We start from the raw sequence: 111,191 nt of genomic DNA on the forward strand, positions 1-111,191 counted from the left end.
CGACTGCCAGCCACCTGTGCTGGTGGTGGGGTTGCCCGCCCCATATCCTGTCATTTGACAGGGTATGGGCAAACCTAACTACAACAGTATAGGTTGCTGCCTCGAAAAAACATTCCCCCGAGTCGTGCTTTCCGCCTCCCCAAACCAGCTTTTTCGCCCTATGAGCAGCCAATTTGACCACCGAGGTAGGTAGCGTGCTATCTTAATCAAGTCGCACACACAATGTGTAGCCACCTGCCCAGGTGGCGGAATTGGCAGACGCGCTGGCTTCAGGTGCCAGTGTCCGCAAGGACGTGGGGGTTCAAGTCCCCCCCTGGGCACAAAATTATGAAGAATCTCGCAACACCGCGAAAGTGGTGCTGCGAGATTTTTTGCGTTGGTCTGTTTTGAAGGTTGGTGCGAGCCGGTGTGATCGTCACCATCGCGGTGCAGCTGGTCGCCATCAAGTCGGGCGCTCAGTAGGAGGCCGCTCGCGGTACGCGTCGGCAAGCAGATGCAAAGCGGGCTTGTCGACGCCTACGGCACCGAGCGGACGATCTCGCCGCGCGGCATGCGGAAGAACGCGCCCTCGGTCCGCGACCACACCTCCCACGCTGCGGCGATGGCCTCGAACTGCGCTGGTGAGTGCCTCCGCGCCACGGGAATCACGTGGAAACATACTTAACCCTTGCGTTAGAGCGCGCTCAAAGCGGTAGCGTCGCGGTCATGGAATCACAAGAACTCATTGATGCGCTGCGCCTGGCCGTCGACCCGCCCGGCGGCGTCAACGTCGAGGACCTGCGGGAGCTCGTGCGCGACGACCACGCCGTGGAGTGGGACATCGCCACCACCGCGGAGCACCTCGGCGTCAGCGCCCACACGCTGCGCTATTACGAGCCCGCGGGGCTGGTCACGGTGGGGCGTGACGAGCTGGGGCACAGAAAATACGACCCGGCGGCCGTGCGCAGGCTGGTGTTCATCACGCGCATGCGGGTCTCCGGCATGTCGATCGCCGACCTGCGCCACTACATGGAGCTCGCCGATTCTGGGTCCGACACCATGCCTGAGCGCCTTGACCTGCTGCTCGAGCACCGCGACACGCTAAAGCGGCAGATCGCCGAGCTGCAGCTCTCGCTCGCGGCCACCGAATACAAGATCGCCTACTACTCAAAGGATCTCGAAAAATGACCACCAGCCAGTACGACATCTCTACGCCCGAAAACCTCGCCCGACGCGACAAGGGCCTGGAGGTGCTCTCCCCGGATCGACGGCTCGACCGGAGAGGCCGTCATCGACTCGCTCGCCGACATCAACCCCGCCATGGGCCACCACATCGCCGCCTTCGCCTTCGGCGACATCTACGATCGCCCCGGACTCGACCCTCGCAGCCGCCAGCTGGTCACCCTCGGCGCGCTCACCGCGCTCGGCGGCTGCGAGGCCCAGCTCAAGGTGCACATCGGCGCCGCCCTCAACGTGGGGATCACAAAGGAGGAGATCACCGAGGCGCTGCTGCACGCGGCCGTCTACTGCGGGTTCCCGCGCGCGCTCAACGCGACTTTCGTTGCGCGCGAGGTGTTTGCGGGGCACTAGGCCGTAGGCGTCGGAAAGCAACAGCAAAACACCTGTTTGTCGTCGCCTACGGCTAGAGCTCTTTTCGCTCGAGTACGGCTGCAGTGACGAGAAGGAGCACGAGCGCCGCCACGACCGCCGTGAGGATCGGCCACGCCGAGACGGGTTGCCCGGTCAGCGCGTTGTGGGCCTGCTGGCTCAACCCCGCGGGGGACCATCTCGCCACCTTGTCCCACATTCCTAAGGCCCCGAGCAGGATCGTCGTCCCGATGGCCGCACCGGCCGCACCCACCTGCGAGAAGGTCAACACCCCGACGAGGAAGGCGACGGATACGGTCAGCGTCGCCGATGCGAACCACACGAGGCTCCCCTTACATAGGCCCGCCCACGCGACGTCGTGGAACACGAGGTAGGTGACGCCCGCGTTGACGGCGACGGCGAGGAAAAGGAGCGCAAGGCTCACGCCGAGGAAGCTCGCCAGCTTAGAAGCCAGGAACTTCCACCGGGGAACCCCGCGGGTGAGGGTGAAGAGGTAGGACCCGTCGGCGAGCTCGCTGGCGGCCGTGGATCCCGCGACGAGCCCAAGCGCGAGGAGGACCACCTGGTTGAGGTCTTTCAGCCATTGCGCGTTGGCTTCCATGAAGGTGGGCTGGGGAAGCGTGGATACGAGGTCGCCGAGCTCCGCGCCGCCGAGGGCTTGGAGGACATCGGTCGTGTACCTCGTGATGATTGGCCCCGAGGCTGCGCTCAGCAACGTGACGAGGGAAAGCAGCCACACGCGCCACGTGCGCAGGATTTCTTGGACGTCCTTGTGAAGCAGTGCGGTCATCGTGGTGTGCCCTCCGTGGTCTCCGTGTATGCAACGAACGCTGACTCCAACGAGCGCCGGTGCGGGGTGCTGCGCTCGAGTTTCCACCCGGCTTCGGCGATCGCGTGCTCCAACCGGGGTCGCTCGGCATCGCCGATGGGGGAGACGACAAGATCGATGGAAGAGGAATCGCCCGTGGTGAGTTCCCCGATGGGGGCCTCGACGATAAGCCTTCCGCCCTGGAGGATCCCCACTCGGTCGCAGACCCGCTCGGCGTCATCGAGCAGGTGAGTGGAGAACATGACCGTTGCCCTCCCCTTGAGTTCTTGGATCATATCGAGCACGTCGCGGCGGCCGAGCGGATCGAGCGCCGAGGTGGGCTCGTCGAGAATGAGCAGGTCGGGGGCGTTGATGAGCGCCTGTGCCATCCCGAGCCGCTGGCGCATGCCGCGGGAGAAATCCATGATCTTCTGAGTTTGACCCGACAGCTTTGACAGCGAGAGCAGCATGTCTACGCGCGATTCGAGCGCACGCCCGCGGAGGCCGCTCAGCTTTCCGCAGTAGCGGAGAAACTCGTCGGCACGCATCCACGGATGGTAGGCGGGGACGTCTGGGAGGAAGCCGATTGAGCCAGCATTGATCGAGACGGTCCCCGCGTCGGGCCTGCTCAATCCAAGAATGATCTTGATGGTGGTGGTCTTTCCCGAGCCGTTGCGCCCGAGGAAGCCGTAGACCTCGCCCTTTCTCACCGAAAGATCGAGACCAGTGAGCACCGAGTTGTCGCGGAAGGACTTGTTGAGTCCCCTGACGCTGAGCACGTCCATGGTCTTAGCCTTCCGGGTTGTACAGCTCGGCGATGACGTCCTCGGTCGAACCCGCGCGCGAGGTCCTGTGGTCGACGGCCTCGCCGCGGCCGATGCCAATGGTGAAGAAAAGAATCGGGCCGACCAGATTGGCGAGGATGATCACCACCGTCCATACCGGCCGTGATAGCTGGCGCACCCGCCCTTCCGGCAAGCGGTAGAGGATTGTCAGCGCGGATACTAGGAGCACGAGCTGGACAGCGGCGAGAATCCCAAGCGCGGCTAGCGCGCCGGGGCTCAGAGTGCTGAGCCCAGAGAAATTGGTGTTGACCATGGTTTACACGACTCCTTCTTTCTTCCAGATGGCTGTAAGCCCGCTGCGTAGCGGCAGGACCACGACCCCGAGCGATCCGGCGATACCCGCAACAGCGGCGATAGCGCTGAGCGCGCCGGGGTTGGGCATTCGCCCAAGCTCGGCGAGATTGCCGATGAGCATGCTCGGTGCGACCGCGCAAACGACGGTTGCCAGTGATGCGGCGCGTAGCGAGTCCTCGCGATCGCCTCGGGCGGCGGGGATGAGCGCGGCGCCCGCAGTGGCCGCCCCGGCGAGCGCGGGGAGCGCGAGATAGACGCGAGGCCTCGTTGCCTTTTTCGGCTTTCCGACGGCATCCCAGCCGGAGTGGACCCTCTCGGGAAGCTTCCCGTAAGTCGCGGACAAGGCTAGCAGATGCCCGGCGGCGAGCGCGATGGGTAGCCCCTGAGCGGTTTTCAGTACCGGGGAGGGGATTGCGCCGAGTACGTCGGCATCGACGTCGTCGGGGCGGATCCATCCCAGTCGCACCGCCACCGCGCCCCAGTTGACCGACCAGCCGAAGCCGAAAAGGTGAGGCTGCAGGATGGAGGGATCCTGGGGGTCCCACAGGTGGGAGCGGCCTTCCCTCGTCAGCGCGCCGAACGGGCGGGTGGAAAAGCGGGAAAAGGCGCTTTTCCGCTGCGGTTGCTCGTCGAGCTGTTCTGAGAGCGACGCGGCGTAATCGGCGGGCGTGCCAAGCTCTTCTTCGAGGTTGCTGCCGTCCTCGGCGAGATCGCGCAGCAGGTCCGACTGTTCGGCGAGGATGCGCTCGGCGGTTAGGCGATTGAGGCCGGAGGCAGTGAGCATCCGATCGATGGCTGCGAGGTAGTCGTCAGGGGTGAACATTGAGTCCTCCTTCGAGCAGGTGGTTCATGTCTTCGGTGAGCTGGGTGAAGTCGTCGTGAAGCTGGCGTTGCATCTGGCGTCCCTCGTCGGTGAGGGAGTAGTACTTGCGCGGCGGGCCCTTGGGGGACTCCTCCCAGCGACTGGTGATGAGGTTGTTGGCGGTCAGCCGGGACAAGAGTGGGTAGATCGTCCCGGAGGGGGCCGCGAGGTTCGGGTACTCCTCGAGCCGAGCGAGCAAGGCTGCGCCGTAAAGCTCCTCCCGTGCGATAAGCGTGAGGATGGCCAGCTCGAGGACGCCCTTGCGAAGCTGTGTCTGCGGGCTCTTCTTTGCCATAGCTAGATCCTTACATTGCCTACTACTTTGTAATGCATAGTACTAGGCTACCGTGGCGTCTTGGGAGGGCGCAAGGGTCTAGGGAAAACATACAGGTAAGGCGGTCTTTTTACTCTTTCTAGGGGCGCCCAAGCGGGCGGATTCCGAGTGCTTCATCGGGATGTACGGTGCCGCCTTCGCCGCGGGCGAGGTATTCTCGACCCCACCCGGGCGGGCTAGAACGAGCCGTAACCGATGGACAAGAGGCGAGTGATGGCCAACTATTGGAACCACAACGTGGCGTTTCATCCGTGGCTTCTGCGGCATGCACACGGCAAGGTCCTCGACGTGGGGTGCGGCGATGGCCTGCTCATGCGCAAGCTGGCCTCCACGGGTGTGGAGGCGATGGGCGTCGACCCTGACCCGAGCCAAGCCGCCGCAGGCGTTATTGCCACCGACTTCCTCAGCCTCCCCGTCGAGGAGGATGTCGACACCGTCATCTTCGTGGCATCGTTGCATTACATGGACGCCCGGCGGGCCCTAGCCAAAGCGAAGTCCATCCTGCGCCCCGGCGGAACGTTGCTGGTCGTGGGGTTGTCGAGGAACTCCTCAATCATCGATTGGCTGTGGTCCCTCGCCAACCTCGTCGCCTGTGCCGTGTTGGAGAGGCGGCACGCCAACAAGGGCGATCCCGACGTAGCGATGACCGAGCCGCAGCTGAGCTACGCCGAGATCCGCGCCATCGCGCGCGAGCTCCTTCCCGGTTTCGCGATGCGCCGGGCGCTCTACTACCGCTATCTCCTTCGCTGGGAGAAGTAGCGGTTGCTTTCCGACGCCTTCGGCTCGCGTTCTCCGGCCGGAAGGAACGACTGAAACGCTGAAACATTGAAACACTGAAATGCAAACTTGAAGTTTAAATATTTAAAGTTTGAATGTTCCCGTGAGAGTTGCGGTGAACAGAAATGCCAACTCACTATTTTGCGAGTTCAAGTAGCATTTTTGGCAGGGTTCGCCTGCGGGCGAAAGTTGAAATCTGAGGTATTAAACTTTCAAAGTCTCAACTTTAAATATTCAAATATTTAAAACAATCCCTACGCCAGGCTGCGCGCCGCGCCGATGATCGCCTCGCGCGCGGGCCGCGGGTGCCAGCCGAGCGTATCCACCGCCGCTTGGTTGCAGGTGCGGCGGGCGTAGCCGAGGTCCTCGGCCACCATGCGCATCTCGCCGTTGAAGCGCCCGAGGAAGCGGACGAGGCCGTCGGGAAGCACGCGGGTGGGCACCTTCTTTGCCTTGTCGCCGAGCTCCTCGCGGATGATGTCGGCGATCTGTTTGAGCGTGAGCGCTGGGCCGTCGGCAAGCAGGAAGCGGTGGCCCGCGGCCTGGTCGGATTCCATCGCGAGGATGTGCGCGTAGGCCACGTCGCGGACGTCGACGATGGGCATGTACATGTTCGCCAGCACCGGCAGCTTTCCGGTGACCATGCGCTCGATGACCTCGTTGGAGCCGGAGGCCTTGCTGCCGAGCGCAGGCCCCATGACGGCGACCGGCAACAAGGTGGTCAGCTCGAGGCCATCGCCCTCACCGCGGACGAAGTCCCAGGCCTCGCGCTCGGCGAGGGTCTTGCTCTTGCCGTAGGCGTCGACGCCGGGACCGTCGACGTTGGTCCAGTCTCGCTCGGTGAAGACGTGCTCATCGTGCGGATGGCCCCAGCCGACTGCATGGAAGGCCGAGGTCATGACCACGCGCCGCACGCCAGCGTCGTGGGTAGCGCGCAGCACCCGCAGGGTGCCAACGCGGGCGGGGGTGATGATCTCGTTTTCATCCTTCACGTGTCCGGGAGCCACCGGCGAGGCGACGTGGAAGACGGTGTCGATGTCGCCCATCGCGGCCGCCCAGCCGCTATCAGAGGTGAGATCGGCCGCGACGAACTCGAGCGCCTCGTGGTTCGAGAGCCCGGCAGCCGTGAGCGAGGCGCGCACGGATTCTTCCCGCGCGAGCGAGCGAATGGTCGTGCGGACAAGATAACCCGCATCCGCAAGCTGCATGATGAGGTGCCCGGCGATGAAGCCGGAGCCGCCGGTAACGAGGACGCGTCGTGGGTTCACCCCCGCGAGTGTAGTCGCGGACTGCGGTTCCCGTCAGGGATAAACGAGCCGAGAAGAAGGCGTCGACACGCAATGCTAACTGAGCTTCCTTACCTGTTCTTCGGTTAGTCCCGCCAGCTCAGCGGGGTCAACGTCGCCGGTGCCCACGAGCGTGAACTGCTTTCCGCCGGCCTCGCCGGTGACGATCTTGACGGAGGTGCCCACCTTGCCGGTGTCCGTGGGCGCGTCGTCGAGCGTCTGGCCCTCGACGAACTGCTTGATGTACTGCACGTTCGTCGCGCCCGCGACGTTGACGGGGTTGGGGAAGGTCGAATAGGTGGTCACCGTGGTGCCCAGCGCGGAGGTGCTCGTGCGGGTGATCACGTTGCAGTCGTCCGGGTTGAGCCCGCTGGGCGTGGCGTCGAGGCGCACCAGCGCCATCTCCTCGCCGCGGGTATACATCGCCACGGCGGTCTCGTACTTCGGCAGCTCGCCCCACGCCAGCAGCGAGGCGGAATCGAAGGCCAGAATACCGCACTGAGCTGGCTCTATGACGTCATTGTCGGTCATGCCGGTCCCGCCGACGGTGGCGTAGAAGTCCTCGTACGTCATGCCCTCCGGTGCCTGGTCCGCACCCACGAGCAGCACTTGCAGCCCCGCATTGTCGCTTGTCGACGCTACGCTGGTGGCCGCAGCGCTCGCGTCGGAGTCCGATTGCTGGTCGTTGCCGCAGGCGGCGAGGGTGAGCGCGGGGATCAAGGCGAGGAGGGCGGTTCGTCTCATGTGGGTTCCTTTGCGGGGAAGAAGGGGTTAGAAGATGGCGTCGCAGCTGTCGGCGAGCGGCTCGGAGTCCCCGCCGATGAGGGCGATGGCGAGCCCGTGCTCGGGCTCCCAGGCGCACTCGCACTCCCAGGCGACCTGCCAGCGCTCGTCCGGGTAGCGCAGCGTGACCAGCGGCTCGTCGCCGAAGCTGACGTGCTGCCAGACATCCTTAGGCTCGTTGATGATGGGCAGGTGCTCCTCGGTGTAGTCGGAGTCCTCCTCCGCCATCTCGCGGTAGACCTGCTGGTAGTAGGCGAAGACGGCGGGGGCGGTGAGCGCGGAAAACTCCTCCCAGCCCAAGCCAGAGAAGGTGCGGATGCAGTCCGCGATCGCCTGGGTGGTGGGGGCGTCGGGAGCGTCACCCGTGTGGTCGAGGTTGACCGCGAAGGAAAGCTCGCGGCCTAGGAAGTCCACCGCGCGGGGTGCGGTTTTGGAGAAGTAGTCGTCGGGTTCGAGATGGCCAATTCCGGGAAGAGTAATGGTCATGGTTTTCAACCTACCGTGAAACGGTTCGGTGCGCGACGGAGAGCGAAGGGGGAAAGTCGCCCAAAAACTAATAGATGCCCCTACGGTTGTGTACAATTACTCATTCTGAATAAAACCCCTCAACCCCCTCACGAGGACACATCCATGCGAAAAGCATCCCGAATCTTGGCCGGCGTTGTGTGCGCGGCCGCCAGCGTAGCGTCGATAAGCAACGGCGCAGCAAGCGCGCAAACCAGCGTCGAGACCAGCTCCCAGGTGGCCTTCGACGGCTCGGCGGAGGCGCTCGTGGCCTGGTCGAAGCAGCCGACCGCGGGCGACGACCTCAACGACCTGTACGCCTTCCTGCACGCGGCGAGCCCGTGGCACCAGTTTCCGCTGTGGAACCTGTGGGGCGAGCAGACGCCGTACACGCCGGACAAGGAGCGGGACTTCGCTGCGCCGCGCCTGGTCAAGCGCGAAAAGGACGAGCGTTTCGACGTGGACCGCCTGTGGATCGAATCGCCCGCGATGCGGCGCGTGGTGCAGGTTCAGGTGCAATACCCCAGGGACCGCATCACACCCGCGCCGATGCTCTACCTGCTCGACGGGGTCTCCGCGCCGGTGCAGTCCGGCTGGCTGCGCAAGGGCGACGTGCAGGGCGCGCTGGCCCACGAGCACGTCACCGCCATCATGCCGGTCGAGGCGGGCGGAACCAACTACACCGACTGGAACGAAACTGACCCCTACCTGGGGCGATCGATGTGGGAAACCGTCCTCATCGACGAGCTGCCCGGCGTGCTCGAGTCGTCGGAAGCGGGCATCCCCTTCAACGGCCAGCGCTACATCGGCGGGCTCTCGATGGGCGGATCGGCGGCCGTGCGCCTGGCCAACCTGCACCCCGATCGCTTCGCGGGAGCCTTCTCCGTCTCCGGTTGCTACTCCTCGGTGAACACCACCGGGCGCGAGCTGTTCAACCTCGCCGCGCGCTCCATGGGCGGAAACCCCGACCTCATGTGGGGCCGCGACATCACCCCGCAGCGCATCCGCAACGACGTGGTGGCCAACCCCGCGGGCATCGCCTCCATGCCCACCTACATCTACTCCGCGGACGGCCAGGCGGGGCCCAGCGACGTGGAGAGCGCGCGCACCGAGGGCATTGACGAGCTGTTCGGCAACATCGTTCTGGAGAAGATGGTCAACCGCTGTACCCACGAGCTGGAAGACTCCCTCAACGCCAAGGGGCTGGGCAACGGGAACGTCACCTTCGACTACCACACCGGCGGCGTGCACGCCTGGTCCTACTACAAGCAGCAGCTGCCGGTGGCCTGGGCAAACGTGACCAAGGGGGCGTACACCTACTAAAGATCTACTTGGGGCCTCACGCGCGGAGCGTGTAAGAAAGGGTGTTGATCGTGGCTGGCCTGTGCCAAGATGGCGGCATGACTACCGTGACCCTGACCAAGCACCACCACGCCTGCGTGACCCTCGCCTCCGGCGACACCCGGATCCTGGTTGATCCCGGCTCGCTCGGGGAGGCGCCGAGCATCGAGGGCATCGACGCCATCCTCATCACCCACGATCACTTCGACCATGTCCGCCCCGAGCTGATCGCCCAGGCCCTCGCCGAGGGGATCCCCGTCTGGCTGCCGGCCGACGCCGCCGGGCGCCTCGGGCTCGAGGGGGAGGGCGTGCACCTGGCCGAGCACGGCGACGCCTTCGCCGTGGGCTCAATCAAGGTGAGCGTTCTTGGCGACGAGCACGCGCCGCTGCACCCGACGAAGGCGGGCCCGCAGAACCGGGCCTACCTGGTCGACGGCCGCATCCTCATCACCGGCGACGAGCACGCCGACGCGCCGGGCCCGGTGGACGTGCTTATCACCCCGGCGGACGCGCCGTGGCTGCGCAGCGTCGACCTCATCTCCTACATCCAGCGGCTCACCCCGCGGCTGGTCATCGGCGTGCACGACGGGCTGGTCAACGAGGCTGGCCGGAAGATCGCCACGAAGAACATCGCCGCGCTGACCGGCGAGGGGGCCAAGGAGGCCACGATCGTGGCGGAGGGGGACAGCATCGAGCTGTAGCTGACTGTTTTTGGCTGCCGGCGTAGCGTCGACAAGCGAAAAAGAAACTATGACGGGGGTCACTTTCTTACCCCCACGGGCGATCGCGAGCGCGGTCGCCTTTTTGTTGCGGTGCGTGGCGATTTGGGGGTTGGGGGAGAGGTGGGGCTGGGGTAAACGCTATTCACCTTTGCGAAGTCCCTTGTGAAGGTCGCGAGGCCTCGGCATCATGTGACACAGAACACCGAGACGTTCATTCATGATCCGGCTCACCACACAACCAAGGAGGCACACATGCGACAGATCAACCACTTCGTCGGCGGCCAGACCACCGCCGAGAGCGCCCGCCAGGGCGACGTCCTCAACCCGGCGACCGGCAAGGTCCAGGCACAGGTCTCCCTGGCCAGCAAGGCCGAGGTCGACGCCTGCATCGACAACGCCCGCGAGGCCCAGCGCGCGTGGGGCGCGATGAACCCGCAGCGCCGCATCCGCGTGATCAACAAGTGGCTGCAGCTCATCCACGAGAACCAGGACGAGCTCGCCCGCCTCATCACCCTCGAGCACGGCAAGACCTACGACGACGCGCTCGGCGACATCGCCCGCGGCACCGACGTCCTCGAGTTCTCGCTCGGCGCACCGCACCAGCTCAAGGGCGAGTACTCCACCAACGTCGGCAGCGGCATCGACACTTACTCCCTGCGCCAGCCGCTCGGCGTGGTCGCCGGCATCACCCCGTTCAACTTCCCGGCGATGATCCCGCTGTGGAAGGCGGGCCCGGCGCTGGCCGCGGGCAACGCGTTCGTGCTCAAGCCCTCCGAGCGCGACCCCTCCGTCCCGGTCCGACTCGCCGAGCTCTTCCTCGAGGCTGGCGGCCCGGCGGGCGTGTTCAACGTCATCAACGGCGACAAGGAAGCCGTGGACGCGATCCTCGATTCCCCGGTGATCAAGGCCGTGGGCTTCGTCGGCTCCACCGCCATCGCGCAGTACATCTTCGAGCGCTGCGCGGCCACCGGCAAGCGCGCGCAGTGCTTCGGCGGCGCGAAGAACCACGTGCTGGTCATGCCCGACGCTAACATCGACGCAGCGGCCGACGCCATCGTCGGTGCCGCCTACGGCTCCGCGGGCGAGCGCTGCATGGCCCTGTCCGTCGCAGTCCCGGTGGGCGAGGAGACCGCCGAGCGCCTCAAGGCGGCCATCGTCGAGCGCATCGGCAACCTCACCGTCGGCCACGGCCTGGAGAAGGGCGTCGACTACGGCCCGCTCGTGGCGCAGTCCGCGCTCGACCGCGTCAACCGCCTCATCGAGGAGGGCGTGCAGGCCGGTGCCGACATCGTCGTCGACGGCCGCGGCATCGACCTCTCCGACAAGGAGTTCGAGGGCGAGTCCCTGGGCGGTGGCTTCTTCATCGGCCCCACCCTCTTCGACAAGGTCACCCCGGAGATGTCCATCTACCTGGAGGAGATCTTCGGCCCGGTTCTCGTCATGGTCCGCGCCAACTCCTTCGAGGAGGCCATCCGCCTGCCCAACGAGCACCAGTACGGCAACGGCGTGGCCATCTTCACCGAGAACGGCGGCGCCGCCCGCGAGTTCGCCGCGCACGTCGAGGTGGGCATGGTCGGCATCAACGTGCCGATCCCGGTCCCGGTCGCGTACCACACCTTCGGCGGCTGGAAGGCCTCCGCGTTCGGCGACCTCAACCAGCACGGCCCGGACAGCTTCCGCTTCTACACCAAGACCAAGACCGTCACCAGCCGCTGGCCCGATGGCGACGAGTCCACCGCCGACTTCACCATGCCGGTGATGAAGTAACTGGTTCAGGGGAATCGGGTTCGCAGAAACTCATTGGAAGGAGAAAACGCATGAAGATCGCATTCATCGGCCTGGGAAACATGGGCGGCCCGATGGCAGCCAACCTGGTCAAGAACGGCTTCGAGGTCGCAGGCTTCGACGTGGCTGAGCCCGCCAAGGAGGCAGCCCGCGCGGCAGGCATTAACGTCTGCGACACCGTGGCCGAGGCCGCACGCGGCGCAGACGTGGTCATGACGATGCTGCCTAACGACGCCTTGGTGCGCGGCGTCATCGCCGAGGCGCGACCCGAGGTCGCGGAGGGGACAACGTTCATCGACTCCTCCACCATCGCGGTCGACGCCGCCCGCGAGATCGGCGCGGAGCTGACCGACGCTGGCTTCCGCTTCATCGACGCTCCGGTCTCCGGCGGCATCTTCGGCGCCCAGGAGGGCACGCTCGCCTTCATGGTCGCTGGCGACGAGGCCACCTTCAGCGAGCACCGCTCGCTCTTCGAGGCCATGGGCCGCTCCATCACCTACTGCGGCGAGCTCGGCAACGGCCAGGCGGTCAAGGCCTGCAACAACATGATCCTGGCCATCCAGCAGGTCGCCCTGTCCGAGGCGATGGTCATGTCTGAGCGCCTGGGCGTGGACCCGCAGGTGTTCTTCGACGTGGTCTCCAACGCCACCGGGTCGAGCTGGTCGCTGACTAAGAACTGCCCGGTAACTGGTCCGGTCCCGACCTCGCCGGCGAACAACGACTTCAAGCCGGGGTTTGCCACCGCGCTCATGCTCAAGGACCTGCGCCTAGCGATGCAGGCGGCTGAGTCCACCAAGACCGCGACCGTGCTGGGCCGCATCGTGGCCGACCAGTACGAGAAGCTGGCCGCCGACGGGCACGGCGGGGAGGACTTCTCCGTCATCATCAACGAGGTGCGCGGGGCCTAGGCTCTTTGCCTCGTGTGGCGTAGCACCTTGTTGCGTGTGGTGTATCTCCTCACTCCGTGTGGCGTAGCACCTTGTTGCGTGTGGCGTAGCGTTCACCGCTACGCCACACCGTCGACGATCTGCTGAAACAGCCCCGCGTAGTAGTCGAGCAGCTGCTTGCGCGGGTAGTCGCGGAAGTTGGGATCCCCCACGCGACGCATCATCGACAAACCAATAATCAGCGACAGCGCCGCCTGGGCCCTGATCTGCGGATGCGGGTTCGGCTGCGGCGCCTCGCTCTCAATGCGGTCGACGAGGACCTCCTTGAGGTCCTCCTGGATCTTCTTGCCGACGGACTTGAGAGAGTTCTCGTCGCCGCTTCCAATCACGAGGGTGCGCACGGTCGAGTACGGCGCATCCGCGGGCGCGGTGAGCGTTTCGTACACCGCTGTGTACCCCAGCTCGGAAAACTCCCCCGAGAACAGCCGTCGCGCCGATTCCTCGAAGTCGATCGTCTGGCCGAATAAGCACTCCTTGTTGATGAAGTACTTGATCACCAGGGCGCTGGAGACGCCGGCTTCCTCCGCGATGTCCTTGATCGTCACCTGCGAGAACGAGCGCTGGCTAAACAACCGGCGCGAGCACTCGAGGATCAGCTCACGGGTCGATCGTGACGACGAACCTGGATCAGAAGTCATGCTGAAATACTAGCCAAGTTGATAAAGGAGTACCCATGGCACTCGCACTGGCGGGGATCTTCATCTCCCTCGCCTTCCTCATCGTCATGGCCTACCGCGGGCACTCCGTGGTGGTCGTCGCCCCCGTGGCCGCCGCGATCGCGGTGCTGTTCTCCGGCGCCCCGCAGCTTGCCACCTACACCCAGATCTTCATGCCAGCGCTGGGCAAGTTCCTCACGAACTACTTCCCGCTGTTCCTCACCGGCGCCATCTTCGGCCACCTCATGACGGTCAGCGGTCTCGCGCAGAAGCTGGCCCGGGGTATCTCCGCGCTGTTTGGCCCGAAGCAGGCGATGATGTCCACCGTGATCGCGACGGCGCTTTTGACCTACGGCGGCGTGAGCGCCTGGGTGGTGGTGTTCACCATCATGCCGATCGCAATGGAGCTGTTCCGCCAGGCAGATATCCCGCGGCGCCTCATGCCGGGCACCGTCGCCTTCGGAACCATCACATTCGCCTTGGCGGCGCTGCCGGGCAGCCCGCAGATTCACAACGCGATCCCGACGAAGTACTTCGGCACCAACACCTACGCGGCGCCGGTGTTCGGCCTCATTTCGGCGGCGCTCATGTTCCTGATTGGCATGCTGTGGCTCAACTACCGCGTGCGCTCGCTCAACAAGGCGGGCGTGGGCTTTGCCACCGACTCCGCCGACGTCGACTCCCACCGCGAGGAGATCGCCGAGCACGTGCTGGCCACCGAGGCGGGCCTGGCTGGCGGCAGCGCCGCGGGCGCCACGCCTGAGGACATCTTCCAGGGCGACCACTCGAAGGGAACGCACTCCGTCGCCGTCGAAGGGCTCCTGGGCCTCATCCCGATCCTCGTCGTCGTGGCCGTCAACTTCTCTTTCGTCTACGGCTTCTCCAAGTGGCTCGACTTCAGCTACCTCGCCGATGAGAAGTACGGCGCCACGAGCATCAAGGCTCTGCTGGGAACGTGGTCGGTGACGCTCGCGCTCATCGTCGCGATCATCGTCATCATCCTCATGCACCCGAAGGACATCAAAAAGCATCTAGGCGAGCTGTCCGAAGGCGCCAAGACCGGCATCCTGCCGGCCTTCACCACGGCCTCCGAGGTCGGCTACGGCGCGGTCATCGCCTCGCTCGCGGTGTTCTCCGTGCTGCGCGACGGCGTGTTCGGGGTCTCCGACAATCCGCTCATCGTGGGTGTGGTCTCCACCGGCGTCATCTCCGGCATCACCGGCTCCTCGTCGGGTGGCCTGTCGATTACGATGCAGGCCTTTGGCGACCAGCTCGCCCAGATGGCGCAGGACAGCGGCATGAACGTCGAGCTGCTCCACCGCGTGATCGCCATGGCGTCGGTAAGCTTCGACTCGCTGCCGCACAACGGCGCGGTGCTGACGATGCTGCTGGTCTGCGGCATGACCCACCGCCAGTCCTACAAGGACGTCGCGGTGCTGACCATCGTGGTGCCGCTGGTGGCGCTGGCAATCATGCTGGCCGTGCACGGCGTGATCCCGGGGCTGGTCTAGGACCGCACAAGGGGAAGGGGCAGCACCCAGGTGCTGCCCCTTCGCCTGTTTTATAGCTCCGCGATCGCCTCCAGCGGCCTCGTCTTCGCCGCGCTTCGCGCTGGCCACAGCGCCGCGATGAGGCCCACCACGCCAGCCGCGAGCACCGTGAGCCCCACCTGCAGCCAGGGCACGGTCACGTGGCCCAAGCCGGTGTCCGCGAGCGTCTTGATAAACGCCCAACCCATGCCGAGCCCGATGAGCGAGCCCAGCACCGCGCCGTAGAGCGCGATGACGATCGCTTCCAGGTGGATCATGCGGGTGATCTGCCCGCGCTGGAAGCCCACCGCGCGCAGCATGCCGATCTCGGCGCGGCGCTCGGACACCGACAGCGCGAGCGTGTTGATGATGCCCAGGATCGCGATGATCACGGCCAGCGCCAGGAGGGCGTAGAGCACGTTGAGGATCGTGGAGATCTGCTTACCGATCTGGCCCTTTAAATCCTCACGATCGAGAACCTGAACGACGAGGTCGTCCGCGACGGCATCCTCCAGCGCGCTGCGCATCGCCGGGCTCCTGTCACCGTTGGTGTACACCATGAGGTTCAAGAGCTGAAGGTCGTTCTCGCTGACCAGCTCGAGCGCGGACTGCTTGGACAACACGTACGGGCCGATCGTCTGGTTGTCCTCGTAGACGCCCACCACCGGGACATCGACGGAGCGCCCGGCGAAGTTCCACACGGGCACCGTGCTTCCCACCGGGTGATCGACGGCCTTGCTCTTGGAAAGCAGCACTCCCTCGCGCCCGGTGAGGTCGTCGCTGCCGTCGGGCAGGGACACGTTGACGGCCTCGCTCACCCTGCCGTCGATCACGCCGCCCATATCGGTCATGGGCGAGCTCGGATCAGGCGGGGTGAGCACCGACACCGGGGCCAGGAGCAGCGAGACCGTGTGGTCGACGCCCTCGACCTCGCCGATCCGCTCCGGCACGTCCTGCGGCAGCGACATCCCCATGTCCTGCGGGGCGGTGACCATGTAGTCCGCGGTAAACGTCTTGTCCACCAACTCGTTGACCTGGTCGCGCATGCTGGCGCCCATCATGCCGATCGAGGCGACCAGCATGAGCCCCAGCATGAGCGCGAACGAGGTCGCTGCGGTCCGTCGCGGGTTGCGGCGCGAGTTGGTCGCTGCGAGCTTGCCGACGGCGCCAAACGGCCAGCCGACCACCCGGCCGATGGAGCCGACGAACGGGATCGACATCGCAGGTCCCGCGAACCACACGCCGAGTACCACAGCGAGCGCGCCCACGCCCACGGTGATCGCCCGCTCCTTCGAGGTACCGATGTCCGCGTTGAGCGCGGCGACGGCCGCCGCCACCACGCCCGCCCCGATGAGCACGAGGCCGACGATCGTGCGGACGACCAGCGAGTTGCTGCTCGAGGAATCGCCCGAGCGCATCGCCTGGACCGGATGGATCCGGGCGGCGCGGCGCGCCGGGGCCCAGGCGGCGAAGAGGGTGACCACCACGCCGACCACGAGCGGGAGGACGATGGCGGTGGTGTTGACCGCGAGCCCGGCGTCGGGAAGCCCCACGCCCTGGGCGTTCATTACCGCGATGATGCCGCGCGAGAGCCCGATGCCCGCGAAGATGCCGAGCACCGACCCGATGGCGCCTACCACCGCCGCCTCGGCGAGAACCGAGCCGGTGATCTGCCCGCGGGAGGCGCCGATGCCGCGCAGCAGCGCGAACTCGCGCAGGCGCTGCGCGATGATCATGGAGAAGGTGTTGGAGATGATGAACGAGCCCACTAGCAGCGAGATCGCGCCGAAGGCCCACAGGAAGTAGTTGAGGAAGGCGAGCTGGTCCTTGATGGCCTTGGTCTCGTCGTTGGCCTTCTCGGTGCCGGTCTGCAGCGTCCAGCCGGGGTGCTCCTTGGCTAGGGCGTCGCGCACCTCGCCCGCCGTTGCGTGGTCCTTGAGCCCGATGGAGGCGCTGGCCACGGTGCCGTCGGGGGCGAACTTCTCAAGGTACTGCTCCTCCGGGATGACGAGCCCGGCGAAGCCGCCGACGGCCATGTCGGTGTCGTAGATGCCGGAGAGGGCGAAGGTCTCCCGGCCGCGGGCGGTGATCATGGTGACCTGGTCGCCGACCTTGATAGTGCCCTGCTCGGCGGCGGTGCGGTTGAGCGCCGCCTGGCCGCGGGTCAGCGGCCATTGGCCGTCGACAAGCTGGGCGATGTCGCCGATCGACTTGCCGTCGGGTGCCTGCGCCATGGCCTGCGAGGGGGCGCCGCCGGTCTGGATCGGCTTGCCGTCGGGGCCCGCGATGACGGCGGAGCTGTTGCCCGCGCTGAGCTCGACGGCGTCGACGCGCGGGTCGGCGCGCAGGGCGTCGATGTCGCTCATGGGGATGCGCTCGTCCGAGGTGGCGACGACGTCGATCTGGGAGTAGCTGGAGCTGACGATGTCGGTGAAGCTCTTCTCGATGCTCGCCGTCAGCATGGACGAGCCCGCGATGAACGCGGTGCCCAGAACGACCGAGAGCACCGTGAGGAAGAGCCGGAGCTTGTGCGCCGCGAGGTTGCGCCAAATAAGCTTTCTCATGGCGGCCTACGCCCCTTCCATCTGCGACATCATGTGCAGGATGTCGTCGGCGGTCGGATCGATGAGCTCGCCAGCCAGGCGCCCGTCGGCGAGGAAGATGACGCGGTCGGCGTAGCTGGCCGCCGTCGCGTCGTGGGTGACGATGACCACCGTTTGCCCCAGGTCATCGACCGCTGAGCGCAGGATGTTGAGCACCTCGCGCGAGGAATTCGAGTCGAGATTGCCGGTGGGCTCGTCGCCGAAGATCAGCTCCGGCCTGCTAATGAGCGCCCGCGCGATCGCCACGCGCTGCTGCTGGCCGCCCGACAGCTCCGCCGGGCGGTGGTCGAGCCGGTCGGTGAGGCCCAGACGGGTGGTCACTTCCTTTAGCCATTGCTTATCGACGGCCTTGCCCGCGATGTCAAGGGGAAGGGTGATGTTCTCGGCCGCGGTGAGCGTGGGCACGAGGTTGAAGTACTGGAACACGAAGCCCAGCCTGTCCCGGCGCAGCCTCGTCAGCTCCTTGTCCCTCAAGGAGGCGAGGTCCGTCTCGCCGATGAGCGCCTTGCCCGAGGTCATGCCGTCGAGGCCCGCCATGCAGTGCATGAGCGTGGACTTGCCGGAGCCCGACGGGCCCATGATGGCGGTGAACTTTCCCTTCTCGAACTCCACCGAGACGTGATCGAGGGCCTGGACGAGGGTGTCGCCGCTGCCGTAGCTTTTGACGAGGTCGACGGCGCATGCTGCGGAGGTCATGCTGGTGCTCCTTTTCGAGCTCTTAGAGGTGGGAGGGGATTCCACTTCCATTGTTGGCCTGATCGCGGGGAGGCAAAAGCTTTGCTGGGAAAATTAGGTGAAATTTCAGGGTGGACACTGACCACGAGTGGGTGCCTCGGGGTCCGCCCTGAGGCGGGAACCGTAGGCGTCGAAAAGCAGGAGCTAGGAAACTGCTTGTTGCATCGTTAGACTCTGAATCAATACTTTTCGTTCCCCACAAAGGAGACCTTCGCCGTGAGCACCACCGACGCCCCCAACCTCAACACCCCCGAGTGGTACAACCCGGAGCGCGAGAACCTGACCTGGGAGACGTTCGGCGAGGCGAGCCGCAACCTGTCGCAGCAAATCATCGACTCCGGCTGGATGCCCGACCTCATCATCGGCGTGGCGCGCGGCGGCCTTATCCCGGCCGGCGCGATCGGTTACGCGATCGGCGTGAAGGCGATGGGCTCGATCAACGTGGAGTTCTACACCGCCGTCGGCGAGACCCTCCCGGAGCCGGAGCTGCTGCCGCCGTACCTCGACGCCTCGGATCTGGACGGCAAGCGGGTGCTGGTCGTGGACGACGTCGCCGACTCCGGCAAGACCCTTGACCTCGTGTGCCGGATCCTGGAGCACGAGGAGCTCGATCCCACCAAGCCGAAGCTCAACGTCGATGTGCGCTCGGCGGTCATCTACACCAAGCCGGTGACTATCTTTAAGCCGGACTTCGTGTGGCGCGAGACCGACAAGTGGATCAACTTCTGCTGGTCGGTGCTGCCGGTGATCACGACCGATGGCAGCCACGTCGACGGGCATTAGGCCGCTGTTTTTTTTGGGGGGTTGGTCGAACTCGCTTGGTTGGATTCGCATGGTCGAACTCAGTCGGTCGAATTCACGGCAAACAATACCCCAGGGGGGTATCAAAAATCCGTGAGCTCGACCCATTGAGTTCGACCGAACGCCAAAAGGTCGACTTCACTCGTAAGACTTCAGTCCCAAAAATACCCCCACAGGGTATCAATTTCGCGTGAAGTCTTCTGACTGAAGTCGACCCAACCTCACAAGGGGCTCAGCCCACCTGACCCATGAGCTCCTCGAACTGCTTCGGGGCCGTCAAGCGAAGCGTCGGCACGCCCTGCTTAAGGGACTCCATCTCGAGCGCGTGCTCGTGGCGGTCGCGGAAGGTGCGAAACCACCAGCGAAACAGCGAGTCGGACCCAAACGCGCCGCGCAGTGACTCCTTGTTGCCGTTGCAGCAGGTGTCCTTGGTGATCATGCGCGAGATGGTGCGGCGGGTGAGCCGGCGAAGGGTTACGCGCGGGGAGTAGTCGAGGTAGATGGCCACGTCGGCCTGCGCGAGCACGTCATCGGCGACGCAGCGGTCGACGGCGGCCATGACCCAGCGCGGGTCGCGCACCGCCTCGCGCGCGAGCTGCCGGACGCGTTCCTCGCTGCGCTGCGTCCACGGTGACTTCTCGGCGGGCGCCCAGCGCAGGTCGTCGAAGTCGATGGCCACCGTGCCGTCGCCGAGCGCCTGCGCGAGCCTGCGCGCCGCGGTGGTCTTGCCCGCGCCCGAGGTGCCCAAAACGACGACGCGCGTGGCGCCTGCGACGTCGGCGAAAGTCGCTGCTGGCATGACTTGCTCCTAAAGGTGGTTGAGGGACCAACTGGATACTTTAGGCCTAGGGGCAATTGCTTGTCGACGCCAAGGTGGGCTAAGCCTTCAGGCTGCGAATGAAGTTCTTGCGGACCCACGCGAGCTCGTCGGAAAAGTCCACCGGGACGTTGTCGGGCAGGGGCCGGATGGACATGAGCAGGCCGATAAGGAGCCGGGTCGCGGTGACGTCCTCGCGTATGACCCCAGCGTCGCGCGCGATGGCGACCGCCCGTTCGATTTCTCTCACGGTGCGCTGCCGGTCGTCCCAGATTTCCTGGGGGATGCCCTCCCGCCGCACCAGGGTGAGGATGGGGACGAGTGCGCCGAGTTGCAGCTCGGCCAGCTTCTCGACAAACTCGTCGAACTGCTCCGCCGAGGAAACGCTCGCCGCGAGGGTCCTGACCTTGGCGAAGGTGTTAGTTCCGATCGCGAAGATGAGCGCGTCGCGGTCGGGGAAGTGCCTGTAGAGGGTCCCCATGCCCACGCCCGCCTCTTTGGCGATGGATCGCATCGATACCGCATCGCCGTGCTGAACGAAGAGCCGGGCGGCCGTGTCGATGAGGAGTGCTCGGTTGGCCTGTGCGTCGGATCTCATGGCTTTGATCGTTGCACAACTTGCGCGAATTGTAAAAGGAGCGCTATAGTCCGTTTAAACGGAACGAACCGTTCCCCTTGTTGAAAGGACCAGACATGGCCAGCGAAACCACGGTCGTCGAGCAGCAGCTCGCCGACACCGCCAACGACCACCACACCCTCAAGTTCATCGGCGCGCTCGTGGGCGTGCCCATCGTTTTGCTCCTCATGCTCATGGCGTTCCTCGTGCCCTCCCTGCACTCCGGCGCAAAGGACCTGCCGCTTGCGGTCAGCGGCCCCGACGCCGCGGTGCAGCAGGTCGTCGGCGGGCTCGAGCAGAAGCAGCCGGGCGCCTTCGACGTGACCACCTACGCCACGGCCCAGGAGGCCAGCGACTCCGTGCACAACCGCGACACCATCGGTGCGATCGCCATCGAGGCCGACGGCGTGCACATCGTCACCGCCTCCGGGGCTGGCACCCCCTACGCCACCCTGCTCAAGCAGATCGGCGCCGGGCTGCAGTCCACCGGCCAGAACGTGGTGTACGAGGAGGTTGCCCCGCTGACCGAGAAGGACCCGACCGGATCCTCGATCGCCACGCTCGGCCTCCCGCTCATCTTCGGCGGTAACGTCTCCGCCATCCTGCTCATCACGATGTTCAAGAAGCACCCGCTGCTGCGCATCTTCGGCGGCCTCGCCATCGCGCTCATCGGCGGCTACGCCGTCACCGCCGCGATGCAGTACGGCTTCGACGTGCTGAGCGGCAACTTCTGGCTCACCGGGCTCATGCTGTCGCTGGGTATTGCCGCCATCTCCATGACCCTGCAGGGCCTCTATAACCTCGCGGGAATGGCGGGTGTCGGCGTCGCCGCGGTCATCCTGCTGTTCTTCTCCAACCCACTGTCAGGCCTGGCCACGGGTGCCGCGTGGCTGCCGAAGCCGTGGGGGCTCATCGGCCAGCTCATGCCGATCGGCGCGGCTGGCACCGCGATCCGCTCCTCGGCCTTCTTCGACGGTGAGGGCATGACCTTCTCAATCTGGGTGCTCGTCATCTGGACGGTCATCGGGCTGTGCCTGGCCGCCTTCTTCGGGAAGCGCCAGAAGCGGGCTGCGTCTGCCTAGAAAACAGCCCGTGGCACAATAGTCCGCATGGGCAAGATCTTCTTCGGCAACGATTACAACCGCACCGGCCACCCGGCCGTCATCGAGGCGATCGCCCGCACCCAGGGCGACGCCTTTGGCGGTTACGGAATCGATACGATCTCGGAGAAGGCGTCCGCGAAGATCCTAGAAGCGTGTGGCGCGCCCGAGGGTGCGGTCTACTTCATGGTGGGCGGCACACCCGCGAACGTCACCGTCATCGACGCGCTCCTGCGACCGTGGGAGGGCGTCATCAGCCCTGCGAGCGGGCATATCAACGTCCACGAGACCGGCGCCCCCGAGCACACTGGCCACAAGGTCCTCCCCGCCGCCAGCGGGGACGGGAAGATCACCGCCGCGCAGATCGAGGCGATTGTCGACGAGTACGAGAACTCCGGCACCCTCGAGCACATGGTCACCCCGCGGATGGTGTACATCTCCCAGCCCACCGAGTACGGCACCCGCTACGACCTCGCGGAGCTCGAGGCCATCGCCGCCATCTGCCGCACCCGGGGCCTGTACCTCTTCATCGACGGCGCGCGCCTAGGCTACGCGCTCGGCTCCGAGGGCAACGACGTCTTCCTGCCCGACCTCGCGCGCCTCGCGGACGCGTTCTCGATCGGCGGCACCAAGTGCGGTGCCCTGTTCGGCGAGGCCGTCGTCTTCCCCGACAAGACGCTTGCGCCGCACTTCCGCAGCAGCATCAAGCAGAACCTCGGCATGCTCGCCAAGGGTTGGCTGATCAGCGCGCAGTTCGACGCGCTGTTCACCGACGACCTCTACCTGCGGATCACCGCGAAGGCCAGCCAGCAGGCGCTCCGCATCGCCCGCGCCGCGGAGGCAGCAGGCATCGCGCGCTACATCGACAGCCCCACCAACCAGCAGTTCCTGGTGCTCACCAGGAAGCAGCACGAAAGGCTCGCCGAGCGCTTCGTCGTCCAGTTCATCGAGGCTGGCCCCGGCGGCACCGACGTGGTCCGGGTCTGCACGTCATGGTCGACCGAAGACGCCGACGTTGCAGCGCTTATCGACGCCCTGCGGGTGCTCTAAGTGCACGCGGTGCGCGGCGTAGCCGTCGACAAGCAAGGGCGATGTAGCCACTACAACTCGCAGCGGGACGTGGTGGCCAACAGGTGCGCGACCTGCGGGACGTGGTGGGCCTGCTACCGCTGCCACGACGAGCTAGCCGACCACCCGTTCGGGCGCATGCCGCTGGGGGAGCTGGCCGCGATGTGTGGTGTGTGCGGGCACGAGATGACCTACGCGCAGTACTCGGCGCGGCCGCAGTGCCCTGGGTGCGGGCACCCGTTCAACCCCGGCTGCTCGCTGCACGCGCACCTGTATTTCGAGGTGGACTAGGCGGAACTTGCCTGCTTCGAGCGTGCGTGTTTGCCCGTGCCGTTTGGCGAAAAGCAGGCGTAGGCTCGAGACATGAAGGTATTAGAGGACCTCGCGACCCGCCCGCGATTCCAGCTTGATCAGCTACCGACGCTCGATCTCACCACCGCCAACGCACACCCTGGCGGCCACCCCAACTCCATCGTTTGGCTGCTGTGGCACACCGGTCGCGAGCTAGACATTCAGCTCTCCCACTTGAGCGGCGCGCCCGAGGTGTGGCGCGATTACGCTGCGCGAGTCGGGCTCGGCGACGAGATGGGATACGGTCACACCGACGCCCAGGCGCACGCCGTCGCGGTCGACTCGCTGGAGCGCCTCGACGCCCTACGCGAATACGTCGCAGCCACGCTCGCGGCCACCGAGTCGTACGTTGCTTCGCTTTCCGACGCTTCGCTGGACGACGTCGTCGACACCAACTGGACCCCCGCCGTGACCCGCGGCGTCCGGCTGGTGTCCATCATCGACGACGCGATCCAGCACCTCGCGCAGTGCCACTACATCGTGGGGATGGCGAGTAAGTAGGCGCGCTGTACCTTTCGCCGCGCATCTGTGGGTTGCGCGCCCACAAACGCCCAGGTGGTTAGATGTGCTACCTCGCAGATGCGCGGAATCGGGGTGTGATCAGGAAAACTCGGCCGCGCAGATCTTCAGGATGCCTTGGCACGCGGATTCGGCGATTAGTTTTCCCTTCTGCGCCGAGGAATGCGCGGCATTGGCCAGAGACCCCTCGGCGGGAATATCTGATTTCCTATTCGGAACCCGTATGTATGCAGGGGGCGTGAAGGGGGCGATTTCAGGGATGCGATCTTCGCGGACAGCGTCTGGTGCAAGATACATCATGAGCGAGGTTTCGGTCACTGCGCCGTGTTCCAGTGCCCAGCCGGGAAAGACGTCTTCGGAAAACACCTCGTCGATGAGAGCTGGTTCGAGTGGATCCCACCAATTGGTCTGGATGATCGTCGCGGAATGATTGAACTTTTCATCGACAAGGATCATTGCTTCTTGAATGGGGAATTGATTCTCGAAGTGGGAATTCACGATGAGAACCTTGGTGAAGCCATCAGCAATGATCTCACCCAAAATGTCCTTGATTAGGTCCATCACTGTCACCGCGGTGAGGTCGACTGTCCCAGGGAACAGCGGACCACCACCGCTAAATGGATTGGAACGATAGCCGTAAGCGACGGGCGGAAACACTACCGCATCGATTTCTTCCGCAACAGCCTGAGCGATGCCCACGCCGATGATGGTGTCAGTCCCCAGCGGCAAGTGCGGACCATGCTGCTCTAAGGATCCGACGGGGAGGATAGCGACCTTCTCAATCGAATCCCGGAGTTCCTCCCAGGTCATTTCGTGTGCGTTGTGAGCGGCCAAGGCTTAGTCCCTTTCATCTGCGAGTTCGTTGGTCTTGGCTGCAAAGGCCACGGCAATTCCGGTCACCACTGCGGCGGCGGCGAGGTAGTAGGCAGGTGCGAGTACCGAGCCCGTAGCACCGATAAGCCACGTAGCGATCATTGGTGCGGTGCCGCCGAAAATCGCGTTCGCGCAGTTGAAGGTCAGCGCAAATCCAGTGAGTCGCGTGCTGGTGGGGAACTGTTCGGACAGGAAAGAAGGAAGCACTCCATCATTGAGCGCGAGGATGCCGCCTAGGCACACCTGCACCGTGACGATCACGAGGAATCCGGAGGTGTCCAAGAGAATAAAGGCCGGAACAATCCCAATGAGCATGGCGGCGGCGGCCGCGAGCATCGTGGTTCGACGTCCGAGCCGGTCCGACAAGTGGCCAGTCATGAGGGAATACATGACGTAAAACGCCGAGGCGATCGAGGAGGAGATGAAGGCCGAGGTGGAGTTCATGCCCAGTTCTTCTGAGAGATAGGTGGGCAGGTACGTCAAAATAACGTAGAAGCCGATTGCATTGAGGACTGCACCTGCAAATGCAACGACGAGTGCCCGTGGGTAACGAAATACCTCAACGATTGGTGCCTTCTTGGGCGTCTCCGACGCGGAAAACTGTGCTGATTCACTTGCGCTACGTCGAATCATGAGACCGTAAATTCCCAGGGGCGCGGCGAGAAGGAATGGTACCCTCCAACCCCAGCTGTGCAGCGCGCTGTCATCAAGCAACCCGGTGAGCATGGCGGCAATGAGCGAACCTAGCAACAGTCCCGACGCGGTCGCGGAAGGCACAACCGCTCCGAACAAACCCCGCTTCCCCGTTGGTGCTACCTCGGCCAAGTGCGTTGAGGCCCCAGCGTATTCGCCCGCAGCCGAGAAACCTTGCACCATACGGCAGGCTAGGAGAAGGAGTGGAGCCGCCGCCCCAATGGTCGCGTGACCGGGGAGCAAACCGATGCAAAATGTTGCGCCACTCATGAGAACGATGGAGGTGGAAAGCGTACGAATCCGTCCGAATCGGTCACCGATGTGACCCCAGACTACGGCCCCGATCGGGCGCACGAGAAAGGAGAGTGCGAACAGGCCAAACGTGAAAATGAGTGCAGTTCGACCCGCTAGATTCGGGAAGAAAACTGAGGCGACGACAGCAGACATGTAAACGTAGGCTGCGTAGTCGAACCACTCAATGAACGTACCGATGAAACTCGCCTTCACGGCCGAGCGCAATTCGTGCTTAGTTTGCTGCGGAGAATCGGGAGCGAAAGTTGGCAGCACTGGTGCTTGTGCAGCGGGGGCTTTGTGGATGATCGCCATGATGAACCACCTCTTGGATCGAAAGAACGTTAAGAAATCAGGAGCAGCGCATGCTTCATGATTGGAGATTAACTACCGAGTTTTCCCTCGGTCAATTTCTATAGTTTGATAGAGACTGCAGGTAGATGAATAAAAATAGCCTCTTCCGATAGCTCGATAGGTATTTTCCCGAGCGTGTGCTACGTTTTTTCTGTCGCGCTATAGATAAAAAGCGCGCAACGCTTTAATAGGCTGAAATACCCCCTAAAAGGGGTGATGATTAGGAGTGTCATGCTGATTCGAAATGCCACCATTCGCGGTGAAGAGAAGCTTGTGGACATCTTGGTGGATGAGGGGCGCATCGCGTGGGTTCATTCCTCTGACCCTGAGTTCATCGAATCATCTGAGTTTGGCGAGGTCTACGACGCGGAGGGTAGGTACGTAGCGCCGCAGCTTGTGGAGTCTCATATCCATCTTGATTACGCGAACACCGCCGGGGTTCCTCGTGACAATGCGTCAGGAACGCTGTTCGAGGCCATTGAAATCTGGCGTGAGCGGAAAGAACAGGGTCTCAATAGTCCAGAGGAAATCAAGTCCAAGGCAGTCGCGGCTGCGCGAAGCGCTGTCAGCCATGGAGTCGGCTTTATTCGTACCCATGTCGATGTAACTGATCCCGAACTTGTGGCACTGGGGGCCTTGCTTGAGGTTAAGAAGGAAATCGCTCCGTGGTGTGAGATCCAGATAGTCGCCTTTCCTCAGAATGGCATGTACGCCTATCCTGATGGATCGACGTTGGTCGAAAAGGCGCTCCAAGAGGGGGCTGATGTCGTGGGTGCCATTCCGCACCTCGAGCCGACTCGCGAGGACGGGGTTCGCTCGGTCAAGCATGCGTTCGATCTCGCGGAGAAGTACGGCGTTCGAGTAGACATCCACTGCGACGAGATCGACGATGAACAATCCCGATTCGTTGAAGTAATGGCTGCTGAAACGAGCGCTCGCACTATGTTCGGACTTGCGAACGTCAGCCACGCCGTGGCAATGAGTTATTACACGTCTGGGTTCATGGCGCGCTTGTTGCCCAAGATGAATGCGGCCGAACTGAATTTCTCCATCTGCCCCAACGAAAACCTGCATCTTCAAGGGCGGGGACTCTCGTATCCCGTTCCGCGTGGGGTGGCCCCAGTGAAACAGCTTGTTGATTTCGGACTTAATGTGGCCTTTTGCCAAGACTCGATTTCCGATCCTTGGTACCCCATGGGCAACGGCGACCTTGTGCGCATTGTTGACACTGGTCTGCATGTCGGGCACATGCTCACCCCAGCCTATTTCGACCGATGCCTAGACTTCGTCACCACAAACCCGGCCAAGACACTCGGGATCGACGACTACGGCCTTGGCGTCGGTAAGCGAGCAAACCTCGTGGTCTTTGATGCTGGAAGCGAAAGGGAAATACTACAGCAGTCCGCGCCGGTGCTTTTGTCGGTGCACGATGGCAAGAAGGTGTTCGAGCGTCCGAGCGCCCAAGCCAGCTGGAGCATCTAATTGTGGGTTCGATGAGGGGCAGCCGTCGTGCCTTTCGCTGCGCATCAGGGGGTGTGAGCCCGCAAACGCCCAGGTGGTCAGATGTGCTACCCCGCAGGCGCGCGGATTTTGGGGCAAGCCTGGCACGCGCGCCTAGCGCGCCATCGCGTTGAGGCGCGCCACGGCCTGGGGAAGCGCGGCGGCGATCTTCGACGCCGTGGCCACCCCGTAGCCCTCGGGCGTCTCCGCCGCGATGGCGGCGGCGTGGATGTGCAGCGAGTTGGCGTGCAGGATCTCCATGATCGCCAGCTCGGCGTCCCCAGGCGTGAGCGTGTCCGCGCCGTCGAGGAAGAACTGCTGGGCCAGCACCGCGCCGAGGACCCCCGCCAGCACGTCGCCGGAGCCGGGGGTCGCTGAGAAGGAGTGGCCCGCGTCGACGCCGTAGACCGGGAAGCCGGGGCCGGTGACGTGGGTGATGCGGCCCTTGAGCATGACAAAGCAGTCGAGGGCGTCGGCGAGCTCGCGCAGGAGGGTGCCGCGGCCGCGGGTGGGATCGAGGCTGCCCACCATGGCGTCGTAAAGCGAGGAAAACTCGCCGAAGTGGGGCGTGAGCACGGCAAACGGGTGCTCGCGCACGAGCTTTTGCACGCCGGTGTCGCCCGCGATGATGCGCAGCGCGTCGGCGTCGATGACGACGGGCTCGCGGCGGCTGAGCACGTTGATCAGCTCGAGCTTGGCGTGCTCGTCGGTGCCGCGGCCGGGCCCGATGACCCACGTCTGCGTGCGGCGGGCTTGATCGACGCTGTCGAAGCGCACGGCCTCGGGGAAGTGGTGGACGATCTCCGGCTGGCCGACGACCTGCACCATCGCCGGCGACGCCCCCACCGCGCCCGCCGTGGCGAGGATGCCCGCGCCGACGTACCGCGCGCTACCTGCGCAGATAGTCGCGACGCCGCCGGTGTATTTGTTCGAGTGGATCCCCGGCGTGGGGTCGACGATCGGGCCAGTGCAGCCCACCGGCTTCGGCGCGGTGACAAGCCCCTCGTCGCCGTCGAGCACCGGCGCGGTCGGCCACTGGTACGGCGAGCGCACGCTCGGCTCGTAGGCGATGTGCGCGACCGGCGCGCCTGCCTCCTCCAGCGCGATCGAAAACGGCACCGGCCCGTCGGGTAGCTGGAGGTCGCAGACGACCACCTGCCCGCACTCTGGCGCGAAGGCGTGCCCCGCGCGCGCCCAGCCGAAAGTCACCGTCACCTGCGCACTTACGCTTTCCGACGCAGGCGTACCGCTTTCCGCGTCAATCCCGGTGGGCATGTCCACGGACAGGATGGGGCGGCGGCGCAGCGCGGCGGCGGCGAGAACGTCCTGGGTGAACTTATCGATGGGACGGGCCGAGGCCAGCCCCGCGATGGCGTCGACGATGACGTTGTAGTGCTGCGCGCTATCGACGTCGAAGTCGGCTGCCTGCCAGATCGTCGCCCCGGACTCCTCGGCGGCCGCGCGGGCGGGCTCGTGGCAGGCGGTGGTCACCAGCACGGCGTCGGCCTCGTAGCCCCAGTCGCGCAGGAAGGCGGCGGCGTAGAGCCCGTCGCCGCCGTTGCCGCCGGGGCCCGCGAGCACGAGCAGCCGCTTGCGGCCGTGGGCGTCGAGCATCACCTTGGCGGTGGTGGCGACCCCGCGGGCGGCGAGCCGCATGAGCTCGTCCTCGTGGCATTGGTGCTGCATAAGGGCCGCTTCGGCGGCGCGGACGGTGGCGACGGAGTAGGCAGGGCGCATGCTCTTAGCCTAGTCCGGGGATCGCCTAGGCGACGGAGTGCTCGATGTCCTTGCGGCTCGGCGCGAGCACCGGCGCGCTCGTGGTCGTGACGGTCACGACGGAAGCAGCGGCGTCGGTGGAGGTCTCGACGGCCTCCGCCTGCGGGACGGTGACGGCGAGAGTGGCGGCGAAGATCATGGTCGCAACGCCTGCGTTGCGGGTGCGTGCGGAGAAACGGTGCGTGCTGAACATGCTTCTAACTATGCGGCCGCCTGCTGGCACCGCCGTGGGAGAAGCCTGTGACGGCGGCGCAAGTTCCGTATTAATAGAGGAAGCGTTCGATGACGGCCTCGTAACCCGCGACGGTGAGCTTCAGGTCCTCCAGGTAGAGGTACTCGTCGTGGGAGTGGAGCTGGCCGTGGGCGTGGCCCAGGGTGCGCTCGCGGGCGTGAACCGCGAAGCCGTAGCCCACCCCGCCGAGGCGGCGGGCGAAGCGCAGGTCGGAGCCGCCAGGGGCGATCATCGGCACGACGTCGGCGTCGGGGAAGAAGTCGCGCAGGGTGTCGGAAAGCGCCTGGTAGAGCGGGTGGTTGGTGGGAGAGAGCGTGGCCTCCTCGCAGATGAGCGGCTCGATCTCCACCTCGGGGGCGAGGTCGCCGAGCGCCTGGGTGAGCAGGCGATCGACGTAGGCGTCGTCCTGGCCGGGCAGGGTGCGGATGTCCATCTCCAGCCACGCGTGGCTGGGCAGCACGTTGATCGCCTGGCCAGCCCTTAAGACCGTCTGGGAGATCGTGAGATGGCTGACCGCGTCGGCAAACGCGGCGAGCTCGCCCAGGGGGGCGGGGTCGCCGCCGTCGATAAGCGATGCCTGCGTTACCGGGTCGAAGCGGAACGCCTTGACAAACCCGCCCCAGATGTCGCTGTGGCTGACCTCCGGGGTGATGCCTGCGATGCGGCGCGCGACCTCGGCGATCTTCACGATCGCGGAGTCCTTGGCGTAGGGAGCGGAGCCGTGGCCGGCGTCCCCGTGGACGTGCAGGCGGCGCTGCGCGGCACCCTTCTCGCCGACGTAGACGATGACGGAGTCGGAGCCGTCCGCGCCGGGGATGTGCGAGCCGCCGGTCTCGGACAGGCAGTTCTTCCAGCTGAACGCGTCGCTGTGGTTCTCGGATAGCCACTTGGCGCCGAGCGTGCCGCGGGACTCCTCGTCGGCCACGCCCACGAAGTACAGGGTGCCCTTGTTGCCGCCGCGGCGGGCGACCTCGCGGGTGACGGCGGCCATCGTCGCGGTGATGAACAGCATGTCGACGGCGCCGCGGCCGTAGAGCTTGCCGTCCGCGACTACGGCGTCGAAGGCGGGCTTGGTCCACTTGGACTCGTCTACTGGGACGACGTCGGTGTGACCGAGCAGGGTGAGTGGCTCCGCGCCCTCGTCGGTGCCGGGGACGGTGACGATGATGCTCGTGCGCCCGGGTTCGGGCTCGAGCCGCTGGATCGAGACGCGCCCGGCGGGCAGCCCGCCGAAGAAGCGCTCGAGCGTGTCCGCGTTGCGGACCTCCTGGCCGGAGCCCGGGGTGAAGTCGTTCACGCAGGCGTTGGAGATGAGCTCCTTGAGAAGGGTGAGGGTGTCGTCGTACAGCGTCATGAGACCCACTCTAGGTGCGTTGGGGGTAAAAGAGGGGGGCATAAATTCGTGTAATTACTAAACGTCGTTCAATTTTGGGGATAGGATTTTTGAACGGTGATCAATTAGACGGGTCGCCGTAGCGCACAACCCCGTAGCGCACAGCCTAAGGTTTTCGAGGAGACAGTACATGAGCGACATTCTGGATCGCGCCCGCGTCAAGGTTCTGGAGCAGGGCATCGGCCTGGACAAGGACGAGGTTCTGGAGGTCCTGACCCTGGATGACGACCAGATCCCGGCCCTGCTCGAGCTGGCCCACGAGGTCCGCCTCAAGTGGTGCGGCGAGGAGGTCGAGGTCGAGGGCATCATCTCTCTCAAGACCGGCGGCTGCCCCGAGGACTGCCACTTCTGCTCCCAGTCCGGCCTGTTCGAGTCCCCGGTTCGCTCCGCGTGGCTTGACATCGCGGGCCTCGTCGAGGCCGCGAAGCAGACCCAGAAGTCCGGCGCGACCGAGTTCTGCATCGTCGCTGCGGTCAAGGGTCCGGACGAGCGCCTCATGAGCCAGCTGGAGGAGGCCGTCGCCGCCATCAAGAGCGAGGTCGACATCGAGGTCGCGGCCTCCATCGGCATCCTCACCCAGGAGCAGGTCGACCGCCTCAAGGCCGCGGGCGTGCACCGCTACAACCACAACCTGGAGACCGCCCGCTCCTACTTCCCGAACGTCGTGACCACCCACTCCTGGGAGTCGCGCCGCGACACCCTGCGCATGGTCGGCGAGGCCGGCATGGAGGTCTGCTCCGGCGGCATCCTCGGCATGGGCGAGACCCTCGAGCAGCGCGCCGAGTTCGCCACCGACCTCGCGGCGCTCAACCCGACCGAGGTCCCGATGAACTTCCTCGACCCGCGCCCGGGCACCCCGTTCGCCGACCGCGAGGTCATGGAGACCTCCGACGCCCTGCGCGCCATCGGCGCCTTCCGCCTCGCCCTGCCGAAGACCATCCTGCGCTTCGCCGGCGGCCGCGAGCTCACCCTCGGTGACCTCGGCACTGAGCAGGGCCTGCTCGGCGGCATCAACGCCGTCATCGTGGGCAACTACCTGACCACCCTGGGCCGCCCGATGGAGCAGGACCTCGACATGCTTGGCAAGCTCCGCCTACCCATCAAGGCCCTGAACGCGAGCGTCTAATGAAGACCGACTCCCAAGAGCTGCTCACAGTCATCTTGGCTGGTGAGCCCCCGATCTACCACCCCAACACGGGGCAGGAGATCGCCTCGGGGGAAGAGATTAGGCTTTCCCCCTCCGCGCGCGCTGGCTTCGAGGCCCCCCGCTTCTGCCAGCTGTGTGGCCGCCGCATGGTGGTTCAGGTGCGCCCCGATGGCTGGGAGGCCACGTGCTCCCGGCACGGCACCGTGGACAGCGTGTACCTCGGCCGCAGGTAGTTTCTACCCATTGTTTCTGGTTCATTGGCATTGACCCGGCACCTCGTGTGCCGGGTTTTTGCTGCTTGTCGACGCCTACGGCCTCAAGACCGCAAACACTGACCGGCATAGCCAAGGGGGGTGTCACTTACCTTGCTCGGCCCCGAGCTGGTTGGCGAGTTTTTCCAACTCAAATTCTTTCAGCGCCGTCGGTCTCCTGCAGCCTCTTTTCTGCCGCTGGGGTGGCTTTCGCCTTCTCCTCATTCCGGAAAAGCTCCCTGGCTAGGGGTTTTGAGTGCAGCTGCCGAGCATCGAACCAAGTCACCTGCCAACTAGGCGGCGCTATTCTTCTCCATTAACACTTGACGGTACGACCGATCACGGGCCAAGCCCAGCGTGTCCAGAGTCGTCGCAAACGGAGAATTACGTTGCGTCTCAACCACGACAATCACGCCACCGATCAGCATCGGCGATGTCAACGATGACACGATGCATAAGCGCGTGGTACGCCCCTCCATTAGTGTCAGAGCCCATCAATAGCTAAATAATTATCCCGAAATCAAGCTCGAGATCTACAACAAGGGCCCCTATCGGCTCGTTATCTTTCAGCCACTCTTCCACAGTGGCACGCTGCACCGACCGAGAACTATCTTCAATCCCAAGGTCTTCCAACAACTCAGACAGATTCGTCGGAGGATCACTAGGCTTACGGATCGCCAATTCATCCCAAAAACGCTTGGCGTATTCCTTATTTTGTGCGTCCATAAAACATCTCCACGTGGATGATTGGAGTCTTTCGGCCTTGATCATCCACCCTTGTCGCAGCACCCAGAGGAATTAGGTGATCCTGTTGAGGAACCAGTCCAGGGGCGCCGTTTGCCGTCATCCACATCCCTAGGTTCTCCTTCTTCGCCTTAATTCTTGGTTGGGGACCAGCCCTACCCAGAGGTCGTAAACTCTTTCGCAGCCGTTTTCCGAGGTTCCCCAACTGGAACAGACTCACGTCGCATCGAGTGCGAGGTGAAAAATCACCTCAATCAAGGTTATCGCGGTTCTGTGGAAGACGAGCAGGGGGAACATGCACTTTTCTCCGACGCATCTGCCTTTTCACGGCTTCGCGTTGCGCCACGTGGTCGGATACTTCCGAATCCGCTCACGTGTGCCTCGCCAATAGCCCTCGCTTCGGCGCTTTCCGACGCCAAGGTGCTCACCGAAGATGCCCGGGGCGGTACTCACATAGGAGTTGCTGAGGGCCGTTTGCGAGCCGCGCTCTGGCGGCCTGTGCGACGGGGTGTGTACGCGGTCTGCCCCGTCGTCTGAAGGTCGCTGGCCGTAGGCGTCGATAAGCGTTAATCTGCTAGCGATATGGAAGATCCAGCCGTTTCCCTTGCCCACGCCTCCGCGCTGCGCTCGATCGCGCGCGTGGTAGAGGAGAAGGTCGCGCCCACCCCGCCGGAGGAGGCCCTGGAGCGCGTTACGGCGCAGCTGCGCGCGGGAGACGTGCTGGTCGTCACCGGTGCGGGCGTGTCCACCGACTCCGGGATCCCCGACTACCGCGGTCCGCGCGGGTCGCTGTCGAGGCACCGGCCGATGACGTACCAGGAGTTTCGCTACGACCCGGCGGCGCTGCACCGCTACTGGGCGCGCAGCTTCGTGGGCTGGCGGCACATGGACTCCGCGCGCCCTAACCGGGTGCACGAGCTGTTTGCCTTATGGGAGGGAAAGGGGCTGGTCAGCGGCGTGGTGACCCAAAACGTCGACGGCCTGCACCAGGCCGCGGGCTCGCGCAACGTGGTCGCCCTCCACGGCGACCTGTCCACCGTGGTGTGCCTGAGTTGTGGATTCCACGAGCCGCGCCGCTCCTTCGACGCCCGGCTCGAGGCCGCGAACCCCGGCTACCTCGAGTCGATCCGGGTGGAGGCGTCGATGGTCAACCCTGACGGCGACGTCACGCTGGGCGAGGAGGACGTCGCGCGGTTCCGCCTGCTCGGCTGCCTGCGCTGCGGATCGCGGCTGCTCAAGCCCGACGTGGTCTACTTCGGTGAGCCGGTTCCGGTTGCGCGCAAGGAGAAGGCCGCGGCGCTGCTGGCGGGTTCGCGGTCGGTGCTCGTGGCGGGCTCCTCGCTGGCGGTGATGAGCGGGCTGCGCATCGTCATCGACGCGCAGAAGCAGGGCAAGGAGGTCGCGGTGATCAACGGCGGGCCCGGGCGTGCCGACGAGCGCGTGGATGTCGTGTGGCGCACGCAGCTGCGGCCCGCACTGGAGGCGCTGTCGCTGCGGTTGTAGGGCGCGGGGTCTTGTCTCGCCGGCAGTTCCCTAGGCACGCTGCGTGGAAGATCTAAAACATCTAAAATGGGGACTACGATCTAAAGGATCTAAAAGATCTAAAAAGTCTAAAACCTCTAGAATGTGTGAAACCGCGGAACCGAGCGCGAGAGTAGGAAACCCATGATCACCAACCCCTTCCGGCCGGGCTTCGGCGTCTCGCCCTTCGAGCTCGGCGGCCGCCAGGTGGAGCTCAGCACCTTCATGTACGGGCTTCTCGGCGGCGTCGGCAGCATGCAGCGCGCGCTTCTTGTCAGCGGCTCGCGCGGCGTGGGCAAGACCGTCCTGCTCAACGAGTTCGAGCGCCAGGCCCGCGAGCAGGGCTGGGTGGTCGTGCGCGCCTACCCGGACGCCGAGATGATCTCCAGGCTGCGCGACTCCACGCTCCCGCAGGCCTACTACGACCTCGACCAGTCCGAGCCGCCGAGGAAGCGGACCGTCACGGGGATCGGCATCTCCAGCCTGGGATCGGTGACCACCCAGGTCGAGGACCATGACCCCGCGCCGACGCTGCTGGGCGAGCTGCGTAGGCTCGCGGAGATCGCGCAGGTGCACGGGGTCGGCGTCTTGATCACCCTCGACGAGCTGCAGGCCGCCCGGATCGAGGACCTCGCCCAGCTCGCCACGGCGATCCAGGACCTCGTGCGCGACAACTTCGATATCGCCTTCGCCACCGCCGGGCTAACCTTTGGGGTCGAGGCGCTCCTCGAGCACCCGGGTACGACGTTCATGCGGCGCGCCCAGCGCCTCGAGCTGGGTGGGCTCAGCGACACCGACGTCGCCGAGGCCCTGACGAAGACCGCGGCGGCCTCCGGCAGGGAGTTCGAGGAAGGCGCGCTGCTCCTCGCCGTGGACCTAGTCCAGGGCTACCCCTTCCTCCTCCAGCTGGTGGGTTCCCTGGCGTGGGCGAGGTCCGTGATGGCGGGCGACACCTCCATCAAGGAGGCGCACGTGCTGGCGATCGCCGAGGACGTGAAGCAGCTCATGGGCATTCAGGTGCACAAAATCGCGCTCAAGGCGGTCCCGGACGGCGAGATGGAGTTCCTGCGCACGATGGCACGCCTAGAGGCCGAGCACGGTCCCGAGATTCCGGTCGCGCGCATCGCCGCGGAGATGGGTCGCAAGCCCAATGGCATCTCCGTGTGGCGGCGCAACCTCATCGAGCGTGACCTCGTGACCCCCTCGAGCTACGGGCACGTGCGGTTTGCGATGCCGTACATGGGGGAGTACCTGCGCTCCGTCGAGATGTAGCCCGCTCCCTGCTCGCCCTGCCGGAACCCCGCTTTGCTACTAGGCTCAAGGAGAAATAAAGAGCTTAGGCGGCCGAGGGACGGCCGCACCCACAGAAGAGCCGCAAAGGAAGAGCAATGCAGGGACTGTCTGTCGCCGAAGCGGTCGGCGCGCTGATCGACATCTACGAATCCTCCACGAAGCGAGCCCACGAGGTGTTCGAGTCGGGCGACTACGCCCTCTACTCGCAGGTCGTCTACCCCAAGCTCACCGTCGAGGTGAAAAGCTGGCACCCGATCGACCGCACCCAGTCCTACGGCTACGTCGACGAGGAAGGCGTCTATTCCGCGGTTCTCTCCCGCCCGCAGCTGATGGCGGCGTACCTTACTAGCCAGCTCGAGCGCCTGACCAGCAACTACGACTGCGAGATCTCGGTCGCGCCCTCCGAGGTGCGCATCCCTCCGGAGTATATCGACGGCATCGAGGGGCTCTCCGAGGCGCGCCGGGCGGGAGATACCGGCGACTTCGTGCCCCGCCCCACCCTCGACGACGTCGACGACGCCATTATCGACGGCGACTGGGACGCCTTCCACGGCCCCGAGAAGCCCCTGTTCCACTTCACCCCGCAGCGCTTCGACATCGCCTGCGCCCGCATCGCCCACTACACGGGCATCAACGCCGACCACGTCCAGCGCTACATCCTGTTCACCAACTACGCCATGCACACCCGCGAGTTTCTGCGCTTCGCGCTGGCTGAGCTCACGCGCGAGGGGTCTCGCTATCACTGCCTCATGCTTTCCGACGGCCAGCGCATCAAACGCGCGGACGCCGAGAAGGTCGACCCCGACTCGCTTAGCCTGCAGACCGGCCACCAGATGCCTAGGCTCGACCTCATCGCCGACGATCACATGGGTATCACCATGATCAACATCGGCGTCGGCCCCTCCAACGCGAAGACGATCACCGACTGCCTCGCCGTCCTGCGCCCTGAGGCCTGGGTGATGATCGGCCACTGCGCGGGCCTCGATGGCCGCATGCGCATCGGCGACCTCATCCTGGGCAACGCCTACCAGCGTGACGACAACCTCCTCGACCACCACATCCCCCTCGACCTGCCCATACCCGCGGTGCCCGAGGTCCAAAAGGCCCTAGAGAAGTCCGTGCGCAAGATCTACGGCGAGGACATGCAGCTCATGCGCACCGGCACGGTCCTATCCACCGACGACCGCAACTGGGAGTGGCACACGCCGAAGAAGCTGTGGGAGCTGCTGCGCGGCTCCACGGCTGCGGCCTGCGACATGGAGTCCGCGACGCTCGCGGCCAACGGCTACCGCTACCGCATCCCGTACGGCACGCTGCTGAGCGTATCCGACCTGCCGCTGCACGCGGTGCCGAAGTTGCCCGCCGCGGCGCAGACCTTCTACGCCAACTCCAAGGAGGCGCACGTCATGTGCGCGGTCCGCGCGGTGGAGAAGCTCGCCTCGAACCCAGAGAAGCTGCGCACGAGGAAGCTGCGGCGCACGATCGGCGAGGTACCGTTCCGATAGGCGCTCTCAGCCCGGCTTTACTGCCCCGCCTCGCAAACAAGCGCTTTCTTGACAGCCTGCAAGCGTGGTCTCCTGCGATTTTGCAAACGCCGGCGTGTCAAAAATGCGTTTGTTTGACTCGCGGGCATTTTTGGACCCCAGAACCCGCGCATACGTGGGTTAGCAGATGCGACCACCTGCAGGTTTGCGTGGGGAAGAGGCACAGGTGCTCGGATGTTGGAGGGAGGCGAGGCGATCCGCGTCGGATCGCCCAAAGAAGACTACTGCGGAAGCCGGCCCACGAAGCGCTCGCGGTTGACCACGCCGCGCTGGTGGGTGCCGGTGCTGATCACGGCGTACTCGTCGCGGGCGGTGATGCTGAAGGTGAGCGCGCGGCGCTCGATCGCCTCGAGGGTTACGTCGATGGTGACGGTGGAGCCCGGAACTGTCGGGGCTACGTGCGACACATTGACGTGGGTGCCGAGGGAGATCTCGTCCTCGTCGAGGTGCGGGCGGATCGCCTCCATGCAGGCGGCCTCGATGACGCCGACCATGTAGCCGGTGGCGAATACCTCGGGCATGGCGGTGAAGTCGGGGTTTTCGGGCAGGAGGTTCGGTACCGTGCGCTCAGGCGTGACCTGGTAGGTCATGGTGTGGGTCAGTCCTGGGGTAAGCGTGTCTTTCATTGTCGTGCTCCTTTATCTAGGTGGTGGAGTGCGCGGCGATGATGCCTGCTGCGATGTCCCGGGCGCGGGCCATAGCCTTCTTGTCACCTAGGGTGATGACCTGGGCGTTGGCGCCGTCGATAAGCAGGGAGAATTGCTCTCCCAGCCGCTCTGCTTCGGCGTCGGTGGCGGCGATGCCGTCGGCACGCGCCAGCTCGGCGAGGAATCCGCGGATCCACGCCTTGTACTCAGCGATCGGCACGCGCGCCGGGTGCTCGGGGTCGGGCAGCTCCGCGGCGGCGATGGTAAACGGGCACCCGCGGAAGCCGGGCCGGGTGTGGTTACGCGCGAACCGGTCGAACAGTGCCAGCACGCGGCTGTCGGTGTCCGCGGGGAGCTCGTCAATGAACTCCCGCAGTTCCTTTTGCCTTGTCGCTTTCCGACGCTGAAGCACCGCAGCCGCAAGCTTGTCCTTGTTCCCGAACTGCGCGTAGAGCGTGGGCTTGGACACCCCGGACTCTGCGCTGACGCGGTCGACGCCGACCGCGCCGATGCCCTCGGCATAAAACAGCCGGGTGGCCTCGGCGAGGATGAGTTCTCCGCTTGCTGAGTACATGCCGCAAGGTTAACTTACAGGTCTGTAAATCCGCAAGAGGTTGGGCGAAATACTTTCGGCGCGGTGCCGAAAGGCGTCGATAAGCGACTACATGGCGACGACGGCGTCGATCTGCACGCGCGCGCCGAGGGGGAGGCCCGCGACCTGGAGCGTGGTGCGGGCGGGGAACGGCGCGTCGAAGAAGCGCGCGTAGACCTCGTTGATCGCCTCGAAGTCGGCGTAATCGGTGAGGTAGACGGTGGTGCGCACGACGTTGCCGAGACCGCGGCCGTGCTCGGCAAGCAGCGTCTTTAGGTTGCGGAGCATCTGTTCGCACTGCGCGCCGACCGCACCACCCATGACGTGGCCGGTCACGGGGTCCTGGCCGATGATGCCCGCGGTAAACCCGAAGCCGCCTTCCATGACGAGGTGGGAAAACGGCGAGCTGGAGGCAAAGAGCTTGCGGCTGAAGTGGTGGCGCATGGGGCCTAATTGTAGCGTCCGCAGATAGTTATGGCTGCAAAAGCACCTTGCCATTTGAACCGAACGCCGTGGCCAGTTCGATGGCGCGCGCGAACTCGCCCAGCGGGAAGCTGGCCTGCACGTTCGTGCGGATTGCGTCCTCCCTGATGAGCCCGAAGGCGGTGGCGAAGGCGTCGTGAAGCGATTGCTTATCGACGCCATGCACCCAGCCGCGCAACCGAAACAGGTCCACGGTGATGTCGGGACGCTCCTCCCACAGCGTCGGATCCAGCGGCGCGCCGGACAGCAGGCCGTAGTGGACGAGCGCGCCGCCGGGTGAAAGTAGGCGACCCAACCGGGTCCCGAGATCCCCGCCCACGCAGTCGAACGCCACGTCCACGCTTCCCAAGGCGCGCTCCCAGTCGGGGTGGCAGGTGGGCAGGACTTGGTCGAAGAGGGAAGTGTCGAGGCGCCGTGCCGTGCGCACGAGGCCGATCACCTCGATCCCGCGCGCCTTGAGCAGGTGCGCGATGATCGGCGCAATCGCCGAGCCCGCCGCGTCGACGACCGCGCGCTTCGTAGCGGGATTCGCGTGGGCCTCCACCATCCGGATCGCGGTGAGCGGGTTGATGTACGCCGTCGCCGCCTGCTCGTCGCTGAGGCCATCGGGCACGGGGATGAGCCACTCGAGCGGGGTGACCTTTTGTTGCTGCCAGCCGCCCGCGAACCCCACCGGGAGCACCCGCCTGCCCAGCAGCGCCTGGTCGGCGGCCTCGTGGACCTTTTCGACCACGCCGACGCCCTCGAAACCCGGCACGAAGGGAAGGTCCGTGCGCGAGGCGTACGCCCCGGTGACCGGGATGAGGTCCGAGGGATTGATCGGGGAGGCGATCATGCGCACCCGCGCCTCGCCCGGACCAAGCTCGGGCGTGGGGAGATCCTCTAGCCGCAGGACCTCGGGCGGGGCGCCGAAGCGGCGGGCGACGACTGCCTGGTGGTGAGGGTGCGGCATGGGGCTCCTAGTTCGCGGGTGGGGGTGTTAATGATGGTAGCGCCGCGGGAGACCACCCACCCCCCTGATCTGCACCTACTCGTGCGAATCCTCGGGGTGATCCCACACCTTGGCATATTTCTCTTCGACAAGGGGCCAGATAACCTGAACCCCGTCTTCCACCGAACGGACACCCTGCGCCATCTCGTCGGTGAGGAGGAAATCGTGGATGATGGTCCGACCCGACCGGTCCTGGCGGCCTAGGGGATCCTCGAACCGCAGTGCGGTAACCGAGGTGCCCACGTTGCAGAATTCCCGCTTCGTTTCTTGCCCGTCAAACGCCTGGAGGTATGCAGGGAGCGGGTCTGGAATTCCGCCATCTTCCAGAAACTTGAACCCCCAGTCGCGTCCGCGGGTTGCCCAAATGATGCTCAAAGTTGGCCCTCTGCAAAAACGTGTTCACTTTCGGCAACCTTGAGTTTGGTCATGAAATCTGCCATCAGCGCAACATAGAATTCATGTTCTTCGAGAGCTTCGCTCTTCAACTCTAAGAGGTCGTCTAGAGCCATTTCGGCGATTGTAGGAATGAGAGCAACGGCTCCATTTATTATTTTCTGATTCTTGTGAAGCGGTAGCTTCTTCACCAGCTTAGGCAGTTTCTGTTGCATGAACGGCATCACGAGCTGTGCAAATTTCTTACTGAGCAGCCGCATGGGGAGTAGTTTCAACTTGTTCCATTTTAAGAATCGCTCAACGGGCAATAGGGTCGCGAGAGGCAGAAGAATATCGATTCCCTTTTGATTTCGTGGATCGATCTTCCCAGATGCGAATTTGGCAGAGGACAAGAGCACATAGTCGTCGATGGAGAGGGCGTCATCGCTGACTATGAAGCTACTTAGGACTTCCCGCAGTTCGTTTAGTTCCGCTGCTGATTTTTGAATGACAAGATCTTGGAAGTCGCCAACCGTCATCTCTGGGAGCAGATCTGCTTTTGTGAGCGCGATTATCCACAAACGAGGGAACTGTTCTAGCTTTTTCCCGTCATCGAGGATCCGATCTTTCATATTCGAAAGTGAGTTTCGAAAGTGGTTGAAAACCGCATTCAAATATTCTTCTTCTCCGGGGAATTCTTTCAATCGTGCCGCGTCGATTAAGAACAAGGCGACGTCAGCGCCCAAAAGGCTCTTGAAGGTTTTGATTCTTTCTTTCTCTTCAGATTCTCCCAATGAATCTTTTCCAAACCATTCGCCAGGGTAATCGTGCCATGTAAGTTCTAGGGTTCTAGTAGGTCTTTTCCCTCCAAGAGATTTGTCGGTTGGTGTGATAGCGAATACGTGTTGAGTGGACTTAAAGGCGGTCGGAAGAGGAACTTTGTTCTCCCTGACCATCTGCAGATAGTTTTGTCGTAGCACAATGCCGAGGTCTTGATCGGCTGCTTGGAAGCTAAAAATCTCTTGTTTTTCTCGTGCTGCATCCACCAATGAGCCATAAAGGGAAGAAAGCAGAACCGTCTTGCCGCTTCCAGACTCACCAAATACTGCGATCTGCTGCTCAAATGATTTGTTGGCCATAGGCTCAAATTAATACGCAAGCGCGACACCCACCCTTTGAATTGATGAGATCTTCGACTATTGGCTGAGGACTGTTTTCGAGCGTGTGAGTTGAAACCGTAGGCGTCGACAAGCAAGTGCGGAACCACGCTGCTTCGCAACGGGTCTAGAGGGGCATGGGGTTTGTGGGGTTGGCTAGGCTGGGGGCATACCGTGTGCCGGTTCGCCGGCCTGTCAACCACGCGCAAAAGGGTGATTGGGTGCGTTTAGCCAGCTCATTGGCTGTTATTTTGTCCGTTCTGTCCGTCCTCATGGTGTCGGGGTGCTCGAGCCAGACGTCGTCGAACGTGGCGGCGGTGGCGTTTCGCGGGGCGGCGAACACGGTCATGGCGCAGCCGTGGCAGGACTACTTCCCCGACGGCGGGAAGGCGGTCGTGGCCTCGCAGGAGCGCGTGTGGGAGGGCGCGCAGAAGGCGGTCAAGGAGGGGCTTCCGCTGTTCGTGGGCGAGGCGCCGGGCGCCTTTGGTGACGTCGAAAAGCTTTCTGGCGAGGCCAAGGAGGATGCCCCGGACGACCTCGTTGCGGCGATCGCGGCGCTCGACCCGGCGGCGCCGGACAGCGACGGGCCGGTGGTGCTGGCGACGGCCGCGAGCGACCCGACGCAGGTGGCCACCGCGCGAGCCGCGGGCGCGCAGATCGAGGAGCTGCCCGTGGGGGACCCGCGCGCAAGCAGTGCCCTGACCAGCGGAAAGCAGGTCGTGGGGCTGGGAAGTGACTTCGGCACGAGCGAGCGTTTCGCCGACCTCGTGCAGCTGGGCAGCTACGGGCAGGTTCCCGGCGGCGGCGAGCTCCTGTTCCCCGGCAGGCGGATGGTCGCGCTCTACGGGCACCCGTCGGGGGCGGCGCTCGGCGCGCTGGGGGAGCAGCCGCCAGCCGAGTCGGTCGAGCGGGTAAAAGAGCTGGCGGCGCAGTACCAGCCGATGGAGTCGCAGCCGGTCGTGCCCGCCTTCGAGGTGATCGCGACGGTGGCGTCAAGCGATCCGGGACCCGACGGGAATTACTCGACCGAGTCGGACGTGGAGGAGCTGCGGCCCTACGTGGAGGCGATCACCCAGGCGGGCGGCTACGCGGTGCTCGACCTGCAGCCCGGGCGCGCGAGCTTCTTGGAGCAGGCGCAGCTGTACCAGGACCTCCTGAGGCTGCCGGGCGTGGGGCTGGCGCTCGACCCCGAGTGGCAGATCGGCCCCGACGAGGCGCCGATGCAACGGGTCGGCAATACCACGGCGGCGCAGGTCAACGAGGTTGCCGACTGGCTTTCCGGGTTCGTGCGCGAGAATCGCCTGCCGCAGAAGGTGCTCATGCTCCACCAGTTCCAGACGCAAATGATCCAAGACCGCGAGGCGATCAACACCGCGCACCCGGAGCTCGCGTTCGTCTTGCACGCCGACGGCCACGGCACGGCCGAGGACAAGTTCTACACGTGGGCCAAGATGCGCGAGGGGCTCTCGCCGGACTACGCGATGGGGTGGAAGAACTTCATCGACGAGGACACTCCGATGTTCACCCCGGAGCAGACCTACGACAGCGTTGATCCGCGGCCGTCCTTCGTGTCCTACCAGTAGCTATGTGGTTGCGGGCTAGTGACGCTTGTTAGTGCAACTCGTTAGTGCATCTCGCTTGTGCGGTCCGCTAGTGCAGTCCGCTAGTGCAGCCCTTGGCAGACCCACCCCTGGGGCAGCACGTGGGTGTCGAGGATGGACTCGATGATGGCGGCAGCGCCCGCGGGAACGGTGGCGTCGGCCTGGGAGTAGAGGATCTGCTCCTCTTTCTCGTTGTGGTCCTTGAGCAACCCCGCGACCTGCTGGCACAGTGTGGGCAGCTCGTCGTGGCTGGGTGCGGCGATGGCCTGATCGATGCGGTCGAGCAGCGGCCACATCTGGGCGTGCTCGCGGATCATGACCATGACCGGCATCATCATGCCCGCTTCCCGAAGCGGCGGGAAGAGATGCTCTTCCTCCATGTAGATATGGCTGCGCAGATCGTGGACGGCGCTCGAGAGGTTGTCGAGTGCTTCGGGGAACGTCTCGCCGCGGGCGACGGCGTGGAAGGGCGCGTCGATGGCGGCGTGGTCGTCGGTTAGCTGTGCGGCGAGCGAGTCCGCGGGGTACTGGGGGTTCATGACCTCGAGCATAGGCACACCCCGCGCGGGGGCGGGGTGTGCGTGGGGCGACAGGTGCGTGCGGTGTCTAGGCGAGTGCGGCGGCGGGCGTGCGCTCGAGGGTCTCGGCGTGCTCGCCCTCGTTCCAGACGTTCTCGTCCCAGATGCCAGCGCGCTTTGCGACGACCAGGGCCGACAGCGACTGTCCGGTGACGTTGACCGCGGTGCGGCCCATGTCGACGATCGGCTCGATCGCCAGCAGCAGGCCGACGCCGGCCAGGGGCAGGCCCAGGGTGGACAGGGTCAGGGTGAGCATGACCGTCGCGCCGGTGGTGCCCGCGGTGGCAGCGGAACCGATGACGGAGACGAAGATGATGAGCAGGTAGTGCGTGAGGCTTAGGTGCACGCCGTAGAACTGGGCCACGAAGATGGCGGCGACGGCGGGGTAGACGGCGGCGCAGCCGTCCATCTTGGTCGTCGAGCCCAGCGGGATCGCGAAGGAAGCGTATTCGCGCGGCACGCCCATCGACTCGGTGACGCGCTCGTTGACTGGCATGACGCCGATGGAAGAGCGGGTGACGAAGCCGAGGGAGGTCACCGGCCATACGCGCTTGTAGAACCCGGCGACCGGAATCTTGTGCGCGAGCAGCACGACGGGGTAGATGACGCCGAGGACGATGGCGAGCCCCACGTAGATGGCGAGTACGAACTTGCCCAGGCTGCCGAGCGCTTCCCAGCCGTAGGTGGACACGGCCTTGCCGATGAGTGCGGCGGTGCCGATCGGGGCGAGCCTAATGATCCACCACAGGATCACCTGGACGATCTTCAAAAGGGACTCGGCGAAGGTAATGAACGGCTCGGCCGCCTTGCCGCTCTTAACAGCCGCGATGCCGAAGGCGAAGGAGATGACCAGCAGCTGCAGGACATTGAAGCCGAGCGAGATGTCGCCGGAGCGCGAGGTGCTGGCAGACAGCCCGAGGAAGTTCGAAGGCACGATGGAGTCGATAAATCCCAGCCAAGAGCCGGTCGTCGTGGGCTCGGCGGCGCTGGAGGGGTCGATGCTGGTGTTCTCGCCGGGACGCAGGACGAGGCCCACGACGATGCCGGTGACCACGGAGAAGAACGCGGTGATCGCAAACCATGCGATCGTGCTCACGGCGAGGCGGGCGGCGTTGGCCACCTTGCGGAGGTTCGCCACGGAAGTAATAACGGCGGTGAGGATCAGCGGCGGGATCATCACCTTGAGCAGCTGGACGTAGGTCGAGCCCACCCAGGTGAGCACGTTGGTCAGCCAGCTGGTCTGGTCGCCAAGCCCCGCGTCGAGGCTTCGGGCGATGAGCCCTAGGATGAGCCCGACGATAAGGCCCGTAATGACCTGGGCGCCGAAGCCGGTCAGCCAGCCGGGCAGCCGGGACTTTGTGGGTGCGGACATGCAAGCTCCTTTAGTTGATGTTTCCAAAAATAGACAGATCGTTTCATTCCTGAATCCTTTCAGAAATGTGGTCTGTCCAAGCAACATTCACATTAAACACCCAGATAGTACGAGAATTCAAGTACTACGGTCTATTAAGTACAGACAGAATGGTCTATAGAATCCATCCGCTTTGCCTTGGCTTGCCGACGCCTACGGCACCGAACCCCTACTTTCCACCCGGAAGCCGCGTACCCTGCGTGGGGTGCGAAGTCCGAGGGGTGGGCGTCGACAAGCAAAAAGCACCTAGTCGCCGAGCCGACGCCGAAGGAGCGCACGGGCGTAGCGTGCGTTGCGGGGAAGCTTGATCTTGACCGGCAGGCGGGAGGCGGGCGCAGGCGTGGAAGGCTCGGGCGCGGCGACCGGTTCCGGCGAGCAGGCGATGATCTCGCGCACGACCATCTCGCACACGCGGAAATCGAAGGGCATGTTCTCGTGGCGGACGACGAGGAAGCGGTTGTCGTCCTGGACGTAGAAGTTGTGCGAGAGCGGGCCCTCGAGGAAACACGACTCGGCGGGGGTGATGATCGCGTCCGAGCGACTGGCGATGCAGGAGTAGTGCACGCCCGGCAGGCAGTCGCCGTGCAGGTTGAGATCCTCGATGAGCGGGCTGTCGGTGAGCATCTCGAAGCCGGAGGGGCCGAACCAGTTGGCGATGATGTCGTCGATCACGCCGGAGCCGTGCGGCGTGCGACCCAGGACACTGAGCCGACCGCCGCGCGCGGTGCCGTGGTTGGGGACGGCGAGGCAGACGAGCTGGTGAACCTTGTCGCGCCCGCCGAGGCGATGCATCCAATAACGTGCGACGATGCCACCCTGCGAATGCCCGACGAGGATCACCTTGCGCGCCCCCGTGACGTGAAGCACCACCTCGATGTAGGCGGCGACCTGGCTGGCGGACTCAGCTACGGGCGCCGTCGAGCGGTCGCCGAAGTCGGGGGCGAAGGTGGCGAAGCCCGCCGCGCGCAGCATCGGGCCGAGCCGGCGCCAGTCGGACTTGGTCACGCCCGTGCCGTGCAGCAGCACGACGGGGAAGGGGTGCTCGCGGTCGGGGCGGGCGCGCCAGTCGTCCTCGAAGATCCCGCTCGCGGGCACACGGGCGGACAGCGGCAGCGGGCGCGAACTAGGATTGCTCATACCTTTCATGTCTACCCATCTCCTTCAGGCATTGCTTGCCGACGGCCAAGGTCGGCGGCCGCCTGGCCCGTTTCCGGAAGGCGGACCCGCCCGTGAGCACTGCAAACGCCGGCACCCCTGTACCCTCCACGCCGATCTCCTCGATCCCGGGCGTGGGCAAGCCCTGCGAGCGCGCGCTCAATGCCGCGGGCTATCCGGACCTAGAGTCGCTTGCCGGCGCGCGCTACGCGGAGCTGCTTTCGCTGCACGGCGTGGGGGCCAAGGGGCTCGAGCGCATCGCGCTCGCGCTGGGGGCCCGCGGCCTTGCCCTCGCGGGCGAGGGGGCGCCTGTGCTGTCGTCTGCGCCGTTGGATGACGCGCGGGCCGCGACGGTGACCGCCGGGCACACCGGGGTTACGGCCAAGGACGTCAAGACCGCGTCCACCGACGTCGATCCCCGGCACTTCATCGAGGGGCTGCCGTGGCCGCGCCGGGTCGCGCACGGGAAAGTGCTGCTCGAGCTGTTTATCCGCGCGACGGGCGAGGAGCCGGTGATGTGGGGCGACTCGATGGTCGGTTTCGGCACGTGCCACTACACCTACGCCACCGGCCGCGAGGGCGACTGGTTCATTGTTGGGTTTTCGCCGCGGAAAGCGAAGCTCTCGCTCTACGGGATCGGCGGCGAAAAGGAGCTTGTGGCGCGGCTTGGAAAGCACACGTCGGGGGTCGGCTGCGTGTACGTGAACAAGCTGGAGGACATCGACCTAGGCGTGCTCGAGGAGGCGGTGGCGAGGGCGTACGCCGCGGTGCGGGAGAGCGGTTTGGGCGCGGAGTGAGGGCGTAGTGGCGTAGCCGTCGGAAAGCGGATGCTGTGAAGTGACCGACTATTGTTTTTCTCGGCGCGCTTCCGCGCCTATAATTGATGTCACGTCAACTATTCCGGCCGTGAGGCCACCATGGAGGAGAAACTAGTCATGTCCCTTTCCGTCAAGGAAGCCATCGAGTCCCGCCGCGCTACCCGCAAGTACACCGACCAGCCGGTGTCCGACGAGGTCCTCGACCGCGTCGTGGGGCTTGCGCTGCAGGCGCCGAGCGCGTTTAACGCCCAGCGTGCCGACCTCGTGGTGATCCGCGACCAGGCCGTCAAGGACGGCATCTTCGCCGCTTCCAACCAGAAGCAGCTGCGCGACGCGCCGGTCGTGCTTGTGGCCGTGGCCCGCGCGGATCAGCCCACCGACCTCGAGCAGATCATGGGCGCCGAGCGCGCAGGCTACATCAACAACTTCTTCTCCAAGGCCGACCCGGCCACCCTGCGCGAGACCGCGCTGAAGGACGCCATGCTGGTTGCCTCCTTCGCGCTGGTCGCCGCGCAGTCCGAGGGTCTGGCCACCTCGCCGACCACCGGCTGGGACGAGTCCAAGGTCCTCGAGGCCATCGGCCTCGGCGGCCGCAACGATCGCGCCGTCGGCCTGGTCATCGGTATGGGCTACCCGGACGAGTTCCCGGCCAACCCGGGCCGCGAGGCAAACCGCCGCGTCAACGACCGCTACTAAGTCCCTCGGGGTCACGGTAACCCATTTCCAGTCTCCTACTACCCGCTTTTCGGCGCCTACGGCGGCACGATCCATACGCGTTGTGCATACCAAAGGGCCGAAAGGCGGGTTGTATGCGTAATGCGTATGGATGCACCCGGATCGGGCGGCAGTCCCGGGTTCCTGGTTTGTTCGGGATTTCCTAGCCCGCGAAGGCGCGGACGGGTTATTCTGCGAAGAACGGCCCGCCGAGGCTATTAGAAGTCGAGCAAAGGAGACCCCATGACCTACCCGAACGGACCCCTCATCCTGCCGTTTGACGGCAAGGTGCCGCGCATCCACGAGTCCGCCTTCATTGCGCCGAACGCCACGATCATCGGCGACGTCGAGATCGGCCCGGACTCCTCGGTGTTTTATGGCTGCGTCCTGCGTGCGGACGTGGGTCCGATTCGCATCGGCGCGCGGACGAACATCCAAGACAATTCCGTCCTCCACGTCGACCGCGGCGTGCCCTGCATCCTGGGCGACGACGTGACTGTGGGGCACATGGCGCTCGTGCACGGATCGAACGTGGGCAACGGGACCTTGGTCGGTATGAAGTCGACGCTTCTGTCGCGCTCGGTAATCGGGGAAGGCAGCCTCATCGCCGCGGGTGCCGTCGTGCTGGAGGATCAGGTCATTCCCGCGAAGTCCTTGGCGGCGGGGATCCCGGCGAAGGTGCGCCGGGAGCTCTCCGACGAGCAGTCGGGCTCGTTTATCCCGCACGCTGGCCGCTACGTGGAGACCGCCGCCGGTCAGGCGGGACTTGGCGAGGCGCTGGAGCTCGACGAGGTGCGCTTCAGCTAGGGCTAGGCGTTCTCTAAGACGCTTTCCATTCGCTTGGACAGTCCCAGCGGGTCGTTGATGAGCCGGTCGAGGGCGACGGCCCGGGCGGCCGCCCGCGCGTTGTCTAGGTGAGTGGGGATGACGCGCAGCTCGACGTCGCGGTTACGCGAGGACTTGATGGCGAGGGCTACCGAGCGCGCGTCTTTGGGGTTGGCGAAGGCCGACCCGGCCAGCACGATGGTCGACGGCGTGGTCTCCTTGGCCAGCGCCACCGCGATGGACCCCAACGTGGTCTGGGAGTCGGTGTTGGCCACGTCGAGTCGAACCACACCCTCGGGCGTGAGGACCGCGGCACCGTTGGAGTCGTCGACGTAGAACAGCAGCACGGTGTTGGTCTTCTCCGGCGACTGGAGCTGCTGCTCGGCGCCTGCGATGGCGGTGATGACGCTCGTGATGGTCAAGGGGGCGCTGAAGCGGCTGCGCAGGTGGGAGCCGATGTCGATGCGTTCCCACCCGAGGTTAGAGGCGGTGACAAGGCCTTCGCGCGAGACGTGGCCGGAGGTGGCCATGCCGATGCTGGCCAGCGGCAGGTTGGTGGCCTGGGAGAGCGCCTGTACGTGCGGGGCGATCGCGCCGACGAAGTCCGAGGGGCTCATGTGGGCGGGGGAGACCTCGACGAACTGCTCGCGCAGCGCCTGCCCGCGGGTGTTGTACGCGCCGATGTAGGTGGACTTGGTGCCCACCGCGATGCCCACCTGGACCCACGGGGACTGATCGAGCTCGATGGGGATGGTGGGCCGGCCCGGGCCGGAAGGTGTCGAGAGGTCGGGGCGCTCGCGCACCAGTTTGGCGTCGATAAGCGCGGTAACGGCGCGGGTGACGGTGGGCTGCGACTTCCCGGAAAGCTCGACCAGGGTGGATCGGGTGACGGGCTGGCGGAGGCGCGTGATGTGCATGCACACGGCCGCTGGCGTGGTAGGTCGCGCGAAGGCGGGGGTGCTTGCGGCTGTGGCTGTCTTTTGCATACAAAACAGCATAGGGCATGTAGACTACATAGTCTAAACCGACACCTGAAAAAGTCGTCTATTCCATATTTCAATAGACCGTTCGGTTCAAACAAATAGTCTACGTGAATATAAGTTTTCAGGCAATTCTCATCGGGAAAGTGAATGGTGTGATTCTGGCTACAGTATGAACGAATGGGGCTGGACAAACGCACCGTAACGATCAAGTCGAACAGCGCCCCGGCACCCTTTATACTGTTCGCCATGAACGACACGCCTCCCGTGGAGGGGCTCAAGGCCCGCCCGATGACCGCCGCCGACCGCGAGATCCGAGCCTCGGCGCTCTTCCGTAACCTCAACCGGGTAGCCCCCACGGTCACGTGGGAGGAGATCGACGGGCCGCGATGGGCCTCCTACGTCGGCTTCGACGTCGCCCGCGGCGACACCGGGCTCGTCCTCGAGGCCGCAGGCCCAGGCGAGCAGCCCCTGCCGGTCGGGTCGATCTGGGCGGGTTTCCACAAGGGGCTGGGCTACGTCAGCGACGAGGTGCCGGAGGTTGTCCTCAACGTCGTGCCCGAGTGGCAGGGCCGTGGGCTCGGCGGCTGGCTCCTCGAGGAGGTTGCCAACCATGGCCGCGAAAACGGCTGGCACGGGCTGTCGCTCAGCGTGGAGAACGGGCACCCGGCACGCCGCCTCTACGGGCGCCACGACTTCGTCGCCCAGGATCAGAACGGCACGATGCTGCGCAAGCTCAGCCCTATCGTCCGCTCGGTGGCCGTGTACTGCGGATCGGCTGTGGGAGAGCGCCACGAATTCGCCGAAGCCGCCCGCGCGCTCGGCACCGCGCTGGCGCAGCAGGGAATTGCGCTGGTCTACGGTGGCGGTGACGTGGGGCTCATGGGGATCGTTGCCGACGCCTGCCTGGCCGCTGGCGGCGAGGTGGTCGGGGTCATGCCGCGCGACCTGGTCGACCTCGAGATCGCCCACAGCGGCCTGACTCAGCTGGAGGTCACCGGTTCGATGAGCGAGCGCAAGAAGCGCATGGAGGACCTCGCCGACGCCTACGTCGCCCTCCCCGGCGGCATGGGCACCCTCGAGGAGCTCTTCCAGGTGCTCGTGCGCCAGCAGCTCGGCCCCTACACTGGACCCGTTGCGCTCATGAACGTCGAGGGCTACTGGTCGCCGATGCTCAAGGCGCTGCGCTCGATGAGCGAGGAAGGATTCGTCCCCGAGCGCTACCTCGACGCGCTGGTCGTGGCGTCCACGCCGCAGGAGCTTTTCGACGGCTTCGCCTCGTGGTCCTATCCCGGCCTGAAATGGAAGCGCTAGCCGGAGTCTGCATCCTTCGTATGCACGATGTGCGCGGACAACGCGGTTGTATGCATTATGTGCATAGATGGTCACCGGCACCAACAGTGGCTACACTTGCCAGGCATGACTCAAGGAAGCACGTCCCCACGGACTCCCTCCCTCCTCGACGCCTCGTGCGAGTCCTACATCCTGGACCTCGCCGAGCTCTCGCCGACCCAGGCCACCGCCTGGGGAATCGCAGGTTATGACGGCGAGCTGCAGGACTACTCGCCCGAGTACTTCGACGCGGTCGCCGAGCGCACGCGCGAGATGATCGCCGACGTCGACGCGCTCAACGACGGCACCGACTGCTGCGACGACGATGATGACTTCGACGACGTCGACGTCGTCACAGCGAAGGTGCTTCGCGACCGGCTCTGCCTCGAACTGTCGATGCATCATCACGGCGAGGATATCCGCGAGCTCAACAATCTAGCCTCCCCGGTCCAAGACATCCGCGACACCTTCCTGCTCATGCCGCAGGACACCGATGAGGACCTCGATGCCATCGCCTCGCGGCTGTCGAAGGTGCCCGCGGCGCTCACCGGTTACCGGGAGTCGCTGCGGCTGGCGGCCTCGCTCGGCAAGGTTGCTGCCGAGCGCCAGGTGGATGCCGTGGTCAAGCAGTGCCGCGAGCTCGCCGAGCCAGGGAGCATGCTGGAGAAGCTTGGCCTCGACGCGGGCCATGCCGCGGTGACCCAGGCGAAGCAGGCCTTCGGCGAGATGAGCGAGTGGCTGGGGGACAACCTCGCCGCCCAGGCGCCGCGCACCGACGGGGTAGGCCGCGAGCGCTACCAGCGCTTTAGCCACCACTTCGTCGGAGTGTCGGTCGACCTCGACGAGGCCTACGCCTGGGGATTGGATCGCCTGCGCGAGATCGTCGGAAAGCAGGAAGCGATCGCCAGCGAGCTCTACGGGGCGGGCACGAGCGTGCGGGAGGCGATGACCCGGCTCAACGACGAGCCGCGATACACCATCCACGGCACTGCGGCGCTTCGCGAGTGGATGCAAGAAACCGCCGACCAGGTGATCGCGCAGCTCGACGGCACGCACTTCGACATCCCCGAGCCCGTACGCGACATCGAGGCCATGATCGACCCTGCGGGCACCGGCGGCATCTTCTACACCCCGCCGAGCGACGACTTCTCGCGCAAGGGGCGCATGTGGTGGTCGGTACCGAAGGGGCAGGAGACGTTCCACACGTGGCAGGAGCTTACGACCGTCTTCCACGAGGGCGTGCCCGGCCACCACCTCCAGTGCGGGCAGGCCATCACGGAGCGGGAGAACCTCAACCTGTGGCGTCGACAAGCGTGCTGGAACTCCGGGCACGGTGAAGGCTGGGCGCTCTACGCGGAGCAGCTCATGGCCGACATCGGGTTCAACGACGACCCCGGCACGCTCATGGGGCTGTACGACGCCCAACGGCTGCGCGCCGCGCGGGTCGTGCTCGACATCGGCGTGCACCTGGGCAAGAAGACCCCGGAGGGCTCGGGCTGCTGGGACGCAACCTACGCCAAATACTTCCTGCGGGAGAACACCGCGATGGACGAGGCCAACCTCGCCTTCGAGCTCGATCGCTACCTCGGCTGGCCTGGCCAGGCGCCGAGCTACGCGCTGGGGCAGAGGCTGTGGGAAGAACTCCGCGACGACGCGTTAGCCCAGGGCCTCGACCTCAAGCAGTTCCACGCCCGCGCCCTCAGCTACGGCTCGATCCCGCTGAGCATCCTGCGCGAACAGGTCCTCGCCTAGTTGTTTTCGCTTGTCGACGCCAAGGTGGGTGGCGCCCCGCCTTGGCGTCGGAAAGCGCGTGCCTAAAACGCCGCGACGGCGAGAAGCACGAGGGTAAGTAGCGGGAGCGCGCCCTGCTTGGCTGCCGCCTGACGCTTATCGGGTGAGGTGGCGAAGAGGACGGCCGCGGCTGCCAGCATGGAGCCGGTGCCGGCGGCGATGAGCGCGATGCCCGCCGCGTGCTGGGCGGCGAGAAGCGCGATGCCGGCGAAGGTGATGAGCGCTAGGAACAGGTTGTAGAATCCCTGATTGAACGCCATCTCCTTGGTGTTTTCGGCCTCCTGCTCGCTGGAGCCGAAGACCCCGCGCGCCTTGGTCGTCCACGCGAAGGACTCGAGGTAGAAGATGAACACGTGCAGTGCCGCTGCAAGCGCGGCGGTGATGGTGAAGGCTGCGGTCATGAGGGCTCCTTTGTAATCTAGATTGTGTGCAATATAATCTCTCACATGACCGATGAACTGCAACTCGAGAACCACGTGTGCTTCCAGCTCTATACTGGCTCGCGCCTCATGCAGCGGATGTACCGTCCCTACTTCGACGAGTGGGGAATCACCTACGCGCAGTACCTCGTGCTCGTGTGCCTGTGGAAGGAAGACGGGCAGACCATCGGGCAGCTTTCCGACCCGCTTGACCTCGACTCGGGTACGCTCTCGCCGCTGCTCAAGCGCATGGAGGTCCACGACCTGGTCACCCGCGAGCACGATCCGTCGGACTTCCGCAAGGTGCACTTCTCGCTGACGCGCAAGGGCAAGGCGCTGGAGGCGAAGGCCAAGGCGATGCGGGCGGAGATCCGCGACCAACTGGGGCTGGATGCCGATGACATCGCCGCGCTGCACCGGATCATGGCCAAGATCAACCCCTCGCTTACGCCCTCCGACGAGCCAGCAGCCTGAGCAAGGCAGGCACGTAGCCAGCCAACAGGAGGACGAAGATGAGCCGGATGAGCTGCACAGTGACCACGACGGGGCCCGAGGCCCCTTCCGAGGTCAGTGCGAGGACGGTGTCCAGCGCGCCGGGCGTGGTGGCGAGGTAGCCTTCGAAGTAAGAGATGCCCAGCCACTTCGTCAGCGGCCAAGCGCTCGCGGCGCAGCCGCCGATGAGGACGAGGATGAAGACGACGGTCGCGGGCAGCTGCTTCGCGAACAGCTTGAGTGCGGCGACGGAAAGGCCGCCACCACACATCCAGCCGATGGCCATGAATGCCATATACCTCACGGCGTTGGGCGGGGTGTAGTCGGCGTGGGGGAGCAGCAAGCCGATGATGACCATGAGGACCAGCGGGCCGAAGACGGATGGGGTGGGGATTTTGAAGAAGCGCCCGAACCTTTCGCCGAAGGCTGCGATGAGCAACACGAGCACCAGTGACCACCAGGTCTTCGAATAAGGCGAGGCGGTGAGCGCTGGGTCCACGTGAGGGGCGAAGAGGTGGGTGATGAGCGGCAGAGAAACGGAGACGGCTAGCAGCCGAAGGTACTGAGACAAAGCCACGTAGCGAAAATCCGCGCCGACCTCTTTGGCGAGGAAAGGCATGACGGAGGCGCCGCCTGCGAGCATCGAGAGGATGCCTGTCTCCTTGGAGATCTCCTTTTGGGAGTGCGCGAGCAGGAGGCCGCCGCCGAGGCCTATGCCTACCGTCACTAGAGAGGTGAAGATGCCAGGCAGAATGAAGCGGGCGATATCTGACAACGACGCACTGATCAGCGGCATGCCTGCGAGGACGCCGATGAAGCCGCGGCAGAAGTTGAAGAAGTGCCGGTTAAGGTGCAGCTCTTCTGACTTCACAACGGCAACGGTCGCGGAGACGAGGATGCCAGCGAGAATCCACCCGGCCGGGACGCCCAGGTAATCAAACAGGAGGCCGACAAGCGTCGAGGTCACGGCAACGCCGACCCAAACCTTGGCGGTGTGCTTTTCGACGTTTCTCAGCCAGTCCATCCCCGCTGCCCCTCCAGATCCTCGCGCACGGTGTTTCCTCTTCGAAGTCAACCTTAGACCTTGACCTCGATTGATCTGGAACGGAAGTTCCTAAACGCGGTGGGGAGCCGCTACAGTTCACATACAGGAACAATAGCCTTGATGGAGGATACTCAAATGGGAATGACTAGCATGGGGATCCTCTTCGTCGGCGCTGGTGTCGCAGGCTGGATCGATGCGGTAATCGGCGGGGGAGGTCTCATCCTTATCCCGCTCATCATGGCGGTGCTCCCGTCCTTGGCACCGGCTGTCGCGCTGGCCACGAACAAGGTAGCGGCATTTTCTGGAACAGCCTCGGCAACTGCCACCTTGCTGAAGAAGGTAGGGGCAAACAAGAAGCAGGCGGCGCTATACGTTCCGGTCGCACTCGTGTGCTCCGGACTCGGCGCATACTTCGCCTCACACATTAACAAAGAGGTCATGCGGCCGATCGTGATCGTGCTGCTGCTTTTCGCCGGCACGTTCGTCGCGCTGCGGCCGGAGTTCGGTCAAAACCAGGCCAAGGGCACGGTGGTGTCACCGGCACGGAAGCTCGGCGCCATCGCGCTGGTGGCGTGTATCGCCATGTACGACGGCATCTTCGGTCCCGGTACCGGCATGTTCCTCATCATGGGCTTTACCGCGATCCTTGCTCAGGATTTTCTCTCCTCCGCCGTGCTGTCCAAAGTGGTTAACTCCTCGACCAACTTCGGTGCGTTGGTCGTGTTCATCATCGGTGGACATGTCCTATGGAAGCTTGCCATCGCGTTGGCTGTGGCTAACATCATCGGCGCCCAGTTGGGCGCGCGCACCGTCATCGCCGGCGGAGCGAAGCTCCTGCGCATAGCGCTGCTGACTCTGGTCGTGGTGATGAGCGCCTACCTCACATGGCAGCAGTTCGCTGCGTAACTGCTTCTCGGCCTCACCCACGGCGAAGGCCTAAGGCTTAGGCAAGACCGCCTAACTTGCGGCTAGGACCGGTGGCCGGGTGATCGCCGCGGTCGAAAGCATCAGGTCAGCCCATGGCCCCTTGGGCAGGGTCACGAACTGAGAGCCGTCGCCCGTCGTCCACGTGTCGGTCCCGTTGGGGTGCATGATTACCTGGACCTCACCTGAAGTCTTGAGGTTGTGGTGGTGCCGGCACAGGAGGTGAAGATTATCGGCCGTCGTCGTTCCCCCTTTGCCAAAGGGGATGACATGGTCTACGTCGCACTCGCCGGCGTCCACCGTGCATCCGGGGTAACGGCAGTGCCCGTCGCGGCCAGTGACGAGGGCGCGCAGTCGCTCCGGGATGCCGTATCGTTCGGTGGACTCGGCTTCGGACAGTACCCTGCGGCTTAGTACCTTGGCCCGGGATAACTCCTCCGGAGGCAGCCATCCGCCACCGGCCGCATAGATAAGCCCGCTGGGGTCTTGGAAGAGATTGAGGTGGACCCTGGGTGGCTTCTCGCCGCCGAGGAGGCTGAGCATGGCTCGGGCAAAATCCACCTTCTTCTTTCTCATCACGGACAGTATCTGCTCGTAGAGCTGGGCGCCTTCGAGCTGGGGGAGACACAGCGTGAATCGATAGTTGTTCTCGGAATCGACGCGCGCGCTCGCCCGCGGAACGGCCGCCACGTGCTCCTTCGCGTCAAGACCAAGCGCGTCGACGATCTTGTCTAGCCGTTTACTCAGAGCGGGTGCCTGCACGAGCTCCTGGTCGCTTACACCCGGTGTGAGCACCGCCGAGAGGTGTTCGTCGACAAGCAAAAGCTCATCGGAGGTGAGCCTTTTCAGACGCGTTCCCAAGGTCGTGATGCGGAATTCATCGAGGTGAGCGTGGGTGCGTGCGGCCCGCAGACATCGTGGAAGGCGATGCAAGACGCTCAGGCCAGTTACCAAACCGCGAACCTGCTGCCGGGATTGGGACAGCTGCCTAGCCATCGCGATGACGATATCGTCGATTGACTTGCCTCCCGAAATTCCCTCGATGACCAGCGGCAATAAGAGATCAAGGATCTCGAGGTTGCGCTGCCTGCGGAAACGTGCGGCTGGGCTGGGGTCGTGGGTCATGCGGAAACTGGTGGTCATGGGGTTACCTTTCGCAAGCGGTGGATTTATCAGGCAGGAGCCTAGATCTCACCCCCCACAGCGTCGACCGCCTCGTCAAAAACAACCGGAAATCTGTGGATAACTTCCTTGTCGACGGATTTATCCACAGATTTCGCGCCTCGTTCGCGGTCCGACTTGCGCCGCTTCGAGATTCCGGTAATGTTTTTCGCTTTTCGACGACTATGGCTCGCAGCCCCCAATCGCGCCGCTGAAACAAGTGGAGCTATTTCGACAATCGACGGTTCGTTTTGGCAGTCGCCACCGCGGTTGTGGGGTCCTCCGGCCATGGGTGCTTCGGGTAGCGGCCGCGCATCTCGGCGCGAACCCCGTGGTACGGACCCGCCCAGAAGCTAGCGAGGTCGTCGGTGACAGCCAGCGGCCGTCCAGCCGGGGAGAGCAGGTGGAACTGCACGGGCTTCCCGCAGATAACCGGCGAGGACTCGAGGCCGAAGCACTCCTGCAGCTTGACTCGGACAACTGGGCGCTCGCCCGAATAATCGATGGCGACGCTTCGCCCCGACGGGACCTCGAGTCTCTCGGGGGTGAGCTCCCCAAGCCGTGCGGCCTCCGGCCACGGAAGGAGCCTCTGGAGGGCGGGGTACATGTCGATGCCTGAGGCAGCCTTCCCTTGGGCGAGGGCGTCGAGCTCCGGTCCGAGCCAAAGCAGGGGATCGACGCTCTCGACGTCCGGCCAGGGATCGCCCTCGGCCTCGTGCAAGAGCCGGAGTCGGTCGAGAAGGCCCTGAGCCTTCTCAGAGAAGACGAAAAGGCCGAGTCCCTCTTCGCTGATCGCCTTAGCGAGCGCTTGCTTTGCGACGTCGCCGCCTACGGCGCAGGGAATGGAAGACAGGACGATGGCCCCCGCCTTTTTCGTGAGCGTCCCGCGTACGCGACCGTCGACGAGCGAGGTCTTGACCTCCTCCTTGACACCAAGGATTGCCAGCGCCTGCTCCTCGTCGATAACTGCGGCTGCGCGCACGCGTGGGGTGCCGATGTTACCGAGCGAGACGTCGGCGACCGCGATCCACTCCGCGTGGAAGTCGGGTGCGAGCACTCTGGTGCCGCTGGCGAGCTGGTAGTCCTTGCCCATGTTGCGCGCAATGAGAGAGGGGAAGGCAAGGCCGACTACGGTGCCGGTCGCGACCTTTCCGCGGTCCGTCGACAGCTTCTTCAGCCGCGCGATCTCCCTGCGTACGCGCGGCAGCGCGGTAAGCCGAGGTAGTTCTCGGTCGACGTCGCCACGGACATCCTCGCCCAAGGATGCGATGACCGGTGCTGCCTGGGAACCAGCCTCCAGAAGCGCCCTGCCCAAGCGTGGATCCGTGGGGAGTGCAACGAGCTTCTTCCCGATGGTGGTGAGACCGTGCTCGTCCACCGCGCCCAATTGCTCGAGAGTCGCCTGAGCCTGCTCCACAGTCCGAGCTGGTGGGGCATCAAGCAGCGGGAATGAGTCAAAGCTTCCGCCCCAGGCACTCACGAAGAGGCTCGCTTGGGTGAGGTCGGCACTGGCGATCTCAGGCGAGATGGCGGCGCGGAAGTGCTGGAAGTCCGAGGCCGAGTAGCAACGGACCACCGTGCCGGGTCCCTCGCGGCCAGCTCGGCCCGCGCGCTGTTCCACCGAGGACTGACTCGTGCTGATAGTCACGAGTCCCGTCATGCCGCGCAGGTTGTCGCGCTTGGGCACACGGGAGAGTCCCGAGTCAACGACCGTGCGCACGCCGGGGACGGTGATCGAGCTTTCCGCGATGGACGTGGCCACGACGATGCGTTGGGAATCCGCCCGCAGAGCTGCGTCCTGCTCGGGCGAGCTCAACGAACCGTGGAGGGGATAGACCTCAATGCCGTGTGGAAGCCTCGGGTCGCACTCGAGAGCTTCCACCACGATCCGGACCTCCCGCACGCCGGGGACGAAGACGAGCACGGAGTCCGAGGAAGCGACCGCCGCCTCCCGCGAAGCACGAGCGAGCTCCGAGAGGAAGCCCCGGGAGCATTCGGCGCGTCCGGCGATCGGGGCGTAGCTCACCTCCAGCGGGTAGATGGGCGAGGTGATGGTGACCACGTCGCCGCCTATGAGCGCCGCAAAGCGGGAAGACTCCACCGTCGCCGACATGGCCACCAGCCGAAGGTCGTCGCGAAGCTCGCGCAACTCGACCAGCATGCCAAGCACGATGTCGGTGTCCAGCTGGCGCTCGTGGACCTCGTCGACGATGACCGCGTCGACTCCGGAGAGCTCGGGATCGTGAAGCATCCTGCGAAGGAGCACGCCAGGGGTGAGGAACTCGACGCGTGAGGAGGGGGTCTGCTCGCCGCGAATCGTGAATCCAACCCCCGGCACCGTGGGTGCTAGGTGGTGCAGCCGATGCGCTGCGGCGCGCACAGCGACCCTGCGGGGAGCGACGCAGATGACTTTGCCCGAGACCTCGTTGGCTAGAAGCGGCGGGAGGAAGGTGGTCTTGCCGGTGCCGGGTGGCGCCTGGACCACGACCGCGCCGGGCGCGCCCTCGCCGAAGATGGCCTCGCGGAGCTCATCCTCATGCCCCGCTACCGGCAGGCCGCGGCCGATCTCGGCGAGATCGAACAGCTCGCGCGTCATGGGCTAGCTGTCCTCCCCGCGCGCATCGACGGGCACCCCCTCGGGAAGTTGCGAGCGCTCGAAGCGCGCCGGGTCGGGGTAGCGCACGACGCGAGCCGGATTCCCCACGGCGATCGCGCCCGCGGGGATGTCGCAAGTGACCACCGATCCGGCACCGATGACGGCACGCTCTCCGATGCTCACGCCCGGAAGCACGATCACGCCGGCGCCCAGCCACGCCTCCTCGCCGATGGACACCGGGTGTGCGATCTCCCAGTCGGCCACGCGCATCTCGGCATCGTCGACGGGGTGGGTCACCGTGATGATCTGGCAGTTGGGCCCGAGCAACGCACGAGCGCCGATCGTGACCTCGGCGGTATCAAGGATGCGGACGCCGAAGTTGATAAAGGCGCCTTCGCCGACGGTGGTGTTGGCACCGTACTCGATGATCATCGGCTGCTTGATGAAGCACTTGCCGCTCGCCGGGTTGAGGATCTCCCCCAAAAGGCGCGCTAATTCTTCCTCGTTGGTAGGCCGCGTGTGGTTGTAGTCGTAGACCAGCTCGGCGATGCGCGCGGCATGCTCGGAAATCTCCGGTGAGATGGGGATGTGCCACTTCTCGGCGCGCAGGTCGTCGAGGCTCGAGTAGGTTCGCGGGTCAAAGCTCATGCGCTCATCCTATTTCCCCGTGTCGCTGGGCGCGTTTAGGCTTGGCCCCGTGCCTACGCTTTTCGACGCCCACCCCAATCCCGCCCGCCGCCCAGACAGGGTCGTGCGCGAGGGAATCGTGCACCTGCCCGCCTTCCTGACCATGGAGCAACAGGAGCAGGTGGTGTCCACGGCCCGTGAGTACGCCCGCCGAACCGCCAGCCTGCCGTGGCGCATGCGACAGCGTCGGGTGAAGTCCGGCACGATGAGTGCCCATCTCATGAGTCTGGGCGAGCACTGGGACTACGAGCGTCACCGCTACATCCGCGGCGAGGGGAGCCAGGCGGTGCCCGCGATTCCCGAGACCTTCGTGGGCATCGCGCACGCGGTGTTGCGCATGGCAGGCGAGCTCGACGAAAGCCTCGCCCCGTGGGTGGCGGGGTTCCGGGTTGAAGCGGCACTGGTGAATTACTACCCGCCGGGCTCTGGCATGGGCCTGCACCAGGACGGGTATGAGGACAGCGGCGCGCCGGTGGTATCGCTGAGTATCGGGGACTCGGCGGTGTTCCGCGCGGGCGGTACCATCGATCGGAACAAGCCGTGGGACGACATCTACCTCGAAAGCGGCGACGCGCTCGTGTTCGGCGGGCCCGCGCGCGACATCTTCCACGGCATTGTCCGGCTGGATGACAACACGGCACCCATGGGCTGCGGCCTGCGTCAAGGGCGTATAAATGTCACGTTCCGCCAGGTCAGATGAGGTATGGGAACCGGCCCGCCGAAGGTGGCGTCGAAAAGCGATATGGAGATAATGATGGAAGTAGAAGTGGACCTGAGCGCGCGCGGGCTGGTGCGCGGCGAGGACGGGCGCGTGCGCCCGGTGTGGGCGAGCCTCGACGAGCTGCAGCGCGAGTATTACGACTTCGAGTGGGGCGCGCCGGTGCGCAGCGAGCAGGGGATATACGAGCGGCTGTGCCTCGAGGGGTTCCAGTCGGGGCTGAGCTGGGCGACGGTGCTGCGCAAGCGGCCCGCGTTCCGCGAGGTCTTCGCGGGGTTCGACCCCGACGCGGTGGCCGCCTTTGATGAGGAGGTGGTGGAGGCGCTCATGGCCGATGCCCGCATCATCCGCAACCGCCGCAAGATCACGGCGGCGATCAACAACGCCCAGGCCACCGTGGCGCTTAGAGGCGATGGCGGCCTTGCCGAGCTGGTGTGGGGGTTCGTACCCGCCGAGCACGCGCGCCCCGAGTCGGCTAAGTCGGTGCAGTCCACCTCCCCGGAATCCGTGGCGATGGCCAAGGCGCTAAAGACGGCGGGATTCCGCTTCGTGGGCCCGACCACCTGTTACGCGCTCATGCAAGCGCTCGGCATGGTCGACGATCGCATCGTGGGGGCCTCGCCGCTCATCCGTGGCTGAGCACCCGCTCGCTACCATGGTGGGTATGAGTGAAGTACGCGTGCGCCCGGCAACCCCCACCGACTGTGAGGCGATGGTCCAGTTCGTCAAGGACCTAGCAGTGTACGAGAAGGAGCCGGTGGAGATCGTGCGGCTGACCTCTGAGACTCTCCGCGAGCAGCTGTTCGGCGAGAACCCGGCGATCTTCGCCTTCATCGCTGAGGCCGACGACGAGCCCGTGGGCTTCGCGCTGTGGTTCCTCAACTACTCCACGTGGGAGGGTGCGCATGGCATCTACCTGGAGGATCTCTACGTAAGGCCCGAATCCCGCGGGCTGGGTGCGGGCAAGGCTTTGCTGCGCGAGCTGGCGCGCACCGCCGTGGCACGCGGCTACAAGCGAGTGGAATGGTCGGTGCTCAAGTGGAATACCCCGTCGATCGAGTTCTACCGTAGCCACGGCAGCTTCCCGATGGAGGAATGGGATACCTTCCGGCTCGCGGGTAAAGCGCTCGAGGAATTCGGGGCATAGCCCACGTTTTGAGCTTCAGCGATCGAGACCTGCCTAGACGACAGGTGTCTGGCGGGTCTCTTTGGTGTGAAATCTTGGCGAATGCTCGTTAAAGGCGCAGGTCAGCTGAGGGTATGTGCGCTGCGGGCGAAGCGTCGGAAAGCTAAAAATGCACGAGGATGTCATTTCAACTAGAACTCGTGCAAGGAGCCAATCCCCATGTCTCACGTCCATTTCCGACGCGCCCTCACCGCGACCGTCGCCGCATCGCTTGGTCTGAGCCTCGCGTCCACGGCGCAGGCCCAACAGGCGCCCAAGACCTTCAGTATTAGCAACTTCACCGACTTCCACGGTCACATTGCCCAGGTTAGCGACTCCACCGGTGTGAAGGAGCCGGGTGCCGCGGTGCTGTCGGCCATGGTGTCCCACGTCAACGAGGGGCAGGAATACCTGCTGACCTCTTCCGGTGACAACGTGGGCGGATCCGCGTTCACCTCCGCTGTGCTTCAGGACGAGCCCACGCTCGCGGTCCTCAACAAGATGGGCGTTACCGCCTCCGCGGTGGGAAACCATGAGTTCGACAAGGGCTACGCCGATCTCACCGATCGTATCCAATCGCATTCCAGCTTCGACTACCTCGGTGCGAACGTGAGCGGCGGAACCCCGCCTCTTGCACCCTATGTGGTCAAGGAGGTCGGCGGGGTGCGAGTCGCGTTCATTGGCTCGGTGACCGCGACTACGAAGGACAAGGTCTCCCCGACCGGCATCGACGGCATCGAGTTCGGCGATCCGGTCGCTGCCACCAACGCGGTTGCCGATCAGATCACCGCCGAAAAGACCGCCGACGTCGTGATTGCGCTCTACCACGAGGGAATCTCCGACCCGTCTGTCTTCAACGACAACGTCGACGCCGTGTTTGCTGGTGACACCCACGAGACGAAGTCCCAGGTGATTAAGCGTGCGGACGGTTCCGCCTTCGCGGTGGCCCAGGCGGGGGAGTACGGCAAGCAGCTGGCAGACATGGACTTCACCTTTGACCCGGAAACGGGCGATGTCATTGACATCGCACCGAAGGTGTACACCACCGATGAGATGATGGCCGCCGTTGGTGCCACCCCCGACCTAGCCGTCCAAGCGCTCGTGGACCAGGCGAAGCTCGACTCGGATGCCGCTGGCGCTACCACCGTGGCTACCGCGTCCTCTTCCTTCTACCGCGGCGCCAACGAGGACAACGTTGCAAGCTCCGGATCCAACCGCGGCGTCGAGTCGACGCTGTCGAACGCACTCGCGCAGGCCGCGAAGGCAGGGATCAACGCCAACACCAGCGCCCACGCCGACCTCGGCGTCATGAACGCTGGCGGAGTGCGCGCAGACCTCGAGGCTGGCGCCGTCACCTATCAGGAGGCCTTCGCGGTGCAGCCCTTCGGCAATGAGATCACCTACACCACGCTGACCGGTCAGGACATCATCGACGCCATCGAGCAGCAGTGGAAGGACCCGACACTGTCTCGTCCGGTCCTCGCGCTCGGCTGGTCGGACAACTTCTCCTACACCTACAATCCGGACGCGCCGCAGGGCGAGCGCTTCCTCGCTGGCGCCATCGACGGCGAGCCGCTCGACCCGGCGAAGTCCTACGTGGTGGCGGGCTCCACCTTCCTCCTCGACGGCGGCGACGGCTTCGCAGCGCTGGCCAACGGCACCGAGAAGCCCAACACCGGACTCATGGATGTCGATGTGTTCACCGGTTACCTTGCTGCCTACCCGGCCCTGGCCCCGCGCGGCGGGCAGTCCGCTGTCGGAGTGAAGCTGGACGGTGAGCTGGCCCCGGGCGCGAGCGTCACCTTCGACCTGAGCTCGCTGATCTACACCGTCGGCGATGTGGCGCAGCAGGTGACCGTCTCAGTCGGCGACGCCATCGCCACCGCCGACATCGTCCATGACCTCGGTGCCGCGAACTACGGCGAGGCGGGCACCGCGCAGGTCGCGCTCACCTTGCCGAGCACACTGAGCGACGCGGACGTCCTCACCGTTACCACCGACGCTGGCACCCGCGTGGAGGTGCCGGTCAGCGCGCTCGGCGCGGTCACCGGCGCTGACAATGCGCCTTCCGCGCCGAATGCCTCGAGCGGAAGCTCCACGGGGCTGGGTGTCTTCGCGCTGTTGGCGGCCGTCGCCTCGCTCATCGGTGCCTTCTTCACCCCGGCTCTCATGCCGATGCTTGAGCAGCTGCGCGCACAGCTCGGGGTCTAGTGCTTCGTCGCGCAAGATTCCGCACCGACCTTGGTGCGTCGACAAGCAGTCGACAAGCAAGAGTGCCTACTGTTTAAGGGGTAGGCACGGCTAGAAACGCACGGAAGGAAGGCAAGACCATGTCGGAGACCGCGAAGAAGATCGCGCTTGTGACCGGGGGCTCCTCGGGCATTGGCGAGGCGACGGCGAGGGCGCTGGCCGCCGACGGCTGGCACGTCATCGTAGCCGCGCGCCGCCTCGACCGGCTGGAAAAGATCGCCGAGGAGATCGGCGGCGAGGCCCGCGAGCTCGATGTGACCAGCCAGGAAAGCGTCGACAAGCTGGCAGCTTCGATCGATCACCTGCACCTTCTGGTCAACAACGCGGGCGGCGCGAAGGGGCTCGACCCGATCGAGAAGGCCAACATCGCGGACTGGGAATGGATGTACGAGACCAACGTGCTGGGCACCCTGCGCGTGACGCAGGCGTTCCTGGATAAGCTCACCGCGGACGAGGGGCACATCATCAACATCTCCTCGGTCGCGGGCATCCAGCCGTACGCGGGTGGGGCGGGCTACAACGCGGCGAAGTTCGGCGTGACGGCGATGAACAAGGTCATGCGCATCGAGTTCGTCGACCGCCCGATCCGCATCACGGAGATCAACCCGGGCCGCGTGAAGACGGACTTCTCACTCATCCGCTTCAAGGGCGATGCCGCGAAGGCCGACGCCGTCTACGCGGACAAGCTCAACCTCTCGGCCGAGGACATCGCCGAGTCGATCCGCTGGGTCGCCGGGCTGCCCGCGCACATGAACATCGACCGCATGGTGATCACCCCGCGCGATCAGGTCATTTAGCATTTGCTTCACGACGCCTACGGCGAGCCTTCTCGAGCCCGCGCGGCGGGAGCCGTAGGCGTCGGAAAGCGAATGCAAAACGAAAAGTAGACACGCCACCTAGTAGCCTAGGGGCGTGTCTATCGCTTCTTTCGGTGCCCTCTTTGCCGTGTGGCTGGCCGCGATCACGCTGCCTGGTCCCGATACGCTGCAGCTCATCCGCACGGGAACCCGCGACCGGCGGGCGGGGGTGTGGTGCGCGATCGGCATCATGGTCGGCAACACCATCTGGATCGTTTCCTCGCTGCTGGGGCTGTCGGCGCTCATGGTGGCCGAGCCCGCGATCTTGCACCTCATCCAGCTTGTCGGCGGCGCGTACATCGCGTGGATGGGCTGGGGCTCGCTGCGCGGTGGCCTGCGCACGCTGCGGGAGAAGACCTCCGACATGGCGGGGAAGGTCGTCGACGCGGTGGCCGCTCAAGGGGAGGAGATGGGTGCCTGGCGGGCGCTGCGGCTGGGTGCCGCGACCAACCTTTCGAATCCGAAGGCGGTGGTGTTTTTCGCCTCGATCTTCGCGCAGTTCGTGCGCCCGGACATGTCGGAGGGCTGGACGGTCGGCATCGCGGCCTTTCTTGTGGTCACGGGGCTTGCGTGGTTCATTGGCTTCGCGGTGGCGGTGCGCGCGCTGGCGGAGAAGATCATCCGCAACGGGGCCGTCATCGACATCGCTGCGGGCGTCATCTTCCTCGTCATCGCGGCGGTCATGGCAGCCGAAGGGGCGCGCGGGTTGTTGTCTTAGCGCCTCGCGACTGGGCGGGGGAGAGGAAGCCGCACGGCCATTGCACCTAGCAGGGTGCGGGGTCGTGCGGCTTTGTGCTGCGAAGACCGTGTCGAGGAAGCAAGTCGGGGTCTGCTAAAGCTGCACTAAGGTGTCTATCTTGCATGCGAAAGCTCTTCATGTATGGCGCGAATCCGCCAGTTTTATTTATCAATTTATTCAGTGATTACAACTCTGTGAGCAGCCATAACAAAGATTTGAAAGTAATAGTCTAACGAAAATAGACAGCATGGTTCATGCGTTTCTGGGGAATCGACGTATGGTGTGTGAAGGAGTTTTTTCACAAACTTTTCGACATCTTTAGAAGACATCTTTAGAAGAGGAGCTAGACCATGTCTGAACTGACCCCTAACCACGAGGCGGGCCAGCCGCTCGAGGCCATCGACGCCGCCAAGCTGTCCGAGCTGGCCAAGAAGAACGTTGAGAACCCGGCCGGTGGCGTCAAGCACATCCGCACCCACACCGAGGCTGACGGCTACTTCCGCAATAACTCCATCATCCGCGATACCCACATCGTCAAGGTGGGCGAGCCGCTGCCGCTGCTCGGCGATGACTCCGCAGCCAACCCGACCGAGGTCGCCCAGGCCGCCCTCGCAGCCTGCATCTCGGTCGGCATCCAGGCGATTGCCACCAACCGCGGCGTGACCCTGACCAAGATCGACATCGACATCGTCGGCACCATCGACATCTCCCCCACCTGGGGCGTGGGCGACCTCGGCGAGCACAAGCGCCCGGGCGTGTCCGACGTCCACGTTTCCGTCGACATCGACGGCGACGCCGACCGCGAGATCCTGCAGAAGATCGTCGACGACGCCATCGAGTGGTCGCCGGTGGTCAACACCTACACCCGCCCCGCCAAGCTCACCCACGAGCTGGTCTAACCCCGCGCTGAGCGCCGGACACGAGAAACCCCTAGGAGCACCCCAGTCATGACCACACTGATTCGCAAGCCCATCGAGCTTGAGCCGCTCATCCTCGCCGAGGAGGTTCGCAAGACCCTGGCCGACAACGCCAAGGCAGTCGACAAGAACGAGCTGCCCGCTCGCTACGGTATCGAGCTGCTGGGTTCGCTGGGGCTGTTCGAGTATTCTTCGCTTCTCGACGCCATTCGCGCCGAACGTGAAATCGCCCGCGAGGACCTCTCTGTCGCCTTCGGCGGCTGGGCGCAGCTCATGGTCATCCGCTACCTCGAGGTCGGCGGCACCCCGCTGGCGCTCAAGCTGCGCGACGAGCTGCTCGCGGGCACCCGCCCGGGCGTTACCGCCATGGCCCCGTCCTTTAAGACCGCCGCCGGTGGAGGCTCCATCCCGCTCGCGGCCACCAAGGTCGACGGTGGCTACTCGATTAGCGGCAAGCTCAACTGGGCCTCCAACCTGGCCGAGGACTCCGTCATCGTCTCCTCCGCGGAGACCGCCGACGGCGAGCGCTTCTTCTTCGTGGTCGAGGGCAACGCCGAAGGACTCGACCTAGGCAAGCCCTTCGGGCTGCTCGGCCTCAACGCCACTTCCTCCTCGTGGATCACCATCGACGGACTAATCGTGCCCGAGGCCAACATCCTCTCCCGCGACTTCTTCGGCTTCCTCGCGCAGGTGCGCCCGGCCCTGTTCCTCCTGCAGACCTCCGAGTGCCTGGGTGTCGCCGAGTCCGCGATCGCCGCGGCCTCGACGAAGCTCACCGGCATGAACGAGGTCTTCGCCGACGACGTCTACCGCGTCGCAGGCGAGATCGAGGCGCTGATCGCCGAACAAGAAGAGCTCGCCCAGCAGGACGATCCCGATCAGGTCGCGCTCATCAAGCTGCGCCTTGCCGCGGCCCAGGCGACCGTGGATGCGACCGCGCTCGAGGTCCGCACCGCCGGCGGCTCCGGCTACGCCTTCTCCTCCCCGGCGTCCCGACGCTTCCGCGAGGCTACCTTCCTCCCGGTGCAGTCGCCGAACGAGGCCCAGCTCAAGTGGCAGCTGGAGAAGCTGGGAGTAGCGTAAGGCCTATGACTGCACCAACCGAAGCATCTGCGAGCGTCAGCGCGGAACGCCTGCGTGAGACGGTGGGTACCTTCCCGTCCGGGGTCACGATCATCACTACAGTCGACGGCGGCGAGGACGTCGGCATGACCGTGAGTTCGTTTGCGTCGTTGTCTCTCGAACCCGCGATGGTGTCCTTCTCGCTGGCGCTGAGCTCGTCGAAGATCAAGCACTTCCGCGTGGGATCCCCGGTGGGCATCTCGGTGCTCGCCGATCACCAGGCCGAGTACGCGCGCCAGTTCTCCCGCAAGGTCGCCGACCGCTTCGAGGGCGTCGACGTCTGGCGTAACTCCGAGCCGAGGCTCATCACCGACGCCGCCGCCTGGTTCGACGGGGAGATCGCCGCGGCCTACCCCGGCGGCGACCACACCATCTTCACCGTCTTGGTCAAGGAGTGCGGCACCCACGACGAGGCCAAGCCGCTTCTTTACCAGCGCGGCCAGATGAACAACTGGAGCGTGGAGTACTCCATCTAGGCCCGTATTACCTTCCCGAGACCCACGGCACAGTATGTGCCGTGGGTTTTCTCATGACATTTGTCATCCAAACCCATGGCATATGGCACTACCTGCGCAAACGTCGCGTCGGCAGGATAGGAGCCATGAGGAACGCACAGTCACACAACAATCAAGGTCCCGTCGTCGAGGTCCGCGAGCTGACCCGAGTGTACGGGCTCAAGCCCAATCCCTGGGCGCTTACCCCCTCGCAACGCGAGGGCCGCCCCACGGCCAGGCACCCCGGCTTCACCGCAGTCGACCGCGTCAGCTTCCACGTCCACGAGGGCGAGGTCTATGGTCTGCTCGGCACGAACGGCGCGGGCAAGTCCTCCACCCTAGAGGTCATCGAGGGACTCGCCCGCCCGACCAGCGGCGTGGTGCGGCTCTTCGGCAAGGACCCCGCCGCCGAACGAGGGGCGATCCGGCCCCAGACCGGCATCATGCTCCAACGCGGCGGGCTGCCCCAAGAGCTCACGGTCCTAGAGACCTTGAAGCTGTGGGCCGGAATCAGCTCGCACCCGCGCCCGGTCGACGAGGTGCTCGAGGAAGTCGGGCTCGGCCACCGCCGAGGAAACAAGGTGGGCGGCCTGTCCGGCGGCGAGCAGCGCCGCTTGGATCTTGCCTGCGCCCTGCTCAACGACCCGAAGCTGCTCTTTCTCGACGAACCGACCACCGGGCTGGACCCGGAGTCCCGCTACAACACGTGGGAGCTGCTGCGCGGGCTCAAAAAGCGCGGGGTCACGATGATCCTGACCACCCACTACCTGGAGGAAGCGGAGCATCTGTGCGACCGCATCGCCATCATGCACGAAGGTCGCATCCAGATAGAGGGCACACTGGCAGACATCGTCTCCTCCCAACCCTCACACATCACCTTCACCCCGAAGTCCGGGGCATCGCTTCCGCCGCTGCCCGAGCGCCTGCGCGGCGCGGTCCTTATCAGCGACAGCGAGATCCAGATCGCAAGCAGCGACCTTCAGGCCGACGCGCTGGAGGTCCTGCGCTGGGCCGATACCCACGGACTTAGTCTCGGCGGCTTTTCCGCCACACCCGCAAGCCTTGACAACGTCTTCCTGTCGATCGCCGGCCGATAGGCGTCGACAAGCGAAAAGGAGAAGAATATGACTACAGTGAACCGACTTGCCACGCTCGCCCGCGCGGAGTGGCTGCAATTCCGCCGCAACAAGGTCATCTTGTTCATGGCGATCGTCATTCCCCTGGGGATGCCGCTTCTCATGTGGCTCAACCTCGGCCCCGACAGCGGCACGGACAAGCAGCTCGTGGGCGCCGGGATGATGGAGCTCTACCTCATGATGTCCCTGCTCATGGTGCTGTTTTACTCGGTGCTGTCGATGGCCACCACCCGCCGCGACGAGGGCGTGCTCAAGCGCCTGCGCACCGGCGAGGCACGCGACGGGGAGATTCTCGCCTCCATCGCCGTGCCAGGCGCGGCCATCGTCACCGTCTTCTTCCTCGTCATGGCGGGGATCCTCATCGGGGCTGGCTCGAGTCCCGTCAACTTCGTGCTGGTTCTCGCGGCGCTTCTCGTAGGGCTCGTCGTATACGCGAGCGCCGCGCTGCTGACCTGCTGCTTCACAAAGAACGCCGAGGCCGCCCAGCTGACGAGCATGCCGGTCATGGTGTTGGCCGTGCTGTCGATGAGTACGCTTCGCGCAAGCTTGCCGACGTCTATAGCGCGCATCGTGGAGGTCAATCCGTTCGCCTTCGTCGTCGACCTCGCAAGCCTGGGTTGGGCGGGAATCGACCCCGGAAGTGGCAAGGCGCTCGCGTCCATGGAGGTCCTCGCCTATGCGGGTCGGCCCCTGGCGCTGTCCGCGATGTGGATCGTCGTGCTCGTCTGGAGCGCCGTGATCTACATGCGCTGGGACACCCACCGCGGATAGGCTGGCGAGCGTGAACGTCGATCGCCTCCTCCACACCCCCTCCCCGCGGCTGCGCAGCCTACGGGGGCAAAGGGGGTTGTTCCTCTACATGCGCTACTCGGCGCACGCGATGACGCTCATCGTCCTTGCCCTGATGGGTGGGTTCGCGCTGCGCCTGTACAGCTACGAGGGGAGCTCCCCGTGGGCCAGCCCCTGGTGATACGCCGCCGCGATGCTCATGGTCGCGCCAGCCGCGACCGCGAGCTGGGTGGTCGAGAACGCCCCCGACCTCAACCTTCAGCCGCGACCCACCTTCTACCGGGCGCTGGTCTGCGCGGTCGCGGTCGGAGCGGTGTGCCTCGGTCTAGCGCTGGGGCTCATGGTGCCAGCCACCGGCCTCGGCGAGCGCTATGGGTTCTTCGCGGCCGCGATGGTTTCGCTGTGGATGCTCGCCTGGGCGGTGGCTCCCTTCCTGCGCCTTCGGTGGCTGCTAGTGGCCGCGATCGTCGCGATGACCTACCTGCTCGCGCGGTGGGCGCGTTTCGACGAGGTCGGCTGGATCACCGTCATGCCGCTTTTGCTCTTCGGCACGATGGTGATGACCATGTGGATGCTCGGGGTGTTCAAGGAGCTCATGCGCGTCAAGGAGACGGAGGCCGCGCTGTCGGCGAGCGAGGAGCGGCTGCGCATCGCCCAGCAGCTGCACGACTCGCTGGGGCAGTCGCTGGCCGCGATGAGCCTCAAGGTGCAGGTCATCGACAAGGTGATGCGCAAGCAGGGGGTCGCCGATGCCAGCCCGATGCTAGTCGGGGAGGTGTCCGAGCTTCGCGCGTTGATTGCCGACACCAGCACACACATGCGCGAGGTCGTCCACGGATACCGGCAGGTCTCCCTCGACGAGGAGCTGCAGCGGGCGCGGTCGCTGCTGAGGGACTCCGGCATTGCAGTTTCGATCCGCGGGGGTGCCTCGGAGCTTTCCTGGCTGTCGGCGGAGCGGCGCCAGGTTGCCTCCTGGTTCGTACGGGAGGCCGCCACCAACGTTTTGCAACACGCGCGCGCCAGCACGGCCACGATCACGGTGTCCCCCTTCGTCGTGAGCGTGGACAATGACGGCGCGTCCGGCGAGCCCGGGAAGCTCAGCGGGCTCGAACATCTCAACCAGCGCGCCCAGCGCGTCGGGGGAAGCATCGCCGCCTCGCAGCACGGCGGCGAGTTTTGCTCGACCCTCACGTTCGACACGGAAGGACCACAGTGACTGACGCGACCGACACACCTGGCACGATCCCCGGCTCGATCACGGTGCACATCACCGACGACGAGTCCCTTATCGCGAGCTCGCTGGCGACGCTTCTCAGGCTCGAAGACGACATCGAGGTCGTGGGCACCTCCGGCACCGGCGAGCAGCTGCTTGAGGCGCTGGCCACGAGGCCCGTCCCGGACGTGGTCGTCCTCGACCTGCACATGCCGGGGATCGACGGGATCACCACCGCGGAACAGGCGCTGGCGGACCACCCCGGGCTGGCGGTGCTCATCGTGACCTCGCACGCGCGCCCGCGCGGGCTCAAGCGGGCGCTCGCGGTGGGCGTGCGCGGCTTTCTGCCCAAGACCGCCGATGCCAACGAGTTCGCCGACGCCATCCGGGCGCTGAAGAAGGGCAGGAAGTACATCGACCAGGAGCTCGCCGCCGCGGCGCTCGACATGGAGGCCTCCCCGCTCACGGAGCGGGAGGTGGAGGTGCTCGAGCAGGCGGGAACCGGTGCCAGCGTCAACGACATCGCCGCAGCGGTGCACCTTGCGCCGGGCACCGCGCGCAACTACCTCAGCTCGGCGATCGCCAAGACCGGCGCGATCAACCGCATCGACGCCTTCCACAAGGCGCGCGAGGCGGGCTGGATCTAGGCCCGCCCCGTCTCCAACGCCACAACCGTCCTCGCCGTGCCCTGGTCCCGCGCCGGGCCTATCCCATCGCACTCATTGCTTCGCGTTCATTTCATCGCGGCGCAGGAGCGGGTACCCTCGGCTGGTAGAGATTCCCATTACCGGGCAACCGGGCAGTGGGCACCCGCACCACCGGAAGAAAGGCACACTGACCATGATCGTCACCACCACCCCCACCGTCGATGGGCGACAGATTTCCGAGTACCTCCGCGTCGTCGCCGGCGAGACCATCGTGGGCATCAACGTGTTCAAGGACATCGCCGCTGGATTCCGTAACTTGGTCGGCGGCCGCAGCCAGTCCTACGAGGACGAGGTCAACCGCGCCCGTGAGACCGCGCTGGCCGAGATGGTCGACCGCGCCATCGCCCTCGGCGCGGACGGCGTCGTCGGTGTGGACCTCGACTACGAGACCTTGGGTACCGACAACGGCATGATGATGGTCTCTGCCACCGGCACAGCCGTGAAGTTCGCGCTCTAAGCGCGGGTAGACAACAGGGGGACGGGGTCCAAAGGCATGCATGTCACCCAGTTAGACTGGTGGGCATGCAACCTCAGGATGTCACGATTCGTGACCAAGAAATCAAGCTGGGCCAGTTCATTAAGCTGGCCAGCCTCGTCGAGACGGGCGGCGCGGCCAAGGAGGTCATTGCCAACGGGGAAGTGACTGTCAACGGTAGCGTCGATACGCGCCGCGGCAAGACGCTGCGCGACGGCGACGTGGTCTGCGTGGGCAACCTCTGTGCGCGCGTTGTCGCAGGTGTTACCGACGATGACGATTACTTTGATGAGGCCACGGCCGACGATGACTTTGACCCCGAAGTGTGGAGGAACATGTAATGCCCGCTTTCCAAGCCGAATCCGGCATGCCCTACTGGATCGACCTGACTACTTCCGACGTGCGCAAGTCGTCGCACTTTTACTCCGAGCTTCTGGGCTGGGAGGTCGCTGAGGTCAGCGACGGTTACCGCATCGCCCGCGTCCAGGGGCTGCCCGTGGCGGGCTTTGTCCAGCGCCCCGAGGAGGACAACCAGCCGGACACGTGGGTGACCTACTTCCTCTCCGGCGACATCGCGGGCGAGTGCGAGCGCGTCGTCGAGCTGGGCGGACGCGTGTTGGTCGCGCCCACCGAGGTGCACCTGGGCCAGATGGCCATCCTCGTGGACACCGCTGGCGCGATGTTCGGTCTCATCCAGCCCGGCGGCGAGGACTCCTTCATCGCGGCCGGTGAGCCGGGCACCCCGGTCTGGCACGAGCTGACCTGCGTCACCGCCTACGACAAGGCCTGCGAGTTTTACCCCGCGCTGTTCGAGTGGATGACCTCCACGCTTGAGGGCGAGGGATTCAACTACACCACCGCGCTCGTCGATGGCGCGGCGTTTGCTGGCATTTTCGACGCCAAGGGCCAGTTCCCGCCCCAGGTCCCGAGCTTCTGGCAGACCTACCTGGGTGTTCTCGACATCGACGCCGCCGTCGCGCGCGTCCCCGAGCTGGGCGGCGAGGTCATCCGCGAGCCGTGGGACTCCGAGTTCGGCCGCATGTCGATCATCGCCGATTCCACCGGCGCGACCGTCACGCTCTGCGAGGTCGACGAGCCCGTCGAAGAGGGCAGCGAGTCCGACCCGCTGGAAGGCATCGATTTGGAGGGGCTGCTCTAACCACTTCGAAAAAGGACACCGTAGGCTTTCGGCATTTGCTTGCCGACGCCTACGGTTGTGTTTCTCAAGCCCCGACCGCATGCCCCGGGCATCGTGTTGCACATAGCGGCTAGGCGTTGGCCTAAGGTAGGCCGCATGGTCGAGTCACTTGAGCTTTCCGACGCCACGGAGCGCGTCCTCCAAGCCTGCGAACGGATACCCAGCGGCTGTGTCGCATCCTACGGCGAGGTCGGCGTGCAAGCAGGTCTCGGTGCCAGGCAGGTCGGGCGGATCATGCGCGAGCACGGCCATCTCGTGTGCTGGTGGCGGGTGGTGCGGGCCGACGGCTCCTCGGCGGTCGCCGATCGCGCCCGTGCGCACTGGGATGAGGAAGGCATCGCTCACGATGGCGAGCGGGTGGACATGCGCGCGCACCGCTTCGAGTGGGACGGATAAGAGGCGTACACCCATCACGTGTGTGGGTGCACGCCTCTTTGCGTCGTCTAACCACGAGGTCGGCCATGCACTAGACGCATAATCCGTGACGTGCATGCGTCAGATGCATGCATTGATCTTAGTGCGGCGCGTGTGCCGCGAGGCTAAAGAACTCAGGCCGGAGGCTTGTGTCCTGAGTCATGGCGAGCCGAGCCGCCAGCTGGCCGAAGTAGGGTGCGAACTTCATGCCCGTGCCGCTCATTCCCACGGCCACCGTGACGCAGGTGTCCGAGTCGGTGTCGATGATGGCGTGGCCGTCGGCGGTGAAGCCGTCGTGGTGGACCGACAGCCTAGCGACGTCTGGGTAGAAGTCCGGTGCGACCTCGGCGACCCGCTGCGAGAACAGCTGAAGGGTCTTCTCGTCGACTGTCGCAGGGACGTCGCTGGGGTGGGGGACCGCGACCTCGTGAAACTGGTCGCTGGAGAACTTCACGGTGTACCCATCGAGGCTGGGTGCTCCGTAGATGTGGAAGCTCGTGCCGTCTGCCTGCGGGCGGTCGTAAAGGAAGATCGGCAGCTTGTCCGGCGCAAAGGCCTCCACCTTGCGCGGCATGAACCACGTCAGCGCGAGCGGGCGCACCTTCACCAGCGGCGCCACCTCGGGAAGGAGGTCGCCTGCCCAGGATCCGGTGGTCACGATTGATTGCTTAGCGACGACCGTACCGCGGCTCGTGCGAATGACCACGCCCGCGCCCTCACCCTTGGGCTCGATCGCGAGGACCTCCGTGTGCGTCCATAGCTTCGCTCCCAGCTTGAGCGCGAGCTCGGTGGCCGAGGCGACCGCGACCTCGGGGCGGATGCCGCCGCCCTGAGGGTCGAGGATGCCGATGTCGTCATCGTCGACCGTGAATTGAGGGAAGCGCTCGCGCAGCTCCTCCGCTGAAAGATACTCGTGCTCGAGCCCGAACTCCTCGATGGTCTTTTGAGTGGCGGTGATCGTCGGAAAGCTCTTCGGGCCGATGCTGAGCGCGCCGACGGGCAAGAAGACGTCGCGCCGTGACTTCTGTGCCAGCTGTAGCCACAGCTCGCGCGCCTTCTTGGCGAAGGGGATGAACTCTCCGCCTTCCTTCAGTGCCACGCGGAACAGCCGTGACTCGCCCGCATAGCTGCCGCGGGTGTGCACGCGCCCGAACTGCTCGATGCCGAGGATCTTTGCACCCGGTGCCGCTTCGGCGAGCTGCCACAGCGCCATCGATCCCATCGTGCCCACGCCGATGACCGCGTAGTCCACCTCGGTGATGTCCATATTCATTGCGTTCGTGCCTTCAATCCATGCGTCGTGTGAATAGAAACGGAGTTGTATGCGTTCGTTCTATGCAAGCTCCGGGGTGTCCCAGACGTTCAGCGTGGTGCCGATGCCCTGGGCCACGGCGTTGTCGTAGACGTGGGAGGCCCACGCGACGTCCTCGACGGGCATGCCGCCGACGGAGAAGATCACCACGTCGTCCTTCGTGGTGCGGCCGACGGCCTCCTCGTTGATGATGTCGGCGATGTCGACGACCGTGCCCTTGGCGACCTCGCCAGCCTTCTCCATCTCGAGGAACTTGTTGCCGATGATGCCCACCATCTCGAAGGTGTTCGGCGTGAACTCTTCCATCCACGCCTCGTAGAGTCCGCGGTTGTCCACGACGAGCTTGACGTCGTCGCGCTGCAGGAACTCGGAGGGGACGTCGGCGCAGCCGGGGACGGTGATGAGCGTGCCGGGGGAGATCCAGTCGGCCTCGATGAGCGGGTAGCTGGCCGAGCCGGCCGAGGTGGTCGCGCACACGGAGACAACATCGCTGCCGCGGACGGCCTCCTCGGCGGTGTCGACCTGGATGATGGTGGTGAACTGCGGCAGCGTGGCCTTGACCCAATCGACGAACTCGTCGATGCCCTTCTGGCTGCGGCCCTTGATCTTCACGGTGTCAAGACCCGGGCGGGCGGCGGCGAAGGCCTCCAGCGCGGTGCGCCCCATGACGCCGGGGCCGATGATTCCGGCCACGCGGGCGTCGTAGTTGGCAAGGTAACGCGCGCCCACGCCGCTGATCGCGCCGGTGCGGTAGGCGGAGATCAGGTTGCCGCTCATGATGGACAGCGGTGCGCCGGTGACGGAGTCGCTGAGGATGAACATGTGGATGGAGCGCGGCAGGCCGACCTCGCGGTTGGCCACGTTCGAGCCGTACCACTTCACTCCCGAGCGGTTGATGGATCCGCCGAGGTAGGCGGGCATCGCCATGAAGCGGCGGTCGGGGCCGTTGAGCGGCATGTTCGGGTGCGGGGAGGAATCCGGGAAGGAAACCATCGCTCCGTGGGAGTTGTTGTTCTGCCCGGCCATGCGGTAGTCGCCCTTGCCGAGGCAGCTAAACACCTCCTCCATGACGTCGACGCAGGCGGCCATGTCCTTCACGCCAGCGGCGACCATCTCCGGCTCGCTGAGGAACAGCGTGTCGATGCGGGTGGGGTTCTCCTCGGCAGGGGAGTCGGTGATGGTGGTGGTCTCGAGTAGTGAAGTGGTCATCGGTGACTCCAATCCAAAGTCAGTGTCCTGGGATGCGCCGGGAAAGCGCAGCGTCGGAAAGCGCAGCGTCGGAAAGCGAAAGCGCAGCGCGAAGGCTGCAAGTAAAGCCGGGTCATCGAGCGGCCCGATGCATTGGATTAAACACCTTTCTGTCGGTTGATAGAAAACGGGGGTAGGCCATAACCTGTCGCGTGATAGGTAAATAAAAACCCCGTCACCTGCGCACTTAAATCTATCTTGCTATAGAAAACCGGGGGTAAGCATTGCCTTAACTATTGCTTGATAGAAACCAGACGGTCTACGGTGACCTCATTCGGCAACGAGCTCGGCGGCGCACGCCCCGCAGGAGCAAAACCGCCGAAAACGACGAATCCGCCACGGCGCCTCCACACCACGGCGGAACCAATTCCCGCCTCGCCCGTCCAATTAGGGGGAAGGGGCACAGCCAAAAAGGAAGAAAGGGGAGCAAGATGGCCATTCTTACCCCAGACAAGTCATCCCGGGCAGGGGTCGGCGCGAGCGTCGGCATGCCCACTCGCCCCAACACCACCCTCAACGCCGGCACTCTGGGTGTCGGCTCCATCGTGTTCATGGTCATCGCGGCCGCGGCGCCGCTCACGGTGATCGGTGGCGGGCTGCCGATCGGCATGGTCAGCGGCAACGGCGCCGGATACCCCGCCATGTACGCGGTCTGCGCGGCCATCCTGTTGGTCTTCTCCGTGGGCCTTACCACCATGTCCCGCCGCATCCGCGAGCCCGGCGCCTTCTTCTCTTATGTGGAGGCCGCCACCGACCGCCGCCTGGGCATGGGCACCGCCTACCTCGCGCTTTTGACCTACACCGCCATCCAGTTCTCCGTCTACGCCTTCCTCGGCGTGCAGCTGGCCAACGTCGTGGCGCTGACCGGCCTCGAGCTGCCGTGGTGGGTGTTTACCCTCGCGATGGTCGCAGTCGTGGGCCTTTTGGGCTACCGGGACATCGAGCTAAGTTCCAAGGCGCTCGGCGTCGCGCTCGTCGGCGAGATAGCCATCACGCTGGCCATCGTCGTTGGCGTGGTCATCAAGGGCGGCGCCCACGGACTCGACATGGCCTCCTTTGAGCCGAGCACCATCGCCTCGGGCACCCCCGGCGTGGGGCTGATGCTCGCCATGGCTGGCTTCATCGGGTTCGAGTCCACCACCGTCTTCCGCAGCGAGGCCAAGGACCCCGAGCGCACCATCCCGCGCGCCACCTACGCAGCCATCCTCATCATCGGCGTCTTCTACACGCTGGCCGGTTGGGCCATCGTCGAGGCCTGGGGCGCGGACAACGTGCTCGCCGCCGCCGAGGCCGACCCGGAGGGCATGGTCATCGCCACCGCCGTCAACTACGTCGGCCCCTGGGCGGGAGTCGTGGTTCAGGTCCTGCTTCTGACCAGCCTGTTCGCCTGCGTGCTCTCCTTCCACAACGTCATCACCCGCTACCAGCACGCCGTGGCCATCAGGGGCTGCCTGCCCGCAGCGGTCGCGAGCATCCACGAGCGCCACCAGTCGCCGCACATCTCCTCCATCGTGCAGACGGCCACCGTCGCGATCCTCACCCTCGCCTCCGTGGCGATCGGCCTCGACCCGGTCATGCAGCTGTTCACCTGGTTCAGCGGCCTAGCGACGTTCACCATCGTCGTGCTCATGCTCATCGTCGACGTGGCGATCCTCGTCTACTTCCGCACCCACCCGGCTGGCAAGGACAACGCCTTCAAGCGCATCTACGCCCCGATTCTCTCGCTCGTGGGCCTGGGTATTGCCTGCTTCTTCATCGTGACTAACCTGGTCAGCCTCGTCGGCGGCAACGTCTCCGTCGCTTGGGCGCTCGGCCTGTCCGCACCGGTCTCCTTCCTCGTCGGCTGGGCCTTCGCCCACGCCACCACCGAGAAAGAACCGGTCCTGGTCTAACCCCTACACACCAAACAAACCCGGCAGTACGCTCCCTTCAAGGAGGCCTGCCGGGTTTGTGCTTTTGCTTGTCGACGCCTTCGGCCCGCGCCCAAAATGCCCCAGCGAAGCGTCGGAAAGCTACTTGCTCAGAAACTCCGCGACGTCGCGCACGCGCTGGCGCGCGACCTCCGGGGTGGACAGGCGGTGCTCGGCGACATACTCGCGCACCTCGACCTGCTCAGGCGCCTCGGCCCACGGGTAGTGGCCTGCCACCTTGTCGTGGGTTGCGACCTGCATGAGCGTGCGCGGCCAGGTCGCGGGGTCGGTGAACTCGCGCCCGCCGCGTAGACCCTCGGGAAGCACGTCGAGGGTGAGGTGCGGGAAGGTGAGCGCCTGCGCGTCGAAGACGTCCGAGCACAGGGTCGCCAGCGCGCCGCCGGAGGAGTAGCCCCACGAGTACAAAGCCGTGGGGGAGTGGGTCTCGCGCACCCACGCGGCGGCCTTCCTCACGAAGTCAATGACCTCGTCCAAGTTGTGCGCCGGCAGGAGCGGGTAGTCGAGGTCGAGGATCGTCGTCCCCGACAGCTCCGCGGCGCCGGCGACCTCGGGGCGCCAAGCATTCTCCAGCGCCACGCCAGCCCCGCGCCACCAGCCGCCGAAGTGCAAGGAGATCGCCCACTTGCCGTTGGGCTTCGACGGGGTAAACAGCTGCGCGTTAAGCTCCGGGACCTCGCTCACGGTGACGTCCCCGGGGAAGGCCACGCCCGGCATTGCGTGATCGACCGCCGAGCCGAGCATGAGCATCGCGGCGTGGGTGGTGCGGTCGGCAAGGCGCGCGTCGTAGGTGTCGGCGACCTCGGCGTCCGAGGGATCGTCCGACCACGGCGGGTTCTTGGCGGGCACCTCGTAGTGGGCGTAGATGTAGGAGGCCAGCTGCTCGAGCTGCTCCTCCTGGCTGAGCACTCGGTCGACGCCGCCGACCTGGAACTCCTCGCGCATGCGCGCCTCGTCGTGGCTGGTGGTGCCGGTAGCACCGGTGTTGTCTGCAGAAGCATCGTTGGTCATGCCCACCATGCTACGCGGTCGAGGTCGAGGCATCCGGCGCCGAAGGCGTCGACAAGCAAAAGCAACGGGAGCACACTCCGTTGGGGTTAGCCGCGCGGTGCCTAGACGGAAACAGGAGTAGAAAGAAGGTTACCTATACAAAAAGACCCCTAACCGAAGGCAGGGATGCGGCATGGCACGCAAGGAAGCAAAGATCGAGCAGGCGACGCTGACCCCGACCAAGCAGGAGGTCGCCAACAAGTGGCTGGGCGGCTTCCGCCACATCGGCTCGTATCGGCTGGTCGATCCGGAGGGCGAGGTCGGCATCGAGGCGCTCATCGGCTTCGACGCGGACGATCGCCTCATCCAGATCCCGTTCAGCTACCGCAGTAAGGAGCTCGACCCGCACCACACGCTGGGCACCATCGAGCACAGCGTGCTAGGTACCCGGTATGTTTCCAACGCGCTGGGCGACCCGGTCGCGGTCGCGGAGTTCATTCGCACCATCGTCGACGGCGGGCAGGGGGCGACGTTCTCCAACGGCACGCAGCCGGCGCTCGAGATCCAGGGCTCCGGCCAGCGCGAGGGGGACCCGGCACTCGAGATCGGCGAGGTCACCCTCCGCGAGGTCACCCGCCAGCGCGCCGTGGGCTGGGCGAAGGTCAACGGCAAGAACCGCGGGTTCATCCTGCGCATGCCGCAGATCCTCGTGCCGGAGTGGCACTTAAGCCGCGGGCACTCGGTCTCCCCGCTGCGCATCACCGGCCACACTCCCGACGACCCCGCGCACCCGCTCGTCGTGGCGGAGCTGGGGTGGACGGATCTGCCTCGTTAGCATTTCGCTTGCCGACGGCCACAGGCTGGTTGCCGTAGGCGTCGAAACGCGAAAAAGCCCCTCTGGCGAGGGGCTTTCTTGCTGTCCGCGGCGACCTAGACGAGCGCGTGGACCGGCTCGTGGCGGGCGATGGTGTACGTGTCGTGCATGAGCTTCGACTCGCCGGTGGTGGCCAGCTGCGCGCACAGCTTGCCCACCGCGGGCGCCATCTTGAAGCCGTGGGCGGAGAAGCCGGTGGCCACGACGATGTCGCCGACGCGATCCATGATCGGCGTCTTGTCGAAGGTATAGGTGTCGAAGTGCACCGAGTAGCGGTTCGGCTCCGGGTGCACGCCGGGGAACAGCTCCGCCACCTGAGCGCCGAAGGCGGTGAGCGCCTCGCGGTTAAGGCGCAGGTCGCAGTCCTCGATGTGGTCGGTCTCGGGGCCGCCCCACAGGTCCAGGCCCGCGATCTTGACGGAGTAGCCGTCGACGCAGGGTGCGCCGAAGATGTGGAAGTCGCCGCGGTCACGGATGAACACCGGCAGGTTGGCGGGGTCGAACTCGGAGGCGACCTTCGGCAGGAACCACGTGAGCACCAGCTTGCGCACCTCGATGAGGTCCTCGATCTCGGGGAAGACGAGCTTGCTCCACGCGCCCGCGGTGATGATGGCCGCGTCGGCGGTGATGGTCTTCTCGCCCGCGACGAGCTCCACGCCGCCAGACTCGAGCTGGGTAATCGAGGTGATCTCGGTGTGGTCGTAGACGGTGGCGCCATGGAGCTTCGCCTGCTCCACCGCGGAGAAGACCGCCAGCTCAGGGCGCATGGCGCCGCCCAGCTTGTCCACGATGCCCGCCTCGTCGTCTTGGAAGTCGAGGCCCGGGTAGCGCACGCGCATCTCCTGGGCGGTGAGCTCCTCGAAGGGTAGGCCGTGCTTCTCGATGGACTCGCGCAGGCGGATGAACGGCGCGTCGTCCTCGCGGCCGACGTTGAGGCAGCCGAAGTCGAGCAGCAGCTCGCGGCCAGCCTCCCGGCCCAGCTGCTTCCACAGGGTGCGCGCCTCCTTGAGCAACGGAACGTACTTCTCGCCCTCGTGGTAGGCGGCGCGGAAGAGGCGGGACTCGCCGGTGAACGCGCCGTAGCTGTGTGAGAGCCCGAACTGTTCGATGCCGATGACCTCGACATCGTCGAGCTTGGACAGCTGCCACAGGCTCATCGATCCCATCGTTCCGAGTCCGACGACGACGATCTTCTTCTTAGACATTTCCTGGTCCTTAGGTCCTTGGGTCTTGGAAGCTAGAAAAGGGGGGTGGTGGCCAGGCGGCCGGGCGAGCGTTAGACCCGGCCGCCTGGCACGTGTGGTGCTGGCCGCTTAGCGAGGCACTATCATTGCGCGCAATGCGACCAGTTCCGGGCGCGGCGGGTCGACCTGCTCCGTTGGCGGCCCGCCGCGAGCTTGTGGGGCGAAAGCGCTAGGCCATCGCCGGGGTCTCCCACAGCGGGAGGGTAACGCCGATGCCCTTCTCGCGGGCGCTGTCGTAGACCTCGGTGGCCCAGGCGACGTCCTCGACCGGCATGCCGCCGACGGAGTAGAGGACGATCTCGTCCTCGCTCGTGCGGCCCGGGATGCGGCCAGCCGAGATGTCGCCGATCTGCTCCAGCTTCGACGGGTCGAGCTTGCCCTCGCGCATGAGGTCGTGGAAGTGCGTGCCCGGGATGCCGAGCAGCTGGTAGGCCTCCGTGCCGTACTCCTCGGCCCAGGCGTCGTAGAGGCCCTGGTAGTCGAGGACGAGGCGAGCGTCGCCGGAGAGGATGAAGTCATCGTCGAAGCGAGCCGCGGCGGGAAGCAGCAGCAGCGCGCCGGGCTTCAAGAACTCCTTCTTGAAGTAGGGGAAGGCCTCGGAGCCCGCGGCGTCGGTGGTGGTCGCTGCGATGATGATGTCCGCGTCCGTGGAGGCCTCCTCGACGGAGTCGACCTTGTAGACCTCCTTCACGCTCGGGAACTTCTCCTTGACGTAGTCGACGAACGCCTGAGTGGAGCCCTCCGAGCGGCCCTTGACCTTGATCGTCTCGATGCCCGGGCGCAGCGCGAGGGTCGCCTCGAGCAGGGTGCGCGCCATGACGCCGGGGCCGACCACGCCCACGACCTTGGCGTCCTCCTTGGCAAAGAGCTTCACTCCCACGCCGGGCACCGCGCCGGTGCGGTAGGCCGAGAGCAGGTTGGCGGACATAATCGCCTTCGGGGCGCCGGTGTCGGTGTCATTGAGCACGAAGGTGTGGATGGAGCGCGGCAGGCCTTCCTTGCGGTTCTCCGCGTTGGAGCCGTACCACTTCACGCCAGCGCCGCGGAAGCGTCCGCCGAGGTAGGCGGGCATCGCCATGAATCGGCGGTCGGGGCCGTCCTTCGGCATCGACTCGAACTTCGGCTCGGCGGGGAAGCCGATCATGGCGCCGTGCGAGTTTCCGTTCTGCCCGGCCATGCGGTAGTCGCCGTCGGCGAGGAGAACCAGGGTCTCCTCCATGACGTCGATGCATCGTGCGATGTCGGTAACGCCGGCGGCGATCATGTCCGGCTCAGACAGGTACAGGAAGTCGATGGCGGTGCTGGTGGTCATGGTAATTCTCCTTTTGTTTTTGCTTTACGACGCCAAGGTTGCCCCGCCCCGGCCCCGGTGCGACGCGAGGCCGGGGACGAGCAACTCCTGGCGTAGAGGTGGGTTTCTAAGAGCGGACGGTGGCTTCGCTCGGGGCGAGCGGCGCCTTGGGACCCGGCCCCGAGGGGGAGGCCGGCTGTTCGGGGGCGAAACTGAGCTGCTTCGGACCGAAGCCGCGCATGTCGTAGGCGGTCTCCGCGTGGATGGAAAGGTCGATGGTGTTCGCCTCGTCCTCCTCGGTGATCCGGATCTTCATCACCTTGCTCATGCAGGTGGCGATGAGCCAGCTCATGCCGAAGCAGTACCCGAGGGTGACGATGATCGCCAGCGGCTCGTGCCACAGCAGGTTGATGTCTCCGCCGCGGAGCACGCCCGCGACTCCCGCGGGTGCCTGCTCGTTGCCGAAGAGCATCACGAACAGCGCGCCTGCCACACCCGCCATGCCGTGCACCGCGAAGACGTCGAGGGAATCGTCGATGCGGTGGCGCTTCTTCCATGAGATCGCCCAGGCGGCGACGGCGGCTGCGAGGAAGCCCACGATGACCGCCTGGATCGGGCTCACCGCGTCGGCGGCGGGCGTGATGCCGACCAGGCCTGCGATGATGCCGGTGCCGAAGCCCAGCATCGTCGGCTTCTTGGTGAGCAGGTGCTCGATGACGACGAAGCCGAGCGCGCCGCCGGACAGCGCCAGCAGGCTGGTGAGCACCACGTAGGAGGCCAGGAAGCTTGCCCCGCCGGCGGTGCCGCCGTTGAAGCCGAGCCAGCCTGCCATGAGCATGCCGATGCCGACCATCATGAGCGGGAGGTTGTGCGGGCGCCCCAGCCCCGACTTGCGGGGCCCGAGCACGAGGGCGAGCGCCAGCCCGGAGGCTCCGGCGTTCATGTGCACGGCGGTGCCGCCAGCGAAGTCGTGGAGGTGGATGACGTTGCGCATCCAGCCGCCGACCAGCCCGGTCTCCTCGTCCGAGACCGCGAACACCCAGTGGGCCATCGGCGCATACACCAGGATGAGCCAGATGGCGCCGAAGATGAGCCACGCGCCGTAGCGCATGCGGCCGGCGGCGCCGGAGGCCACGAGCCCCAGCGAGATGGCCGCGAACAGGAAGTAGAACGCGCCCCACAGGGCCCCGCCCGAGCCGTCGTCCTGCATGAACGAGCTGAACCCGATGTAGCCGCTCGGGTTACCGATGATGCCGAGGCCGCCGACGGAATTGCCGAGTACCAGGCCGTGCCCGATGGCGACGTAGGCGATGGCCGTGACCGAGAGCGATCCCATCACCATCATGGTCATGTTGAGCACCTGGCCCTGCCCCAGCATGCCCCCGTACAGGAAGGACAGCCCGGGGAACATGAGGGTAACGAGGGCTATGGCAGTCAGGATCCATGCAATATCTGCTGCTTCCAAGGTCATACACCCCTTCGTTGTCGTTGGATCAACTGTTTATCTGTTGACCTATAGAAACCCTAGAGTGCAAAAACCTATCGGGCAATAGAAAAGGGGGGCCGGGGGCAGTGAATAGCGAATGACCTGCCGCGATAGGTTTGTTTTCCTTCACTAATTACCCCTGATAGGCGCGGAAGGTTACCCCCTTTAAACGCGTATCGACGCCTACGGTGCCGTAGGCGTCGGAAAGCGCTATGCGAAAAGGCTGCTGCCGAAGAAGTCGTTCTCGTCCGCGACCCCTGGCGGGATAGCGAAGATGGAGGAGGACTCGTAGCGCACGTACTCGTTGAGCTTGTCGGACTTGGCCAGCTTCGACTGGATGGGGATGAAGTCCTTTTGCGGCGAGGCGACCATCGCGATGAAGAACAGGCCCGCGTTGAGGTGCCCGTAGCCGTCGGTGCCGTCGGTGAAGTTGTACGCGCGACGCAGCATGCGCGCCCCGCTGTTTTCCTGGTGGCTGGCGAGCCGGGCGTGGGCGGTGAGCGGGACGACGGGGCCGGTGGTGCCCGAGTACTCGTCCAGCGGGAGGTCGTCGAACTCGTCGTCGCGGCCGAGCGGCGCGCCGGAGACCTTCTTTCGGCCGAAGGTGGCCTCCTGGTCGCTTAATACCTGGCGGTCCCAGTTCTCGATGAGCATGCGGATGCGGCGGGCGATGAGGAAGGTGCCGCCGTCGTGCCAGGAATCGGTGCCGGAGACCCAGATGTGCTCGTCGACCAGGTCTTGGTCCTCGGCCTTGATGTTGTTCGTGCCGTCCTTGAACCCGAAGAGGTTGCGCGGGGTCTGCTGGTCGCGGGTGGTGGCGGAGGCGTGGCCGAAGCCCAGCTGCGACCAGCGGATCTTCACTAGCCCCACGCCCGCGCGGGCCATGTTGCGCACCGCGTGGACCGCCACCTGCGGGTCGTCGGCGCAGGCCTGGATGCACAGGTCGCCGCCGGAGATCGCGGCGTCGGTGACGTCGCCCGAGAAGTGCGGCAGGTCGTTGAGCTCCGCCGGCTTCTTGTCCTTGAGCCCGAAGCGGTCGTCGAAGAGCGAGGGGCCGAACCCGACGGTGACGGTGAGGTTCTTGGCCGAGAGGTCGAAGGCCTCGCCGGTATCCCCCGGGACCTGGGCCTGGTCGACGTCCTCCATGCCGCCGTCGACCGAGGTCTCGCCGCGGGTCATGCGGCGGGCCATGTCGGTCCAGGTCTGTAGCAGCTTCTTGAGCTCCTCGCGGTCGGTGGTGGTGACGTCGAAGGAGGCGAAGTGGAGGCGGTCCTGCTGGGCGGTGGTGATGCCGGCCTGGTGCTCGCCGTGGAACTCCACGATGTCGGAGGCCGCGGCCTTGTCGGTGCCACAGGCGGACAACGCCGAACCGGCCGCGAGCGAGCCAACGCCCGCGCCGAGGCCGGTGAGAAACGTGCGGCGAGAAATCACTTCGCCACGACCTCCTGCACCTGGGAGACCTTCGTGGTGAGCACGTCGAGGGCGTCGGAAAGCTCCTTGCGCTGCGCCTCGGTGACCGTGTCGTAGGAGACGAAGCCGTCGCCCTCGCGGTAGCCGTCCAGCAGGTCCTGGACCTTCTGGAAGTCGGCGTTGATGTCGCTGAGCAGGGACTCGTCGCGCTCGGTGAGCGCCTTCTCCAGCGAGGCGATGGCGGCCTTCGAGCCGTCCAGGTTGGCCTGGAAGTCGTAGAGGTCGGTGTGGGAGAAGATGTCCTCCTCGCCGGTGATCTTGCCGGTGGCGATCTCGTCGAGCAGGCCCTGGGAGCCGGAGGCGATCTGGACGGCGGTGAGCGTGTAGTCGCTGGCGTTGACGCCGTCGACCAGCTCCGCGATGTCGGTGACCAGCTGGGTGGAGTCTGCCTTGGTGGTGTCGGTGATGGCGCCGTCGGCCCACAGCTGCTTCTCGATCTTGTGGAAGCCGGTCCAGGTGTCGCCCTCCTCCAGGTCGGCTTCGCGCAGGTCGATGCGCGGGTCGAGGTCGTTGGGGAAGGACTCGGCGACCGGCTCGATGCGCTCGTAGGGGGTGCGCGCGAGCGGGTAGAGGCGCTTGGCCTCCTCGAGGTTGCCGGACTGGATCGCGGCGTCGAACTCGCCGACCAGCTGGGACAGGGTGGTCGCCTGGGAGCGGACGTAGGCGGTGTAGCCGCTCACGGCCTCGGCGAGCACTTGGTCCTCGTCGGCCTGGATGGCCTCGCCGGTGACGGTGAGCTTCTGGGAGTAGCCCTCGCCGACCATGCCCGGCTTGCAGGTCAGCGTGTAGTCGCCCGGGTCGGTGATCTGCACGACCAGCTTGCGGGTGGCACCAGGCCCGATGTTCTCGACCTCGCCGATGACGCGGCCGCCGGAGGTGTAGACGTAGAACTCCGTGGTCTTCGCGCCGGAGTTGGTCACCTCGAAGGTGGAGGAGCCGGTGGTGGCGGTGTCCCCGGAGACCTCGCAGGCGTCGTCCTTCGCGGCGACGGTGAAGCTGGTGGCCTGGGCCTCGTCGACCTTGTCGGCGCACGCGGCGAGCGAGATGGTGCCGGTGGTCAGGACGGTGAGGGTGGCCAGGCGGCGAAGGGAACGGTTCATGAAGTAATTCCTTGAGGTCGAGGTTGATTCGGGTTCTTGCGAGGGATTAGGCGCCGACGGGCGCCGGCTTCTTCTCCGGCTCCGTGGCCGGGGCGGGCTTGAAGAACAGCCACAGCGTGACCACCAGGTAGATGGCCCAGCCGATCATGGACAGCAGCGACGGGGCCGGGACCAGGTTGAACACGCCCTCGATGACGGTGGCCAGAGTGGAGCCGGGAGCGAGCACGCCGGAGATGTCGAAGGCGAGGGTGTTGAGCCCCGGAAGCACGTTGGCCTCCTGCAGGTCGGTGATGCCGTAGCGGAGGATGCCCGCGGCGACGACGATGAGCAGCGCGCCGGTGACCTGGAAGAACTTGCCCAGGTTCACCTTGAGCGCGCCCTTGTACATGAGCCAGGCGACCACGACGGAGACGGCGATGCCCAGCGACAAGGCGGCGGCCGGGACGGCGGTGCTGCCGCCGGTGAAGGAGTCGAAGACGAGCAGGGCGGTCTCGATGCCCTCGCGGATGACCGCGATGAAGGCCACCGAGATGACCGCGCCCGCGCCGAGCTTGACGGCCTCGCCCATCTTGGAGTTGAGGTCGGCGACCATCTTCTTCGACGCCTCGCGCATCCACAGCAGCATGAAGCTGATGAGCGCCACCGTGACCAGCGAGAAGATGCCGCCCACGAGCTCCTGCCCCTGGCTGGTCAGCGTCTTCGTGCCAAACTGGATGACGAGGAAGGCGGCGATCGTGGAGGCGAGCGCCGCGCCCACGCCGATCCATACCTGGGGCAGGAAAGCGCGGCGGTCCGACTTTACGAGGAAGGCGACGAGGATCATCACGACCATCGAGGCCTCGAGGCCCTCGCGCAGGCCGATGAGGAAGTTGGCGAGAAACATGGTTCCTTCCGTAGCGTAACTTAGTGCAACCTAATAAAGGTTAGGCAACGGTTAGTTAGCTTAGGGTACGGTAAAATGTTCGCGCAACGGGATAGGGGACTCGCGGGGGTGGGTTTTGCTTGTCGACGGCCACAAGCCGGTGACCGTAGGCGTCGGAAAGCACGAAAAAACCCGCCGCAGGAGAACCTGCAGGCGGGCTGGGGGAAAACGGGCTACCAGATGGTCACGCGCTCGCTCGGCTCGATCCACATCGCGGCGTTCGCGTCGACCTCGAAGGCCTCGTAGAACTCCGCGACGTTGCCGGCGATGACGTTGCAGCGGAACTCCGCCGGCGAGTGCGGGTCGATGACCAGGTACTGGCTGGCCATCTCCGGGCGGATCTTCGTTCGCCACACGCGCGCCCACGCGAGGAAGAGCCGCTGCAGGCCGGTGTACTCGTGGCGCGCCAGCTCCGGGTCGGCCTCCTCGGCGGCAAACGGCAGGACGGGCGCGGAGTCGAAGTCCAGCCCGCGGTCGGCCAGGTAGTTGCGGTAGGCGACCACCGCGATGCCGAGCCCGCCCAGGTCGCCGATGTTCTCGCCCAGGGTGAACTCGCCGTTGACGCCGGTGGTCTCCGCGCCGGACTCCTTGAGCACCTGCGGCACCAGCCCGCTGAACTGGCCCACGAGCTTCGAGGTCAGCGCGGTGAACGCCTCGCGGTCGGCGTCGGTCCACCAGGAGTTGAGGTTGCCGTCGCCGTCGTACTGCGAGCCCTGGTCGTCGAAGCCGTGGCCGATCTCGTGGCCGATGACCGCGCCGATGGCGCCGAAGTTCTCCGCGGCGTCGGCCTGCGGGTCGTAGAACGGCGGGCGCAGGATGGCGGCGGGGAAGGTGATGTCGTTGACCACCGGGTTGTAGAAGGCGTTGACGGTCTGCGGGGTGGTCACCCACTCGGCGCGGTCCGCGGGCTTGCCGATCTTGCCCAGCTCGTAGCCGTGCACGTAGGCCGCGCCCTTGCGGGCGTTGTCCGCGAGGTCCGCGCCCTTCGGGCTAAACGCGAGGTCGTCGTAGTCGCGCCAGGCGTCGGGGTAGCCGATCTTGGCCTGGAACTTCGCCAGCTTGGCCAGGGCCTTCTCGCGGGTCTCCGGGCTCATCCACGCGAGCGCGGAGATGCGCTGGTGGTACGCCTTGAGCAGGTAGTCGACTAACTCGACCATGTCCGACTTGGACGACGGCGGGAAGTGCTTGGCGACGAAGCTACGCCCGATGTCCTCCCCGACGTAGCTCTCCGCCAGCCCCACCGCGCGCTTCCACCGGTCGCGCTGCTCGGTGGCGCCGGACAGGGTGGTGCCGTAGAAGTCGAAGTTCGCCTTGGACACCTCCGGCGGTAGCACGCCCGCGCGCTCGTTGAGCACGTGCCAGTAGGCCCACAGGCGGAAATCGTCGAGCGACTCCGAACCCAGCAGTGAGACGAGGTGGGTGACGAAGTCGGGCATCATGACCACGAGCCGCTGCTTCGGCAGGCCGCAGGCGGCGAGGTAGGCCTGGATGATCGCGGGCAGGTCCTCGAACTCGGTGGGGTTGAAGGTCTTCACCGCATCGCGGCTGCGCACGACGTCCCAGTGGCCGGCTGCGAGCTTCGTCTCCAGCGCGACGATGCGACCGGCGGCCTCGGCGGGGTCCACGCCCAAGCGCTCCTCGCCAAGGAAGGCGAGCATCCGGGCCACGTGCTTCTCGTAGGCGGCGAGCGTGGCGGCCTGCGCGGCCTCGCGGTAGTAGGACTCGTCGGGAAGCCCCAGGCCCGCCTGGTAGACGTAGGCGATAGCGTCGTCGCTGGCGGAGTCCTTCTCCACCCAAAAGTTGAGCAGCCCCGAGACGCCGACCTCGTCGAGGCTTCCCAGGGACTCGACGAAGGCCTCGGGGCTGTCGAAGCGCAGCGCGTCGAGGTCCGGGTCGAGCGCGGACATGCCCGCGGCCTCCACGCCGTCGGTGTCCATGAAGGAGGCATACAGCGCGCCCGCGCGGGAGCCGGGCTCGCCCTTGACGATCTCGTGCACGAGCTCCTCGGCGGAGTCGCGCAGCCCGTGGAAGGTGCCGTCGACGCCGCGGTCGTCGGGGATGACGTGGTGCTCCAGCCAGAGGCCGTTGACAAAGCGGTAAAGATCACTAATTTTCACAAGGCCCACTCTAACCAATATCCCACCTGCCGGTTCCGTTGTTAGCCACGAGCGAATAGCGCCCTTTCGGCACCTCGCTTGTCGACGGCCACAGGTAGGTTGGACGCATGCCCTACAATCGCTTCCGCCCGGCGCTAAAGCCCGCGCACTGGGCGGCGCTCATCGGCGGCGCCGTCGCCGCCTTGTCCCTCCCGGTGCTGCTCGACTCGGTCACCCCGGACTTGAGCACCGCCACCGAGGAGGTCACCTTCTCCGCCGACGACGGGAGCTGGGACGTGACCCTGTCGGGCGACGACGGCTCGCCCCTGCGCTGCGAACAGGCGGAGCTGGAGTCCCTGCTCACCGGCTACGACTGCGGCGGGACCACCATCTCCGGGATCGTGCACGCAACCGGCGACGACCCCGACCGCACCCTGTGGCGCATGATGCGGGCCAGCACCGGCCTGCCCCCGAATGCCGACGAGCCGGTCTTCCGCGAGGGCGCGCTGCGCGCGATGGCCGACAGCTACGACCCGAACTCGCTGGGGTTCTCGCTCGTGGGCACGGGAGAGCACGAGGGGAAGACGGCCTTCGTGCTGGTCAGTGGCCCGGAGGTGGACAAGTACGCCGAGATCGTCGTCGCGAGCCTCGGCGGCAATGGCGCGGCCGAGCAGGACAAGCCCGCCGAGGCGGCATAGGAAGGGGAGGTTATGGACGTGGAAACCGTAGGCGTCGACAAGCGAAAAAGCACGCCGTGGGCCATGATCGCGCTATGGTGCGTGCTTGCTGTGGCGCTGCTTGGCTCGACGCTGTTTACCGTGCCGATGATGCTGTTGTCTGGGACCGGATTCCTCATCGGGATCGTCTTTGTCGCCGCCTACATAACGGCGGTGACGGCGCTGTTCCGGCTCACGCCGATGTGGCCGCGGGCGCCCAAGGCCTGGTATTTTTCCAGCCTGCTGTGGGGAGGCGCGCTCGCGCTGGGAGCGGCGCTGCTCGTCGGCGGCAGCGTGACCTCGCTGGTGGCCAAGCTCGGCCTGCACGACGCTGGCGCCTCGTTCGGCGGGGCCTACCCGGAGGAGATCGCGAAGGCCACGGGCGTGGCCGTCATCCTGTTCGCGTTCCCCGCGCTCAACCGGCCGTGGCACGGGTTCGTCACCGGCGGGCTCGTGGGGCTGGGCTTCGAGGCGGTCGAGAACGTCCTGTACGGCGTCATGGGCGGCATGCTCGATCCGAACAGCGACGTGGTCGGGACGCTGCAGATGTGGGGCCTGCGCCTGGTGGTCGGCCCCGGCCTGCACGCGGTATTCACCTCGATCGCGGGCCTCGGGATCGGTCTGGCGTTTTTCCGCTCGGGTTGGGGTCTGCGCAAGCGGATCGGAGTGGGCCTGGGCTTCCTGTTTATTGCCTTCGCGGCCCACTTCGCGTGGAACTACAGCTGGGGCGGGACGATCTGGCCGATCGTGTGGCTCGTGCTCGTGGCGCTGGTCATCTACCCCGGGTTCGCCTACGCGTGGTGGCGCTGCCGGAAGGAAGCGCGCGAGGACGCGATCCGGGGCCGTGGCGCGCCGATCACGAGCGTGGAACTGCTCTAGCTCGTGTGGTGCGCGGCCGTCGTGGTCAGGCTGGCAAGCTGCTGGGCAGTTACCTCGTTGGCCGCGGCCTCGGCGGTCTTGGCCAGGTTGGTGTCCTGGTTGTTGACGTCCTGGTTGATGTAGGAGGCCACCGGCACCTGGTTGCCGGTCGACTCCTGGCTGACCGCCGCGCCGATCGCACCCGCCGAGACGAGGGCGGTGCAGGCGAGCGCGGCGAAGGACTTCTTGAACTTCTTCATGGGGTCACCCCTCATCGTTTTTCGGCTGGACTCTTCTTGATGCTTTCTAGCATCGGCGACGAAGCTGTGGCGCGGCTGAAAAAGGTGAAGCGATCGCCTGACAATTGGTTACCAGATTGCATGACGAAAGGCGCCGAAAAGCATGTGCTTTCCGACGCCTCTCGGTGGGGGACTACTCGGTGTCGATGTTCATCTTGCCCGGGTACCACAGCCCGGACCTAGTGACGACCTCGGTGTCGATGGTAGCCACCTGCGGGATCTGGCCCTCGGAGTTCGGGCGCGGGTGCAGGACCTCGATGGATCCCCAGTCGCGCAGCCAGTCGCTCTTGGAGTAGCTCGGCAGCTGGTAGGAGTAGTTCACCGCGTCCGCGGTGCCCATGACGCCGCCGCCGGCGAAGTCCTGGAACGGCGTGCCGGTGGTCTTGCCGCCCGCGTCCGGCGAGATCCGGTACTCGGGGATCTCGGCGACGCCGGCGTAGTGGTCGAACGGGCGCTGGCACGGGAACTGCAGCGGCACCGACCAGTCGAGCAGGACCGGGACCTGGGAGCCGACGACGTTGTTGAGCGTGTCAAGGGTCGGCACGCGCGGCGGCGTGAACGCCAGCCACTGCTTCTGGTCGAGGCTGGAGTCGACGGCGTGGATGCGCACGACGTTGGCGTCGCTGGGCAGCTCGTTGAGCGGCAGGCGCAGGTTGCGCCACGACGGGGACGGCCCGATGTCGAGCATCATCTTCTCGCCGAGCTCGGTGACGGAGCCGTCCGCCTCGCGGCGGCCGTACTGCAGCATGAGCGACTGCCCGTCCTGCTTGATGCCGTTGATGTCGACGTGCTCGATGCGGCCCGCGGCGGAAACCACGATGAGCGGGGTCGCGTCGGTGGCCTGCGGCAGCTCGTACCACTGGGTGGTGTCCTCGGCGTAGAACTGCTCGCCGTTGGCGTAGGAGCCGAGCACCGGGATCTTGGCGTAGTCCAGCCCGAAGGGCAGCCGGGCGTTGGAGCCGTTGACGCCGCCCTCCTGGCGCACACCGCCGCTGGTGCTGGAGTCCTGGGTCGTGCTGGCCTCGGTGTCGCCGACGGAGTTCGCCGTCGCGGCGGAGGCGTCGCCCTGCGGGATCTCGGAGTTCACCTCCGGCGGGATGCCGTTGGCGTTGAAGCCGCGCTCCTCGCCCGTGCTCAGGGAGTCGCCGAGCGAGCCGGAGACCGGGGTGAGGAAGGAGTCGTTGGAGTTGGTCTCCACGAGGACGTCGTTGGCCAGTCCGCACTTGTTGCCCGCGAGCGAGCGCAGGTTGCCCAGGCCCACGGAGTAGGCCGGGTACTGGGAGATGAAGCCCTTGGCGAAGCTGGCCACGCTGAAGAAGACGGCGATCGCGCACACGACGGCGATCGGCGCGGCGGCGAGACCTGCGAAGCGATCCTTGCGGCCGCGCTGCAGCTTGGCTTCCTCGGCCTGGGCGTCCTTGCCCTCGGCCTCCGCCTGGAACCCGCGCAGGTCGCGGGTGAACGACTGCAGCACGCCGATGAACAGCACGAGCAGCGAGATGAAGAGCATGACCGTGGAGGCCTCGATGCCCTTGAACTGGATCGACTTATCGAACCACGGGATCGCGTAGCTGGAGGTGTACCACCAGCCGTTCGTGCCCGCCAGCGTAAACGCGAAGACGAACAGGATGAGCCCGATGAGCAGCGTGCGGTTGCGCTTGGAGCGCAGCGCGAACTGCGAGAGCGCCACGGCGGCAAGGCCGCCGATGGCAGCACCGATGCCAGCGAAGATGCCGAAGTGGTGGGTCCACTTGGTCGGCGTGAACATGAGGAAGAAGAAGGTGCCCAGGATGACGAGCACCAAGCGCTGCGACGGGCCGCGCCGACTTCCCGGCACCTTGCCGTTGCGCAGGGTCGATGCCACCACGAGGACGAAGGAGACCACGAGGAAGAAGAACGCGAAGCGGCGGGCGAACGAGCCGTCCACCGTCTGCTGCATGAGCACCTGGTAGCGGGCGAACTCCTGGTACCACGCGAGCGATGGGCCCTTGGCGCTGCGCACCTGGATCGACTCGAGGACGCTCATCAGGGTCTGGTCGCCGAACACGGCCACCAGCACCGAGAATCCGCCTGCGAAGAACGGCGCGAGCAGTCCGAGCCAGGCCACGGAGTGGGCCTTGCGGGAGGTGCCGTTGCTAAGAAGCGGCACGCGGTCGAACATGATCCGCAGCACGCCGGAGAGCCCGGCGAGCAGGGCGGCCACGGCCATGAGGCCGGTCGGGCCGCAGGCCAGCGAGAAGGCGGCGACGATGGTGCCCAGCGCCGCCGGGAACAGGCGCTTGGTGGCGATGGCGCGCTCGAAGAGCACCCAGGTCGCCAGCGCGCCGAGCGCGATCGGTGGCTCGGGGCGAAGGCCGTTGTCGTAGGCCAGCCAGAAGGCGAGGAACAAGAACGCCGCGGTCCACTGGGCGACCCGGCGCCCGGCGATCTTCTCGCCGAGGATCGGCATGACCATGCGGGAGAGCAGGAACCAAATCCCGAGCGCGCAGATGAGCGAAGGCAGACGCATCCAGGTCGAGGCCGTCGACACCTTGGCGAACTGCGCGAGCAGGTCGTAGTACGGGGCGCCGAACGGCGACTCGGGCACGCCGAACCACCGGTAGTAGTTGGCCATGTAGCCGGAGTGCTCCGAGGCGCGCGCCATCGTGAGGATGAAGCCGTCGTCAGAGGTGTTGGCGCCGAAGATGTACCAGAAGATGAGGATGCCGCCCACGACGGCGTCGAGAAGCGTGGGCACCCAGGCCTTCGGGCTCAGGGAGTGGATGCGGCCGCGCCCGTCGAGGCGGTCGATCTTGAACAGGCAGAACAGGGAGATGAGCGTGAACAGCCCGCCGCCCCACATGGACAGGTACTTCCACACCGAGGGCGAGGAGGTATAGCGAGAGTTGATCTCCACGTTCACGTTGAGGCCCGCGTCGGTGAGCGACTTCGCGGCGTCAGCCGTGTCGTTCAGCTCGGTGTACACGCCGGTGATCTGCGGGCGCTTGTCTTGGTCGATCTCCGCCTTGTACTCATCCCCGCTCGAGTCCTTCGCGCCCGGGATGATGACGGAGGTGGACTGCTCGGTGGAAGAGATGTCCAGAACCGAACCCTCAGGTAGCGCGCTGACCTCGTCCTTGGTCAGCTCGAAGAGCACGTTGTCGCGGACGATGACCTCGAGCCCGCCGTCCGACGAGCGCACGAACATGCCGCGCGAGGTGGCCTTCTCGCTGTCCTGCGGCAGCGTGCCGAACACCAGCTGCTGGTCGGTGCGCAGATCCGAAAGCGCCGCGAGCGGGATCGCGACGTCCATGGACACCGGCGTATAGCTCTCTAGCGGCGCGTTGACCGACTGGAGCGACCCGTTCTGCGGCCAGGACAGCGACGACTGCACCTGGTTGACCGGCATGAATGGGGTGAGGATGAACAGGAACATGCCGATGAGGCCGCTGATGAGCGCGACCCTGACCAGCGTGGTCTGGTTCCCGTCGGAGGACACTGCAGTTTTAGACACAGGGGGTAATTCTAGTTCATGTCCCTGAGCGGGGGACGAAGTTGATTTAGACACGGGTCACCACCACGAAGGGACCGATCTCCTTGATCTCGAAGTGGTCTGACTGGAACGCCGCCGGGTTGAACTTCACGCCGCGGAAGCGGACGTTGGGGTTGTTCGGGTAGATGTCCTCGGCGACGTCGAAGTTCCACCCGGATTCGGCGTCGTCCGACTGCCCGCGGAAGATAAACACCTGCGGGGACTTCCACGGCGATTCGTCGAGGGCCTGGGCGAACTTCTCCGGGTCCGCTAGGTCGTCCCAGCTGCGGCTGGCCCACTCGTCGAGCTTGGCGTTGCGCTGGTCGAACTCGCCGAGCGGGTTCGCGTAGTGGCTCGTGAAGGCCTGGAAACCTCGATAGGGGTAGTAGGACAGGAAGTCCTTCTCCGAGGTCAGCACCACCGTGTCGCGCGGGACGAAGCCGTGCGAGAGGATCTCGTCGTTGATGGCGGGGTAGTACTGGGTCGAGTCCGCCGGGAACTTGTCGGCGCGCTCGCCGTTGCCGTCGGTCTCGGAGTAGGCCATCTCGATCTCGTCTGCGTTTTGGTTCGGGATCGACTGGGCGTAGTAGACGCCGCCGCAGGACAGCGCCGCCACGAGGGCGATGGTGACCAGCTTCGAGGTGCGCTCGCTGAACTGGACGGGGTAGAACCGGTGGATGCCCACCAGCCTCAGGTCCGCAAGCCCGATCACGCCGGCCGTGGCCAGCAGCATCGTCACCACGATGTCGAGACGGAAGCCCAGCAGCGTGGTGCCGGTGAGCGTGGCGGTCATGGAGGCGACGATCCAGCCGTAGACGACGATGAGGCACAGGCCGATCGCGCGGACGTCCGGATCCATGGCGCGGATGATGACGTAGATGAGGCCCACGAAGCACAAGATGCCGACGACGCTGGCCGCGAGCATCGGGAAGGGCACGCGAGCGCCCTCGCTGGGAAGGTAGTGGGCGGCCGTCGCCCCCGAGCGGTGGCCACCCGTGAGCACCGCCCAGACGTAGGGGCCCCACACGAGCGCCGCGATGGCCATGGAGCCCACGCCCACGACAATCACCCGCAGGACCGGCCACCACGACCGCTCGAAGACCGCGGAGAATAGGGCGGCGATAAAAAGCATGCTCACCGCGATGACCGCGGTGTAGAGCGTGTACATCGACGCGGACAGGCCGAGGAAGATGGTCACGCCCGCGAGCGCGAAGCGGTCGCCGGACAGCCCGCGCCGGCCGACGACGACGGCGGCCGTGATCCCCATCGCGATGATCGCCGCGTAGGGCTCCTCCGGGCTCATGACCAGCATGATGCAGGTGGTCACCAGCGCGATCGCGACCGCCACGGGGACCGAGCCGATGATCCGCTGCCACACCGGCACGAGCATGCACGCGGCCGCCGACAGCGACACGATCGCCCACGGCTGGAACACCTCCCAGCCGCTCAGCCCGAGCAGGTTGGCGAAGCGGCCACCCACCCAGAACCAACCCGCCGGGTAGTAGGCGGGCAGGTCGGCGTAGTTCATGTCGCTTAAGTGCCAGCTGTCGGTGAGCCGGGTGAGGTACTGGGTGCGAAAGCCCTGGTCGATGGCGATGCCGTCCAGGTACATCTTCGTCGCCGACAGCGGGATGGTCAGCGCCGCGGTGATCAGCCCCGCGGGCGAGAGGTAGGCGATGGCGTAGCTCAGCCACTTGCGCCAGGTGGGAAGCTCGCGGCCGTTGCGCTGGTCGACCGCCCACCAGCACATGAAGATGGCGGTGACCACGACGACGGCGACGATCCCCGCGGTCGCCAGCGCGCGGCTGACCTGCGAGCCGCCGAAGGCGGGCAGGTGGGTGTGCTTGAGCGCAAACCACGCGGCAAGGCTTCCCAGGCCGCCGGCCATAACCGCGATGGCCATGGCGACGAGCGTCATGGGGCGGCTGATGGTGTCGGGGGCGTAGGCCTCGTCGGTGAAGCTGGTGCGATAGTTCGCATCTTCGTCGCCGACCACCGCGGTGGCGGTAGCGGCGCTAGCAGATTCGCGTGCGGGCGGGACAGTCATTCTCTCATTCTTTCACACCCGTCCCACCCCTACCGTTTGGGCGGCGCCGTCGGGTCGCGCGCCGCTAGGCGTCGACAAGCAAACTGAATCGTTGCACGCTCGATGAATTAATATGGATGGGGTGAAAATCGCTGCTTTTGACTTCGACGGGACCATCCTCTTCGACGGCGGCATCGCCGAGGACACGCTCGACGCGATCCACGGGTTCCAGGAGGCGGGCAACCTCGCGGTGGCGGCGACGGGGCGCTCGCTGGCCACCGCGCGCTTTGCCACGACGCGGTTCGGCCTCGACTTCGACTACCTCGTGCTCAACACCGGCGCCGTGCTCGCCGACCGCGACGACACCGTCCTAGCCAAGCGCTTCCTCGACTTCTCGCTGGTCGAGGACGTCGTGGACACGCTCAGCCGGCACGAGGGCATTGCGCTGTACGGCACCACGCTCACCGGCCGCGACAGCTGCTTCTACCACGGCGTGGGGTTTACAAAGTCGGGCATCGTACCGGACTTTCAGCAGGCCAACGTGCACGAGATGGCGGGGGAGAACTTCATCGGCATCCCCATCTGGGTGCCGCGCGACCGCCCGAAGCTGCGCGCGATCATCGACGAGATCACCGCCACGTGGGACGTCGAGTGCACCACAAATCAGGACTTCATCGACATCATCCCCACCGGCTCGACGAAGGGAAACGGCCTGCTCGGCCTCATCGAGCACCTAGGTATGCGCCGCGAGGACGTCAAGCTGGTCACCTTCGGCGACTCGTGGAACGACCTGTCCATGCACGCCATCGCGGATCGCTCCTTCAGCTTCCCGTGGTCGCCCGCCGACGTGCGCGCGCAGACCAGCTTCGTTACGGAGTCCGTCGTCGCCGGTTTGTCGCTTATCGACGGCTAGAAGCACGAAAGCCGCTCCCCGTGGCGGGAAGCGGCGTGTGCGGGGCCTTCTTAGAACGGCAGCTTGCGGAAGATCGGCTGCGGGATGAACTTGAAGGCGAGCGAGACGTACTCGAACAGCGGGTGGACGAACAGGTAGCGCTTCTTGTTGAGGACCGCCTCGACGGTGGCCTTGGCCACGTCCTCCTTGTTGACGGTCAGCGGCGCGTCGCCCGCGTCGGCGGACATCTTGGTGCGGACCTGTCCCGGGCGCACGACCAGCACGTTGACGCCGTGCTCGCGGAGTGCCTCACCGAGGTTGACGTAGAAGCCGTCCATGCCAGCCTTGGAGGCGCCGTAGACGAAGTTGGAGCGGCGCACGCGCTGGCCCGCCACCGAGCTCATGGCGATGATGGTGCCGTGGCCCTGCTCCTTGAACTTCTCGCTCAGCAGGACGCCGACGGAGATCGGCGCGGTGTAGTTGGTCTCCGCGGAGGCGACGGCCTTGGCCTGATCCTGCCACAGCTCCTCCTGGTCGCCGAGCGTGCCGAAGGCGACCACGGCCACGTCGACGTCGCCCGCGGAAAACGCCAGGTCGATGACGTCCTTGTGGGTGTAGAAGGCGGTGGCGTCGAAGTCGAGGACCTCGACGGCGGACGCGCCCGCGGCCTTGACCTCCTCGACGGCGGCGTCGATGCGCGGGGAGTTCTTGCGTGCCGCCAGGGTCACGCGGGCCGGGCCGCGCTTGAGGAACTCCTCGACGATGGCGAGGCCGATCTCGGAGGTGCCACCGAGCAGGAGAATGTTCTGAAGCTGGCCTACTGCGTTAAGCATGTTGGTGAAAGCCTTTCTATGGTCGGTGGATTAGTGCAGCTCGAGGCGGCGGGACATGTCGGAGGCGAAGACGCCGGTCGGGTCGATCTCGTTGCGGGTCTTGAGCCAGCCGGCCATGCCCGGGTACATCTTGTGGAAGTTCTCCGCGGAGGTGCGCGACTCCTTGGCTAGGTACAGGCGGCCGCCGAACTCCATGACGCGGCGGTCGAGGTCGTCCAGGAAGGCGCCCAGGCCCGGCTTGATGGGGAAGTCCACGCAGACGTTCCAGCCCGGCATCGGGTAGGACAGCGGGGCCTTGTTGCCCGGGCCAAAGAGCTTGAACACGTTCAGCGCGGAGTAGTGCCCGGACTTCTGCATGTCGCGGATGATCTCCTTGAACGGCTCGACGGCGTCGGTGGGCACGACGAACTGGTACTGCAGGAAGCCCTTGGAGCCGTAGCCGCGGTTCCACTCGCCGATGAGGTCGAGCGGCTGGTAGAACTGCGTGAGGTTCTTGATCTTGTTCCGCGCCGGGGCGCCCATCATGTAGTAGGCCTCGCCGATGGCCATGAGGGTGAGCTTGTTCATGGTGAAGCTCGGGAAGATGTCCGGGACCGTCATGAGCTGCGGCGCGTTGAACTTCAGCGGGTCCTTGGCCAGCTTCGGGGCCAGCTCCTCGAGCTGCGCCAGCGTGGCCAGCGAGCCGCGGGAGATGGTGGCGCGGCCGAGCTTCGGCTCCGGGGAGATGACGTCGAACCAGGCGGACGAGTAGGTGTAGTTGACCTCAGAGCCGTCGGAGTGGAAGGCGACGGTCTCCTCGAGGTTGTTGGTGCGGTCGGTGTCCGAGACGAAGTAGGCGGTCTCGGTCTTGGTCATCTTGATCTGTGCGCGGACGATGATGCCGGTCAGGCCCATGCCGCCGACGGTGGCCCAGAACAGCTCGCCGCTCGGGTCATCTGCCGAACCCTCCGGCTCGAGGTGCAGGATGCGGCCGTCGGCGACCAACAGCTCCATGGAGGTGACGTGGTTGCCGAAGGAACCGGCCGAGTGGTGGTTCTTGCCGTGGATGTCCGGGCCGATGGCGCCGCCGATGGTCACCTGGCGGGTGCCGGGCAGGACGGGGACCCACAGGCCGTAGGGGAGCGCGGCCTTCATGAGCTGGTCCAGGGTCACGCCGCCGTCGACGTCGACGATGGCGGTCTCCGGGTCGATGGAGTGGATCTTGTTGAGCGGCTGCATGTCCACCACGACGCCGCCGGCGTTCTGCGCCGGGTCGCCGTAGGAGCGGCCCATGCCGCGCGCGATGATGCCGCGCTTCAGGTAGTCCGGCTTGTCGGCGTTGTCCTCTGCCACCAGCTTGACTGCCTTGACGATCTCGTCGAGGTCCGGGGTGCTGAGGACCTGCGCGGTGGTGGGCGCGGTACGGCCCCAACCGTTGAGCTTCTTGGCGGTTGTGTTCAGTTCCATGTGGTCTTCGTATCCTACGTTTTCTGCCTCCCTGCCTGGTCACTTCTTATATAGGTGACAAAGAAAAAGGCAGAAAAGCTCGACTCGAATATTTCTCAAGCTTCAAGAGTACCCACAAACACTCCGAATGACCCGCTCAAAAAATGTGAGATATGTTTTGTTTTTGTTCTGTTTGTGTGGGGAACTTTCCCTAAAGGTCCATCATCTTGCGGATTTCTTCCGGTAATTCCTCCTGGGTGGTGATCTGGGGGCCGTCGTATTCCTTGAGGATCTCGTAGACGCGCACGCGCGAGGCGCTGTCGAGCAGCGGGAGTTCCTCGGCCATGAGCCGGGTCATGAACTGGTTCATGGGCGTGTTGGTGTGCTCCGCGGCGATGTGGCCGGGCTCCGGCTTCTTCTTAAACAGTCCAAACATGGCTCCCATGCTAGCCGGTAGGCTAAGGGACATGACCACCCCTGATACGAATTTCAACACCCTTTCCAACACCGTCTCGGGCAGGCTCGCGCAGGCAGGCGTGGGTGCTGCCATCACGGCGCTGCCAGATTACGTCTCCTCCCGCGCGTTGCGTGCGCTTATCGACGCCTGCCTCGCATCCGGGCTGGTCTACGCGATGGTGGAATCCAATGCCCAGGATGACGATCCCCGCAACGACCCGGCGGCCATCCTCGAGGACATCGAGGGGGCGCTCGGCGACTCCACCTTCGACCTAGGCGGCCCGGTCAAGACCTGGTCGGTGATCGGGGCGGGCGCACTCGTCATGGCGGCGCTGAACTATTTGTCGTCGAAAAGCCAGGAAAAGCTCGCGGGCTTCCTCTACAAGCGAGGGCTGAAAAAGCCCAACACCGTCCTCGGCCTGCTGGCGGGCCTGCTCATCTTTTTCGGGACTGAGCAGGCGAAAGGCTAGATTCGCCCGCCGCCTCCGCGCGGGGTCGGACTAGGCTTGGGGGCATGCCCACCCCCATTCACGCTGCGCCGATCTACGACTTGTCGGCGGCGCGCCGCACCCGCAAGGCCACGCCGTGGCGCCCGCGGGAGCCGCGCACGCTCATCCTCAGCGTGTCCCTGCTGGCGGGCGGGGCGGACGTCTTCCGCCACATCGGCGTCAACGACTCGATGAGCATCGACGAGCTGCACCAGGTCATCGACGTCTGCTTCGGGCTGGAGCGGGAGAACCCGCCGTGGGCGATGTACGACGGCGCGCTGCGCTGTGGGGCGTCGGACTGCGTGCACACCCACCTCGACGCGCCGGGTGCCACGCTCGAGTACGGGTGGGGGCTGTGGCACGTGGGCATCGAGGTCATCGACGTCATCGTCCGCGACAAGGGCACCCCGCGGGCGCTGTGCATCGGCGGGTCCGGGGCGCTGCGCGAGGAGGCCTTCGACCCTTCCGTGGTCAACGCCAAGCTCACCGGCGACGAGGTGATCGAGAAGACGCTCGCGCAGGTGCGCCCGGAGATCGCCGACGTCATCCGCCGCGGCGGCATGTACGACTTCATCGCGCTGCTGCAGGCGCTCGACATCGGCCGCCCGCCCACGCAGGCGGCGACCCGTGAGCTGCTTGCGCTGCCGATCGAGTCCGACCCCAGGTCGCGCGACGCGTTCTTCTCCACCCTGTTCAGCCTGTCGTGCATGAGCGACCAGGAGCTGACCGACTCCATTAATACCTCCGTCATGGAGTCGCTCGGCTGGGGCGAGCTGCCCGCGGCCGAGATCCGCGCCGCATGCGCCGACTCGCTCGAGGTGCTCGCCCGCGCCGGTGCCTACGGCGCGCGCCGGCTATCGGCCGTCGACCGCATCGACATCTACCGCGAGCTGCTGCGCCGCCGCGCCTAGCCTGTAGGCTTATACGCTGTGTCAGAGAAAAACCCCGCACCCGCAGCGTCCAACTCGCTCAAGAGCCAGCTCATGCGGTTCATCGCCGTCGGCGTAGTCTCCGCGATCGTCGACTTCGGCCTCACGCTCACCCTCAACGCCTTGGGCCTGCAGCGCTCGGTGGCGAAGGCGATCGGCTGGTGCGCGGGCACGCTGACCGCCTACGTCCTCAACTCGAAGTGGACCTTCAACTCCAAGACCTCGGCGAAGTCCACCGCGGCCGTGGCCGCACTCTACCTGTCCACGTTCGCGGTGCAGAACTTCCTCTACTGGGTGTTGGAGTCCCCGCTGGACGCGCTGGGGCTTTCCAAGTTCTGGGTGAACCTCGTCGCCTTCGTCATCGCCCAGGGTGTGGCCACGGTGACCAACTTCATCGTGCAGCGGGTGTTCATCTTCAACGAGAAGCCGCACGTGGTCTCCGCGGAGGATCCGCGCTAAGGCCGCTCGAAACGCTCCTTGCGCCCCAGGTTGTGCAGCTTGAGCCACTCGAGGAACCCCTTGGGGTCCCTGCGCTGGACGAGGAAGAACCACCCGAAGCGCGCGTACTCCTGCGGCAGCAGCTTGCGCATGCCCGGCTGGCTCATGAGGTAGCCGCGGTTGCGGTAGGTGAAAAAGCGCTTGCCCGCGTTGTCCGGGTACTGGGTGTGCATGCGCCCGCCGAGGATCGGCTTGAACTCGCCCGAGCCGTTGGGGTGCAGGTAGAAGGTGGTCAGGCACGTGCCGAAGTTGAGCCCGGAGCGGGTGAGTCGCCGGTGGTACTCGACCTCGTCGCCGCGGATGAACAGGCGGTAGTCGGGCACGCCGATGACCTCCATCGCCTTCGCCGAGATGAGCGCGCCGTTGAACAGCGAGGCGTAGCGTGGCAGGAAGTCGCCGGTCAGCTCGCTGGCCTTGCGGTGCCAGGTCGTGCCCTGGCGCAGCGGGAACGCCAGCGTCGCCGGGTCGTCGATGTCGCACACCAGCGGGGAGATCTCGTCGAGGCCCTCGCGCTCGGCGACCGCGTAGAGGGTCTCCAACACGTGCTCGTCGGCGGGGCGCCCGTCGTCGTCGGCGCACCAGACCGCCTGCGCGCCCTTGGCCAGCGCCGTCAGGAACCCCAGCGCGAAGCCGCCCGCGCCGCCCAGGTTGGTCTTCGACGGCACGTACACGCCGCGTTCGCCCGCCACCTCGTTCAGTAGCTTGTCGACGCGCTGGTCGCAGCCGTTGTCCACGACGATCACCCAGTCCACGGGGTGCGTTTGCTTGGCGACGATCTCGAGCGAGCCCTTGAGCAGCTCCACGCGGTTGTGGGTCACGATGACGGCGGCGGTGGTAAACGACGGATGCAGGTGCGCGGTGCTCATGGGTGAGATTGTCTCACACGCCGCCGACCCGGTGCCGGATAGAAGGGGATTAGGGCTGCGGCTTTTCTTTAAAGAATTACTAATGAAAAAGAATTTGACTAGGGTCATATTATGTAGTTATGGAATCCCGTTTTCAACAACTTCGACCTATTGCAAAAGCGGCCGCAGCTGGCCTGGCAGTAATCGGCCTGCTCGGCGCGGGCGCCTGCTCCACCGAGTCCGGCTCCTCGAGCTCCTCCTCGGACGGCAAGTCGCTCAGCGTGTTCGCCACCACCGGCTACATCGGCGACGCCGTGAAGAACATTGCCCCCGACGCGAAGCTGACCACCATGATCGGCCCGGGCGGGGACCCGCACACCTACCAGCCCACCACCAAGGACATCTCCGCGATGCAGGACGCCGACGTGGTGCTGTGGTCAGGTCTCGGCCTCGAGGCCAGCATGCAGGACCAGCTCGAGGGGCTGGGCGACAAGCAGCTCGCCGTCGCCGAGACCATCCCGGAGGACAAGCTGCTGCCGTGGTCCGAGGAAGAGGACATGGACCACGACCAGGCGGCCGAGTCCGAGACCGCGAGCGCGTCGGAAACCGCCCACGAGCACGACCACGGCGACCTCGCCTTCGACCCGCACGTGTGGAACTCCACCGACAACTGGAAGCTCGTCGTCGACGCCATCGTCCAGAAGCTCTCCGACGCCGACAGCGCCAACGCCGACACCTACAAGGCCAACGGCGACAAGTACAAGGCGGAGATCGATGACGCAGCCGCCTACGTCAAGGACCAGATCAACCAGATCCCTGCCGACTCCCGCACCCTTGTGTCCGGGCACGACGCGTTCGCCTACTTCGGCAACGAGTTCGGCCTCGAGATCAAGGCCACCGACTTCGTCTCCTCCGACGCTCAGCTCTCCGCCGGCGAGCTCGTCGACCTGGCCAAGTACATCGCCGACCACAAGGTCAAGACCGTCTTCCAGGACAACGTCTCCAACCCGCAGGCGATCCAGTCCCTGCAGGAGCAGGTCAAGGCCGACGGCTGGGACGTGAAGGTTTCCGACAAGGTTCTCTACGCCGGCTCCCTCGGCGAGAGCTCCCCGCAGGACACCTACATCGGCGTGCTCAAGTACAACGCCGACACCATCCGCGAGGCCCTGTCCTAACACTGAAGTTTTGAAAGCCGCGGCGTTGCCATGTCACCATGGAATAAACGCCGCGGTTTTAGGTTTTAAACCTTTGGCAAGGCGTCGACAAGCAAAAAGAAAGACCACGATGATCGCAATCGAAGTCACCGACCTCAGCGTCTCCTACGGGCAGACCGTGGCGCTCGAAAACGCCAGTTTCCGCGCGCGCCAGGGGACGGTCATGGGGCTGATCGGCCCCAACGGCGCTGGCAAGTCCACGGCGATGAAGGCGCTGGTCGGGCTCGTGCCGCACACCGGCGAGATCGCGATCACCGGCACCGTCGGCTACATGCCGCAAACAGCCGAGATCGACTGGGACTTCCCGATCACCGTCGAACACGTCGTGTCCATGGGGCTGTATCCGAAGCTCGGCTGGTTCAGGCGGCTCGGGCGCGAGGACAAGCAGGCCGTGACCGCCGCGATGGAGCGCGTGGGCGTCGCCGACCTGTGCAAACGCCAGATCTCCCAGCTGTCCGGCGGGCAGCGTAAGCGCGTGTTCATGGCGCGCATCCTGGCGCAGAACCCGCAGGTCTACCTGCTCGACGAGCCGTTCGCGGGCGTCGACGTGGCCAGCGAGAAGGTCATCCACCGGGTCCTGCACGAGCTTCGCGACGCTGGCGCGACCGTCCTCATCGTCCACCACGATCTCGCCGCCGTGCGCCACCTCTGCGACGACGTTACCGTGTTCAACCGCACCGTCGTCGCCACCGGCGCCGCCGCCGACGTGCTGGTTCCAGACGTGATCAACCGGGCCTTTGGGCTGGGGATCGCATGATCTCGGTGATCGACTTCCTCGCCGAGTTCTCCTACCGGCGCACCCTGTTCGGCACGATGGCGATCGGTGCTACCTGCGGCGCGATGGGCACGTTCTTGTACCTGCGGCGCCAGGCGCTCATGTCGGACGTCATCGGACATGCCGCCACCCCCGGCGTGATGGCGGCCTTCCTGCTGGTCTCGCTGCTTGCGCCGGGTGCGGACCCGCGCGCGCTGCCGGTGTTGGTGGTCGGCGCGCTGGTCTCCGGGCTGGCGTCGGTGTGGCTGTCGCAGGCGATCGCCCGGCACACGCGCATCGGCATCGACGCCACCATGGCAGTGGTGCTCTCGCTGTTCCTGGGCGGCGGGCTGGTGATCCTGCAGGTGATCCAGAAGTCCACGCTGCCGGGCAAGGGCGGGATCCAGGACCTCATGTTCGGCAACGCCGCGACGCTGACCAGCCTGGACGTGGCCACGATCGCAGTGTCCAGCGTGATTATCCTCGCGGTCGCGGGGCTGTGCTGGCGGCCGTTCGTGCTCATGACCTTCGACGAGACCGAGGCCCGCATCCAGGGCTGGCCGGTCAGGTGGCTCACGCCGGCGCTGTTCGGGCTGCTGGTCGTGGCGATCGTCATGGGGGTCAAAGCCGTGGGGCTCATCCTCATGATCGCGTTCGCGGTGTTCCCGCCAGCAGCGGCTAGGCAGTTCACGCGCACGACGCTGGCCATGTTCGTGCTCTCCGGCGCGATCGGGGCCGCGGCGGCGGCGATCGGCTCCTACCTGTCGATCGCCCTGGGCAACGTCCCCACCGGCCCGGTCATCGTGGTCGTGCTCGGCGCGTTCATCGGCGTGTCGATGCTCGCCGGATCGCGAACGGGGGTGCGCGCATGAGCTTCGTGGCATCGGTGGCGCTGCTCGCCGCGGTGGTCTCGCTCGCGTTGAGCGTGCCGGGGATGGTGCTGAGCCTTCGTCGACAAGCAATGCTTTCCGACGCCTTGTCGCACGCCGTCGTCCCCGGCATCGCCGTGGGTGTGCTCCTGTCCGGAACGACGAGCTCGCCGCTGCTCATGCTCGGCGCGACCGTCTCCGGCGTGGCTGTGTTCGCGCTCACCGAGTGGCTCGTGCAACGCGGCAGGTTCACCCGCGACTCCGCGACGGGACTGGTGTTCCCCGTGTTCTTCGCGGCGGGCGTCATCATCATCTCGACCGCGCTCAAGGGGGCGGCGATCTCGGAGAATACCGTGCTGGTCGGCGACCTCAACTTCGCGGCGCTGGACAAGCTCATCGTGGGGCACTACGACCTAGGCCCCAGCCAGGCGTGGCTGGTCGGCGGCGTCGGGCTCGCCTGCGTCGCGGTCCTCGCGCTCGTCTACCGCCCGCTGGTCACGCACGCGTTCGACCCCGTCTACGCGGCGTCTATAGGCTGGCGATCGCGGCTGGTCAACTACGTGGTCATGGTGATGGTGTCGCTGACGGTGGTCACGTGCTTCGACTCCGCCGGCGCCGTGCTCATCGTCGCGCTCATGATCGTCCCGCCCGCCACGGCGCTGCTGGTGACCACGACCATGCGCGGTTTCATCGCGCTCACGCTCGTCGTGGCGCTTTTAAGCTCCCAGGTGGGCTTCTTCGCGGCGTATCAGCTCGACGCGGCCACGTCGCCGATGATGGCGCTTGTCGACGGCCTCATCTTCCTCAGCGTGTACGGCTTTATCAGGGTACGCGACCGCGGGCGCGCCAAATCCACCCCCGACCAGCCCCGGATCAGGGGGCGCGGTAGACGCGCCGGATTCGGCCGTTGATGCGCTCGAGCCGCCCGCGGCTGGGCGGGGCGTTGGGGTCGTCGTCGTTGACCCCGTTGTGATAGGCGCAGCAGGTGGTCAGGTTCCTGCTCGAGGTGTGCCCGCCCAGCTGCCAGGGGATGATGTGGTGGACCTCGCACTCGTCGGCGGGTTTGTGGCAGTTATCCCACGGGCAGGTGGGGTTTTCCACCTTCGCGAGGATGCGCTGCTTGTCGTTGGCGAAGCGCTTCGAGCGCACTAGGTCCACCGGGCCCTCGACGGGGTGGATGAGCGCGAAGCCCCACTCCTCGTCCAGCGCCAGCTTCGCGACCTCCGTGCTGGTGCGCTCCACGCCGTCCGAACAGAGCAGCACCGTTTCGTCGCCGGTGCCGTCTATGACCTTGTCCGCGGCGTCCAGCGGGATCGTGACCACGGGGCGCAACACGGTGCGTACGGCCTCGCCGCCCGTGACCGCCTGGTGCAGCGCGCTCGCGGGGTCGTCGGCGTCCTTGATGGGGTCGTAGAGCTCCGCGATGAGCGCCGCCGGGCCGTTGACCCGCATCGACCAGGTCTGATCGGTGTAGCGGCGGACGCTCACGCCCACCGGGACGGTGCGCGGCTTGCGCAGGGCCTTGACCAGTTTGAGGCCGAGCTCCTTGATCTCGCTGGGCGTGCCCTTCTCGCGGCACAGACCCTGGCGCAGCTGCCACTTCTTGCTGTGGCCCGCCACCCTTTGCGCCAGCGACTCGATCACCTCGAGCGTATCTAGGCTGTGCTCGTTCTCCTCGATCCCCTTCACACAGTCCGCCTGCTTGCGGCTGAACACGACGGGTTCGGCGTAGACCTTCGTCAGCGCGGCGAGCGAGGCGGCGGCCTTCTCCGGCACCACCCGCTCCAGTTCTTGCGCGCTGAGCCCGCGGGCGAGCTTCATGAGCTCGAGGGGGCTTTTCAGCAGCGCTCCGAACATCTCCAACGCGTTCATGCCTCGCACGCTAAACGGGCCGCGGCGCCCTCGCAACCGCAGCCCGAAAATCTGTGGATAACTCCGGCAATCCGGGAGTTATCCACAGGCCTACTCCTGATTCATGCGCTCCAAGAGGCGGCGGACGTGGTCGGCCGCGCCCTTGCCCTCGTAGGCCTCGACGATGTCCGGGATCGGCCCGGCCTGCCGGATCGAGCCGTGGTCGACCCACAGCGCCGAGTCGCACAGCTGCGCGAGGAAGTCGTTGGAGTGCGAGGCGAACACGAGGATGCCCGAGCGCTCCACCAGCTCCTGCAGGCGGTTGCGGGCCTTGGCCATGAAGGCGGCGTCGACGGCGCCGATGCCCTCGTCGAGAAGCAGGATCTCCGGCTCGATGGAGGTGACCACGCCGAGCGCGAGGCGGATGCGCATGCCGGTGGAGTAGGTGCGCAGCGGCATGGCGAGGTAGTCGCCCAGCTCCGAGAACTCGGCGATCTCGTCCATCTTCTGCTTCATCTGCTTGCGGGTCTGCCCCAAGAACAGGCCGCGGATGATGATGTTCTCGAACCCGGAGATCTCCGGGTCCATGCCCACGCCCAGGTCGAAGACCGGGGCCACGCGCCCGCGCACGTGGGCGGAGCCGCGGGTGGGCTCGTAGATGCCGGACAGGAGGCGCAAAAGCGTCGACTTGCCCGCGCCGTTGTGCCCGACCAGCCCCACGCGGTCGCCCTCGCGCAGGTGCAGGTTAATGTCCTTGAGCGCCTCGACGACAACCGTGTTGTCCTTGTTGCGGCCGATCGCGCCGCCTGCGGCGCCAAGGAAGGCCTTCTTCATCGAGCGGGACTTCGCGTCGAAGATCGGGAAGTCCACGCACGCGTTGTACGTATCAATCGAAACCACGACGGTCCTCCTATACCCAATAGCTCACGCGGAAACGCCACTGCTTCATCGCCATGAGGGCGAGCAGGGTGCCAGCAACGGTGCAGCCGATCACGATCCACCAGTGGTAGGCGGGAAGATCGGCGCCGATCAAGGGGGCGCGGATGACCTCCATGTAGTGGTAGAGCGGGTTGAGCTCGGCGATGCGCGCCCGGCTCGAGATGGCCCCACCCTGGTCCTGCAGCGTCCGGGTCATCCACACGATCGGGGTGACGTAGAACAGCAGCTGGGTCAGCGACTCGAGCAGCGGGGACACGTCGCGGTAGCGGGTGGCCACGATGCCGAAGAACATCGACACCCACACGCCGTTGATCACCAGCAGCGCCAGGGCCGGGATCGCCAGAAGGATGTCCCAGCCCAGCGGCCTCGGGAAGATGAGCATGAGGATGAGCCAGATGACCAGGTTGTGGGCCAAGAACAGCGTCTGCTTCCACACCAGGCGGTAGACGTGCACCGACAGCGCCGACGGCAGCTGCTTGATGAGCCCCTCGTTGGTGATGAACACCTCCGAGCCCTCCTTGATGCACCCGGAGATGAATCCCCACATGATAAGGCCCACGGTGACGTGCGGCAGGAAGTCCGCGACCGGGATCTTAAACAGCAGCGAGTACAAAAGACCCAGCGCCAGGGCCATGACGCCGGTGGCGATGGTGATCCACAGCGGGCCGAGCACCGAGCGGCGGTAGCGCTGCTTGATGTCCTGCCAGCCTAGCTGCAGCCACAGCTCGTGCTGATTGAATCCGCGCACCAGGTCGGCCCAGGCCGCCCGGAGGGTCTTGGATTGCGAAGGCTCGGGGTCGTGGTCGTCGACCGCGGTGATGCGCGCGACCAACGCCTCGATGTCTTTTTTGGGAGCTTGTTCTTGCACAAATAGTTAGCCTAGCTGGCTGAGTGCAAACATTGAATCCGACAGGCATACTATTAGGGGTCGTTTGGTTCTGGCAGGAGAGGTTTATGGTCTTTGATGTAGCCCGTGTTCGAGGTTTGTACACCTCGCTCAGTGACGGCTGGACCTACCTCAACGCGGACCGCAGCCCGCAGATCCCGGAGTCGGTCTCGGCCGCGGTCTCCCGCAGCTTCCGCAGCGCCCCGGTCCTCGAGCCCGTCGGAGAGGTGCTCGACGTTTCCGGCTCCCACCGGCACTCGCCGCGCACGGGCCAGACGGTGGGGGACTCCTACCTCGAGGCCGCCCGCCGCGCGATCGCCGACCTCACCGGCGCCGCCACCGACGCGGTGATCCTGGGGCCCAGCCTCGAGGTGCTCTACTCCCGCCTGGCCCGGGCCGTTCGCCCGCTCATGCGCCGGGGTGCGCGCATCGTCAACTCCCGCGCCGACCGTCTGCGCATCGACCCGGCCATGGCGCACGCGCAGGCCGAGGTCATCGCCGAGCCGGACCTGGGGACGGGCGAGGTGCCCGCCTTCCAGTACTCCGAACTCGTGACCGGCTCCACGCGCCTAGTCGCGCTGTCGGCGGCGCATCGCAGCGTCGGCACGGTCAATCCCGTGGCGGAGATCGCGGACATCGTCCACTCCTCCTCGCGAGCGTGGCTGCTCGTCGACGTCAGCCCCATCGCCGGTTC

At 65.5% G+C, this 111,191-nt stretch carries 113 protein-coding genes and 1 tRNA gene (1 of these 114 only partly in view); 59 read left to right on the plus strand and 55 right to left on the minus strand.

Features of this window, described 5'->3' with window-relative positions:
- Window positions 1-236: 236 nt before the first annotated feature.
- Window positions 237-320: transfer RNA gene (locus tag B843_RS00255), tRNA-Leu, on the plus strand.
- Between the two features lie 196 nt (window positions 321-516).
- Here B843_RS00255 and B843_RS14150 read toward each other — a convergent pair.
- Complete coding sequence (locus B843_RS14150) at window positions 517-648, minus strand: hypothetical protein (RefSeq protein WP_269319754.1); 132 nt, start codon at window positions 646-648, stop codon at window positions 517-519.
- A 57-nt stretch (window positions 649-705) separates the two neighbouring features.
- Here B843_RS14150 and B843_RS00260 point away from each other — a divergent pair, with 57 nt between their 5' ends.
- Both B843_RS00260 and B843_RS00265 read left to right on the plus strand, forming a co-directional pair.
- Window positions 706-1,167 carry a MerR family transcriptional regulator gene (locus B843_RS00260; protein ID WP_025251524.1) on the plus strand — a complete coding sequence of 154 codons (462 nt, stop codon included), beginning with the start codon at window positions 706-708 and terminating at the stop codon, window positions 1,165-1,167.
- A 132-nt stretch (window positions 1,168-1,299) separates the two neighbouring features.
- Complete coding sequence (locus tag B843_RS00265; protein WP_231494068.1) at window positions 1,300-1,569, plus strand: carboxymuconolactone decarboxylase family protein; 270 nt, start codon at window positions 1,300-1,302, stop codon at window positions 1,567-1,569.
- 52 nt (window positions 1,570-1,621) lie between these two features.
- Here the strand turns inward: B843_RS00265 and B843_RS00270 are convergent, their stop codons facing one another.
- The 5 genes from B843_RS00270 to B843_RS00290 are packed head-to-tail and all read right to left on the minus strand — an operon-like array spanning window position 1,622 to window position 4,691.
- The gene (locus B843_RS00270) at window positions 1,622-2,377 is read right to left on the minus strand and encodes an ABC transporter permease (RefSeq protein ID WP_025251525.1); all 756 of its coding nucleotides are present in this window, start codon (window positions 2,375-2,377) and stop codon (window positions 1,622-1,624) included.
- Window positions 2,374-3,180: an ABC transporter ATP-binding protein gene (locus B843_RS00275; RefSeq protein ID WP_025251526.1), complete on the minus strand. Its 807-nt coding sequence runs from the start codon at window positions 3,178-3,180 to the stop codon at window positions 2,374-2,376. Before B843_RS00275 ends, B843_RS00270 begins: the two co-directional genes overlap by 4 nt.
- 4 nt (window positions 3,181-3,184) lie before the next feature.
- Window positions 3,185-3,493, minus strand: a complete 309-nt coding sequence (locus B843_RS00280) for a PLDc N-terminal domain-containing protein (RefSeq protein WP_025251527.1) — start codon at window positions 3,491-3,493, stop codon at window positions 3,185-3,187.
- A gap of 3 nt (window positions 3,494-3,496) precedes the next feature.
- Window positions 3,497-4,357, minus strand: coding sequence for a DUF5808 domain-containing protein (locus B843_RS00285; RefSeq protein ID WP_025251528.1), 861 nt, complete (start codon window positions 4,355-4,357; stop codon window positions 3,497-3,499).
- On the minus strand, window positions 4,344-4,691 hold the full coding sequence (locus B843_RS00290) for a PadR family transcriptional regulator (RefSeq protein ID WP_025251529.1): 348 nt from the start codon (window positions 4,689-4,691) through the stop codon (window positions 4,344-4,346). The genes B843_RS00285 and B843_RS00290 overlap by 14 nt, the downstream gene beginning before the upstream one ends.
- Window positions 4,692-4,943: 252 nt before the next feature.
- On the opposite strand from B843_RS00290, the gene B843_RS00295 reads away from it, so the two are divergent.
- Window positions 4,944-5,489, plus strand: coding sequence for a class I SAM-dependent methyltransferase (locus tag B843_RS00295; RefSeq protein ID WP_051483523.1), 546 nt, complete (start codon window positions 4,944-4,946; stop codon window positions 5,487-5,489).
- Window positions 5,490-5,761: 272 nt separating this feature from the next.
- On the opposite strand, the gene B843_RS00300 is transcribed toward B843_RS00295, so the two are convergent.
- The 3 genes from B843_RS00300 to B843_RS13115 form a co-directional block, all read right to left on the minus strand.
- On the minus strand, window positions 5,762-6,775 hold the full coding sequence (locus tag B843_RS00300) for an SDR family oxidoreductase (protein WP_034652273.1): 1,014 nt from the start codon (window positions 6,773-6,775) through the stop codon (window positions 5,762-5,764).
- Between the two features lie 75 nt (window positions 6,776-6,850).
- Window positions 6,851-7,537, minus strand: a complete 687-nt coding sequence (locus B843_RS00305; RefSeq protein WP_034652271.1) for a hypothetical protein — start codon at window positions 7,535-7,537, stop codon at window positions 6,851-6,853.
- A 27-nt stretch (window positions 7,538-7,564) separates the two neighbouring features.
- Window positions 7,565-8,062 carry a DUF6985 domain-containing protein gene (locus B843_RS13115; protein ID WP_025251532.1) on the minus strand — a complete coding sequence of 166 codons (498 nt, stop codon included), beginning with the start codon at window positions 8,060-8,062 and terminating at the stop codon, window positions 7,565-7,567.
- A gap of 144 nt (window positions 8,063-8,206) precedes the next feature.
- On the opposite strand from B843_RS13115, the gene B843_RS00315 reads away from it, so the two are divergent.
- The 4 genes from B843_RS00315 to mmsB all read left to right on the plus strand — a co-directional run bounded on the left by B843_RS00315 (window position 8,207) and on the right by mmsB (window position 12,836).
- Window positions 8,207-9,403 (plus strand): alpha/beta hydrolase, encoded by a 1,197-nt coding sequence (locus B843_RS00315; protein ID WP_038595079.1) that lies wholly within the window; start codon window positions 8,207-8,209, stop codon window positions 9,401-9,403.
- A gap of 77 nt (window positions 9,404-9,480) precedes the next feature.
- On the plus strand, window positions 9,481-10,122 hold the full coding sequence (locus B843_RS00320; protein ID WP_025251534.1) for an MBL fold metallo-hydrolase: 642 nt from the start codon (window positions 9,481-9,483) through the stop codon (window positions 10,120-10,122).
- A gap of 273 nt (window positions 10,123-10,395) precedes the next feature.
- Complete coding sequence (locus B843_RS00325; RefSeq protein WP_025251535.1) at window positions 10,396-11,910, plus strand: CoA-acylating methylmalonate-semialdehyde dehydrogenase; 1,515 nt, start codon at window positions 10,396-10,398, stop codon at window positions 11,908-11,910.
- The gene (gene mmsB, locus B843_RS00330; RefSeq protein WP_244877380.1) at window positions 11,856-12,836 is read left to right on the plus strand and encodes a 3-hydroxyisobutyrate dehydrogenase; all 981 of its coding nucleotides are present in this window, start codon (window positions 11,856-11,858) and stop codon (window positions 12,834-12,836) included. The genes B843_RS00325 and mmsB overlap by 55 nt, the downstream gene beginning before the upstream one ends.
- A gap of 98 nt (window positions 12,837-12,934) precedes the next feature.
- Here mmsB and B843_RS00335 read toward each other — a convergent pair whose 3' ends face one another.
- Complete coding sequence (locus tag B843_RS00335; RefSeq protein ID WP_025251537.1) at window positions 12,935-13,513, minus strand: TetR/AcrR family transcriptional regulator; 579 nt, start codon at window positions 13,511-13,513, stop codon at window positions 12,935-12,937.
- 35 nt (window positions 13,514-13,548) lie between these two features.
- Between B843_RS00335 and B843_RS00340 the strand changes: the two genes are divergently transcribed.
- Window positions 13,549-15,042 carry a GntP family permease gene (locus B843_RS00340; RefSeq protein ID WP_025251538.1) on the plus strand — a complete coding sequence of 498 codons (1,494 nt, stop codon included), beginning with the start codon at window positions 13,549-13,551 and terminating at the stop codon, window positions 15,040-15,042.
- Window positions 15,043-15,092: 50 nt separating this feature from the next.
- Here the strand turns inward: B843_RS00340 and B843_RS00345 are convergent, their stop codons facing one another.
- Together B843_RS00345 and B843_RS00350 are read right to left on the minus strand one after the other, a co-directional pair.
- A complete protein-coding gene (locus tag B843_RS00345) occupies window positions 15,093-17,624 on the minus strand; it encodes an ABC transporter permease (protein ID WP_025251539.1) in 2,532 nt (843 codons plus the stop codon).
- A gap of 6 nt (window positions 17,625-17,630) precedes the next feature.
- Window positions 17,631-18,410 carry an ABC transporter ATP-binding protein gene (locus B843_RS00350; protein ID WP_155895050.1) on the minus strand — a complete coding sequence of 260 codons (780 nt, stop codon included), beginning with the start codon at window positions 18,408-18,410 and terminating at the stop codon, window positions 17,631-17,633.
- A gap of 204 nt (window positions 18,411-18,614) precedes the next feature.
- Between B843_RS00350 and B843_RS00355 the strand changes: the two genes are divergently transcribed.
- Entirely contained in the window at window positions 18,615-19,181 is a 567-nt protein-coding gene (locus B843_RS00355; RefSeq protein WP_025251541.1) for a phosphoribosyltransferase, read from the plus strand.
- A gap of 250 nt (window positions 19,182-19,431) precedes the next feature.
- On the opposite strand, the gene B843_RS00360 is transcribed toward B843_RS00355, so the two are convergent.
- Complete coding sequence (locus B843_RS00360; protein ID WP_025251542.1) at window positions 19,432-19,998, minus strand: AAA family ATPase; 567 nt, start codon at window positions 19,996-19,998, stop codon at window positions 19,432-19,434.
- Between the two features lie 79 nt (window positions 19,999-20,077).
- Window positions 20,078-20,614, minus strand: a complete 537-nt coding sequence (locus B843_RS00365) for a TetR/AcrR family transcriptional regulator (protein ID WP_025251543.1) — start codon at window positions 20,612-20,614, stop codon at window positions 20,078-20,080.
- 95 nt (window positions 20,615-20,709) lie between these two features.
- On the opposite strand from B843_RS00365, the gene B843_RS00370 reads away from it, so the two are divergent.
- From B843_RS00370 to B843_RS00385, 4 genes are all read left to right on the plus strand, one after another.
- On the plus strand, window positions 20,710-21,714 hold the full coding sequence (locus tag B843_RS00370) for a membrane protein (RefSeq protein WP_025251544.1): 1,005 nt from the start codon (window positions 20,710-20,712) through the stop codon (window positions 21,712-21,714).
- A gap of 27 nt (window positions 21,715-21,741) precedes the next feature.
- Window positions 21,742-22,782, plus strand: a complete 1,041-nt coding sequence (locus B843_RS00375) for a threonine aldolase family protein (protein WP_034648641.1) — start codon at window positions 21,742-21,744, stop codon at window positions 22,780-22,782.
- On the plus strand, window positions 22,783-23,091 hold the full coding sequence (locus B843_RS00380) for a CHY zinc finger protein (protein WP_025251546.1): 309 nt from the start codon (window positions 22,783-22,785) through the stop codon (window positions 23,089-23,091). It begins immediately after the preceding gene.
- A 72-nt stretch (window positions 23,092-23,163) separates the two neighbouring features.
- A complete protein-coding gene (locus B843_RS00385; RefSeq protein WP_025251547.1) occupies window positions 23,164-23,652 on the plus strand; it encodes a DinB family protein in 489 nt (162 codons plus the stop codon).
- Between the two features lie 99 nt (window positions 23,653-23,751).
- On the opposite strand, the gene B843_RS00390 is transcribed toward B843_RS00385, so the two are convergent.
- Window positions 23,752-24,504: a creatininase gene (locus tag B843_RS00390; RefSeq protein ID WP_231493959.1), complete on the minus strand. Its 753-nt coding sequence runs from the start codon at window positions 24,502-24,504 to the stop codon at window positions 23,752-23,754.
- A gap of 3 nt (window positions 24,505-24,507) precedes the next feature.
- Window positions 24,508-25,842, minus strand: coding sequence for an MFS transporter (locus tag B843_RS00395; protein WP_081751446.1), 1,335 nt, complete (start codon window positions 25,840-25,842; stop codon window positions 24,508-24,510).
- Between the two features lie 270 nt (window positions 25,843-26,112).
- Between B843_RS00395 and B843_RS00400 the strand changes: the two genes are divergently transcribed.
- On the plus strand, window positions 26,113-27,363 hold the full coding sequence (locus B843_RS00400; protein WP_025251550.1) for an amidohydrolase family protein: 1,251 nt from the start codon (window positions 26,113-26,115) through the stop codon (window positions 27,361-27,363).
- Between the two features lie 132 nt (window positions 27,364-27,495).
- Here B843_RS00400 and B843_RS00405 read toward each other — a convergent pair whose 3' ends face one another.
- The 3 genes from B843_RS00405 to B843_RS00415 all read right to left on the minus strand — a co-directional run bounded on the left by B843_RS00405 (window position 27,496) and on the right by B843_RS00415 (window position 30,743).
- Window positions 27,496-29,118, minus strand: a complete 1,623-nt coding sequence (locus B843_RS00405) for a bifunctional ADP-dependent NAD(P)H-hydrate dehydratase/NAD(P)H-hydrate epimerase (protein ID WP_025251551.1) — start codon at window positions 29,116-29,118, stop codon at window positions 27,496-27,498.
- Window positions 29,119-29,143: 25 nt separating this feature from the next.
- Entirely contained in the window at window positions 29,144-29,350 is a 207-nt protein-coding gene (locus tag B843_RS00410; RefSeq protein WP_025251552.1) for a hypothetical protein, read from the minus strand.
- 70 nt (window positions 29,351-29,420) lie between these two features.
- A complete protein-coding gene (locus B843_RS00415) occupies window positions 29,421-30,743 on the minus strand; it encodes a M20/M25/M40 family metallo-hydrolase (protein ID WP_025251553.1) in 1,323 nt (440 codons plus the stop codon).
- A gap of 169 nt (window positions 30,744-30,912) precedes the next feature.
- Here B843_RS00415 and bioB point away from each other — a divergent pair, with 169 nt between their 5' ends.
- Together bioB and bsaP are read left to right on the plus strand one after the other, a co-directional pair.
- Window positions 30,913-31,908 (plus strand): biotin synthase BioB, encoded by a 996-nt coding sequence (gene bioB, locus B843_RS00420; RefSeq protein ID WP_025251554.1) that lies wholly within the window; start codon window positions 30,913-30,915, stop codon window positions 31,906-31,908.
- Window positions 31,908-32,162, plus strand: a complete 255-nt coding sequence (bsaP, locus tag B843_RS00425) for a biotin synthase auxiliary protein BsaP (RefSeq protein ID WP_025251555.1) — start codon at window positions 31,908-31,910, stop codon at window positions 32,160-32,162. Before bioB ends, bsaP begins: the two co-directional genes overlap by 1 nt.
- A gap of 519 nt (window positions 32,163-32,681) precedes the next feature.
- Here the strand turns inward: bsaP and B843_RS00430 are convergent.
- Window positions 32,682-32,906 (minus strand): hypothetical protein, encoded by a 225-nt coding sequence (locus B843_RS00430; RefSeq protein WP_025251556.1) that lies wholly within the window; start codon window positions 32,904-32,906, stop codon window positions 32,682-32,684.
- 600 nt (window positions 32,907-33,506) lie between these two features.
- Here B843_RS00430 and B843_RS00435 point away from each other — a divergent pair.
- The 3 genes from B843_RS00435 (at window position 33,507) to amn (ending at window position 37,243) form a co-directional block, all read left to right on the plus strand.
- Window positions 33,507-34,427 carry a Sir2 family NAD-dependent protein deacetylase gene (locus tag B843_RS00435; protein WP_025251557.1) on the plus strand — a complete coding sequence of 307 codons (921 nt, stop codon included), beginning with the start codon at window positions 33,507-33,509 and terminating at the stop codon, window positions 34,425-34,427.
- 162 nt (window positions 34,428-34,589) lie between these two features.
- Complete coding sequence (locus B843_RS00440) at window positions 34,590-35,717, plus strand: ATP-binding protein (protein ID WP_025251558.1); 1,128 nt, start codon at window positions 34,590-34,592, stop codon at window positions 35,715-35,717.
- 116 nt (window positions 35,718-35,833) lie between these two features.
- Window positions 35,834-37,243 (plus strand): AMP nucleosidase, encoded by a 1,410-nt coding sequence (gene amn, locus B843_RS00445; RefSeq protein ID WP_025251559.1) that lies wholly within the window; start codon window positions 35,834-35,836, stop codon window positions 37,241-37,243.
- 260 nt (window positions 37,244-37,503) lie between these two features.
- On the opposite strand, the gene B843_RS00450 is transcribed toward amn, so the two are convergent.
- From B843_RS00450 to B843_RS00475, 6 genes are all read right to left on the minus strand, one after another.
- A complete protein-coding gene (locus B843_RS00450) occupies window positions 37,504-37,908 on the minus strand; it encodes a thioesterase family protein (RefSeq protein ID WP_038595089.1) in 405 nt (134 codons plus the stop codon).
- Window positions 37,909-37,924: 16 nt separating this feature from the next.
- Window positions 37,925-38,503, minus strand: a complete 579-nt coding sequence (locus B843_RS00455) for a TetR/AcrR family transcriptional regulator (RefSeq protein ID WP_025251560.1) — start codon at window positions 38,501-38,503, stop codon at window positions 37,925-37,927.
- A gap of 87 nt (window positions 38,504-38,590) precedes the next feature.
- Window positions 38,591-38,965, minus strand: coding sequence for a Rid family detoxifying hydrolase (locus tag B843_RS00460; protein ID WP_025251561.1), 375 nt, complete (start codon window positions 38,963-38,965; stop codon window positions 38,591-38,593).
- Window positions 38,966-38,993: 28 nt separating this feature from the next.
- Window positions 38,994-39,956 (minus strand): zinc-dependent alcohol dehydrogenase family protein, encoded by a 963-nt coding sequence (locus tag B843_RS00465; RefSeq protein ID WP_025251562.1) that lies wholly within the window; start codon window positions 39,954-39,956, stop codon window positions 38,994-38,996.
- Between the two features lie 75 nt (window positions 39,957-40,031).
- Window positions 40,032-40,370 (minus strand): hypothetical protein, encoded by a 339-nt coding sequence (locus B843_RS00470; RefSeq protein ID WP_025251563.1) that lies wholly within the window; start codon window positions 40,368-40,370, stop codon window positions 40,032-40,034.
- Entirely contained in the window at window positions 40,367-41,506 is a 1,140-nt protein-coding gene (locus B843_RS00475; protein ID WP_025251564.1) for a TRAFAC clade GTPase domain-containing protein, read from the minus strand. The genes B843_RS00470 and B843_RS00475 overlap by 4 nt, the downstream gene beginning before the upstream one ends.
- 239 nt (window positions 41,507-41,745) lie before the next feature.
- Between B843_RS00475 and B843_RS00480 the strand changes: the two genes are divergently transcribed.
- Entirely contained in the window at window positions 41,746-43,107 is a 1,362-nt protein-coding gene (locus tag B843_RS00480) for a hypothetical protein (protein WP_025251565.1), read from the plus strand.
- A gap of 80 nt (window positions 43,108-43,187) precedes the next feature.
- Here B843_RS00480 and B843_RS00485 read toward each other — a convergent pair whose 3' ends face one another.
- The 3 genes from B843_RS00485 to B843_RS00495 form a co-directional block, all read right to left on the minus strand.
- Window positions 43,188-43,664 carry a hemerythrin domain-containing protein gene (locus B843_RS00485; protein ID WP_038595631.1) on the minus strand — a complete coding sequence of 159 codons (477 nt, stop codon included), beginning with the start codon at window positions 43,662-43,664 and terminating at the stop codon, window positions 43,188-43,190.
- A gap of 67 nt (window positions 43,665-43,731) precedes the next feature.
- Window positions 43,732-45,075, minus strand: coding sequence for a dicarboxylate/amino acid:cation symporter (locus B843_RS00490; protein WP_025251567.1), 1,344 nt, complete (start codon window positions 45,073-45,075; stop codon window positions 43,732-43,734).
- Between the two features lie 285 nt (window positions 45,076-45,360).
- Window positions 45,361-46,251 carry an esterase/lipase family protein gene (locus B843_RS00495; protein WP_025251568.1) on the minus strand — a complete coding sequence of 297 codons (891 nt, stop codon included), beginning with the start codon at window positions 46,249-46,251 and terminating at the stop codon, window positions 45,361-45,363.
- A 92-nt stretch (window positions 46,252-46,343) separates the two neighbouring features.
- Here B843_RS00495 and B843_RS00500 point away from each other — a divergent pair, with 92 nt between their 5' ends.
- The 3 genes from B843_RS00500 to B843_RS00510 all read left to right on the plus strand — a co-directional run bounded on the left by B843_RS00500 (window position 46,344) and on the right by B843_RS00510 (window position 48,608).
- Window positions 46,344-47,066 carry a DUF1801 domain-containing protein gene (locus tag B843_RS00500; protein ID WP_404825204.1) on the plus strand — a complete coding sequence of 241 codons (723 nt, stop codon included), beginning with the start codon at window positions 46,344-46,346 and terminating at the stop codon, window positions 47,064-47,066.
- Between the two features lie 138 nt (window positions 47,067-47,204).
- Complete coding sequence (locus B843_RS00505) at window positions 47,205-47,783, plus strand: nitroreductase family protein (RefSeq protein ID WP_025251570.1); 579 nt, start codon at window positions 47,205-47,207, stop codon at window positions 47,781-47,783.
- 261 nt (window positions 47,784-48,044) lie between these two features.
- Window positions 48,045-48,608, plus strand: a complete 564-nt coding sequence (locus B843_RS00510; protein WP_025251571.1) for a gamma carbonic anhydrase family protein — start codon at window positions 48,045-48,047, stop codon at window positions 48,606-48,608.
- Between the two features lie 2 nt (window positions 48,609-48,610).
- Here the strand turns inward: B843_RS00510 and B843_RS00515 are convergent, their stop codons facing one another.
- Window positions 48,611-49,612, minus strand: coding sequence for an ROK family protein (locus tag B843_RS00515; protein ID WP_025251572.1), 1,002 nt, complete (start codon window positions 49,610-49,612; stop codon window positions 48,611-48,613).
- Between the two features lie 243 nt (window positions 49,613-49,855).
- On the opposite strand from B843_RS00515, the gene B843_RS00520 reads away from it, so the two are divergent.
- A complete protein-coding gene (locus B843_RS00520) occupies window positions 49,856-50,920 on the plus strand; it encodes a TIGR00730 family Rossman fold protein (RefSeq protein ID WP_034648860.1) in 1,065 nt (354 codons plus the stop codon).
- A 105-nt stretch (window positions 50,921-51,025) separates the two neighbouring features.
- Complete coding sequence (locus B843_RS00525; protein ID WP_025251574.1) at window positions 51,026-52,690, plus strand: DUF885 domain-containing protein; 1,665 nt, start codon at window positions 51,026-51,028, stop codon at window positions 52,688-52,690.
- A gap of 62 nt (window positions 52,691-52,752) precedes the next feature.
- On the opposite strand, the gene B843_RS00530 is transcribed toward B843_RS00525, so the two are convergent.
- On the minus strand, window positions 52,753-53,130 hold the full coding sequence (locus tag B843_RS00530) for a DUF1304 domain-containing protein (RefSeq protein ID WP_025251575.1): 378 nt from the start codon (window positions 53,128-53,130) through the stop codon (window positions 52,753-52,755).
- Window positions 53,131-53,175: 45 nt separating this feature from the next.
- Between B843_RS00530 and B843_RS00535 the strand changes: the two genes are divergently transcribed.
- Window positions 53,176-53,622: a MarR family winged helix-turn-helix transcriptional regulator gene (locus B843_RS00535; protein WP_025251576.1), complete on the plus strand. Its 447-nt coding sequence runs from the start codon at window positions 53,176-53,178 to the stop codon at window positions 53,620-53,622.
- Here the strand turns inward: B843_RS00535 and B843_RS00540 are convergent.
- On the minus strand, window positions 53,594-54,664 hold the full coding sequence (locus B843_RS00540; protein WP_025251577.1) for an AbrB family transcriptional regulator: 1,071 nt from the start codon (window positions 54,662-54,664) through the stop codon (window positions 53,594-53,596). The genes B843_RS00535 and B843_RS00540 overlap by 29 nt on opposite strands.
- A gap of 156 nt (window positions 54,665-54,820) precedes the next feature.
- Here B843_RS00540 and B843_RS00545 point away from each other — a divergent pair, with 156 nt between their 5' ends.
- Window positions 54,821-55,591, plus strand: coding sequence for a TSUP family transporter (locus tag B843_RS00545; RefSeq protein WP_169729862.1), 771 nt, complete (start codon window positions 54,821-54,823; stop codon window positions 55,589-55,591).
- A 51-nt stretch (window positions 55,592-55,642) separates the two neighbouring features.
- Here B843_RS00545 and B843_RS13120 read toward each other — a convergent pair whose 3' ends face one another.
- The 3 genes from B843_RS13120 to B843_RS00560 form a co-directional block, all read right to left on the minus strand.
- On the minus strand, window positions 55,643-56,752 hold the full coding sequence (locus B843_RS13120) for an HNH endonuclease signature motif containing protein (RefSeq protein ID WP_025251579.1): 1,110 nt from the start codon (window positions 56,750-56,752) through the stop codon (window positions 55,643-55,645).
- Between the two features lie 244 nt (window positions 56,753-56,996).
- Complete coding sequence (gene hrpB, locus B843_RS00555) at window positions 56,997-59,366, minus strand: ATP-dependent helicase HrpB (protein WP_244877335.1); 2,370 nt, start codon at window positions 59,364-59,366, stop codon at window positions 56,997-56,999.
- A 3-nt stretch (window positions 59,367-59,369) separates the two neighbouring features.
- Window positions 59,370-60,014: a sugar O-acetyltransferase gene (locus tag B843_RS00560; protein WP_025251581.1), complete on the minus strand. Its 645-nt coding sequence runs from the start codon at window positions 60,012-60,014 to the stop codon at window positions 59,370-59,372.
- A 49-nt stretch (window positions 60,015-60,063) separates the two neighbouring features.
- Here B843_RS00560 and B843_RS00565 point away from each other — a divergent pair, with 49 nt between their 5' ends.
- The 18 genes from B843_RS00565 (at window position 60,064) to B843_RS00650 (ending at window position 74,229) form a co-directional block, all read left to right on the plus strand.
- The gene (locus B843_RS00565) at window positions 60,064-60,753 is read left to right on the plus strand and encodes an alpha-ketoglutarate-dependent dioxygenase AlkB (RefSeq protein WP_025251582.1); all 690 of its coding nucleotides are present in this window, start codon (window positions 60,064-60,066) and stop codon (window positions 60,751-60,753) included.
- A 51-nt stretch (window positions 60,754-60,804) separates the two neighbouring features.
- On the plus strand, window positions 60,805-61,410 hold the full coding sequence (locus tag B843_RS00570; RefSeq protein ID WP_025251583.1) for a DNA-3-methyladenine glycosylase I: 606 nt from the start codon (window positions 60,805-60,807) through the stop codon (window positions 61,408-61,410).
- Between the two features lie 25 nt (window positions 61,411-61,435).
- Window positions 61,436-61,918 (plus strand): GNAT family N-acetyltransferase, encoded by a 483-nt coding sequence (locus B843_RS00575; RefSeq protein WP_025251584.1) that lies wholly within the window; start codon window positions 61,436-61,438, stop codon window positions 61,916-61,918.
- A 198-nt stretch (window positions 61,919-62,116) separates the two neighbouring features.
- Entirely contained in the window at window positions 62,117-64,147 is a 2,031-nt protein-coding gene (locus B843_RS00580; RefSeq protein ID WP_025251585.1) for a bifunctional metallophosphatase/5'-nucleotidase, read from the plus strand.
- A gap of 119 nt (window positions 64,148-64,266) precedes the next feature.
- A complete protein-coding gene (locus B843_RS00585; protein ID WP_025251586.1) occupies window positions 64,267-64,983 on the plus strand; it encodes an SDR family oxidoreductase in 717 nt (238 codons plus the stop codon).
- 115 nt (window positions 64,984-65,098) lie between these two features.
- Window positions 65,099-65,761 (plus strand): LysE family translocator, encoded by a 663-nt coding sequence (locus B843_RS00590; protein WP_025251587.1) that lies wholly within the window; start codon window positions 65,099-65,101, stop codon window positions 65,759-65,761.
- A 371-nt stretch (window positions 65,762-66,132) separates the two neighbouring features.
- Window positions 66,133-66,681, plus strand: a complete 549-nt coding sequence (locus tag B843_RS00595; protein WP_025251588.1) for an OsmC family protein — start codon at window positions 66,133-66,135, stop codon at window positions 66,679-66,681.
- 48 nt (window positions 66,682-66,729) lie between these two features.
- Window positions 66,730-67,782: an acyl-CoA dehydrogenase family protein gene (locus tag B843_RS00600; RefSeq protein WP_025251589.1), complete on the plus strand. Its 1,053-nt coding sequence runs from the start codon at window positions 66,730-66,732 to the stop codon at window positions 67,780-67,782.
- A 5-nt stretch (window positions 67,783-67,787) separates the two neighbouring features.
- A complete protein-coding gene (locus B843_RS00605; RefSeq protein ID WP_025251590.1) occupies window positions 67,788-68,297 on the plus strand; it encodes a flavin reductase family protein in 510 nt (169 codons plus the stop codon).
- Between the two features lie 125 nt (window positions 68,298-68,422).
- Window positions 68,423-69,412 (plus strand): ABC transporter ATP-binding protein, encoded by a 990-nt coding sequence (locus B843_RS00610; protein WP_081751449.1) that lies wholly within the window; start codon window positions 68,423-68,425, stop codon window positions 69,410-69,412.
- Window positions 69,413-69,439: 27 nt separating this feature from the next.
- Window positions 69,440-70,222, plus strand: a complete 783-nt coding sequence (locus B843_RS00615; protein WP_034648687.1) for an ABC transporter permease — start codon at window positions 69,440-69,442, stop codon at window positions 70,220-70,222.
- Window positions 70,223-70,232: 10 nt separating this feature from the next.
- Window positions 70,233-70,421, plus strand: a complete 189-nt coding sequence (locus tag B843_RS00620) for a hypothetical protein (protein ID WP_025251591.1) — start codon at window positions 70,233-70,235, stop codon at window positions 70,419-70,421.
- Window positions 70,422-70,433: 12 nt separating this feature from the next.
- Window positions 70,434-71,456 (plus strand): sensor histidine kinase, encoded by a 1,023-nt coding sequence (locus B843_RS00625; RefSeq protein ID WP_025251592.1) that lies wholly within the window; start codon window positions 70,434-70,436, stop codon window positions 71,454-71,456.
- Entirely contained in the window at window positions 71,453-72,100 is a 648-nt protein-coding gene (locus tag B843_RS00630) for a response regulator transcription factor (protein WP_231493961.1), read from the plus strand. Before B843_RS00625 ends, B843_RS00630 begins: the two co-directional genes overlap by 4 nt.
- Window positions 72,101-72,293: 193 nt before the next feature.
- On the plus strand, window positions 72,294-72,617 hold the full coding sequence (locus B843_RS00635; RefSeq protein WP_025251594.1) for a YbjQ family protein: 324 nt from the start codon (window positions 72,294-72,296) through the stop codon (window positions 72,615-72,617).
- Between the two features lie 65 nt (window positions 72,618-72,682).
- Entirely contained in the window at window positions 72,683-72,976 is a 294-nt protein-coding gene (locus B843_RS00640) for an RNA-binding S4 domain-containing protein (RefSeq protein ID WP_025251595.1), read from the plus strand.
- A complete protein-coding gene (locus B843_RS00645; protein WP_025251596.1) occupies window positions 72,976-73,794 on the plus strand; it encodes a VOC family protein in 819 nt (272 codons plus the stop codon). The genes B843_RS00640 and B843_RS00645 overlap by 1 nt, the downstream gene beginning before the upstream one ends.
- A 135-nt stretch (window positions 73,795-73,929) precedes the next feature.
- Window positions 73,930-74,229: an MGMT family protein gene (locus B843_RS00650; protein ID WP_025251597.1), complete on the plus strand. Its 300-nt coding sequence runs from the start codon at window positions 73,930-73,932 to the stop codon at window positions 74,227-74,229.
- Window positions 74,230-74,347: 118 nt separating this feature from the next.
- On the opposite strand, the gene solA (B843_RS00655) is transcribed toward B843_RS00650, so the two are convergent.
- Window positions 74,348-75,520, minus strand: a complete 1,173-nt coding sequence (solA, locus tag B843_RS00655) for an N-methyl-L-tryptophan oxidase (protein ID WP_081751450.1) — start codon at window positions 75,518-75,520, stop codon at window positions 74,348-74,350.
- 60 nt (window positions 75,521-75,580) lie between these two features.
- The gene (locus B843_RS00660) at window positions 75,581-76,768 is read right to left on the minus strand and encodes a tyramine oxidase subunit B (protein WP_025251599.1); all 1,188 of its coding nucleotides are present in this window, start codon (window positions 76,766-76,768) and stop codon (window positions 75,581-75,583) included.
- A 470-nt stretch (window positions 76,769-77,238) separates the two neighbouring features.
- Between B843_RS00660 and B843_RS00665 the strand changes: the two genes are divergently transcribed.
- Window positions 77,239-78,699: an APC family permease gene (locus tag B843_RS00665; RefSeq protein WP_025251600.1), complete on the plus strand. Its 1,461-nt coding sequence runs from the start codon at window positions 77,239-77,241 to the stop codon at window positions 78,697-78,699.
- A gap of 120 nt (window positions 78,700-78,819) precedes the next feature.
- Here B843_RS00665 and B843_RS00670 read toward each other — a convergent pair whose 3' ends face one another.
- Complete coding sequence (locus B843_RS00670) at window positions 78,820-79,680, minus strand: alpha/beta hydrolase (protein WP_034648874.1); 861 nt, start codon at window positions 79,678-79,680, stop codon at window positions 78,820-78,822.
- Between the two features lie 238 nt (window positions 79,681-79,918).
- Between B843_RS00670 and B843_RS00675 the strand changes: the two genes are divergently transcribed.
- Entirely contained in the window at window positions 79,919-80,560 is a 642-nt protein-coding gene (locus B843_RS00675) for a CG0192 family protein (protein ID WP_025251602.1), read from the plus strand.
- 95 nt (window positions 80,561-80,655) lie between these two features.
- Here the strand turns inward: B843_RS00675 and solA (B843_RS00680) are convergent, their stop codons facing one another.
- The 7 genes from solA (B843_RS00680) to B843_RS00710 all read right to left on the minus strand — a co-directional run bounded on the left by solA (B843_RS00680) (window position 80,656) and on the right by B843_RS00710 (window position 90,223).
- Window positions 80,656-81,804, minus strand: coding sequence for an N-methyl-L-tryptophan oxidase (solA, locus tag B843_RS00680; RefSeq protein WP_025251603.1), 1,149 nt, complete (start codon window positions 81,802-81,804; stop codon window positions 80,656-80,658).
- 208 nt (window positions 81,805-82,012) lie between these two features.
- Window positions 82,013-83,155 (minus strand): tyramine oxidase subunit B, encoded by a 1,143-nt coding sequence (locus B843_RS00685; RefSeq protein WP_025251604.1) that lies wholly within the window; start codon window positions 83,153-83,155, stop codon window positions 82,013-82,015.
- 106 nt (window positions 83,156-83,261) lie between these two features.
- Window positions 83,262-84,599 carry an ammonium transporter gene (locus B843_RS00690; RefSeq protein WP_025251605.1) on the minus strand — a complete coding sequence of 446 codons (1,338 nt, stop codon included), beginning with the start codon at window positions 84,597-84,599 and terminating at the stop codon, window positions 83,262-83,264.
- A 231-nt stretch (window positions 84,600-84,830) separates the two neighbouring features.
- Entirely contained in the window at window positions 84,831-86,051 is a 1,221-nt protein-coding gene (gene efeB / locus B843_RS00695) for an iron uptake transporter deferrochelatase/peroxidase subunit (RefSeq protein WP_025251606.1), read from the minus strand.
- On the minus strand, window positions 86,048-87,190 hold the full coding sequence (gene efeO / locus B843_RS00700) for an iron uptake system protein EfeO (RefSeq protein WP_025251607.1): 1,143 nt from the start codon (window positions 87,188-87,190) through the stop codon (window positions 86,048-86,050). The genes efeB and efeO overlap by 4 nt, the downstream gene beginning before the upstream one ends.
- Before the next feature lie 46 nt (window positions 87,191-87,236).
- Window positions 87,237-88,073 carry an iron uptake transporter permease EfeU gene (efeU, locus tag B843_RS00705; RefSeq protein ID WP_025251608.1) on the minus strand — a complete coding sequence of 279 codons (837 nt, stop codon included), beginning with the start codon at window positions 88,071-88,073 and terminating at the stop codon, window positions 87,237-87,239.
- 212 nt (window positions 88,074-88,285) lie between these two features.
- Entirely contained in the window at window positions 88,286-90,223 is a 1,938-nt protein-coding gene (locus tag B843_RS00710; RefSeq protein ID WP_025251609.1) for a M13 family metallopeptidase, read from the minus strand.
- A 113-nt stretch (window positions 90,224-90,336) separates the two neighbouring features.
- Here B843_RS00710 and B843_RS00715 point away from each other — a divergent pair, with 113 nt between their 5' ends.
- The gene (locus tag B843_RS00715; protein WP_025251610.1) at window positions 90,337-90,906 is read left to right on the plus strand and encodes a hypothetical protein; all 570 of its coding nucleotides are present in this window, start codon (window positions 90,337-90,339) and stop codon (window positions 90,904-90,906) included.
- A gap of 12 nt (window positions 90,907-90,918) precedes the next feature.
- Window positions 90,919-91,803: a PrsW family intramembrane metalloprotease gene (locus B843_RS00720; RefSeq protein WP_025251611.1), complete on the plus strand. Its 885-nt coding sequence runs from the start codon at window positions 90,919-90,921 to the stop codon at window positions 91,801-91,803.
- Here the strand turns inward: B843_RS00720 and B843_RS00725 are convergent.
- The 3 genes from B843_RS00725 to B843_RS00735 all read right to left on the minus strand — a co-directional run bounded on the left by B843_RS00725 (window position 91,800) and on the right by B843_RS00735 (window position 97,639).
- The gene (locus tag B843_RS00725; protein ID WP_025251612.1) at window positions 91,800-92,042 is read right to left on the minus strand and encodes a hypothetical protein; all 243 of its coding nucleotides are present in this window, start codon (window positions 92,040-92,042) and stop codon (window positions 91,800-91,802) included. The two genes, B843_RS00720 and B843_RS00725, sit on opposite strands and share 4 nt — an antisense overlap.
- Window positions 92,043-92,214: 172 nt before the next feature.
- Window positions 92,215-95,496: an arabinosyltransferase domain-containing protein gene (locus tag B843_RS00730; protein WP_155895173.1), complete on the minus strand. Its 3,282-nt coding sequence runs from the start codon at window positions 95,494-95,496 to the stop codon at window positions 92,215-92,217.
- Between the two features lie 124 nt (window positions 95,497-95,620).
- Window positions 95,621-97,639: a galactan 5-O-arabinofuranosyltransferase gene (locus tag B843_RS00735; protein ID WP_025251614.1), complete on the minus strand. Its 2,019-nt coding sequence runs from the start codon at window positions 97,637-97,639 to the stop codon at window positions 95,621-95,623.
- Between the two features lie 112 nt (window positions 97,640-97,751).
- On the opposite strand from B843_RS00735, the gene B843_RS00740 reads away from it, so the two are divergent.
- Window positions 97,752-98,531 carry an HAD family hydrolase gene (locus B843_RS00740; RefSeq protein ID WP_034648697.1) on the plus strand — a complete coding sequence of 260 codons (780 nt, stop codon included), beginning with the start codon at window positions 97,752-97,754 and terminating at the stop codon, window positions 98,529-98,531.
- Window positions 98,532-98,581: 50 nt separating this feature from the next.
- On the opposite strand, the gene B843_RS00745 is transcribed toward B843_RS00740, so the two are convergent.
- From B843_RS00745 to B843_RS00755, 3 genes are all read right to left on the minus strand, one after another.
- The gene (locus tag B843_RS00745; RefSeq protein ID WP_025251616.1) at window positions 98,582-99,343 is read right to left on the minus strand and encodes a decaprenylphospho-beta-D-erythro-pentofuranosid-2-ulose 2-reductase; all 762 of its coding nucleotides are present in this window, start codon (window positions 99,341-99,343) and stop codon (window positions 98,582-98,584) included.
- A 30-nt stretch (window positions 99,344-99,373) separates the two neighbouring features.
- Entirely contained in the window at window positions 99,374-100,789 is a 1,416-nt protein-coding gene (locus B843_RS00750; protein WP_025251617.1) for an FAD-binding oxidoreductase, read from the minus strand.
- A gap of 190 nt (window positions 100,790-100,979) precedes the next feature.
- Window positions 100,980-101,204 carry a hypothetical protein gene (locus B843_RS00755; RefSeq protein ID WP_025251618.1) on the minus strand — a complete coding sequence of 75 codons (225 nt, stop codon included), beginning with the start codon at window positions 101,202-101,204 and terminating at the stop codon, window positions 100,980-100,982.
- 31 nt (window positions 101,205-101,235) lie between these two features.
- On the opposite strand from B843_RS00755, the gene B843_RS00760 reads away from it, so the two are divergent.
- The 3 genes from B843_RS00760 to B843_RS00770 are packed head-to-tail and all read left to right on the plus strand — an operon-like array spanning window position 101,236 to window position 103,100.
- Window positions 101,236-101,694 (plus strand): hypothetical protein, encoded by a 459-nt coding sequence (locus B843_RS00760; RefSeq protein WP_025251619.1) that lies wholly within the window; start codon window positions 101,236-101,238, stop codon window positions 101,692-101,694.
- A gap of 44 nt (window positions 101,695-101,738) precedes the next feature.
- A complete protein-coding gene (locus tag B843_RS00765) occupies window positions 101,739-102,623 on the plus strand; it encodes a hypothetical protein (RefSeq protein ID WP_025251620.1) in 885 nt (294 codons plus the stop codon).
- A gap of 18 nt (window positions 102,624-102,641) precedes the next feature.
- Entirely contained in the window at window positions 102,642-103,100 is a 459-nt protein-coding gene (locus tag B843_RS00770; protein ID WP_025251621.1) for a GtrA family protein, read from the plus strand.
- On the opposite strand, the gene glfT1 is transcribed toward B843_RS00770, so the two are convergent.
- Window positions 103,097-104,005, minus strand: coding sequence for a galactofuranosyltransferase GlfT1 (gene glfT1, locus B843_RS00775; RefSeq protein ID WP_034648702.1), 909 nt, complete (start codon window positions 104,003-104,005; stop codon window positions 103,097-103,099). The genes B843_RS00770 and glfT1 overlap by 4 nt on opposite strands.
- A gap of 119 nt (window positions 104,006-104,124) precedes the next feature.
- Between glfT1 and B843_RS00780 the strand changes: the two genes are divergently transcribed.
- From B843_RS00780 to B843_RS00795, 4 genes are all read left to right on the plus strand, one after another.
- Entirely contained in the window at window positions 104,125-105,159 is a 1,035-nt protein-coding gene (locus B843_RS00780) for a metal ABC transporter substrate-binding protein (RefSeq protein WP_051483417.1), read from the plus strand.
- Window positions 105,160-105,268: 109 nt separating this feature from the next.
- Window positions 105,269-105,955, plus strand: coding sequence for a metal ABC transporter ATP-binding protein (locus tag B843_RS00785; protein WP_025251624.1), 687 nt, complete (start codon window positions 105,269-105,271; stop codon window positions 105,953-105,955).
- Window positions 105,955-106,824, plus strand: coding sequence for a metal ABC transporter permease (locus B843_RS00790; protein WP_025251625.1), 870 nt, complete (start codon window positions 105,955-105,957; stop codon window positions 106,822-106,824). The genes B843_RS00785 and B843_RS00790 overlap by 1 nt, the downstream gene beginning before the upstream one ends.
- Window positions 106,821-107,732 carry a metal ABC transporter permease gene (locus tag B843_RS00795; RefSeq protein WP_025251626.1) on the plus strand — a complete coding sequence of 304 codons (912 nt, stop codon included), beginning with the start codon at window positions 106,821-106,823 and terminating at the stop codon, window positions 107,730-107,732. The genes B843_RS00790 and B843_RS00795 overlap by 4 nt, the downstream gene beginning before the upstream one ends.
- On the opposite strand, the gene B843_RS00800 is transcribed toward B843_RS00795, so the two are convergent.
- The 3 genes from B843_RS00800 to wzm form a co-directional block, all read right to left on the minus strand.
- A complete protein-coding gene (locus B843_RS00800) occupies window positions 107,695-108,693 on the minus strand; it encodes an HNH endonuclease signature motif containing protein (protein WP_025251627.1) in 999 nt (332 codons plus the stop codon). The two genes, B843_RS00795 and B843_RS00800, sit on opposite strands and share 38 nt — an antisense overlap.
- A gap of 90 nt (window positions 108,694-108,783) precedes the next feature.
- Entirely contained in the window at window positions 108,784-109,572 is a 789-nt protein-coding gene (gene wzt, locus B843_RS00805) for a galactan export ABC transporter ATP-binding subunit Wzt/RfbE (RefSeq protein ID WP_025251628.1), read from the minus strand.
- A gap of 10 nt (window positions 109,573-109,582) precedes the next feature.
- On the minus strand, window positions 109,583-110,479 hold the full coding sequence (wzm, locus tag B843_RS00810; protein ID WP_025251629.1) for a galactan export ABC transporter permease subunit Wzm/RfbD: 897 nt from the start codon (window positions 110,477-110,479) through the stop codon (window positions 109,583-109,585).
- Between the two features lie 86 nt (window positions 110,480-110,565).
- Between wzm and B843_RS00815 the strand changes: the two genes are divergently transcribed.
- Window positions 110,566-111,191, plus strand: the 5' portion of a protein-coding gene (locus B843_RS00815) for an aminotransferase class V-fold PLP-dependent enzyme (protein WP_025251630.1). Its footprint extends 589 nt past the window's final position; 626 of the gene's 1,215 nt are visible here — the first part of the coding sequence; the start codon lies at window positions 110,566-110,568; the stop codon falls past the right edge of the window.

Source organism: Corynebacterium vitaeruminis DSM 20294 (assembly GCF_000550805.1).
Lineage (GTDB): Bacteria > Actinomycetota > Actinomycetes > Mycobacteriales > Mycobacteriaceae > Corynebacterium > Corynebacterium vitaeruminis.

Coding starts and splice junctions, on each gene's coding strand:
- B843_RS00635 (WP_025251594.1), top strand. CDS start 72,294: ATGATCGTCACCACCACCCCCACCGTCGATGGGCGACAGATTTCCGAG.
- B843_RS00765 (WP_025251620.1), top strand. CDS start 101,739: ATGCCCACCCCCATTCACGCTGCGCCGATCTACGACTTGTCGGCGGCG.
- B843_RS00670 (WP_034648874.1), bottom strand. CDS start 79,680: ATGCGCGAGGAGTTCCAGGTCGGCGGCGTCGACCGAGTGCTCAGCCAG.
- B843_RS00665 (WP_025251600.1), top strand. CDS start 77,239: ATGGCCATTCTTACCCCAGACAAGTCATCCCGGGCAGGGGTCGGCGCG.
- B843_RS00615 (WP_034648687.1), top strand. CDS start 69,440: ATGACTACAGTGAACCGACTTGCCACGCTCGCCCGCGCGGAGTGGCTG.
- B843_RS00715 (WP_025251610.1), top strand. CDS start 90,337: ATGCCCTACAATCGCTTCCGCCCGGCGCTAAAGCCCGCGCACTGGGCG.
- B843_RS00640 (WP_025251595.1), top strand. CDS start 72,683: ATGCAACCTCAGGATGTCACGATTCGTGACCAAGAAATCAAGCTGGGC.
- solA (WP_081751450.1), bottom strand. CDS start 75,520: ATGAATATGGACATCACCGAGGTGGACTACGCGGTCATCGGCGTGGGC.
- B843_RS00570 (WP_025251583.1), top strand. CDS start 60,805: ATGATGGAAGTAGAAGTGGACCTGAGCGCGCGCGGGCTGGTGCGCGGC.
- B843_RS00580 (WP_025251585.1), top strand. CDS start 62,117: ATGTCTCACGTCCATTTCCGACGCGCCCTCACCGCGACCGTCGCCGCA.
- B843_RS00435 (WP_025251557.1), top strand. CDS start 33,507: ATGGAAGATCCAGCCGTTTCCCTTGCCCACGCCTCCGCGCTGCGCTCG.
- B843_RS00530 (WP_025251575.1), bottom strand. CDS start 53,130: ATGACCGCAGCCTTCACCATCACCGCCGCGCTTGCAGCGGCACTGCAC.
- B843_RS00645 (WP_025251596.1), top strand. CDS start 72,976: ATGCCCGCTTTCCAAGCCGAATCCGGCATGCCCTACTGGATCGACCTG.
- B843_RS13115 (WP_025251532.1), bottom strand. CDS start 8,062: ATGACCATTACTCTTCCCGGAATTGGCCATCTCGAACCCGACGACTAC.
- solA (WP_025251603.1), bottom strand. CDS start 81,804: ATGTCTAAGAAGAAGATCGTCGTCGTCGGACTCGGAACGATGGGATCG.
- B843_RS00340 (WP_025251538.1), top strand. CDS start 13,549: ATGGCACTCGCACTGGCGGGGATCTTCATCTCCCTCGCCTTCCTCATC.
- B843_RS00270 (WP_025251525.1), bottom strand. CDS start 2,377: ATGACCGCACTGCTTCACAAGGACGTCCAAGAAATCCTGCGCACGTGG.
- efeU (WP_025251608.1), bottom strand. CDS start 88,073: ATGTTTCTCGCCAACTTCCTCATCGGCCTGCGCGAGGGCCTCGAGGCC.
- B843_RS00370 (WP_025251544.1), top strand. CDS start 20,710: ATGGCCAGCGAAACCACGGTCGTCGAGCAGCAGCTCGCCGACACCGCC.
- B843_RS00280 (WP_025251527.1), bottom strand. CDS start 3,493: ATGGTCAACACCAATTTCTCTGGGCTCAGCACTCTGAGCCCCGGCGCG.
- B843_RS00455 (WP_025251560.1), bottom strand. CDS start 38,503: ATGTACTCAGCAAGCGGAGAACTCATCCTCGCCGAGGCCACCCGGCTG.
- B843_RS00585 (WP_025251586.1), top strand. CDS start 64,267: ATGTCGGAGACCGCGAAGAAGATCGCGCTTGTGACCGGGGGCTCCTCG.
- B843_RS00450 (WP_038595089.1), bottom strand. CDS start 37,908: ATGAAAGACACGCTTACCCCAGGACTGACCCACACCATGACCTACCAG.
- B843_RS00365 (WP_025251543.1), bottom strand. CDS start 20,614: ATGAGATCCGACGCACAGGCCAACCGAGCACTCCTCATCGACACGGCC.
- B843_RS00385 (WP_025251547.1), top strand. CDS start 23,164: ATGAAGGTATTAGAGGACCTCGCGACCCGCCCGCGATTCCAGCTTGAT.
- B843_RS00545 (WP_169729862.1), top strand. CDS start 54,821: ATGGGAATGACTAGCATGGGGATCCTCTTCGTCGGCGCTGGTGTCGCA.
- B843_RS00320 (WP_025251534.1), top strand. CDS start 9,481: ATGACTACCGTGACCCTGACCAAGCACCACCACGCCTGCGTGACCCTC.
- B843_RS00600 (WP_025251589.1), top strand. CDS start 66,730: ATGACCACACTGATTCGCAAGCCCATCGAGCTTGAGCCGCTCATCCTC.
- B843_RS00275 (WP_025251526.1), bottom strand. CDS start 3,180: ATGGACGTGCTCAGCGTCAGGGGACTCAACAAGTCCTTCCGCGACAAC.
- B843_RS00360 (WP_025251542.1), bottom strand. CDS start 19,998: ATGCCAGCAGCGACTTTCGCCGACGTCGCAGGCGCCACGCGCGTCGTC.
- B843_RS00510 (WP_025251571.1), top strand. CDS start 48,045: ATGACCTACCCGAACGGACCCCTCATCCTGCCGTTTGACGGCAAGGTG.
- B843_RS00675 (WP_025251602.1), top strand. CDS start 79,919: ATGGCACGCAAGGAAGCAAAGATCGAGCAGGCGACGCTGACCCCGACC.
- B843_RS00660 (WP_025251599.1), bottom strand. CDS start 76,768: ATGACCACTTCACTACTCGAGACCACCACCATCACCGACTCCCCTGCC.
- B843_RS00535 (WP_025251576.1), top strand. CDS start 53,176: ATGACCGATGAACTGCAACTCGAGAACCACGTGTGCTTCCAGCTCTAT.
- B843_RS00485 (WP_038595631.1), bottom strand. CDS start 43,664: ATGAACCCCCAGTACCCCGCGGACTCGCTCGCCGCACAGCTAACCGAC.
- B843_RS00720 (WP_025251611.1), top strand. CDS start 90,919: ATGGACGTGGAAACCGTAGGCGTCGACAAGCGAAAAAGCACGCCGTGG.
- hrpB (WP_244877335.1), bottom strand. CDS start 59,366: ATGACGCGCGAGCTGTTCGATCTCGCCGAGATCGGCCGCGGCCTGCCG.
- B843_RS00410 (WP_025251552.1), bottom strand. CDS start 29,350: ATGTTCAGCACGCACCGTTTCTCCGCACGCACCCGCAACGCAGGCGTT.
- efeO (WP_025251607.1), bottom strand. CDS start 87,190: ATGAACCGTTCCCTTCGCCGCCTGGCCACCCTCACCGTCCTGACCACC.
- B843_RS00760 (WP_025251619.1), top strand. CDS start 101,236: ATGACCACCCCTGATACGAATTTCAACACCCTTTCCAACACCGTCTCG.
- B843_RS00595 (WP_025251588.1), top strand. CDS start 66,133: ATGTCTGAACTGACCCCTAACCACGAGGCGGGCCAGCCGCTCGAGGCC.
- B843_RS00610 (WP_081751449.1), top strand. CDS start 68,423: ATGAGGAACGCACAGTCACACAACAATCAAGGTCCCGTCGTCGAGGTC.
- amn (WP_025251559.1), top strand. CDS start 35,834: ATGCAGGGACTGTCTGTCGCCGAAGCGGTCGGCGCGCTGATCGACATC.
- B843_RS00430 (WP_025251556.1), bottom strand. CDS start 32,906: ATGGACGCACAAAATAAGGAATACGCCAAGCGTTTTTGGGATGAATTG.
- B843_RS00650 (WP_025251597.1), top strand. CDS start 73,930: ATGGTCGAGTCACTTGAGCTTTCCGACGCCACGGAGCGCGTCCTCCAA.
- B843_RS00730 (WP_155895173.1), bottom strand. CDS start 95,496: ATGTTCCTGTTCATCCTCACCCCATTCATGCCGGTCAACCAGGTGCAG.
- B843_RS00505 (WP_025251570.1), top strand. CDS start 47,205: ATGTCCCTTTCCGTCAAGGAAGCCATCGAGTCCCGCCGCGCTACCCGC.
- B843_RS00335 (WP_025251537.1), bottom strand. CDS start 13,513: ATGACTTCTGATCCAGGTTCGTCGTCACGATCGACCCGTGAGCTGATC.
- bsaP (WP_025251555.1), top strand. CDS start 31,908: ATGAAGACCGACTCCCAAGAGCTGCTCACAGTCATCTTGGCTGGTGAG.
- B843_RS00735 (WP_025251614.1), bottom strand. CDS start 97,639: ATGACTGTCCCGCCCGCACGCGAATCTGCTAGCGCCGCTACCGCCACC.
- B843_RS00520 (WP_034648860.1), top strand. CDS start 49,856: ATGAACGACACGCCTCCCGTGGAGGGGCTCAAGGCCCGCCCGATGACC.
- B843_RS00285 (WP_025251528.1), bottom strand. CDS start 4,357: ATGTTCACCCCTGACGACTACCTCGCAGCCATCGATCGGATGCTCACT.
- B843_RS00540 (WP_025251577.1), bottom strand. CDS start 54,664: ATGGACTGGCTGAGAAACGTCGAAAAGCACACCGCCAAGGTTTGGGTC.
- B843_RS00605 (WP_025251590.1), top strand. CDS start 67,788: ATGACTGCACCAACCGAAGCATCTGCGAGCGTCAGCGCGGAACGCCTG.
- B843_RS00745 (WP_025251616.1), bottom strand. CDS start 99,343: ATGCTTAACGCAGTAGGCCAGCTTCAGAACATTCTCCTGCTCGGTGGC.
- B843_RS00685 (WP_025251604.1), bottom strand. CDS start 83,155: ATGACCACCAGCACCGCCATCGACTTCCTGTACCTGTCTGAGCCGGAC.
- B843_RS00440 (WP_025251558.1), top strand. CDS start 34,590: ATGATCACCAACCCCTTCCGGCCGGGCTTCGGCGTCTCGCCCTTCGAG.
- B843_RS00350 (WP_155895050.1), bottom strand. CDS start 18,410: ATGGAAGTGGAATCCCCTCCCACCTCTAAGAGCTCGAAAAGGAGCACC.
- B843_RS00575 (WP_025251584.1), top strand. CDS start 61,436: ATGAGTGAAGTACGCGTGCGCCCGGCAACCCCCACCGACTGTGAGGCG.
- B843_RS00800 (WP_025251627.1), bottom strand. CDS start 108,693: ATGAACGCGTTGGAGATGTTCGGAGCGCTGCTGAAAAGCCCCCTCGAG.
- B843_RS00405 (WP_025251551.1), bottom strand. CDS start 29,118: ATGCGCCCTGCCTACTCCGTCGCCACCGTCCGCGCCGCCGAAGCGGCC.
- B843_RS00375 (WP_034648641.1), top strand. CDS start 21,742: ATGGGCAAGATCTTCTTCGGCAACGATTACAACCGCACCGGCCACCCG.
- B843_RS00725 (WP_025251612.1), bottom strand. CDS start 92,042: ATGAAGAAGTTCAAGAAGTCCTTCGCCGCGCTCGCCTGCACCGCCCTC.
- B843_RS00475 (WP_025251564.1), bottom strand. CDS start 41,506: ATGGCCAACAAATCATTTGAGCAGCAGATCGCAGTATTTGGTGAGTCT.
- B843_RS00740 (WP_034648697.1), top strand. CDS start 97,752: ATGGATGGGGTGAAAATCGCTGCTTTTGACTTCGACGGGACCATCCTC.
- B843_RS00290 (WP_025251529.1), bottom strand. CDS start 4,691: ATGGCAAAGAAGAGCCCGCAGACACAGCTTCGCAAGGGCGTCCTCGAG.
- B843_RS00755 (WP_025251618.1), bottom strand. CDS start 101,204: ATGTTTGGACTGTTTAAGAAGAAGCCGGAGCCCGGCCACATCGCCGCG.
- B843_RS00395 (WP_081751446.1), bottom strand. CDS start 25,842: ATGGCGATCATCCACAAAGCCCCCGCTGCACAAGCACCAGTGCTGCCA.
- B843_RS00260 (WP_025251524.1), top strand. CDS start 706: ATGGAATCACAAGAACTCATTGATGCGCTGCGCCTGGCCGTCGACCCG.
- B843_RS00325 (WP_025251535.1), top strand. CDS start 10,396: ATGCGACAGATCAACCACTTCGTCGGCGGCCAGACCACCGCCGAGAGC.
- B843_RS00400 (WP_025251550.1), top strand. CDS start 26,113: ATGCTGATTCGAAATGCCACCATTCGCGGTGAAGAGAAGCTTGTGGAC.
- B843_RS00460 (WP_025251561.1), bottom strand. CDS start 38,965: ATGCGCCACCACTTCAGCCGCAAGCTCTTTGCCTCCAGCTCGCCGTTT.
- B843_RS00515 (WP_025251572.1), bottom strand. CDS start 49,612: ATGCAAAAGACAGCCACAGCCGCAAGCACCCCCGCCTTCGCGCGACCT.
- bioB (WP_025251554.1), top strand. CDS start 30,913: ATGAGCGACATTCTGGATCGCGCCCGCGTCAAGGTTCTGGAGCAGGGC.
- B843_RS00625 (WP_025251592.1), top strand. CDS start 70,434: ATGCTCATGGTCGCGCCAGCCGCGACCGCGAGCTGGGTGGTCGAGAAC.
- B843_RS00490 (WP_025251567.1), bottom strand. CDS start 45,075: ATGTCCGCACCCACAAAGTCCCGGCTGCCCGGCTGGCTGACCGGCTTC.
- B843_RS00265 (WP_231494068.1), top strand. CDS start 1,300: ATGGGCCACCACATCGCCGCCTTCGCCTTCGGCGACATCTACGATCGC.
- B843_RS00750 (WP_025251617.1), bottom strand. CDS start 100,789: ATGGAACTGAACACAACCGCCAAGAAGCTCAACGGTTGGGGCCGTACC.
- B843_RS00495 (WP_025251568.1), bottom strand. CDS start 46,251: ATGAGCAATCCTAGTTCGCGCCCGCTGCCGCTGTCCGCCCGTGTGCCC.
- B843_RS00525 (WP_025251574.1), top strand. CDS start 51,026: ATGACTCAAGGAAGCACGTCCCCACGGACTCCCTCCCTCCTCGACGCC.
- B843_RS13120 (WP_025251579.1), bottom strand. CDS start 56,752: ATGACCACCAGTTTCCGCATGACCCACGACCCCAGCCCAGCCGCACGT.
- B843_RS00785 (WP_025251624.1), top strand. CDS start 105,269: ATGATCGCAATCGAAGTCACCGACCTCAGCGTCTCCTACGGGCAGACC.
- B843_RS00465 (WP_025251562.1), bottom strand. CDS start 39,956: ATGCCGCACCCTCACCACCAGGCAGTCGTCGCCCGCCGCTTCGGCGCC.
- B843_RS00795 (WP_025251626.1), top strand. CDS start 106,821: ATGAGCTTCGTGGCATCGGTGGCGCTGCTCGCCGCGGTGGTCTCGCTC.
- B843_RS00305 (WP_034652271.1), bottom strand. CDS start 7,537: ATGAGACGAACCGCCCTCCTCGCCTTGATCCCCGCGCTCACCCTCGCC.
- B843_RS00415 (WP_025251553.1), bottom strand. CDS start 30,743: ATGACGCTGTACGACGACACCCTCACCCTTCTCAAGGAGCTCATCTCC.
- B843_RS00315 (WP_038595079.1), top strand. CDS start 8,207: ATGCGAAAAGCATCCCGAATCTTGGCCGGCGTTGTGTGCGCGGCCGCC.
- B843_RS00780 (WP_051483417.1), top strand. CDS start 104,125: ATGGAATCCCGTTTTCAACAACTTCGACCTATTGCAAAAGCGGCCGCA.
- B843_RS00345 (WP_025251539.1), bottom strand. CDS start 17,624: ATGAGAAAGCTTATTTGGCGCAACCTCGCGGCGCACAAGCTCCGGCTC.
- B843_RS00560 (WP_025251581.1), bottom strand. CDS start 60,014: ATGAGCTTTGACCCGCGAACCTACTCGAGCCTCGACGACCTGCGCGCC.
- B843_RS00295 (WP_051483523.1), top strand. CDS start 4,944: ATGGCCAACTATTGGAACCACAACGTGGCGTTTCATCCGTGGCTTCTG.
- glfT1 (WP_034648702.1), bottom strand. CDS start 104,005: ATGAGCACCGCGCACCTGCATCCGTCGTTTACCACCGCCGCCGTCATC.